The 115,343-nt window shown below is 45.1% G+C and carries 101 protein-coding genes, 16 tRNA genes, 2 rRNA genes and 1 riboswitch (2 of these 120 running past the window's edge); of the genes, 18 read left to right on the forward strand and 101 right to left on the reverse strand.

Features of this window, described 5'->3' with window-relative positions; translation table 11 throughout:
- On the forward strand, positions 1 to 909 hold the 3' portion of the coding sequence (locus NSU15_RS26130) for a Ger(x)C family spore germination protein (RefSeq protein WP_081390016.1). The gene continues 219 nt to the left of window position 1, outside the view; the window shows 909 of its 1,128 coding nt (coding positions 220-1,128); its start codon lies beyond the left edge, outside the window; the stop codon is at positions 907 to 909.
- Positions 910 to 926: 17 nt separating this feature from the next.
- On the opposite strand, the gene NSU15_RS26135 is transcribed toward NSU15_RS26130, so the two are convergent.
- From NSU15_RS26135 to NSU15_RS26240, 22 genes are all read right to left on the reverse strand, one after another.
- Positions 927 to 1,739 carry a YwmB family TATA-box binding protein gene (locus tag NSU15_RS26135; protein ID WP_076120937.1) on the reverse strand — a complete coding sequence of 271 codons (813 nt, stop codon included), beginning with the start codon at positions 1,737 to 1,739 and terminating at the stop codon, positions 927 to 929.
- 162 nt (positions 1,740 to 1,901) lie between these two features.
- On the reverse strand, positions 1,902 to 2,555 hold the full coding sequence (locus NSU15_RS26140) for a response regulator transcription factor (RefSeq protein WP_036685532.1): 654 nt from the start codon (positions 2,553 to 2,555) through the stop codon (positions 1,902 to 1,904).
- An 18-nt stretch (positions 2,556 to 2,573) separates the two neighbouring features.
- Positions 2,574 to 3,608: a sensor histidine kinase gene (locus NSU15_RS26145; protein WP_042130991.1), complete on the reverse strand. Its 1,035-nt coding sequence runs from the start codon at positions 3,606 to 3,608 to the stop codon at positions 2,574 to 2,576.
- A 30-nt stretch (positions 3,609 to 3,638) separates the two neighbouring features.
- Positions 3,639 to 4,286: a cell wall-active antibiotics response protein LiaF gene (liaF, locus tag NSU15_RS26150; protein ID WP_076120936.1), complete on the reverse strand. Its 648-nt coding sequence runs from the start codon at positions 4,284 to 4,286 to the stop codon at positions 3,639 to 3,641.
- Positions 4,287 to 4,572: 286 nt separating this feature from the next.
- Positions 4,573 to 5,277 carry a PspA/IM30 family protein gene (locus tag NSU15_RS26155; RefSeq protein WP_042130993.1) on the reverse strand — a complete coding sequence of 235 codons (705 nt, stop codon included), beginning with the start codon at positions 5,275 to 5,277 and terminating at the stop codon, positions 4,573 to 4,575.
- A 2-nt stretch (positions 5,278 to 5,279) separates the two neighbouring features.
- Complete coding sequence (locus NSU15_RS26160; RefSeq protein ID WP_339288097.1) at positions 5,280 to 5,762, reverse strand: PspC domain-containing protein; 483 nt, start codon at positions 5,760 to 5,762, stop codon at positions 5,280 to 5,282.
- Positions 5,746 to 6,423, reverse strand: a complete 678-nt coding sequence (locus NSU15_RS26165) for a PspA/IM30 family protein (RefSeq protein WP_042130994.1) — start codon at positions 6,421 to 6,423, stop codon at positions 5,746 to 5,748. The genes NSU15_RS26160 and NSU15_RS26165 overlap by 17 nt, the downstream gene beginning before the upstream one ends.
- 44 nt (positions 6,424 to 6,467) lie before the next feature.
- Positions 6,468 to 6,770, reverse strand: a complete 303-nt coding sequence (locus NSU15_RS26170) for a hypothetical protein (protein WP_042130995.1) — start codon at positions 6,768 to 6,770, stop codon at positions 6,468 to 6,470.
- 227 nt (positions 6,771 to 6,997) lie between these two features.
- A complete protein-coding gene (locus NSU15_RS26175) occupies positions 6,998 to 8,020 on the reverse strand; it encodes a HAMP domain-containing sensor histidine kinase (RefSeq protein WP_076120935.1) in 1,023 nt (340 codons plus the stop codon).
- A 2-nt stretch (positions 8,021 to 8,022) separates the two neighbouring features.
- Positions 8,023 to 8,700 (reverse strand): response regulator transcription factor, encoded by a 678-nt coding sequence (locus tag NSU15_RS26180; protein ID WP_076120934.1) that lies wholly within the window; start codon positions 8,698 to 8,700, stop codon positions 8,023 to 8,025.
- 66 nt (positions 8,701 to 8,766) lie between these two features.
- A complete protein-coding gene (locus tag NSU15_RS26185) occupies positions 8,767 to 11,265 on the reverse strand; it encodes an FtsX-like permease family protein (protein ID WP_339288099.1) in 2,499 nt (832 codons plus the stop codon).
- On the reverse strand, positions 11,265 to 11,939 hold the full coding sequence (locus NSU15_RS26190; protein ID WP_076120932.1) for an ABC transporter ATP-binding protein: 675 nt from the start codon (positions 11,937 to 11,939) through the stop codon (positions 11,265 to 11,267). The genes NSU15_RS26185 and NSU15_RS26190 overlap by 1 nt, the downstream gene beginning before the upstream one ends.
- 217 nt (positions 11,940 to 12,156) lie before the next feature.
- Complete coding sequence (locus NSU15_RS26195) at positions 12,157 to 12,984, reverse strand: MetQ/NlpA family ABC transporter substrate-binding protein (protein ID WP_339288101.1); 828 nt, start codon at positions 12,982 to 12,984, stop codon at positions 12,157 to 12,159.
- A gap of 71 nt (positions 12,985 to 13,055) precedes the next feature.
- Positions 13,056 to 13,718, reverse strand: a complete 663-nt coding sequence (locus tag NSU15_RS26200; RefSeq protein WP_339288104.1) for a methionine ABC transporter permease — start codon at positions 13,716 to 13,718, stop codon at positions 13,056 to 13,058.
- Entirely contained in the window at positions 13,711 to 14,472 is a 762-nt protein-coding gene (locus tag NSU15_RS26205) for an ATP-binding cassette domain-containing protein (RefSeq protein WP_339291469.1), read from the reverse strand. The genes NSU15_RS26200 and NSU15_RS26205 overlap by 8 nt, the downstream gene beginning before the upstream one ends.
- The gene (locus NSU15_RS26210; RefSeq protein ID WP_139328613.1) at positions 14,447 to 14,686 is read right to left on the reverse strand and encodes a hypothetical protein; all 240 of its coding nucleotides are present in this window, start codon (positions 14,684 to 14,686) and stop codon (positions 14,447 to 14,449) included. Before NSU15_RS26210 ends, NSU15_RS26205 begins: the two co-directional genes overlap by 26 nt.
- A gap of 160 nt (positions 14,687 to 14,846) precedes the next feature.
- The gene (locus NSU15_RS26215) at positions 14,847 to 16,244 is read right to left on the reverse strand and encodes an ADP-ribosylglycohydrolase family protein (RefSeq protein ID WP_339288106.1); all 1,398 of its coding nucleotides are present in this window, start codon (positions 16,242 to 16,244) and stop codon (positions 14,847 to 14,849) included.
- Positions 16,245 to 16,247: 3 nt separating this feature from the next.
- A complete protein-coding gene (locus NSU15_RS26220; RefSeq protein ID WP_339288108.1) occupies positions 16,248 to 17,201 on the reverse strand; it encodes a nucleoside hydrolase in 954 nt (317 codons plus the stop codon).
- 44 nt (positions 17,202 to 17,245) lie between these two features.
- Positions 17,246 to 18,184, reverse strand: a complete 939-nt coding sequence (locus tag NSU15_RS26225; protein ID WP_042131005.1) for an ABC transporter permease — start codon at positions 18,182 to 18,184, stop codon at positions 17,246 to 17,248.
- Positions 18,181 to 19,227, reverse strand: coding sequence for an ABC transporter permease (locus NSU15_RS26230; protein ID WP_042131006.1), 1,047 nt, complete (start codon positions 19,225 to 19,227; stop codon positions 18,181 to 18,183). The genes NSU15_RS26225 and NSU15_RS26230 overlap by 4 nt, the downstream gene beginning before the upstream one ends.
- A complete protein-coding gene (locus NSU15_RS26235) occupies positions 19,220 to 20,782 on the reverse strand; it encodes an ABC transporter ATP-binding protein (RefSeq protein WP_076120926.1) in 1,563 nt (520 codons plus the stop codon). The genes NSU15_RS26230 and NSU15_RS26235 overlap by 8 nt, the downstream gene beginning before the upstream one ends.
- Positions 20,783 to 20,884: 102 nt before the next feature.
- On the reverse strand, positions 20,885 to 22,024 hold the full coding sequence (locus NSU15_RS26240) for a BMP family ABC transporter substrate-binding protein (protein ID WP_339288109.1): 1,140 nt from the start codon (positions 22,022 to 22,024) through the stop codon (positions 20,885 to 20,887).
- 326 nt (positions 22,025 to 22,350) lie between these two features.
- On the opposite strand from NSU15_RS26240, the gene NSU15_RS26245 reads away from it, so the two are divergent.
- Positions 22,351 to 23,100: an AraC family transcriptional regulator gene (locus tag NSU15_RS26245; RefSeq protein WP_339288111.1), complete on the forward strand. Its 750-nt coding sequence runs from the start codon at positions 22,351 to 22,353 to the stop codon at positions 23,098 to 23,100.
- A gap of 144 nt (positions 23,101 to 23,244) precedes the next feature.
- On the opposite strand, the gene NSU15_RS26250 is transcribed toward NSU15_RS26245, so the two are convergent.
- From NSU15_RS26250 to NSU15_RS26340, 19 genes are all read right to left on the reverse strand, one after another.
- Positions 23,245 to 23,323, reverse strand: a tRNA-Leu gene (locus NSU15_RS26250).
- Between the two features lie 14 nt (positions 23,324 to 23,337).
- Positions 23,338 to 23,411, reverse strand: a tRNA-Cys gene (locus NSU15_RS26255).
- Positions 23,412 to 23,423: 12 nt separating this feature from the next.
- Positions 23,424 to 23,498, reverse strand: a tRNA-Gly gene (locus NSU15_RS26260).
- Positions 23,499 to 23,504: 6 nt separating this feature from the next.
- Positions 23,505 to 23,579, reverse strand: a tRNA-Gln gene (locus NSU15_RS26265).
- Between the two features lie 21 nt (positions 23,580 to 23,600).
- A tRNA-His gene (locus NSU15_RS26270) sits at positions 23,601 to 23,673 on the reverse strand.
- Positions 23,674 to 23,713: 40 nt separating this feature from the next.
- Positions 23,714 to 23,789: transfer RNA gene (locus NSU15_RS26275), tRNA-His, on the reverse strand.
- A 36-nt stretch (positions 23,790 to 23,825) separates the two neighbouring features.
- Positions 23,826 to 23,899: transfer RNA gene (locus tag NSU15_RS26280), tRNA-Trp, on the reverse strand.
- 6 nt (positions 23,900 to 23,905) lie between these two features.
- Positions 23,906 to 23,991, reverse strand: a tRNA-Tyr gene (locus NSU15_RS26285).
- A gap of 5 nt (positions 23,992 to 23,996) precedes the next feature.
- Positions 23,997 to 24,072 (reverse strand) — tRNA-Thr (locus NSU15_RS26290).
- Between the two features lie 20 nt (positions 24,073 to 24,092).
- A tRNA-Phe gene (locus NSU15_RS26295) sits at positions 24,093 to 24,168 on the reverse strand.
- Positions 24,169 to 24,175: 7 nt separating this feature from the next.
- Positions 24,176 to 24,253, reverse strand: a tRNA-Asp gene (locus tag NSU15_RS26300).
- Between the two features lie 26 nt (positions 24,254 to 24,279).
- Positions 24,280 to 24,356, reverse strand: a tRNA-Met gene (locus tag NSU15_RS26305).
- A 17-nt stretch (positions 24,357 to 24,373) separates the two neighbouring features.
- Positions 24,374 to 24,449, reverse strand: a tRNA-Val gene (locus tag NSU15_RS26310).
- 55 nt (positions 24,450 to 24,504) lie between these two features.
- Positions 24,505 to 24,579 (reverse strand) — tRNA-Glu (locus NSU15_RS26315).
- An 18-nt stretch (positions 24,580 to 24,597) separates the two neighbouring features.
- Positions 24,598 to 24,690 (reverse strand) — tRNA-Ser (locus tag NSU15_RS26320).
- 3 nt (positions 24,691 to 24,693) lie between these two features.
- Positions 24,694 to 24,769 (reverse strand) — tRNA-Asn (locus NSU15_RS26325).
- A 61-nt stretch (positions 24,770 to 24,830) separates the two neighbouring features.
- Positions 24,831 to 27,759, reverse strand: a 23S ribosomal RNA gene (locus NSU15_RS26330).
- A 260-nt stretch (positions 27,760 to 28,019) separates the two neighbouring features.
- Positions 28,020 to 29,577 (reverse strand): 16S ribosomal RNA (locus NSU15_RS26335).
- Together the 16S and 23S rRNA genes with 16 tRNA genes alongside form the textbook arrangement of a ribosomal RNA operon.
- A 429-nt stretch (positions 29,578 to 30,006) precedes the next feature.
- Positions 30,007 to 30,891, reverse strand: a complete 885-nt coding sequence (locus NSU15_RS26340; protein WP_052414741.1) for a nucleotidyltransferase-like protein — start codon at positions 30,889 to 30,891, stop codon at positions 30,007 to 30,009.
- Between the two features lie 127 nt (positions 30,892 to 31,018).
- Between NSU15_RS26340 and NSU15_RS26345 the strand changes: the two genes are divergently transcribed.
- Complete coding sequence (locus NSU15_RS26345; RefSeq protein ID WP_042131010.1) at positions 31,019 to 31,384, forward strand: DUF2614 family zinc ribbon-containing protein; 366 nt, start codon at positions 31,019 to 31,021, stop codon at positions 31,382 to 31,384.
- A 124-nt stretch (positions 31,385 to 31,508) separates the two neighbouring features.
- Here NSU15_RS26345 and NSU15_RS26350 read toward each other — a convergent pair whose 3' ends face one another.
- The 20 genes from NSU15_RS26350 to NSU15_RS26445 all read right to left on the reverse strand — a co-directional run bounded on the left by NSU15_RS26350 (position 31,509) and on the right by NSU15_RS26445 (position 48,044).
- Positions 31,509 to 33,224, reverse strand: a complete 1,716-nt coding sequence (locus tag NSU15_RS26350) for a glycosyl hydrolase family 18 protein (RefSeq protein WP_339291471.1) — start codon at positions 33,222 to 33,224, stop codon at positions 31,509 to 31,511.
- Positions 33,225 to 33,541: 317 nt separating this feature from the next.
- Positions 33,542 to 33,973, reverse strand: coding sequence for a Fur family transcriptional regulator (locus NSU15_RS26355; RefSeq protein ID WP_339288114.1), 432 nt, complete (start codon positions 33,971 to 33,973; stop codon positions 33,542 to 33,544).
- A gap of 126 nt (positions 33,974 to 34,099) precedes the next feature.
- Entirely contained in the window at positions 34,100 to 36,010 is a 1,911-nt protein-coding gene (locus tag NSU15_RS26360) for a DUF4097 family beta strand repeat-containing protein (protein WP_339288115.1), read from the reverse strand.
- A gap of 47 nt (positions 36,011 to 36,057) precedes the next feature.
- Positions 36,058 to 36,528 carry a GNAT family N-acetyltransferase gene (locus NSU15_RS26365; RefSeq protein ID WP_339288116.1) on the reverse strand — a complete coding sequence of 157 codons (471 nt, stop codon included), beginning with the start codon at positions 36,526 to 36,528 and terminating at the stop codon, positions 36,058 to 36,060.
- Between the two features lie 188 nt (positions 36,529 to 36,716).
- Positions 36,717 to 38,150, reverse strand: a complete 1,434-nt coding sequence (gene gatB, locus NSU15_RS26370; RefSeq protein ID WP_339288118.1) for an Asp-tRNA(Asn)/Glu-tRNA(Gln) amidotransferase subunit GatB — start codon at positions 38,148 to 38,150, stop codon at positions 36,717 to 36,719.
- 23 nt (positions 38,151 to 38,173) lie between these two features.
- A complete protein-coding gene (gatA, locus tag NSU15_RS26375) occupies positions 38,174 to 39,631 on the reverse strand; it encodes an Asp-tRNA(Asn)/Glu-tRNA(Gln) amidotransferase subunit GatA (protein WP_042131014.1) in 1,458 nt (485 codons plus the stop codon).
- A 27-nt stretch (positions 39,632 to 39,658) separates the two neighbouring features.
- Positions 39,659 to 39,946, reverse strand: a complete 288-nt coding sequence (gene gatC / locus NSU15_RS26380) for an Asp-tRNA(Asn)/Glu-tRNA(Gln) amidotransferase subunit GatC (protein WP_042131015.1) — start codon at positions 39,944 to 39,946, stop codon at positions 39,659 to 39,661.
- 156 nt (positions 39,947 to 40,102) lie between these two features.
- Positions 40,103 to 41,260 (reverse strand): DUF4179 domain-containing protein, encoded by a 1,158-nt coding sequence (locus NSU15_RS26385; RefSeq protein WP_339288119.1) that lies wholly within the window; start codon positions 41,258 to 41,260, stop codon positions 40,103 to 40,105.
- Between the two features lie 24 nt (positions 41,261 to 41,284).
- On the reverse strand, positions 41,285 to 41,782 hold the full coding sequence (locus NSU15_RS26390; RefSeq protein WP_339291473.1) for a sigma-70 family RNA polymerase sigma factor: 498 nt from the start codon (positions 41,780 to 41,782) through the stop codon (positions 41,285 to 41,287).
- Between the two features lie 342 nt (positions 41,783 to 42,124).
- The gene (locus NSU15_RS26395; protein ID WP_042131017.1) at positions 42,125 to 42,508 is read right to left on the reverse strand and encodes a hypothetical protein; all 384 of its coding nucleotides are present in this window, start codon (positions 42,506 to 42,508) and stop codon (positions 42,125 to 42,127) included.
- Positions 42,509 to 42,752: 244 nt separating this feature from the next.
- Positions 42,753 to 43,523, reverse strand: a complete 771-nt coding sequence (locus tag NSU15_RS26400) for an ABC transporter permease subunit (protein ID WP_339288121.1) — start codon at positions 43,521 to 43,523, stop codon at positions 42,753 to 42,755.
- Positions 43,520 to 44,434 (reverse strand): ABC transporter ATP-binding protein, encoded by a 915-nt coding sequence (locus tag NSU15_RS26405; protein ID WP_339288122.1) that lies wholly within the window; start codon positions 44,432 to 44,434, stop codon positions 43,520 to 43,522. Before NSU15_RS26405 ends, NSU15_RS26400 begins: the two co-directional genes overlap by 4 nt.
- Positions 44,434 to 44,625, reverse strand: coding sequence for a PLD nuclease N-terminal domain-containing protein (locus tag NSU15_RS26410; protein WP_042131020.1), 192 nt, complete (start codon positions 44,623 to 44,625; stop codon positions 44,434 to 44,436). Before NSU15_RS26410 ends, NSU15_RS26405 begins: the two co-directional genes overlap by 1 nt.
- A gap of 52 nt (positions 44,626 to 44,677) precedes the next feature.
- The gene (locus NSU15_RS26415) at positions 44,678 to 44,890 is read right to left on the reverse strand and encodes a hypothetical protein (RefSeq protein WP_339288123.1); all 213 of its coding nucleotides are present in this window, start codon (positions 44,888 to 44,890) and stop codon (positions 44,678 to 44,680) included.
- Positions 44,887 to 45,222 carry a YxlC family protein gene (locus tag NSU15_RS26420; RefSeq protein WP_042131022.1) on the reverse strand — a complete coding sequence of 112 codons (336 nt, stop codon included), beginning with the start codon at positions 45,220 to 45,222 and terminating at the stop codon, positions 44,887 to 44,889. Before NSU15_RS26420 ends, NSU15_RS26415 begins: the two co-directional genes overlap by 4 nt.
- Positions 45,209 to 45,754 (reverse strand): RNA polymerase sigma factor SigY, encoded by a 546-nt coding sequence (gene sigY, locus NSU15_RS26425; protein WP_339288125.1) that lies wholly within the window; start codon positions 45,752 to 45,754, stop codon positions 45,209 to 45,211. The genes NSU15_RS26420 and sigY overlap by 14 nt, the downstream gene beginning before the upstream one ends.
- Positions 45,755 to 45,831: 77 nt before the next feature.
- Complete coding sequence (locus tag NSU15_RS26430; RefSeq protein ID WP_339288126.1) at positions 45,832 to 46,047, reverse strand: hypothetical protein; 216 nt, start codon at positions 46,045 to 46,047, stop codon at positions 45,832 to 45,834.
- 185 nt (positions 46,048 to 46,232) lie between these two features.
- Positions 46,233 to 46,862 (reverse strand): MBL fold metallo-hydrolase, encoded by a 630-nt coding sequence (locus tag NSU15_RS26435; protein ID WP_339288128.1) that lies wholly within the window; start codon positions 46,860 to 46,862, stop codon positions 46,233 to 46,235.
- 4 nt (positions 46,863 to 46,866) lie between these two features.
- Positions 46,867 to 47,433, reverse strand: coding sequence for a thioredoxin family protein (locus tag NSU15_RS26440; RefSeq protein ID WP_339288129.1), 567 nt, complete (start codon positions 47,431 to 47,433; stop codon positions 46,867 to 46,869).
- Positions 47,430 to 48,044, reverse strand: coding sequence for a DedA family protein (locus NSU15_RS26445; RefSeq protein ID WP_042131027.1), 615 nt, complete (start codon positions 48,042 to 48,044; stop codon positions 47,430 to 47,432). The genes NSU15_RS26440 and NSU15_RS26445 overlap by 4 nt, the downstream gene beginning before the upstream one ends.
- A 636-nt stretch (positions 48,045 to 48,680) precedes the next feature.
- Here NSU15_RS26445 and NSU15_RS26450 point away from each other — a divergent pair.
- Both NSU15_RS26450 and NSU15_RS26455 read left to right on the forward strand, forming a co-directional pair.
- Positions 48,681 to 48,983: an autorepressor SdpR family transcription factor gene (locus NSU15_RS26450; protein WP_042131028.1), complete on the forward strand. Its 303-nt coding sequence runs from the start codon at positions 48,681 to 48,683 to the stop codon at positions 48,981 to 48,983.
- Positions 48,984 to 48,985: 2 nt separating this feature from the next.
- Positions 48,986 to 49,639, forward strand: coding sequence for an SdpI family protein (locus NSU15_RS26455; protein WP_339288131.1), 654 nt, complete (start codon positions 48,986 to 48,988; stop codon positions 49,637 to 49,639).
- On the opposite strand, the gene NSU15_RS26460 is transcribed toward NSU15_RS26455, so the two are convergent.
- The 4 genes from NSU15_RS26460 to NSU15_RS26475 all read right to left on the reverse strand — a co-directional run bounded on the left by NSU15_RS26460 (position 49,628) and on the right by NSU15_RS26475 (position 55,413).
- Entirely contained in the window at positions 49,628 to 52,150 is a 2,523-nt protein-coding gene (locus NSU15_RS26460; protein ID WP_339288133.1) for an O-antigen ligase family protein, read from the reverse strand. The two genes, NSU15_RS26455 and NSU15_RS26460, sit on opposite strands and share 12 nt — an antisense overlap.
- A gap of 509 nt (positions 52,151 to 52,659) precedes the next feature.
- Positions 52,660 to 53,850 (reverse strand): SAM-dependent methyltransferase, encoded by a 1,191-nt coding sequence (locus NSU15_RS26465; RefSeq protein ID WP_339288134.1) that lies wholly within the window; start codon positions 53,848 to 53,850, stop codon positions 52,660 to 52,662.
- An 82-nt stretch (positions 53,851 to 53,932) separates the two neighbouring features.
- A complete protein-coding gene (locus tag NSU15_RS26470) occupies positions 53,933 to 54,742 on the reverse strand; it encodes a PhzF family phenazine biosynthesis protein (RefSeq protein WP_339288136.1) in 810 nt (269 codons plus the stop codon).
- Complete coding sequence (locus NSU15_RS26475; RefSeq protein ID WP_339288137.1) at positions 54,742 to 55,413, reverse strand: DUF6483 family protein; 672 nt, start codon at positions 55,411 to 55,413, stop codon at positions 54,742 to 54,744. The genes NSU15_RS26470 and NSU15_RS26475 overlap by 1 nt, the downstream gene beginning before the upstream one ends.
- A gap of 221 nt (positions 55,414 to 55,634) precedes the next feature.
- Here NSU15_RS26475 and NSU15_RS26480 point away from each other — a divergent pair, with 221 nt between their 5' ends.
- A complete protein-coding gene (locus tag NSU15_RS26480; protein ID WP_042131033.1) occupies positions 55,635 to 56,936 on the forward strand; it encodes an MFS transporter in 1,302 nt (433 codons plus the stop codon).
- A gap of 126 nt (positions 56,937 to 57,062) precedes the next feature.
- Here the strand turns inward: NSU15_RS26480 and NSU15_RS26485 are convergent, their stop codons facing one another.
- Entirely contained in the window at positions 57,063 to 57,869 is an 807-nt protein-coding gene (locus NSU15_RS26485) for an alpha/beta hydrolase (RefSeq protein WP_339288140.1), read from the reverse strand.
- A gap of 90 nt (positions 57,870 to 57,959) precedes the next feature.
- The gene (gene yyaC / locus NSU15_RS26490; protein ID WP_339288141.1) at positions 57,960 to 58,487 is read right to left on the reverse strand and encodes a spore protease YyaC; all 528 of its coding nucleotides are present in this window, start codon (positions 58,485 to 58,487) and stop codon (positions 57,960 to 57,962) included.
- 143 nt (positions 58,488 to 58,630) lie between these two features.
- Here yyaC and NSU15_RS26495 point away from each other — a divergent pair, with 143 nt between their 5' ends.
- Positions 58,631 to 58,855 (forward strand): DUF1128 domain-containing protein, encoded by a 225-nt coding sequence (locus NSU15_RS26495; protein WP_042131036.1) that lies wholly within the window; start codon positions 58,631 to 58,633, stop codon positions 58,853 to 58,855.
- 83 nt (positions 58,856 to 58,938) lie between these two features.
- Here the strand turns inward: NSU15_RS26495 and NSU15_RS26500 are convergent, their stop codons facing one another.
- The 4 genes from NSU15_RS26500 to NSU15_RS26515 all read right to left on the reverse strand — a co-directional run bounded on the left by NSU15_RS26500 (position 58,939) and on the right by NSU15_RS26515 (position 63,799).
- Positions 58,939 to 59,943 carry an asparaginase gene (locus NSU15_RS26500; protein WP_339288143.1) on the reverse strand — a complete coding sequence of 335 codons (1,005 nt, stop codon included), beginning with the start codon at positions 59,941 to 59,943 and terminating at the stop codon, positions 58,939 to 58,941.
- Between the two features lie 361 nt (positions 59,944 to 60,304).
- Positions 60,305 to 61,141, reverse strand: a complete 837-nt coding sequence (locus tag NSU15_RS26505) for a sugar ABC transporter permease (protein ID WP_076120269.1) — start codon at positions 61,139 to 61,141, stop codon at positions 60,305 to 60,307.
- Positions 61,138 to 62,445 carry an ABC transporter permease subunit gene (locus NSU15_RS26510; protein WP_339288145.1) on the reverse strand — a complete coding sequence of 436 codons (1,308 nt, stop codon included), beginning with the start codon at positions 62,443 to 62,445 and terminating at the stop codon, positions 61,138 to 61,140. Before NSU15_RS26510 ends, NSU15_RS26505 begins: the two co-directional genes overlap by 4 nt.
- Positions 62,446 to 62,464: 19 nt before the next feature.
- A complete protein-coding gene (locus NSU15_RS26515) occupies positions 62,465 to 63,799 on the reverse strand; it encodes a maltose ABC transporter substrate-binding protein (protein WP_339288147.1) in 1,335 nt (444 codons plus the stop codon).
- A gap of 457 nt (positions 63,800 to 64,256) precedes the next feature.
- On the opposite strand from NSU15_RS26515, the gene NSU15_RS26520 reads away from it, so the two are divergent.
- The 3 genes from NSU15_RS26520 to NSU15_RS26530 all read left to right on the forward strand — a co-directional run bounded on the left by NSU15_RS26520 (position 64,257) and on the right by NSU15_RS26530 (position 67,109).
- Positions 64,257 to 66,017, forward strand: a complete 1,761-nt coding sequence (locus NSU15_RS26520) for a glycoside hydrolase family 13 protein (protein WP_339288148.1) — start codon at positions 64,257 to 64,259, stop codon at positions 66,015 to 66,017.
- Positions 66,018 to 66,123: 106 nt separating this feature from the next.
- Positions 66,124 to 66,633, forward strand: coding sequence for a YtxH domain-containing protein (locus NSU15_RS26525; RefSeq protein ID WP_076120272.1), 510 nt, complete (start codon positions 66,124 to 66,126; stop codon positions 66,631 to 66,633).
- A gap of 143 nt (positions 66,634 to 66,776) precedes the next feature.
- Positions 66,777 to 67,109 (forward strand): DUF5665 domain-containing protein, encoded by a 333-nt coding sequence (locus tag NSU15_RS26530; protein ID WP_076120273.1) that lies wholly within the window; start codon positions 66,777 to 66,779, stop codon positions 67,107 to 67,109.
- A 215-nt stretch (positions 67,110 to 67,324) separates the two neighbouring features.
- Here NSU15_RS26530 and NSU15_RS26535 read toward each other — a convergent pair whose 3' ends face one another.
- From NSU15_RS26535 to NSU15_RS26575, 9 genes are all read right to left on the reverse strand, one after another.
- Positions 67,325 to 68,095, reverse strand: coding sequence for a sigma-70 family RNA polymerase sigma factor (locus NSU15_RS26535; RefSeq protein ID WP_076120274.1), 771 nt, complete (start codon positions 68,093 to 68,095; stop codon positions 67,325 to 67,327).
- Positions 68,092 to 68,544 (reverse strand): anti-sigma B factor RsbW, encoded by a 453-nt coding sequence (gene rsbW / locus NSU15_RS26540; RefSeq protein WP_339288149.1) that lies wholly within the window; start codon positions 68,542 to 68,544, stop codon positions 68,092 to 68,094. Before rsbW ends, NSU15_RS26535 begins: the two co-directional genes overlap by 4 nt.
- An 18-nt stretch (positions 68,545 to 68,562) precedes the next feature.
- Positions 68,563 to 68,901, reverse strand: a complete 339-nt coding sequence (locus NSU15_RS26545; protein ID WP_042131044.1) for an STAS domain-containing protein — start codon at positions 68,899 to 68,901, stop codon at positions 68,563 to 68,565.
- Positions 68,902 to 69,000: 99 nt separating this feature from the next.
- Positions 69,001 to 70,671, reverse strand: coding sequence for a response regulator (locus NSU15_RS26550; protein ID WP_339288150.1), 1,671 nt, complete (start codon positions 70,669 to 70,671; stop codon positions 69,001 to 69,003).
- A gap of 21 nt (positions 70,672 to 70,692) precedes the next feature.
- Positions 70,693 to 71,559 carry a protein-glutamate O-methyltransferase CheR gene (locus NSU15_RS26555; RefSeq protein ID WP_042131046.1) on the reverse strand — a complete coding sequence of 289 codons (867 nt, stop codon included), beginning with the start codon at positions 71,557 to 71,559 and terminating at the stop codon, positions 70,693 to 70,695.
- Positions 71,560 to 71,646: 87 nt separating this feature from the next.
- A complete protein-coding gene (locus NSU15_RS26560) occupies positions 71,647 to 75,315 on the reverse strand; it encodes a response regulator (protein WP_042131047.1) in 3,669 nt (1,222 codons plus the stop codon).
- Entirely contained in the window at positions 75,312 to 76,484 is a 1,173-nt protein-coding gene (locus tag NSU15_RS26565; protein WP_042131048.1) for a fused response regulator/phosphatase, read from the reverse strand. The genes NSU15_RS26560 and NSU15_RS26565 overlap by 4 nt, the downstream gene beginning before the upstream one ends.
- A gap of 235 nt (positions 76,485 to 76,719) precedes the next feature.
- Entirely contained in the window at positions 76,720 to 77,244 is a 525-nt protein-coding gene (locus NSU15_RS26570; RefSeq protein WP_076120277.1) for a hypothetical protein, read from the reverse strand.
- Positions 77,245 to 77,304: 60 nt separating this feature from the next.
- Positions 77,305 to 77,817, reverse strand: a complete 513-nt coding sequence (locus NSU15_RS26575) for a DUF948 domain-containing protein (protein ID WP_339288151.1) — start codon at positions 77,815 to 77,817, stop codon at positions 77,305 to 77,307.
- A gap of 183 nt (positions 77,818 to 78,000) precedes the next feature.
- On the opposite strand from NSU15_RS26575, the gene NSU15_RS26580 reads away from it, so the two are divergent.
- Both NSU15_RS26580 and NSU15_RS26585 read left to right on the forward strand, forming a co-directional pair.
- Positions 78,001 to 78,168, forward strand: coding sequence for a DUF1328 family protein (locus NSU15_RS26580; protein WP_042131050.1), 168 nt, complete (start codon positions 78,001 to 78,003; stop codon positions 78,166 to 78,168).
- A gap of 126 nt (positions 78,169 to 78,294) precedes the next feature.
- Positions 78,295 to 78,669, forward strand: a complete 375-nt coding sequence (locus tag NSU15_RS26585) for a hypothetical protein (protein WP_042131051.1) — start codon at positions 78,295 to 78,297, stop codon at positions 78,667 to 78,669.
- A 238-nt stretch (positions 78,670 to 78,907) separates the two neighbouring features.
- On the opposite strand, the gene NSU15_RS26590 is transcribed toward NSU15_RS26585, so the two are convergent.
- Entirely contained in the window at positions 78,908 to 79,987 is a 1,080-nt protein-coding gene (locus NSU15_RS26590; RefSeq protein WP_042131052.1) for an SH3 domain-containing C40 family peptidase, read from the reverse strand.
- 200 nt (positions 79,988 to 80,187) lie between these two features.
- A complete protein-coding gene (locus NSU15_RS26595) occupies positions 80,188 to 81,057 on the reverse strand; it encodes a cation diffusion facilitator family transporter (RefSeq protein ID WP_042131053.1) in 870 nt (289 codons plus the stop codon).
- Positions 81,058 to 81,181: 124 nt separating this feature from the next.
- Between NSU15_RS26595 and NSU15_RS26600 the strand changes: the two genes are divergently transcribed.
- On the forward strand, positions 81,182 to 81,367 hold the full coding sequence (locus NSU15_RS26600) for a hypothetical protein (RefSeq protein ID WP_042131054.1): 186 nt from the start codon (positions 81,182 to 81,184) through the stop codon (positions 81,365 to 81,367).
- An 82-nt stretch (positions 81,368 to 81,449) separates the two neighbouring features.
- Here NSU15_RS26600 and NSU15_RS26605 read toward each other — a convergent pair whose 3' ends face one another.
- From NSU15_RS26605 to NSU15_RS26615, 3 genes are all read right to left on the reverse strand, one after another.
- Entirely contained in the window at positions 81,450 to 82,058 is a 609-nt protein-coding gene (locus NSU15_RS26605) for a histidine phosphatase family protein (RefSeq protein WP_042131055.1), read from the reverse strand.
- 115 nt (positions 82,059 to 82,173) lie between these two features.
- Entirely contained in the window at positions 82,174 to 83,799 is a 1,626-nt protein-coding gene (locus tag NSU15_RS26610; protein ID WP_042131056.1) for an ATP-binding cassette domain-containing protein, read from the reverse strand.
- A gap of 156 nt (positions 83,800 to 83,955) precedes the next feature.
- Entirely contained in the window at positions 83,956 to 84,921 is a 966-nt protein-coding gene (locus tag NSU15_RS26615; protein ID WP_042131057.1) for an MBL fold metallo-hydrolase, read from the reverse strand.
- A 242-nt stretch (positions 84,922 to 85,163) separates the two neighbouring features.
- Between NSU15_RS26615 and NSU15_RS26620 the strand changes: the two genes are divergently transcribed.
- Positions 85,164 to 86,300 (forward strand): virulence factor, encoded by a 1,137-nt coding sequence (locus tag NSU15_RS26620; RefSeq protein ID WP_339288154.1) that lies wholly within the window; start codon positions 85,164 to 85,166, stop codon positions 86,298 to 86,300.
- Between the two features lie 102 nt (positions 86,301 to 86,402).
- A riboswitch (Lysine riboswitch) is annotated at positions 86,403 to 86,608 on the forward strand.
- Positions 86,609 to 86,845: 237 nt separating this feature from the next.
- Entirely contained in the window at positions 86,846 to 88,288 is a 1,443-nt protein-coding gene (locus tag NSU15_RS26625) for an amino acid permease (RefSeq protein WP_339291476.1), read from the forward strand.
- A gap of 378 nt (positions 88,289 to 88,666) precedes the next feature.
- On the opposite strand, the gene NSU15_RS26630 is transcribed toward NSU15_RS26625, so the two are convergent.
- The 9 genes from NSU15_RS26630 to xylA all read right to left on the reverse strand — a co-directional run bounded on the left by NSU15_RS26630 (position 88,667) and on the right by xylA (position 103,752).
- On the reverse strand, positions 88,667 to 89,806 hold the full coding sequence (locus tag NSU15_RS26630; protein WP_339243509.1) for a transglutaminase domain-containing protein: 1,140 nt from the start codon (positions 89,804 to 89,806) through the stop codon (positions 88,667 to 88,669).
- A 140-nt stretch (positions 89,807 to 89,946) separates the two neighbouring features.
- Complete coding sequence (locus NSU15_RS26635) at positions 89,947 to 92,319, reverse strand: glycoside hydrolase family 95 protein (RefSeq protein ID WP_339288156.1); 2,373 nt, start codon at positions 92,317 to 92,319, stop codon at positions 89,947 to 89,949.
- Between the two features lie 115 nt (positions 92,320 to 92,434).
- Entirely contained in the window at positions 92,435 to 94,192 is a 1,758-nt protein-coding gene (locus NSU15_RS26640; RefSeq protein ID WP_339288158.1) for an ABC transporter substrate-binding protein, read from the reverse strand.
- Between the two features lie 145 nt (positions 94,193 to 94,337).
- Positions 94,338 to 95,243 (reverse strand): carbohydrate ABC transporter permease, encoded by a 906-nt coding sequence (locus NSU15_RS26645; protein WP_339288159.1) that lies wholly within the window; start codon positions 95,241 to 95,243, stop codon positions 94,338 to 94,340.
- 65 nt (positions 95,244 to 95,308) lie between these two features.
- Complete coding sequence (locus NSU15_RS26650; RefSeq protein ID WP_231574304.1) at positions 95,309 to 96,244, reverse strand: ABC transporter permease subunit; 936 nt, start codon at positions 96,242 to 96,244, stop codon at positions 95,309 to 95,311.
- Between the two features lie 763 nt (positions 96,245 to 97,007).
- Positions 97,008 to 98,546 (reverse strand): response regulator transcription factor, encoded by a 1,539-nt coding sequence (locus NSU15_RS26655; RefSeq protein ID WP_339288160.1) that lies wholly within the window; start codon positions 98,544 to 98,546, stop codon positions 97,008 to 97,010.
- Complete coding sequence (locus NSU15_RS26660) at positions 98,543 to 100,330, reverse strand: sensor histidine kinase (protein ID WP_339288162.1); 1,788 nt, start codon at positions 100,328 to 100,330, stop codon at positions 98,543 to 98,545. The genes NSU15_RS26655 and NSU15_RS26660 overlap by 4 nt, the downstream gene beginning before the upstream one ends.
- A 207-nt stretch (positions 100,331 to 100,537) precedes the next feature.
- A complete protein-coding gene (gene xylB, locus NSU15_RS26665) occupies positions 100,538 to 102,034 on the reverse strand; it encodes a xylulokinase (RefSeq protein ID WP_339288164.1) in 1,497 nt (498 codons plus the stop codon).
- A 401-nt stretch (positions 102,035 to 102,435) separates the two neighbouring features.
- Positions 102,436 to 103,752 (reverse strand): xylose isomerase, encoded by a 1,317-nt coding sequence (xylA, locus tag NSU15_RS26670; RefSeq protein ID WP_042131068.1) that lies wholly within the window; start codon positions 103,750 to 103,752, stop codon positions 102,436 to 102,438.
- A 377-nt stretch (positions 103,753 to 104,129) separates the two neighbouring features.
- Here xylA and NSU15_RS26675 point away from each other — a divergent pair, with 377 nt between their 5' ends.
- Positions 104,130 to 105,290 (forward strand): ROK family transcriptional regulator, encoded by a 1,161-nt coding sequence (locus tag NSU15_RS26675; RefSeq protein ID WP_339288165.1) that lies wholly within the window; start codon positions 104,130 to 104,132, stop codon positions 105,288 to 105,290.
- Between the two features lie 201 nt (positions 105,291 to 105,491).
- Positions 105,492 to 105,692: a hypothetical protein gene (locus tag NSU15_RS26680; protein WP_042131070.1), complete on the forward strand. Its 201-nt coding sequence runs from the start codon at positions 105,492 to 105,494 to the stop codon at positions 105,690 to 105,692.
- Between the two features lie 142 nt (positions 105,693 to 105,834).
- Here the strand turns inward: NSU15_RS26680 and NSU15_RS26685 are convergent, their stop codons facing one another.
- The 7 genes from NSU15_RS26685 to deoC all read right to left on the reverse strand — a co-directional run bounded on the left by NSU15_RS26685 (position 105,835) and on the right by deoC (position 114,691).
- On the reverse strand, positions 105,835 to 106,068 hold the full coding sequence (locus NSU15_RS26685) for a glutaredoxin family protein (protein ID WP_339288167.1): 234 nt from the start codon (positions 106,066 to 106,068) through the stop codon (positions 105,835 to 105,837).
- 72 nt (positions 106,069 to 106,140) lie between these two features.
- Positions 106,141 to 107,082 carry a thioredoxin-disulfide reductase gene (gene trxB / locus NSU15_RS26690; RefSeq protein WP_042131072.1) on the reverse strand — a complete coding sequence of 314 codons (942 nt, stop codon included), beginning with the start codon at positions 107,080 to 107,082 and terminating at the stop codon, positions 106,141 to 106,143.
- A gap of 156 nt (positions 107,083 to 107,238) precedes the next feature.
- Positions 107,239 to 109,203: a heavy metal translocating P-type ATPase gene (locus NSU15_RS26695; protein WP_339288169.1), complete on the reverse strand. Its 1,965-nt coding sequence runs from the start codon at positions 109,201 to 109,203 to the stop codon at positions 107,239 to 107,241.
- A 344-nt stretch (positions 109,204 to 109,547) separates the two neighbouring features.
- Positions 109,548 to 110,687, reverse strand: coding sequence for a 3-dehydroquinate synthase (gene aroB / locus NSU15_RS26700; protein ID WP_076120293.1), 1,140 nt, complete (start codon positions 110,685 to 110,687; stop codon positions 109,548 to 109,550).
- A 419-nt stretch (positions 110,688 to 111,106) separates the two neighbouring features.
- The gene (locus NSU15_RS26705) at positions 111,107 to 112,183 is read right to left on the reverse strand and encodes a hypothetical protein (protein ID WP_042131075.1); all 1,077 of its coding nucleotides are present in this window, start codon (positions 112,181 to 112,183) and stop codon (positions 111,107 to 111,109) included.
- Between the two features lie 212 nt (positions 112,184 to 112,395).
- Entirely contained in the window at positions 112,396 to 113,688 is a 1,293-nt protein-coding gene (locus tag NSU15_RS26710; protein ID WP_042131076.1) for a homocysteine synthase, read from the reverse strand.
- Between the two features lie 325 nt (positions 113,689 to 114,013).
- The gene (gene deoC, locus NSU15_RS26715; protein ID WP_042132492.1) at positions 114,014 to 114,691 is read right to left on the reverse strand and encodes a deoxyribose-phosphate aldolase; all 678 of its coding nucleotides are present in this window, start codon (positions 114,689 to 114,691) and stop codon (positions 114,014 to 114,016) included.
- Positions 114,692 to 115,015: 324 nt separating this feature from the next.
- Between deoC and NSU15_RS26720 the strand changes: the two genes are divergently transcribed.
- Positions 115,016 to 115,343 carry the 5' portion of a hypothetical protein gene (locus NSU15_RS26720; RefSeq protein ID WP_042131077.1) on the forward strand. It continues 14 nt past the right edge of the window, so the window shows 328 of its 342 coding nt (coding positions 1-328); its start codon is at positions 115,016 to 115,018; its stop codon lies off the right edge, out of view.

Here is a 115,343-nt window from a genome sequence, read left to right on the forward strand (position 1 = left end):
ATCGGATCGACTGTGCGCAATGCGAGCAATCAATTGCGAAATAAAGTTAGGGGAAACATTAGATTTATTAAATATGGGTTTGAGCTTATGGGAAGGACTACGGCTGAGCGTGGCCTGTACCCTATTCTGGATGTGAATTACAGGGATCCAAGCAATCCAACATCCAACGTTCGGCTAATTATTACGGAAGGAGAAGCTGCCCAAATTCTTGAACAAAAAAAGGTTGGGGAATTAAAGATCGGTGAATTCATTAAGCAAAAGATCGATAGTCTGGAAGAAATGAGTATTTTTCCAAAAGAAACGGCAGATACCGTGTTCCGATCCCTGATGGATCCAGGGCATGACTTTGCTCTTCCATATCTAGGCAGAGATGGGGGCGAAATAATCACGAAAGGGGTAGCTCTCTTTCATGACCAGAATTACAGCGGAATGTTGAACCCCGATCAGTCAATCATGATGGTTCTGCTGATGGGACAACAGGGGAAAAATGCCCGCTTCACTAAGAAACTTGATTTGGGACATTCCGATGATATTCGGAATTTCATTACTATTAATGTGGGTTCAAAAAAAATAAAGCGGCAATTCAAGGTAACCATTGCTGATGATGAAAGCATTGATGTAAATTTGGGCTTGGAGCTGCAAGCCGTCGTAGAAGAGTTTACCGATGTACTCGACGAGAAAGAACTTAAAAAAGTCAGTCAAGATCTTTCAGATTTACTTACAAAGGAAGCCAAGACAGTTGTTAATGAAATCCAAAAGGCAAACTGTGATATCTTTGGTGTAGGAAGAAAACTTATTGCTTATCATCACAATGTCTGGAGCAACAAAAATTGGTCTGAGGATTACCGGAAAGTAAAATTCCATACCAAGGTTGATGTTAAAATTGTAAGTACGGGCATTCTACAATAGATCCTTGATTGGTCTTTTCAATATTCTATTGTTATTAATGGTAATCCAATCGTAACGCGGCTGCTGCCCTCTTTTGCATCCTGATGAATAGCTGCCTGTAGGACTACCTCGTGGTTTCCGCTGATTACGGAATGCAACAATGCCGATGTACTATAAGTATGGCTGGCTGTTGTTTCGTCTTCGTAGCTTTCCTGTACTTTAAGATCGGGCAGCTGTGCGTACATATTCTGCTCCGTTAACAGTAGAGCCTTCTGAGGATGCTCCTGCTCCTTCGCAGCCCCCTGAAGCGAGGTATTCCATTCCGCTGTGATGCCGACCTTCTGTAGTTTCGCGCCAGCCTCTTCTGCTTCAGCTTGCAGATCCGGAGCATTTAACAAATCGGGTGTCTCCAGGGTTACAATCACATAACTACGTCCGTTTCCAAGCTCACTCCAGAACATGGTGGTTTGAAAACCGGCTTTTTCGGCAGACGAACGGTAAGTAAGATGTTCCCCCCCGTCTTCCCGGCTTGTTTCTCCCAACCCAAGATCATCGGATAGGTTAGTTGCAGTGACACCAGCCTCTAGACCATCACCATTGAATTCTCCCTGCCATTTTAAAACTAAACGAAGAGGGGATCCGGGTACTGTAACACTTTTACCAAGGGAGGTCAGGAGAGGAAGTGACTTTTTCAATTGGGCGATCTGGCTGCTCTCTTTTTCACCTTCGCCCCGAAAACCTGCCAAAAGTAACGCAGTACAGCATAGAATAAATACCAGCAACATTCCTTTAATACCGCTTTTTCGGCCTGCATCGTGTCTCTTTCCCTTACTTTCTTCCACATACCCCACAATCCAACACCCTCTCAATCCGGTCTATTAATCTACTAAACAGGATGTCCGCTTTACAAGATTTTATACGGAGACAAGTATTTTCATATACTCGTGCACACAAAAAAACCAGCCCTTCTTACTCTGGCCAGTTCTTGTACTCACACCAATTGGGATATCCAATTATTCAGCTAGTCCATTTTTATATGCATAAATTGCTGCTTGGGTTCGATCTTCCACACCCAGCTTCGCGAGAATATTCGTTACATGAAATTTCACAGTTTTGATCCCAATAATTAGTTGATCAGCGATATCCTGATTCGATTTACCTTGCGCCAGCAGACGTAATACTTCCATCTCGCGCTCGGTAAGCTCTTTATAAGCAGGGGATTCACCCTTGGCATTGTTTCGAAAACGATTCATCATTTTTGAGGCGACTTGTGACTCGAGTACAGACTGCCCTCTTGCCGCAGCGCGTATGGCATCCGCAACTTCACTAGCTCGCGAGGTCTTTAATAGATAACTAAACGCACCCGCCTCAATCACCGGATACATTTTTTCATCATCCAGATAGCTTGTTAACACAATCACTTTGATTTCGGGATATTGCTTCATTAATTGTTTTGTCGTTTCAATCCCATCCATCCCGTCCATTACGAGATCCATCAGGACTACATCCGGATTGTACTCTTGTGCCAGGCGGATACCTTCTTCTCCACTTCCAGCTTCACCTACAACTTCAATCCCGTCTTCAGTCCCAAGTACAGCAGCTAGTCCGATCCGTACCATTTCATGATCATCTACAAGTAATACCTTAATGGCTTCCTCCATCTCCATGGTCACTCTTTCCTCCTATTATTCATTGACTAACGGAACGGTTATTTCAATCCGCATTCCTTTACCCGGAGCGGTAATAAACTGAATGGAACCCCCGATTTCATTCATCCGCTCCTGCATGTTCGACAAACCGTAGGAAGTTTGTTTACTCTCATCCAATTCAAAACCAATCCCATCATCACGGAGCGTCAAACGAACCGTATCTCCTCGCCGATGCAGTCTGATTTCCATCTTCTCTGCTTTCGCATGACGAAGCGTATTGGAGATTGCCTCCTGCACAATTCGGAATAAGTGATTCTCTACCCCTTTTAACAATTGTACATCAGGATCCATCTCGAACACGATTTCAATCGGAACCTTAACCTTAAGCTCCTTGATCAACTCCTGCAGCCCCTGTGCTAATCCCTTACCTTCCAAATAAACAGGTCTCAAATGCAGCAATAGTGCTCTCATCTCTGATTGCGCTACAGCAGACATTTCTTCAATAAGTGCTATTTGCCTTTGCGCCTTGTCAAAATCCTTCTCCAGCGTCCGGCCTACAGCCGTGGCGGTCATAGAAATGGCGAACAGCTGCTGGGAGACAGCATCATGCAATTCACGCGCAAGCCGCTGACGCTCCTCCATAATAGCAGATACTCTTGCCTGTTCCGCGAGCTTTGCGTTATTTGTAGACAAGCGCTGTAGCGTTGTCACTTGGTTTTCCCATTTTCCGCTGATTCGGCCCAATTGTTCTCCGAGCCTTCCCAGCTCATCGTCACCCAAGTCAGGCATAGATAGCGTTAGGTTGCCCTTCTCCCACAATACGAGGGTTTCTCTCAAGCGTTCCAACTTTCGCTTTACACGAAAGCTCTGATAGAACCCAAAGCCAACTCCGAACCCCATGGGTAACAGAATTAGTGTGAATGCCGTGCGTAATCCAATCATCCAGCTTTCAAAAGGCTTCAAATAGCCATATGTATACATGGTGTACAATATCACAAGCAGCATGACAAAAGAGAACAGAGCCCCCTCACCCATACTGCGTGACATCATGTTTTTGTTCTTTTTTTCCATATGGGGACCCTCCCTTCTGTATCAAACTAATCAGGATAATCGCACATCCAAATCTCCCATCAAATAAGACACACTAAACTTCACCTTATATTCACTGCTTTCATAGTTAGGGGATTTCCAATTCAGACGGTTCAGCATACCTGTATCGCGCCCATTACCGAATTCAATCGATCCAAAAAGCACAAAGGCTTCAATTTCCACACCATAATCATCCGACAATTGAATGTCCATATCACCAAAGATCCCTTGAAACAGCATAACTGTTTCTTTTTGCTCCGCCATAGCCAGCGAAAGGTCAAGATCGGCTTCCCCGAGGATATGCCATGAGCTAAGACTGTGCATCACCCAAGGTGAGCGATCCCAGTCAAATCTAGACGAGAAGTTCTGCTTCTGCATAAACCCTTCCTTACGCTGAACTCTTTTCGATTTAGTAAAAAACATTCCCAAAGAGATCAAACAAATCCCCAGTACGAGCACTAAATGATCCAGCAAAAGCAGTATAGCGCCAATTCCGAGCAGCTTATAACCCTGCTTCACCTTGCCTGACGTTGTACGGTAGACCCCTAGAAGCAGGAATAGAAGCGCGACAATGGAGAAAAAGCCGAGCCATCTACCAAAAATCATCATGCAGCCAACACCGATCAGTCCGATGGCAATCAAACGGTTTCGTTTATCCATTTCGCACCTCCCAAAAGTTTTGCTAAGCAAAACTTTCTTCTATAGTATCCGTGAACTAATAGTCACTCCGAGGAATGTTTGGACTTTCGTTCGCTGTTGCTCCTACAGTTCCAAACTTCCTCTCCCTGACTATTCACCGGATTAAAGTTAAAGTTTTGCTTCGAAAAACATACTCAGTAATATATTATAGCCAGCCGCTATAAAAGCCATATCGGTATGGAGATCCATACCGTATGGCTTCTTCTTGTCCAGCATATCATATCTACTTAAGTTTTAGGAACAGGATTTATTCTTCTTTTTTGTTTAAAGAAGGAGCCGCTGGTGTATCATTCAGCTTGCTTTTCAATGCAGCCAGTTGCTCATCCACTTTCAGTTGCTTCTCAACATCCACTGGTTTAGTGTAAGCCGCGGATGGGCTGTAAGGTGCACGCAGTACATCTGCTTCTGCTTCAAGCTGCATAATTTTTTCTTCCATCCGGTGGAATCCGAGTGAGGCACTGCCACTTTCGATGGAATGTACACTGCTGATTTGCGACATTTGTTTCTTCGCTTTAGCCATTTGAGCACGGGATACGAGCTCGTTACGCTTGTTGCGCAGCTTGTAGAATTCATCCTTCATATCGTGCAGCTGTCCTACCAATTCCTTCGCTTGCACTTCAGCTTGAGCGTGAAGATCGCTGTATTCCGCTTGTTTTTGATCGAAGTAGATTTTTTCCTCCAACAGCTTGCGAGTCACTTCTTCTTGGCCGTTTTTCAATGCCAGTTCAGCTTGTGCTCCGCGTTGTGCAGACATTTTTGCTGCTTCTTCCACGCGTTGCTTCATGCGGCGTTCGTTCGCCATTTGTTTAGCAACTGTAACTTCAGCTTCGTGAATTTCAGCCTCCATATCGCGCAGATATTGGTTAAGCATTACGATTGGGTCCTCTACCTTATCCAACAAGTCATTTACCGACGCCTTAGTCATATCTTTAATTCTTTGAAATACTCCCATGATTACAATTCCCCTTTCTCATATTTAGACAGTTTTTGTTTTAGTTCTTCTACTTCTTTTTGCAGAGCCTTCTTCTCGATATCCTTCATCATCGCATCCAAACCGGAATCCGGAGCGGAATATGCGTTATTCTTCTCAAAATTAGGATTGTAGTTAGGTTGGCGTCCATAATATCCATGTCCGCCATGCGGTCCGTGTCCATGTTCGGGTCTACCTGAGTAAGGACCATCGAATGGACCACCAGGTGCACCAGGGCCTGGTCCGAAAGGATTATAATGCGTAGGCTCCTTCGGAATAACCAATGCTGCAATGAAATACACTGGAATCACGGCGCCTCCTGTAAACGGAATGCTGACCAGTAACAGAATCCGGAATAGCGTGGAATCAATACCGAGTGTCTCAGATAATCCACCTGCAAGACCCGTCATCACTTTATCTCTAGTTGAACGATACAATCGACTCATAGCGCTACTCCTTTCCACCATTGTTCAGTTTCTCCTTTAAGCGAGCCATTTCTCTTTCGAGTACGGTTGCTACAGTCTCACCTGCTTGCACAGCATATTCCTGTCCCATGCGCCGCACATCGCGGAGGCTCTTCGCTTCTAATTCCCAATCTGACATCCGATCTTCCAGACGTCCGAACATTTTGGGAACATCACCACCGTTGCCATAAGCACTTGCTCTTTGATTCATACGTTGCTGTAGTCTCAGCGACTCCATCCGTGCTGCATAATACTGACGTTTGCTGTACACCGTCTGATACTCTATTTTCAGCTCATTCAGCTGTCCTTCAAGTTCAAACAAGGATTGCTTACTTTGTTCAAGTAGCCCGCTGTACTGCTCCAACTTTTCCTCGTGGATAATTTTTTCTTGTAAAGCCAGCTTTGCCAGATGATCTTCGCCCGCTTTTAGTGCGAGTAGCGCCTGTTCCTCACGTTTGTTTCGCATGGCAGTCGCTTGATTCACTTGCTGCTGCAGTTGCTTCGTATGGGAAGCGTATTGCTGATACAATCTTTCAGCTTCACTGATTTCCTCACGAGTTGAATGTAGAAATTGATCAATCAGCTTCACAGGATCTTGGCTTTGCTCCAGACGTTCATTTAAATTAGCTACGGTAATATCCCTCATGCGACGAAAAACACTCATAATCTCCTGCTCCCTCCCTGCTTCTTATTTAAGTACAATCCTTCTTAATAAGTACCATTTCTTCTACCCTTTAAGGCATACACGCCCCATACGATCAACGCCACACCTAGCAGTGGTCCGATGATCCAGGAAAGCTTCGCGATCAAGGTCATGACACCAATGAACATTAATACCCAACCGATAATCTTGCGTCCGCTCTTAATCCCATAGTACCCGAGAACAACCAGCAATACTGGGAACAGTAGTCTGAAAATACCGTGAATCAGAGGAAGCGCTAAACCGAGCAGCATTACCGCACCAATCACAATCAGTACAACCGCCAATCCGTTTCCTTGTCTTCTTTGCATTATTTTCTCACCGCCTTTCGTTGTCCTTAACCTTATAGCCTTATTCTAGAGCAATTCGCAGACTTTCAAAACAGACCAACGACGGTTTTTGGTACTGGACCTTAGTCGAGGTAGCTGTGCGACTGCAGACCACTACAGGGCTAGCAAAGCACTTTTCCTCAATGAAATCGCGACTTTAATGAGAAAAAGCCCCAATTTCGAGGGCTAAGCTTCGAGTACATTCAGAATCAACGTATCGGCAAAAATATAGAAAAAACACTCCCTTTACTTAACTCCGATTTCACTTTTATATATCCACCCTGCTCGGTCACAATTTTACGGGCTAAATAAAGGCCTATGCCAACACCTTCAGTTCCATTGGAACCCGCTCCTCGATAAAACCGTTTAAAAATGTCATTGATCTCAGCGGAAGGAATTCCGATTCCACCATCGGCAACATCAATCCTTGCAAAAAGATCATACCTCTGAAGCGTAATCCTAATACTGCCGGGCCCAAGTGTATATTTCAGAGCATTATCGATGATGTTATAGATAGCCTCCCCCATCCATTTGGGGTCATGTTGCAGCGCAATCTCCTGATCCGCTTCCAGTAAAATCTCTATATTCTTTTGTTCGGCTGCTGGAAATGCCTGTTTGATGGCTGACAGCACAGTATTCTCAAGATTAAGCTTCTCCGCATGAAGCTCAATAATACCGGATTCGAGCCGTGATAACTTGATCAGATTCTCCATGAGCCAAGATAACTTCTCAATCTGGCTTCCCATGTGGCGAGTAAATTCACTTCGTTTTTCAGCGGGGAGCTCTTCATCCATCAGAAGACTGTTATACATCCCTAAATTAGCTAAAGGGGTCTTGAGTTGATGAGAAATATCAGAAATTAATGTTTTGACCTCCTGACTCTCTTCACGGTAACGCTGCTTCTGCGAAGACAACAGCTCAGATAGCTGAATGACCTGATGCTGTAATTTGGAGAGTAGTGTATCCTCCTGCACCGGGAACATTTGAGTCATTTGTCCATTGATAAGCTCTTGAATCAATCCAGACAATGATGATAGCGTGTTTAGCATTTCTTTACGAAGTGCGAACACAAAACTTATAAACAGCAAAGCCATCATGCCAACAAACACCATAGCTCCTATAATTACAGATCGCTCAGGCTTATAATAGATAAGCAAAGAGCCGAACAAAGCCACAATAACAGCAAAAAGGACGAAAGAACTCCAAATAATTTTTGTAAAAGGGTTCTTCATCCTTAATCTCCCCATGTGTAGCCAATGCCGAATACGGTTTTAATGTATTGACAATCTTTAGGATCATCCTCAATTTTGGCGCGCAGCCTACGAATGTTTACGCTTAGCGTATTCTCATCCACGAAATTACCTTCTATATCCCATAGCTTCTCCAGCATTAACCTCCGGGTAAGAACCTGCCCCCTATTCTCGGTTAAGATGGCAAGTAGACGATACTCATTGGTGGTTAGTTTGATCTCCTGCCCATATTTGTAAACCTTCATTTTGGCTGAGTTAATTGTAATATCCTTATACTGAAACAGCTCCGAGCTTCCATCAGTACCTGTTCGTCGAAGTACAGCCTTCACACGTTGCAAAAGTACGACCATACTAAACGGCTTTGCAATATAATCATCTGCACCGAGCCCAAATCCAGTGACCATATCCTGCTCAGTATCGTTGGCAGTCAGAAAGATTACCGGGATGGAGCTCATTCGCCGAATTTCCTGACACAGTGCAAGACCACTCCCGTCTGGAAGATTAATGTCCAAAAGGACCAGACCGAGGGTCTGATCCTGAATTTTAGAAGCTGCTTGTTGATAAGAGTAGGCTTGAATAATATTAAAGTTTTCTTTTTCAAGCATGAACTTTAGCCCCTCGTTTAAGAGACGGTCATCCTCTACAATTAGAATGTTTGTCATTGAAACTCACCTCTATACCTATCATTGTAACAAGCAGAGGAAGGCTACGCTGTAAATTAATTAGCTCTATTCCATTTGCCGCAGACGTTCCAAAATGCTGTCCTTTTTAATTTGCTTGTAAGCAATTAGCGGAACACTCAGGCAAACCGCAAAAACGAGTACAATTGCAATAGAAAGCGGAAGGGTTGGGAAGCTAAACACAGCATAAGTAGCTTCTTGGCTAAACAGGCTATAAGCACCGTAACTGATTAATGTGCCTATTGTTGAGATTAGCAACGTCGATAGGATCGCATAACCTGCCCCTTCATACAGTAACAGCTTTCTCATCTGCTTAGAGGTCATCCCGATGCTCTCCATCACTGCAAATTCCAGCTTCCGAGCTACAACACCTGTATACATAATATTTACGTAATTCAAAATTCCAATCAGAGCTAGAATGAGCGCAATTCCGCCACCCATAATGTAAAAGGTTAGCTTAGCCGATTCCATGAACTTTTCCATATACAGCTTCGACTCCAGCTTCAGCTCACCATCTCCGCCGATGAGTCCTTCCAATTGATCGGTAATCTGCTTCCAGTCTTTTGGATCAGCATTAATATACACTTTACTTATAAGCGGGTTACTCATGAATTTCTTTATAGCAGTGTGGCTGATATAGACGTTCGGAGCCACAAAATGTGAAGATCCCAGTGAGCTGAAATCACCAAGCCCTCCAATTTCGAAAGATTGTGCGGCCTCGCTTTTTATAGGACTGATTTGAAATGGATCTCCAACCTTAAGACCACCGAGACTAAAATTGTCCAGCAAGGCAAGCTCACCTTTTTCAAAACGTTCCATATCTACAGTAAACCCTAATTTCTCCTCCAACTTTCTGACCTGATCTGAGTCTAACCCGGTAACACGGGTCATTGAGAACATCCCTTGCCCCTTAGCCAATTGTTCATCAGCAGGGCGTTCTGTGTGATATGACCTCGCAAATTCATCTACATACTTTCCGAATACCTTAGGGTCATATTTCATCTCAGCCATTCCAATGTAAGCCTTGAAGACCTCCTTTACTCCCTTCATATCCTGAATTTCCTTGATCATATCCTCTGAGATCTTGGCCTTCTCTTCCCCCTCAAATCCAAAGGACATCGTCTGATTCGACAGCGTGAAGTCATTATCCATATATTCCGATATAAAATGATCTGTACTCATACTAAGCACAAGTGTATTGATTACCAGAAAAGTCGTCAGCCCAAGAAATAAAGAGAGAAATACAACCATTGCCCGTTTCTTCACTCTGAAAATATTTCGCCAGGCCAGTCGATGCAGCTTAGAACCGCCAGTTCCACGCTTCTTCTTAGCTTTAACCATCGTCCCTGTATATCTTACTGCTTCTATTGGAGAGACTTTACCAGCGATGGAGGCAGGTTTAATAGCACTGAACATGGTGGTCAGCCAAGCAAACAACGCAGCTCCAATAAAGATTAATGGGTGAAACGAAATCTCCACACCCGTATCCAATTCAGCGGTACTCATAGCCAGCGGAACAAGTACGAAAGAAGTTACAGCTCCTGCGGCAAGTCCCAGTGGAATTGCTATAAGTGCTAACCTTGAGGCTTGAGCTCTGACTATTTTTTTAATCTGCCGCTGTGTAGTTCCTAGCGTTCTAAGCAGACCGTAGAACCTTGTATCCCGTGAGACAGAAATGTAAAGCACATTATAAATCAATAAATAACCGCTCAGCATAACAAATAGTATTATTCCGGCGTATCCAATCAAAGTCGCTGTTCTGTCTGAAGAGGTAGTAGACCTGTAAGAGACTGGTTCAAGTTTCTGACTTTCTCCCAAAGTGATATCCTGTTGCAAACGTGAGAGGAGTTCATCCGTATTTTTCTCATGAAAAAGAATAGTGGCATTTTTGGGATTCTTAAGATCTACACCATGAGCTGTAGCAAAAGCCCCCGATACCAGCACCGCTCCAGTATTTCCGGTACGGACATGACTGTAATCGGTAAACCATCCACTTAGTATGAAGGTGTTGCTCTCTTGCGATTTCACCCCATCGCGGGTACCGGAGTAAGTTAACGGCAAGCTCATACCAATCTTTGGAGCATCTATCCCCATCGACTGTAAAATCCATAAAGGAACAGCGATTTCATTTTCCTTCTCTGGATATGTCCCCTCTAGACCATCGATTACAGGCTTACGCATGTCCGTCCATTCAGTAGGGTCATACCAGAGGAGAGCTAAATTAAGATCTCCTATTTCTGGCGTATGGATCACATTACCTACTCTGGACTGAAGTCCGATGGACTTAATATAGGAAAGTTCCTTTAACTTGTTTATTTGTTGTTCTGACGGGGAGGTTAAGTAGGCATTGGCCATCGTCCCGGTTATTTTTAATTCCTGCATTTCGAAGGTTTTGTAGTTGCTCAGCCCAATACTAAAAAAAGATGTAATGAGCCAAGTGGTGAGAATTATAGCCAGAATCACAAAACGATTTCGGGTCCGATTGGCTTTCAGACTTCTACTCGTCAGCTTTTTAACAATTGGCTTATTGCTGTTTGGAAACATCATCACAATGCCCCTCCAGTAATTTTACCGTCCTCTATCCGGATGGTCCGGTCTGCAAGCTGAGCAATCTCTTCATTATGAGTAATCATTAGAATCGTCTGATTAAACTGTCTGCTCGTTACTTTGAGTAATCCAATGACCTCCTGGCTGGTGATGCTGTCCAAGTTCCCTGTAGGTTCATCGGCTAGGATAATGGAAGGTTTTGCAGCCAAGGCCCGTGCTATAGCTACTCTTTGCTGCTGACCCCCTGAAAGCTGACCGGGGAGGTTGTCCAACTTTTGCGAGAGTCCTAACGTATTCACAATATGATCCACAAATTCCTTATCTATCTTGTTTCCATCCAGTTCAATAGGCAACACAATATTCTCGTATACATTCAGAATCGGCACCAGATTATAGTTCTGAAATACAAATCCGATCTTTCTTCTTCTAAATACCGTCAACTCGTCATCCTTCATTCCGAAAATATTTTTACCATCTATGATCACCTGTCCATCAGTTGCTCGATCAAGTCCGCCAAACATATGTAATAGCGTTGATTTCCCGCTTCCTGATGTCCCGACAATCGCTATAAATTCACCGTTATTAACTTCCACGTTAATTCCATCCAATGCCTTAACCAAGTTAGTTCCCTTACCGTAATGTTTCGTGAGATTAATCGCGCTAAGTACTGCCATATTCACATCTCCATTCCGCTTTGTTATTCTACAACCCATTATATCTAGCAGTTCTTACATTCTAGTGACACACTAAAATATCCCCACAAAGTGGGGCTTTGCTTCGATGCAACCTCAGGTACTTTGTGAGGGCCCCCAATATATGCTTTCTGAATGCAAAAAAAGACTTGCCCATAATGGACAAGTCTCATTGAATTACTAATTTAACTATTTAAGCTTATTTAAAAGCAGGCAATGCGATATCCGCATAATTATCTTCAAGGAATTTCTTCACTTCAGGGCCGCTAATCCGTTTAGCTAGCTTCTGAATCGCATCAGAGTCCTTGTTGTCTTCACGCGCAACCAAGGTGATTGTGAATTCAGAATCGGCACCTTCAGTAATCAGTGCATCTTTCTTCGGTGTCAAACCAAGCGGGCTAGCATAAGCCGGAGTCATTGCCACTAGATCGCCATCATCCAGCATACGAGCCAACATCAATAAATCTACTTCTTCAAACTTAAAGTTTTTTGGATTTTCAGTAATGTCTGCTTGTGTAGCTTGAATACCCACGCCCTCTTTTAGCTTAATAAGATCAGCTGCAGCGAACATTTGTAAAGAACGACCAATATTCGATGGATCATTAGCCATTACTAACGTTGCACCTTCAGGAAGATCAGCTACATTCTTGTAACGCTTGGAGTAACCACCGTAAATAGCGTCATATACAGGCTGTACCTCTACCAGATTTGAGCCTTTGCTCTCATTAAATTGCTTCATATAAGGAACGTGTTGAAAAAAGTTAGCATCTACCTCTTTATTCGCCAAAGCCTCATTAGGCTGTACATTGTCAGACAGCACAACGATTTCAAGATCAATGCCATCTTCCTTCAGAAGTGGCTTCACAATATCCAGAATTTCCGTCATTGGTGGAATCAAAGTAGCAATCTTTAATTTCGTTAGCTCATCGCTACCTTTTGCAGAATTGTTCTCTGCTGCTTTATTAGAGCCACAACCCGCTACGACCAATACCATTAACATAAGCACAACTATCATTGATTTTTTCATTACTACAACTAACCCCCAGTTTATATATTCAATCATTTTGTATTACAAAATTTGATATACGGGTTGAACGATTAACGCTTATCTAACAGCCGTGAGATCGTACCTCCTGTGAATTGAACCAACTGAACCAATATAATCATCACGATAATCGCATAGATCATCACTTCAGTCTCAAAACGCTGATATCCATACCGGATCGCAAAATCACCAACCCCGCCCCCTCCGACAACCCCCATTACAGTTGAGTAAGAGATAAAACTAATCGTAGAGGTAGTGAGTCCGAGCACTAGCCCCGAACGTGCCTCAACATACAGGAATTTAAAGATCAACCCTAGCTTCGAAGCTCCCATAGACAAGGCCGCCTCTATGACTCCTTTAGGAACCTCCAACAAAGACTGCTCCACCAGACGGGAGTAATAAGCAATGGCAACAATGGATAACGGAACCGTGGCTGCCATGGTTCCAATCGCAGTTCCGACTAGGAAACGAGTGACCGGAATGAGTGCAACGACAAGCAGCAGGAATGGAAACGAACGGATAATATTAACGATGCTGTTGAGCACCAGAGACAATGCTTTATTCTCGTAGAGCTGACCTTTTCGGCAAAAAAACAACAACGTCCCGAGCGGAAGGCCAAGCAGCAATGCGGCACCGACAGAAATACCGACCATGACAAAGGTTTCCCCGATCGATTCCCACATCTGTGCCTGATATTGAAGTACACTATCAAACATGTATTTCCCCCGCTTTACCCAGAATTTGATCCCGGTACGAGCCAGTACGAACTGCAGCAGGTCGGAAATCACCGTCTTCGCGAGAGAAGGAATCTACGATTCGACCATTTTCCATCACGGATACGTGAGTGCATATACTTTTGACAACATCCATCTCATGCGTAACAATCACTACTGTAACCCCGAGGCTTGAATTAATATGCTTCAGGACGTCCAGAATATCCGCAGTTGTTCCTGGATCAAGGGAGGAGGTGGGTTCGTCACATAGCAATAGTCCTGGACTGTTCGAAAGCGCCCGGGCGATCGCCACACGTTGTCGTTGTCCTCCGCTTAGCTGTGCAGGATATTGCGCTGCCTTATCTGCCAATCCGACAAAATCAAGACATTCCTTTACCCGTTTCATCCGTTCACGCTTCGGCACCCCTGCCAATTCCAATGGAATCGAAATATTGCGGCTTACCGTGACGTTATTGACCAGATTAAATTGCTGAAAAATCATCCCAATCTTTTCCCTAGCTTTCCGTAGTTGTTTACTCGGCATTTCGGTTAAATTATGCCCTTCTACGGTAACTGTCCCTTGATCTGGCTTTTCCAGCAGATTAATCAATCGCAGCAGCGTGGATTTCCCTGCCCCGCTTTCACCAATGATACCGTGAATCGATCCTTTCTTCACATCAAGCGATACATCATCCACAGCCTGATACATGCCGTCCTTCAGCTTGAATCCTTTACTCACCCCACTCAGCGATAGGATTGCAAACTCCCCCTTCCTTTCCATTTATTCTGAAACCCTCTAAGCCAAGGTTTGTACTATAATTATTTAAAAACTGTTTTACTAAAAATCTCTTTAAATAATAAGGCATTTTATGTTCTGTGTCACCATTTTTATTTAAATGATATATCAGTAAAAAAGGATTACCGTATAAAATCCCTTTGCACCATGCTATTTTTACGTGTTTAACTCCCAAATAAATGACTAAACTTAATCCCTCTTCAAATCAGGATTCTCCTGTTACCTAACTCCTAAACCCCTGTTGCATCTATTTCAAGAACTAGGTCAGCACGAAAAAAAGGATGCTTAAGCACGGTGGCTTAAGTCATCCCTTAATTATTTTGCGTTTCCCTGATCTAAAACTTTCCGCCAAGCTCCTTGCGAATCTTCAAGAACACCTGATAGCTGCGTTCCGCGCATTCCGAAATCGCTATCGGATGAAACCCGGGTAAATCTGCATATAGTGTATCATGGAGCGGTTCAACCCATGTAGCCGGCAACACACTTGCTCCAAGCTTCGCTCCCATAATCGACCCCACTGTAGCTCCATTACAGTCTGTATCCATTCCTCCGTATACGGAAGTAACGACCGCTTTTTCGAAATCATTCCCGCCATAGACCAGCGAAGCAGCTACAAGAGCAGCATTATTATTGGTATGCACTGCATCATAGTGGCTGAATGTATCCCAAATCTTACTCACCAACTCACGCTCACTCTTAGCCTTGTGCGCAATATCTATGCCTCGTAGTACATCACTTGCCAGACGACTAGTACTAGGGATCTCACTAAGACCAATCTCTAGGATACGCTCGTTATCTTTTTCAGCAAAAGCCGCCGAAATCATCGCTGCATTAAACATCTCGCCATAGATCCCGTTCTTCACATGTGAAAAAGAAGCATCGCGCCAGCCTAGCTCCGCCGCAAGCTCCGGATGGCCTGCCGCGCCATACGCCAGTCCGTCTGCGCGTATAGCCGCACCAATCCACTCCCGGTATGGATTTAAGTGCATCCGCACTCTTTCCTGCCGCGCCAGCCAATCCGCAGGCTTCTCACCATGTAAATGAGATGTCTCCTGCGCAAAATTCATATACGACTGTGTCTCAGCCGTACATACCTGAGCATATGTCAGATGTTTATGCCAGAGCTTTCCGATATCCCAAGAATCCCAATCCAGTCCTTTCTGCTCCAGCAGCATAAGGCCCAAAACCGTGTAACGAATATCGTCATCGCTTTCCATAAACTTGATTGTCTCTTGGGTACTAGCATAAGTCCAATCACTTAAACCAAGACCATATTCTGCCTCTGCCCGTGAATGACCAGGCGTATAGCCGGTAATTGGCCATGCATCCGCACCTCGGAACCACAGCTCAATATTCTCCCAGCCCGGGCGTCCATCTTTACCGTAGAGGTAGTCCCAATACTCCAGTGGTTTTCCGAGTGCACAGCCAACACTTCTACCCAGCCAAGCACCATAGAACTTGTCTCTCCACTCCGCCTCGCTCCATTCTGGATGCAGCTTACGTGGACCTTCTGGACGTAGACGACGAATCTCTTCCAGTGAAGACGGCTCTTCATAAGGAAAGTCCTCAGCAACCGTGAGCTTCATCAACTCATTGTATACTTGCATCAGCTTAATTTCATCGGCACCTGCAGCAGCTAGTTTATCCGCGAAGCCGTCAATCTTGCAGCCTTCTTCTCCACGCTGAACCAATTCAAACTGAACCGTCTCCTGAAGTCTCTCCCATCCTGCCATAGGTTAGTTCCCTTCAGCCGCAAGCAGCTCTTGATCTAGCTTTTCCAGTGAATCAAAGATCAGTTTCATAAATGCTTCCCGGTCTACTCCCACCAGAACTTCTACATTTGCTGGGCGATCCGTCTTCTTTCGTTTGTCTGCAACCGTCATTCCACGTGTTAGCTTGCCTTCTGTCTCCACCGTTACATACAGATGCTCGGATTCAAACAGTTCAGGGTGCAAGAGCCAAGCTACTGCGCATGGATCATGCAGCGCACTGCCAACATAGCCCATTTTCTTTCCGTAAATCGAATAGAAATCTAGCAGCTCTCCGACCATAGTGGACACTGGCCCACGCTCTTTCAATGCTACGATCTCATCCTCGAAAATCGCTGCCTTATCGGTCACATCCAAACCACTCATCGTGATCGGAATACCCGATTCAAACACGATACGAGCGGCTTCAGGATCTACATAGATATTAAATTCCGCAGTAGAGGTTACATTTCCATAAGAAATTCCTCCGCCCATTAATGAGATCTTCTCAATTCTGTCTTTAATCTCCGGATATGCTGTAATTAATAGCGCAATATTCGTTAAAGGAGCCATCGGTACGAGCGTAATTTTCTCCTCCGAAGAACGGATAATATTCAGCATAAATTCCACAGCGCCTTCTTCTACAGGGCGGAATTTACTTGGCGGCAATAGTGGGCCGTCCATGCCAGATTCACCATGCGCTTCCTCACCTGTAACAAGCTTGCCGAACAGCGGACCCGCAGCCCCTTTGGCTACAGGAATATCCGCATTCACGAAACTGATCACTTTAAGTGCGTTTTCAGTGATTTTATCGAGGATCTGGTTTCCTCCAACCGTTGTAATCCCGCGCAGATCCAGCTTCTCCGAATTTGCTATTGCAAGCAGGATTGCGATAGCGTCATCATGCCCTGGATCGCAGTCAATAATAATAGGTGTTCGCATAGTCATTCACTCCTTAGTTGTATAAATCCTCGTTACTCCTATCGCTATTTCACTAGCGGGCTCTTTAGCTTTTTGTTCTTCTTCCGTGTCTCAGATACAGCATAGATCACTAGTCCAATTACCGTTGCTACATAAGGAAGCGTCGCGATAAGTTCTGCAGGAATCTTCAGGACCTGTAGCGCATTCGACAAGGCGTCTGCCGTACCAAATAATAGAGAGGTTAGCGCCGTGCCTACTGTCGTACTTCTACCCATAGACTCTGCGGCAATCGCAATCCAGCCCCGACCAGCGATCATATCGCGAGTGAACAGTGACAGGTAACCCATCGACATGTAAGCCCCGCCCAAACCAGCGAAAAATCCACTAAGTAGCAAAGCCATATACTGTATTTTCACAACACTTACGCCTACAGATTGAGCAGCATGTGGATTTTCACCCACTGAACGAATGCGCAGACCAAGCGGTGTACGGTTTAAGAGATAGTAGACAACAAACACAGCAATAATAGATACATACGTCAAAATGTGATGACCTGATAGAATAGGCCCAAGCACCGGAATATCCTTCAGCAAAGGAATCTCTACACTAGGTAGCACTTTACTTGCCAGAGAAGTAGAAGAACCCTTGTCTCCACTAAGCAGATAAAGAATAAACACGGTTCCTCCCGAAGCGAACATATTAATAGCTACGCCGCCGAGAATGATATGTGTTTTGAATTTCAGTGTGAAAAAAGCTAATATTCCAGCGATCAATGTACCGGACATCACAGCCCCAAGTAAACCTACCCACGCGCTATGCGTGTAGCTGCTTACAATGACGCCAGCTAAAGCCGCGACAAGCATGATGCCTTCCATACCGATGTTGATGATACCCGCTCTATTAGAGATTAACGCTCCAAGCGCAGCGAATAGAATCGGTGTTGTCACTCGAAGGACAGAGAAAGCAAAGTCAGTCGTAAAAATCACATCAAACAAACTGTTCATGCTTCCTTCGCCTCCTTCAAGAGCATCCGATTTTTCCAGAACTTCAGGAATTGCTCAGCCGAAATCAGAAGAATGATAATTGCCTGTATGATAGAAATCATCTCAGAAGGTACATCAGACAGACGTGCCATCATATCGGCTCCGATTCGGATATACGCAAGGAACAATGCAGCACCGATTACGGATAGCGGATTATTCTTGGCTAACATCGCTACAAGAGCACCGTCTAAGCCATAGCCTGGTAACGAAGTCCATTGGAATCGGTTATACATCCCTAGCACTTCTACGGAACCACCCATCCCTGCAATAAAACCAGCAATCAAGTGAACCAGTATAATAACCTTCGCGGTCTTCATGCCTGAATAACGTGCAAAGTTCCGGTTGATGCCTGTCATACGCAGCTCGTATCCCCATTTAGTCTTGTATAGAAATAGATGCGCTGCAATAATAAGCACGATAACGATGATCAGTCCGGTATGAATACGAGTGCCAGGTACCATCTTACTCAGCAGTGCCGTTTTCTCGAATTTGTACGATACATTGGCGAACGCTTTTGCATCACGTAAATGATAGTTCAGTAGATATAAACCTACTCCAAACAAAATATTATTGAACATCAAGGATGTAACCAGCTCATTGGCATTCCATTTGGCTTTGAGGATCCCGGGAATTGCAGAGAGCAGCGCCCCTACAATAGAACCCGCAGCAATAGCTACGATCGGATGCAGCCAGCCGTCCAGCGTTAAATGAATCGCCAACACGGAAGTTACAACACCGGAGAAATAGAAAATCCCTTCAGCGCCCAAGTTGAACATATTCGCCCGGAATAACAAGGAAACTGCTAGCCCTGTGAACATGAGCGGAATAGCCATCTCAATGACGTTACCGATATGACCTTTACTGGATAACGGCTCAAATAGGAATATACCAATCGTCTTCACCGGCTGATTACTGACCAATGAGATGATCAGAAAAGCAATGGCGAGTGCAATAACGATTACCGCCGATGTTCGAATGTATTCAAAATATTTTACTTTAAACATGATTTACGGCCCTCCTGATGTGCTCCTCGTCCTGTCGATGAATCCCTAGCATATAAAGCCCTAATTCTTCTTCACTAACCTTAGAAGGCTCCTCGAAAAAGGCAACAATCTTTCCTTCATACATCACTAGTAGACTATCGCTGATCTCTAAGATCTCATTTAAATCTGCCGACACTAGCAAAATCGCACAATCGTCTGAGCGTAGCTCCAAAAGCTTCTGATGTATGAACTGAGCTGCGCCTATATCCACACCCCGTGTCGGCTGCTCTGCAATAAGCAGTTGCGGTTCAGTAGAACACTCTCTAGCTACGACAACTTTCTGCATGTTACCACCTGATAACATACCTATTGGCTGAGAAGGTCCAGAACAGCGGACTTTAAATTCCTCTACAAGTGATACGGCTAGCTTAGCAATTCGTGATCCATTCAAAAAAGGACCTTTATTCATTTCCTTTGTACGATACTGAGTGGACAGCAGATTATCCGCTATGCTCGCATCACTAGCTATCCCTTGATGCATCCGATCCTCTGGGATATAAGAAACACCCAACTTACGAATATCCAAAATATCCGATTCTCGAATATCCTTTCCCTTCACTAGCACAGAACCCTGGCTTGAAACCCCTCTTAAGCTCCCTGTAAGAGCCTCAATGAGCTGTGTCTGCCCGTTTCCTTCTACACCAGCAATCCCGACGATCTGTCCTCCGCGTACCGCAAAATTAATATCTGATAGCAACGCTTTGCCGTGTGCATCATTTACACCTAGACCTTGCACAGTGAGCACCGCCTCACCAATAGACAGAATCTCCTTGTCATATTTCAACACAACATCTCTACCCACCATGAGTCGGGAAATTTCTTGCTCCGTGACATCCTTCGTTTGGAAGACACCTTCACTACGTCCACTACGCATAATCGTAATTCTGTCGCAGATCGCTTTCACTTCTTTCAACTTGTGTGAAATAAACACAATCGTATGTCCCTGCTCTCTTAATTGCTTAAGCTCACGGAACAATTCTTCTGTTTCCTGTGGGGTTAACACCGCGGTCGGCTCATCTAGAACTAGGATTTTCGCACCACGCAGCAACGCCTTCAGGATCTCAACCTTTTGCTTCATACCAACCGTAAGATCCTCCACTTTTGCTTTTGGATCCACTGCCAGATTGTATTTTTTCGCAGTCTCTTCGGTCATGCGCACGGCTTCAGCATAATTGATGCCGACTCCCTTACGGGGCTCCATGCCCAGCACCATGTTCTCTGCTACCGTAAAAGAAGGAACCAGCATAAAATGCTGGTGAACCATACCGATCCCTCTATCAATGGCATCCTGAGCCGATTGCAGCTTCACTTTTTCTCCCTTGATATAGATCTCACCTTCACTAGGCTCTTCCATGCCGAACATGATCTTCATTAAAGTTGATTTACCCGCGCCGTTCTCGCCCGCAATCGCGTGAATTTCTCCCTCACGTAAAGAAAAATGCACGTCTTTATTTGCAACGACGCCATTGGGATACACCTTCGTAATTCCCCGCATTTCCAACAGAGCTTTGTTCATCGGTCTCAACGCCTTTCCACTTGGAGGTCTGCAAAAATATACAGCTGGAATTCTTCTAATAGAAGAATCTCCAACTGTAGGTTTATCACTTTATAGCTATACTTAAGGCTTAACTGCGTTACGAATGGCTTCTACTTCTGAGGTTTCCATTCCCATCGCGTTATCTACTGTAATTTCTTTATTGATCAGCTTTTGCTTCACTTCTTCAACTTTAGCCTGAAGATCCGCTGGGAAGACATTTTTATATATCTCATTCTCTGCAATGCCTACACCATCATCTACGAAGCTCAATACATCACGTTTACCCATTTCAAGCGTACCCTCTTGTAATTTCTTCACGGCACCCAGAATAGCACTATCAATCTTTTTAATAGAAGAAGTAACGATCAAGTTTGCTTTTTCGCTATCTGTTTCATTAAGTAACATCGCCTGATCAGAGTCTACGCCAATAGCATATTTCTTCTTCTCTTTAGCTGCATCAAAGATCCCAAGACCTGTACCCCCAGCAACGTTAAAAATAACATCCACACCGGAGTTATATTGAATCAGTGAAAGCTCCTTACCTTTAGCCGGGTTAACGAAATCACCAGCATACGATACAGCTACCTTCACATCAGGATCAACATATTGAGCGCCCTGAATGTAGCCAACCAAGAAAGCGTTAATCCCTGGAATATCCATACCGCCTACAAATCCGATCACATTCTCAGGATTAGCATTAGGCATATCGGATTGTGTAGCTAGCGCCGCTACAGCACCTGCCAGAAAAGATACTTCATTAGTCGCATAAGACATGTTGTACATGTTCTCTGGTGCTTCATCTATATCGGTATCATAGTTAATGAATTTTTTGTCTGGATATAATTCAGCCGTTGCATTAAACATCTCTGTAATTTCCGAACCGCCAGAAATAATAACATCCCAATCCTCAGCGGCGATATCGTTAAACGTAGGCTCCCATTTCGTTTTATCGACACCCATTTCTACAACCTTTGTTTCTGCACCCAGTTCATCCTTAACCTTTTGCAGACCGCTATTCGCAGAGTCAAAGAATGATTTATCCCCTAGCGTTCCTGGAATCAGAAGTACAACTTTGAGTTTATCCCCTGAACCTGTTTCTCCACCTTCAGCTGCATTAGATCCTGCATTCGTGGAAGATCCATTACTCGACGTATTATTTCCACAAGCTGTGACCATTACCATTACTACTAGTAACAACAAAGAAAGAACTTTCTTATTCATTTTTCTATTCCCCCTATTTATAGTTGGTTAGTAATTTGAGAGATTCTCCTTCTTAGTCCGTTGTATATTTCACGATTTAGATGGAAACTCTCATATTGCATGTAACATTGTCAAAATTTTAATGATTTTAACGAATACACTCAAAAATAGAGAGAAAATTATAATTTTTACGAATAATCCGACTAATTTCCGAACGAGATGGCCAGTCAGGTTGCTAATCTTCGGATTTCTTGATACGATCATATCAAATATTAATGAAAATAATTATATGATTTCGGTCATAATTTTGTACGATTCGGCTAAAACATAATTATTGGAGGCTCATCATGGATCGTGTTCTATATATTGTAAATGCAGCACATGAGGTTAATACCTATATTCCACCACACCAGCATGAATGTTATGAACTAGTCTATTATTTAAACGGATTAGGAACTACCAATGTAGGTTCGCGAAGTTATCATTTTCGTTCTTCTTCATTCGCGCTAATACCACCCAATCATAAACATGACGAGAATCATCGCGAAGACGCTACTATACTATTTGTAGGCTTCCATTCAAATCACCCAAATATGGAGAATTTGCAAGGCGTATATGAAGATGATAAAGACCATACTGTTCTACAGATCTTGCTTCGAATGAAAGCAGAGTTTACGCGCAAACAAGATGGATTCTCTGAACTATTGAACCTTCAAATGAGCGAAATCACTGTTCATCTGATACGGCTTCTTAGCGCCTCTGGGTTTCAATCGCCAACGGAAGACAGAGTCCAATATGTTCTAAACTATATGAATGAGCATTACCGCCATAAGCTATCGGTCGCAACACTCTCTGAGATGTCTGGATACAGCTATGATCGTTTCCGCCATTTATTTAAAGAGCGATTCGGTTCTTCACCTCTTCGCTATCTACTATTGAAACGTCTGGATTATGCAAAGTCTCTCTTGCAACATACCCAAATGCATATCTCAGAAGTATCTGCCGCTGCAGGGTTTGTGAATGACGCTCAATTCTGCAATATGTTCAAACGTGAGGTAGGTCTCACACCGCGGACATTCCGACTAAGCAGTCAATAAAATTACAATTCACTCCGCTTCACATAAAAAAGCCGTTGAATTAGAAGTGTCTCTAATTCAACGGCTTAAGAATAAAAGTTCATAGACAAAGAAAAAAGGTTAGTAAAGTCGCTTGTATTAGCAACTTTACTAACCTTTTTGATATACCGGCGAGAGGACTCGAACCTCCACGGTTTCCCTCTCGATTTTGAGTCGAGCGCGTCTGCCATTCCGCCACGCCGGCACATATGAAATTAATGGAGGCGCCACCCAGATTTGAACTGGGGATAAAGCTTTTGCAGAGCTTTGCCTTACCACTTGGCTATGGCGCCATATGAAAAATTTGGAGCGGACGACGGGAATCGAACCCGCGACCCTCGCCTTGGCAAGGCGATGCTCTACCGCTGAGCCACGTCCGCATAAAATGGCTGGGGATATAGGATTTGAACCTATGCGTGACGGAGTCAAAGTCCGTTGCCTTACCGCTTGGCTAATCCCCAATAACATTTTAAAATAAAAGGGGCGACTGATGGGTCTCGAACCCACGAATGCCGGAACCACAATCCGGTGCGTTAACCACTTCGCCACAATCGCCATATTAAACTAATATTGTTGCTGTTCTTCTTAAAGTAAATGGGGCGACCGATGGGACTTGAACCCACGAATGCCGGATCCACAAACCGGTGCGTTAACCCCTTCGCCACGACCGCCATATTAAACTTTAGAGAAAGACTTTAGATAAAGATTGGCAGGGGCAGCAGGAATTGAACCCACACCAACGGTTTTGGAGACCGTTGTTCTACCTTTAAACTATGCCCCTAAAAAATGGTGGGGGATGATGGATTCGAACCACCGAACACGTACGTGAGCAGATTTACAGTCTGATGCGTTTGGCCACTTCGCTAATCCCCCAAAGATGGTGCCGGCGAGAGGACTTGAACCCCCAACCTACTGATTACAAGTCAGTTGCTCTACCAATTGAGCTACACCGGCATATTAAGTTGTATACTACATGGTGGCTCGAGACGGATTCGAACCGCCGACACGAGGATTTTCAGTCCTCTGCTCTACCGACTGAGCTATCGAGCCAAGAAAATGGCGGAACCGACGAGATTCGAACTCGCGATCTCCTGCGTGACAGGCAGGCATGTTAGGCCAACTACACCACGGTTCCAAAAGATATAATTACTTGATGAAAATTGGTTGCGGGGGCAGGATTTGAACCTGCGGCCTTCGGGTTATGAGCCCGACGAGCTACCGGGCTGCTCCACCCCGCGTCGTTCTTAAATGAATATGGTGGAGGCTGAGGGGATCGAACCCCCGACCCTCTGCTTGTAAGGCAGATGCTCTCCCAGCTGAGCTAAGCCTCCGTAAACAACAATTGTTATTGTACCAAAGTCCACTATACAAAATCAAGTGAAAATTTGGTGACCCGTATGGGATTCGAACCCATGTTACCTCCGTGAAAGGGAGGTGTCTTAACCCCTTGACCAACGGGCCATACTAATTAAAAATTTGTGGCGGAGAGAGAGGGATTCGAACCCTCGAGACGCTTGTGGCGCCTACACGATTTCCAATCGTGCTCCTTCGGCCAAACTCGGACACCTCTCCATATGGCTCCCCGAACAGGACTCGAACCTGTGACAACTCGATTAACAGTCGAGTGCTCTACCAACTGAGCTATCAGGGAATATTCATACCAGGCTTAATCGCCTGAAAACTGAATCCGAATTGAATTTGCGTTTTAAGTATAGGATAAGCCCTCGACCGATTAGTATTGGTCAGCTCCATGCATTACTGCACTTCCACCTCCAACCTATCTACCTCGTCGTCTTCAAGGGGTCTTACTAATTGGGAAATCTCATCTTGAGGGGGGCTTCACGCTTAGATGCTTTCAGCGCTTATCCCGTCCGTACGTAGCTACCCAGCCATGCTTCTGGCGAAACAACTGGTGCACCAGCGGTACGTCCATCCCGGTCCTCTCGTACTAAGGACAGCTCCTCTCAAATTTCCTGCGCCCACGACAGATAGGGACCGAACTGTCTCACGACGTTCTGAACCCAGCTCGCGTACCGCTTTAATGGGCGAACAGCCCAACCCTTGGGACCTACTTCAGCCCCAGGATGCGATGAGCCGACATCGAGGTGCCAAACCTCCCCGTCGATGTGGACTCTTGGGGGAGATAAGCCTGTTATCCCCAGGGTAGCTTTTATCCGTTGAGCGATGGCCCTTCCATGCGGTACCACCGGATCACTAAGTCCGACTTTCGTCCCTGCTCGACTTGTAGGTCTCGCAGTCAAGCTCCCTTATGCCTTTGCACTCTTCGAATGATTTCCAACCATTCTGAGGGAACCTTGGAACGCCTCCGTTACTCTTTAGGAGGCGACCGCCCCAGTCAAACTGCCCGCCTGACACGGTCCCCGTACCCGATTAGGGCACTAGGTTAGAACCTAGATACGATCAGGGTGGTATCCCAACGGCGCCTCCACCGAAGCTTGCGCTCCGATTTCTACGGCTCCCACCTATCCTGTACAGATCGTACCCAAATTCAATATCAAGCTGCAGTAAAGCTCCATGGGGTCTTTCCGTCTTGTCGCGGGTAACCTGCATCTTCACAGGTATTAAAATTTCACCGGATCTCTCGTTGAGACAGCGCCCAAGTCGTTACGCCATTCGTGCGGGTCAGAATTTACCTGACAAGGAATTTCGCTACCTTAGGACCGTTATAGTTACGGCCGCCGTTTACTGGGGCTTCGGTTCATAGCTTCGGGTTACCCCTAACCACTCCCCTTAACCTTCCAGCACCGGGCAGGCGTCAGCCCGTATACTTCGCCTTGCGGCTTCGCACAGACCTGTGTTTTTGCTAAACAGTCGCTTGGGCCTTTTCACTGCGGCCCCCTCGTGCTATTCACACTACCGGGGCACCCCTTCTCCCGAAGTTACGGGGTCATTTTGCCGAGTTCCTTAACGAGAGTTCTTCCGCGCGCCTTAGAATTCTCTTCTCGCCTACCTGTGTCGGTTTGCGGTACGGGCACCTTCTCCTGGCTAGAGGCTTTTCTTGGCAGTGTGAGATCATGACCTTCGCTACTACAATTTTCGCTCCCCATCACAGCCCAGCCTTAATGATGTGCGGATTTGCCTACACATCAGCCTCACTGCTTAGACGGACATATCCATCAGTCCGCGTCACTACCCTCCTGCGTCACCCCATCGCTCATAGCGGATTACGGTGGTACAGTAATTTCAAACTGTTGTCCTTCGACTACGCCTTTCGGCCTCGCCTTAGGTCCCGACTTACCCTGAGCGGACGAGCCTTCCTCAGGAAACCTTGGGCTTTCGGCGGATCAGATTCTCACTGATCTTTTCGTTACTCATACCGGCATTCTCACTTGTATGCTGTCCAGCGCTCCTTACGGTACACCTTCAACCCACATACAACGCTCCCCTACCCCAGATACATACGTATCTAGCCATAGCTTCGGTGGTGTGTTTAGCCCCGTTACATTTTCGGCGCAGAGTCACTCGACCAGTGAGCTATTACGCACTCTTTCAATGGTGGCTGCTTCTAAGCCAACATCCTGGTTGTCTGTGCAACTCCACATCCTTTCCCACTTAACACACACTTGGGGACCTTAGCTGATGGTCTGGGCTGTTTCCCTTTTGACAATGGATCTTAGCACTCACTGTCTGACTCCCGGCAATAAGTATATGGCATTCGGAGTTTGACTGAGCTTGGTAATCCTTGCGGACCCCGCACCCAATCAGTGCTCTACCTCCACTACTCTTATACCGAGGCTAGCCCTAAAGCTATTTCGGGGAGAACCAGCTATCTCCGAGTTCGATTGGAATTTCTCCGCTACCCCCACCTCATCCCCGCACTTTTCAACGTGCGTGGGTTCGGGCCTCCAGTGCGTGTTACCGCACCTTCACCCTGGACAGGGGTAGATCACACGGTTTCGGGTCTACGTCCACATACTGAGTCGCCCTATTCAGACTCGCTTTCGCTGCGGCTCCGTCTTCTCGACTTAACCTTGCATGTTAAACGTAACTCGCCGGTTCATTCTACAAAAGGCACGCCATCACCCATTAATAGGGCTCTGACTTTTTGTAAGCACACGGTTTCAGGTTCTATTTCACTCCCCTTCCGGGGTGCTTTTCACCTTTCCCTCACGGTACTGTTTCACTATCGGTCGCCAGGTAGTATTTAGCCTTAGCAGATGGTCCTGCTGGATTCATACGGGGTTTCACGTGCCCCGCACTACTCGGGATCCGTCTCGGAGAGAACACAGTTTAGGCTACAGGGCTTTTACCTCTATCGCGGGCCTTTCCAGACCTCTTCGCCTACCATATTCCTTTGTAACTCCATGTGAGACGTCCCACAACCCCTAAGAGCAAGCTCTTAGGTTTAGGCTGTTCCGCGTTCGCTCGCCGCTACTGACGGAATCACTATTGTTTTCTCTTCCTCAGGGTACTTAGATGTTTCAGTTCCCCTGGTCTGCCTCTACACACCCTATGTATTCAGATGTGAGTAACTGCGAATTACCACAGCTGGGTTTCCCCATTCGGACACCCCCGGATCAAAGCTTGCTTACAGCTCCCCGAGGCAGTTTCGTTGTTCGCCACGTCCTTCGTCGGCTCCTGGCGCCTAGGCATCCTCCGTGTGCTCTTATTAGCTTAACCTTGATTTTTCCGCAGGAAAATATCATACGATATCTCTCTTGGAATCATCTCACTAATAACATTTACTTGTTTGCACAAGTTGCTAAAAGATGTTCTAAAACGCAAATTCGTTTCGGTATCCAGTTTTCAAGGATCAAGTCTTACTTGAGAGCTTAAACTCTCAAAACTGAGCAACGAGTGAGTAACAGGCCTAAACCTGAGATTGTGGAAGTTTAACTTCCGATTTGAATGTCTTCATTGCAGAAGACGATTCTCCATAGAAAGGAGGTGATCCAGCCGCACCTTCCGATACGGCTACCTTGTTACGACTTCACCCCAATCATCTACCCCACCTTCGGCGGCTGGCTCCCTTGCGGGTTACCCCACCGACTTCGGGTGTTGTAAACTCTCGTGGTGTGACGGGCGGTGTGTACAAGACCCGGGAACGTATTCACCGCGGCATGCTGATCCGCGATTACTAGCAATTCCGACTTCATGCAGGCGAGTTGCAGCCTGCAATCCGAACTGAGACCGGCTTTGATGGGATTGGCTCCACCTCGCGGCTTCGCTTCCCGTTGTACCGGCCATTGTAGTACGTGTGTAGCCCAGGTCATAAGGGGCATGATGATTTGACGTCATCCCCACCTTCCTCCGGTTTGTCACCGGCAGTCACTCTAGAGTGCCCAACATTACTTGCTGGCAACTAAAGTTAAGGGTTGCGCTCGTTGCGGGACTTAACCCAACATCTCACGACACGAGCTGACGACAACCATGCACCACCTGTCTCCTCTGTCCCGAAGGCCGCTGCTATCTCTAGCAGATTCAGAGGGATGTCAAGACCTGGTAAGGTTCTTCGCGTTGCTTCGAATTAAACCACATACTCCACTGCTTGTGCGGGTCCCCGTCAATTCCTTTGAGTTTCAGTCTTGCGACCGTACTCCCCAGGCGGAGTGCTTACTGTGTTAACTTCGGCACCAAGGGTATCGAAACCCCTAACACCTAGCACTCATCGTTTACGGCGTGGACTACCAGGGTATCTAATCCTGTTTGCTCCCCACGCTTTCGCGCCTCAGCGTCAGTTACAGCCCAGAAAGTCGCCTTCGCCACTGGTGTTCCTCCACATATCTACGCATTTCACCGCTACACGTGGAATTCCACTTTCCTCTTCTGTACTCAAGTCACCCAGTTTCCAGTGCGACCTTAGGTTGAGCCCAAGGTTTAAACACCAGACTTAAATGACCGCCTGCGCGCGCTTTACGCCCAATAATTCCGGACAACGCTTGCCCCCTACGTATTACCGCGGCTGCTGGCACGTAGTTAGCCGGGGCTTTCTTCTCAGGTACCGTCACTCCGATAGCAGTTACTCTACCGGACGTTCTTCCCTGGCAACAGAGCTTTACGATCCGAAAACCTTCATCACTCACGCGGCGTTGCTCCGTCAGACTTTCGTCCATTGCGGAAGATTCCCTACTGCTGCCTCCCGTAGGAGTCTGGGCCGTGTCTCAGTCCCAGTGTGGCCGTTCACCCTCTCAGGTCGGCTACGCATCGTCGCCTTGGTGGGCCGTTACCCCACCAACTAGCTAATGCGCCGCAGGCCCATCCCTCAGTGACAGATTGCTCCGTCTTTCATTCTTTCTTCAGGAGAAAAAAGAAATTATCCGGTATTAGCTACCGTTTCCGGTAGTTATCCCAGTCTAAGGGGCAGGTTGCCTACGTGTTACTCACCCGTCCGCCGCTAAGTTATTTTGAAAGCAAGCTTTCAAAATAACTCCGCTCGACTTGCATGTATTAGGCACGCCGCCAGCGTTCGTCCTGAGCCAGGATCAAACTCTCCAATTAGTATTGAAAAGAGCGATATGCTCATTTTGAAACATCTGACGAGAAAATTAATTCTCTAATTTGGATTTCACTTTCGTGATTTCCCACTCACTCGTTGTTCAGTTTTCAAAGATCAATGTCTCTTATTTCGTCGTCGTTGTTGTTCAGCAGCGACCTTTATAATATATCACAGCGTCCTCGTTTTAGTCAACCTTTTTTTTAATTTCTTTTTTTCGGTTGTCTTTCGAATGTTTTCGAAAGCACATCTCTGTGTCAGAGGGACGAGTTATAATTTAACACATGAACAAGGAATGAGTCAACCATAAATTTATTAGAATAAATATGAGCCCATCCTAATAGTGAGCAAACAAAAAAGAGAGTGCTTAGCCTCTCCCTATCCCTACTTACTTTATCTATAGATTACCGTGAAACCCTGCATCTAATTCTTCTCTATAAGGTATATCGGATCGCATGACCCTCTCCCCCGTATCCAGCAGTCCATAAAGTAATCTCACGGATTAATGAACGAGAAACAAGCTTTCGTAATACCAATGGCAACTCAGCCTCTAATTGACATAGGCCAGAATGCTGAAGCAATTCTTTTATGCTCCACGCTTCCTTGCGGCTATTCAAAATATTAAAGAGCAACGCACAACAATCGGTCATTTTGGACATAATTCCAAATTCACACGCTAGAAGAACAAGCTCAACTCTTTGCTCTAAGGTCTCCGTGCTTATGGTTAGTTCCTCATATAATTTATGGACCGAAGTATTCAAGCTTTTAACTTGCTCCCAAACAGCGGGCTCTGGAAATAAACCAGCTTCACTCACTTCTATTCTTGCCCAATGATATAAAGCCATCAATACACAGTTATACGCATCCATAATGCAGCCGGCTTCTATATACCTTTTAGATTTCACATACAAATGCAAGAATCGCGCAAACTCCATGAACTCGACTCGTTCCTTTAGAGGGCCTTCGAATTGCAAAATTTCCCGGCGCATATCCCCTAATATTCCTTTGGGATCCCAGATCACTTCCCCAATCATCAAACTAGTAAGGAGTTCGTTATTATCGCCCGCCATGACAGCCCGCTCCAAAGCGGAAAGGCCAATATGGACTGACTGTGTCCGTTTGTCACCGGCAATGGTGTGGCGAACAATATGTTCTAAATCCTGTTCCTCGTGCAAAACTAACACAACCATATCAAAATCGTGAAGTAGCGCGCTTTGAAATGGAGTACTTCCTTCCTGCCGCAAAGCGACAGCTCCTAAAACATTCTCTTCAAACGTTTCTCCACTCAACAAAGTTACATTGGACAATGACAATTCCATGCTTCCCTCCATTAAATTTGGCGAATTTGCGTCCAGTCAGTTATAATTCAGTTATAATTATTATTCTACATATGAAAGACAGTTCCTTCTGGACAACCCAACTATATTTAGTTAGGAGCAAACACTCATGAAGTTTAAAACGGCTAAGATCAACGCTTTTCGCACATGGGGATTACTGCTCACAATGCTCGGAATGGGACTTATGGTTTTGGGTACAGCAGGCATAGTATTCTGGGGATCAACCGGAAAAGTATTCGCTGGAATCGGACTTGTAATCGGTTTAATTTCCATGATGTCAAGTCTTGCGATCTATTTCTGGGCTGGCATGCTGTCAACGAGCGCAGTTCAGCTAGAGTGCCCAGAGTGTCACAAGCTAACCAAGATGCTCGGCAAAACAGACCGCTGTATGTTCTGCCACACGATCCTTACTATGGATCCGGCAGAGGCCAATATTACAGCAGAACAGCTTGAGCAGCAGCAACTTAACCACTAAACACATCTTACACAAGTTCATTACTAGCCAAGTATATGTATTCTATTAATGTTTCACCAAGCATTACTTAGAACAAAAAAGGGCCCCATTCGGGGCCCTTTTCGTTATTATCTAAGATAAAAAATTATTTATGGATTCCTTGTAATGCTTCCCATGCGGATGGATTACTAAAGCTGCGATTCCATGACCCAATGCCTCCAAGCCCCATGGACTTAGCAAGCTCAACTCTTGATTTTAAGCTCACCTCATCTTCTATCCATATTTTCTTAAGAGCGCCATCTTCCTTGTACTCTACGTAATTCTGCCCAGCATCCTTATCAAATGTCGGGGTTAGCTTCTTCTCTTTAATAATTTTTTCAACGGCATTCATACTAACCGATTTAGAGCTTACCTTTGTCTTGCCATCTACTTGAGCCTCAGTCCAGATGCGGGTGTACAATGGGATCCCCAGAATCACCTTCTCAGGCGGCACATTGTCCTCCTCTATGATCCGGCTTATTGAATTCTCTACCCAAGGTAAGGAGGCAACAGAGCCCGCGATAGGGCTAGCCGCCCAATGTTCATCATATGCCATCACTATCAGATAATCGACTAGTGTCCCAAGAGCCTTGCGATCAAGGAACGCAGACCACATCTCACTATTAGATTTAGGTGTCACGTCTATGGAGACGATTAGGTTCTTAGCCTGAGCCATTGGCTTTAACTCTCTCATAAATTGAGTGACATTCTCTCCGTCTTTCGTATACACATTCTCAAAATCGATATTAATTCCATCCAAATTGTATAAATCCGAATATTCTAAGATCTGAACAATTGCATTCATCCGTTTCTCATAGGTAGACAATGCCTCAGTAGTCATGTCTGGATCAAAGCTATTGCTGAGCAGTCCCCATACCTCTAGCCCGTGCTCATGCGCCCACTGCACATATGCACTGTCGGCCTGACTGCGCACATTGCCATCACTATCGATAATACTGAACCAGGTTGGGCTGGCCACATTGACGCCTGGTAGCTCACCGAAGGTTTCTGGGTTAGGTTTGCGTTGGTAAACAGCCTCCCAATACAAATTTACTGACTTCCCTTTCCAGTTACGTTCAGCGCGTGTTGGCGTGGATTTTTTTGGTTCCACTGTCTTTTGACCATCCGGAATAATGTCACTTGCCTTGGCATAACCTGCATACCCGCTGCTTAATTGTACAAACAGCCAGTCCTTATTTTCCTCATTCCAAATATTCACGACTGCCCCAGGAGACATATCCGCAACGATAGGTGCGTGAATAGATGCCTCATTTCGAAGAGCTACTGACTTGCCTCCTTGTTCACCTTTAACTTTCCCAAGCGAGACAGTCTCTCCTGCCGTCATAAGTAGTATTGCGCCAGTAGTTGTATCCTCCTGAATTTCAAACCCATACAGATCTTCTAATACATCCGCGGGAAGGTAGGTTACTTTCTCCTTCACTTCAGGCGCTAACCGCAGCTGTAATGGACGATTGTTCAGACTGGCATCAGTTTTATTCTCCTGCATGTATAGCAGCTCGCTATCCGTTGATAATATGACCGATTTCGTCTTCTCTTCATAACGAATGGACGGATCCACATACTCTTGCAACAACGGTAATGGTAACAACATGCTATCCCCAGTCCCGCTGGCAGAATAACCTGTGTGCTCTCCTTTTACAAATATGGGATGCTCTTGAGCTTTCCAGTCCACATCTATGTGCTGACGATTTGGCAATACATAAAATACTATCCAGTAAGCTGCAGCTGCAATAATTAAAAGTCCAAACAAGCGTCTAAAAAAACCTCCGCGCTTTTTAACGCGTCTATGTCCCTGTCTAATGTCCAAAATATATCCTCCAGATAATGAAATGATTTTTAATAGAGTTTAACATTACGATTATAACATCCACTTGGTTTCGTATAACCAGTATAAAAAAGTAATTATTCCTATAAAATGTTATATCAAAGAAGAAATGACGTTGTCGCCCTTTATAGATGACAAGCGTTTCTCGTAGAGAAATAAAAGGATAATGCATAGCGTGAAACTTATATGTTCTTATATTTTCAAAAAATAAAAACGTGAGTCCTCCGCTTTCGGATTTCTCACGTTTATTGTGGTAACTTGGCAATATTGCCTTGACACATTCTATTCTAGTCCTAATGCTGCTTCTCTCTACAACTTTCGCAAATTCCATGCAGCTCCATACGCAATCCTGTAATCTTAAAGCCTGTAGCTTGCTCAGCATGCAGCTCTACATCCCTAAGTGAAGGATAACTGAAATCCTCAATCTTACCGCACTGCTGACATATAACATGATAATGATCAGACACATTAGCATCAAAACGACTGGAGCTATCCCCATAGGTCAACTCACGAACCATGCCTGCTTCCATAAACATCTTGAGATTATTATATACGGTTGCTACGCTCATGCTCGGAAATTTAGGCTCTAATGCCCGATATATATCGTCAGCTGTAGGATGATTCATTGCTTCCATCAAATACGTAAGAATCGCATGACGCTGGGGCGTTATACGGACACCTGTTGTTTTTAATTGTTCCAATGCATGTTGTACGCCACTCCCCATGACTGTCACCGCCTTTTGAATTTAAAAATAAAAGAAATATTTCTTATAATTGTAAGACTGGGTTTTTAATCTTGTCAACGGAGTCGATACATTATATTCATTATTATATAAGAAAAATTACTTTTTTCAATAACCTCTAACATTTAAGTTGCTGTTTCCCTCAACCTGAACTTTGAATTCACCTGTGCCCACTTCACCAGATATCTTCTTCTTATCAATGGTTAAGCTAGGTAAATCCGAAGTGATATCACCATATCCACTAGAGCCATTCAACTTATAGTTCCCTAAAAGCGGCAAATACAAATGGATATCGCCAACTGCGCTATAAATATCCCAGTCTCCTCCGACTTCCTGTGAACGAACATCTATGATTCCATTTAGGGATTCTGCATGCAGCTTCGATCTGGCTCCATCAATCTCTAAATTACCATTTTTGCTGGAAATATCAATCTCAGCTTCATTCCCGATTGCACCGATATTGCCAACTGCCGTTGATAATTTCAAAGCCCCTGTAACGTTCCAAGCATTCATGTTGCCACCGCTCGTCGATAAATCAACACTGCCCTGGACAGATCTGGCACGCACAGCTCCATTCAGTGTTTTCCCCTTTACATTACCAAAGACACGATGAAGAATAAGTTCTCCATTTCCTGTTTCAAGTGAAATATCTTCAATCGCTTCTATGTTCTGTAGGGTGATCCCGCCATTCATTGTACGAACATCAAGGTTAAACCGACGATCTTCCGGCAAGGTAATATCTAGATCCATTCGCGGCTGACGTTTGCCGGATTCTCCATACGCCTTACTATTCGAAGTGATTTTTATGGTTGGTCCTTCAACAACATCCACAAAGGATTGTTCCGAAATGGCTTCAGCCATCGGCCCCTCCAATTGATCTACCCAGATTGTAGTAGTAATTTGAATGTTATCTACCGGAGCACGATGCAATAAAACATCACCATTAATACCATCAATGGATATTTTGGCCGTATTTAATTCGACGGGAACTATAATCGGAGCCTTCTGAAATTTGCTGCCCTTAGCCTCGCCATAGTCCACTGCTGCTGCAGTAAAGTTAAGACTGACATTTTTCCAGAGATATAAATAATGCTCTTGTTCCGCAACGATAAATACACTAACAGCAAGCACTATAGCAGACAAAAGACCGCGTAAGTCCAATCTGATTCTTGTTCCCTTTTGTACTGAGCCTGAACGACCAGAGAAGAAATACATGATCAAGAACTCAATCCCCCATAACACTGGGATGACTGGCCACCACTTCAGGAGCAGAAGCATATAATCGGTTCCGTCTCTCCAATCCAGAAACAACGGGATGGCAATAGCAATCAGCAAGACCGATGCCGTATACCTTCCTACACGCCGGTTATGAGGCTCATTTTTTTTGCGCCAAACGATTCCTCTAACAATCTCTCTCGTTCCTATATATAGACCACCACATAATAAAACGGCAGCTACGGTCACTTCGGAGTAATGCTCAATAAAGAACTGCAGCCAAGCTGGCTTTTGGCGAAACAGAATAAGTAATGCCCCCCCTAAGAGAAGCAGAAATCCAAAGGATATGCCAGGTTCAGTGACGATACTGCGACGCTTTGGAGATGTAGTTACTGTTGCCGCCGGATCATCAAGCTCTTGATCTTCAGGGTAACGAATAATCTTGTCCGCTGATTGAAGCACATCATAGACATTGTAGAAATATATCGCCGGAATAATTAGTGCAAGTAAAATAAGTAACGGTACATTAATCTGCATTCCAATGGATGAAAAATACAGTAACGCCGAAATATCCAATAGAATCAAGAAGATAAAGGTTATTCCTTTGCGGAGAAGCCCAAAGTACAAATGTCCTGTTCCTGGGATGAGAGCTGCCAATAGTCCAGCGATAAATTTGCGTTTGCGGGGACGCCGTTTCGGACGCGGAGGAATGATCTTCTTCTGTATCTCATTCTCCGTATTCTCTAGGTCGACAGAACCCTCCTGCTCTTCCTGCGCCGCGAACGTTGCAGAGTCATTCGTCATATTCTGGACTCCTCCTTTCGTAAATACTTGTCTGTGCATACGTTTCTTCAAAGTAAACCACTCCGGTAAAAGTCAATCAATTCCACGCCGGGGGCAACCTCCTGCGACCCAGTAGGCACAAATCCATGCTTTCTGTACAAAGAAACGGCAGGTAAGTTTAGTTTTCCCGTAGATACGATGAATTGCTCCATCCCTGAAAAATGTTCGAATACATATTCCAAGAGTCTGCTAGCAATACCTCTACGAAAAAAGTCCGGACCTACCATCATTCGTGTAATCGTGAGTTTGCCTGGGGATTCCTCCTCTATAGCAATCGCACCCATCAGCTCTTCCTCTTCATCGAAGCAGCCATAAAAGCCCTCTTTAGAGTGGCTGAGCATCTCTCTCGTCTCCATAAGTGGGGGGATCTCACGAAACCCTATTAACTCCGCTTCCAGTCGGTAGGCCTTGTGCTGGAGGCTCCATAGTTCATTAACGGTATTATCATCCTGCAGATTAAGCTTAATAATTGTATTCATCCCTACCAGTCCCCTTATATGCCGCGAAAGGCCTGCCGTTGCCGACAAGCCCTTTGCTTATTACATAAGTATATTACCCCGAATATAAACGCCCTCGGCGTCCTTTTATGGACGGCAAGCGTTTCTCGTAAAATATAAGGATAAAGTATAGTGTTAAACTTATACTTTCTTATATTTCTGATAAAGGCTTAGTTGCCCAATACCTCGATCAGAAGTTTATTCGCTAGACCTGGATTAGCCTTGCCTTTACTTTCCTTCATTACTTGTCCTACAAGGAAGCCAATGGCTTTCTGTTTTCCTGCTTTATAATCCTCAACAGATTGCGGGTTAGCAGCTACGACAGCTTCCACAATTCCTTTAATGGCACCTTCATCGCTGATTTGTACCAGACCCTTCTCCTCAACGATTGCCGCAGGCAACTTACCGCTCTCTAGCATTTCTTTAAATACCGTTTTAGCGATCTTATTGCTGATGGTTCCGCCTGCAATAAGGCCAATCATTTCCCCGAGCCCTTGCGGCGTAATCTTGACCTGAGACAATTCCAGGTTATTACTATTCAAATAAGCCAGCAGATCACCCATGATCCAGTTTGCAACAGCCTTGGCATCCTGCGTATAAGCAAGGCAACCTTCGAAAAAGTCCGCTAACGGTTTAGAGGACGTAATCACGCCAGCATCATAAGCTGTAAGGCCCAGTTCTTCACTATAGCGAGCTTGTCTTGCGTCCGGCAGTTCCGGGATCGTCGAGCGAATGGATTCTTTCCAGGCATCGTCAATATGCAGTACGATCAAATCCGGATCTGGGAAATAACGATAATCGTGTGCTTCTTCTTTACCACGCATAGATAAAGTTTTTCCTTGCGCTTCATCCCAGCGACGAGTCTCTTGCACAACTACTCCACCTTCATCCAGGATCTCAGCCTGACGATATTGTTCATACTCCAGTCCACGCAGCACACCACGGAAGGAGTTCATGTTCTTAAGCTCTGCTCTAATGCCGAATTCCTCTTGTCCTTCTGGGCGTAAACTGATGTTCGCGTCACAGCGCATCGAGCCTTCTTCCATCTTGACATCAGACACATCACAATACTGCATGATCGCACGGATTTTCTCCAGATAAGCACGGGCTTCTTCTGGGGAGCGTAAGTCTGGCTCGGATACGATTTCGATAAGCGGCGTTCCCACCCGGTTGAAATCGACGAGCGACGCAAACCCACCATCTACGTGTGTCAGCTTACCTGCATCCTCTTCCAAATGAAGACGAGTAATACCGATCCGTTTGGTCTCTCCATTGACTTCAATGTCGATCCAGCCGTTTAAACCGATAGGTTGATCAAATTGCGAGATTTGATAAGCCTTCGGAGAATCAGGGTAAAAATAGTTCTTACGGTCGAATTTACTAACATCACCGATGGTGCAATTCAGCGCCATCGCTGCTTTCATAGCGTAATTTACCGCTTGTTTGTTGAGTACTGGCAATACGCCGGGGTGACCCAGGCAGACGGGACAGGTATGCGTGTTAGGCGGGGCTCCAAATTCAGTGGAGCATCCGCAAAAGATTTTGGAGTTGGTATGAAGCTCTACGTGAACCTCTAAGCCAATGACCGTTTCGTATTTAGACATAAGTAATTCCATTCCCTCCTTTACTACAGCTGTGGACGCTGCTTGTGATGATCTGTATTTTGTTCAAAAGCATGAGCAACACGCAGAATCGTGCTCTCGTCAAATTCTTTACCAATAATTTGTAGACCAACTGGCATACCTTCTGCAAAGCCGCATGGAACGCTAACGGCAGGAATGCCTGCCAAGCTCACAGGAATCGTGAGAATATCGTTCAGATACATGGTCAGCGGATCTTCAGTCTGTGAACCTAATTTGAATGCTGTCGTAGGCGCTGTTGGGCCGATAACCACATCATATTTTTTAAAGATGTCATCAAAATCCTGTTTAATCAAAGTACGCACTTTTTGTGCTTTTAAATAATAAGCATCATAATACCCGGAGCTCAGCGCATAAGTCCCTAGCATAATACGGCGTTTCACCTCAGGGCCAAAGCCGCGACTGCGGGAGTTTTGGTACAGATCGAGCAATCCTCCACCTTCATCTACACGTACGCCATAACGCACACCGTCAAACCGTGCAAGGTTAGACGAAGCTTCCGAGGAAGATAGCAAATAATAAGCCGCTACTGCGTATTCCGTATGTGGTAATGAAACTTCCTCCCAGACAGCACCCATTCCCTCCAGCACCTTAAGCGCGGACAAGACCGTCTCACGAACAGAAGCATCGACACCAGCTCCCAAGTATTCCTTAGGTACAGCGATACGAAGACCGGAAACATCACCAGTCAGTGAACTCAAATAATCAGGAATTTCTACCTTAGCTGAAGTAGAGTCCTGTGCATCATAACCAGCAATAGCTTGAAGCACATATGCAGAATCTTCTACATTACGTGTTAGCGGGCCAATCTGATCAAGAGAGGAGGCAAAAGCCACCAGTCCGTAACGTGATACAAGACCGTATGTAGGTTTGAGACCTACGACGCCGCAATAAGAAGCAGGCTGACGGATGGAACCCCCAGTATCCGAACCAAGTGAGAAGAACACTTCACCTGCAGCTACAGCTGCAGCAGATCCACCACTAGAACCTCCAGGAACACGTTCTAGATCCCAAGGGTTACGCACAGGTCCAAAGCTGGAGTTCTCGTTAGATCCGCCCATCGCGAATTCATCCATATTCAATTTACCGATCGTTACAGCATCTGCCTGTTGCAGTTTAGATGCTACAGTTGCGTTATAAATCGGCTGAAAATTATTCAAAAATTGGCTGGCACAAGTCGTGCGCAATCCTTTAGTTACAATATTGTCCTTGATTCCGGCAGGAAGACCAAACAGCAGCCCACGTGCTGCTCCAGATGCCAGTTTGTCGTCCAAAGCGCGTGCAGTGCTACGAGCGCCCTCCTCGTTCAAGGTCAAAAATGCATTTACTTTCTTATCCCGTTCAGAGATAATCGCTAGCGATTCTTCAGTCAGTTCACTGACTGATACTTCTTTAGCAGTCAACATACGATGTACTTCTGGCAATCGATTTTGAAACAGGCTCAAGATTCTTCCCCCTTTCTAATTATGTAGTTATTCCAAAACAGCTGGAACCTTGAAATGTCCGTCTTCATCATCCGGCGCGTTAAGAAGTGCTTCCTCTTGCGTTAAGCTTTCCTTCACAACATCATCCCGCATCACATTACTGACCTGCAGTACATGCGTGGTTGGCTTCACATTCTCCGTATCTAGCTCATTCAACTTCTCAGCATATTGTAAAATAGCATTCATTTGTTCTGTAAAGGTTGCCTCTTCTTCCGGGCTCAATTGCAGACGAGCCAGCTTGGCCACATGCTGCACATCTTTAACGGTAATGCTCATAAGTTAAATCCCTCCTGTTTAAAGGGCTAAAGCGCCCGGATAACGTTTTTAATTATATTGTAGAAACTTGGACAATTCAATGATGGGCTGTAAAACAAACGCTCCTTTATCCAAGTGAAGGGGATTCCAACACTTTTTAAAGGAGCGTTTCATGCATTAACGTATAGGGATTGTCATTTCAAGCTGTAGAATATATTCGATTGCCGGGTAACCGTGACTGTCCAGTAAATTTCGTTTTTCGCTTCCCTCTCCAATATATTTGTAGAGATAAGGTTTGACAGTTAGTGCTTTCACATCCCTTGGCAACGGCACAAGATTAACATCCTCTTTAAGACTATAATGGATTGCATCATCTACCTTCTTCGAATCTGACCAACCATTGCTACCATTCACATATTTCAACAAGTTGCCTTTATCATCGTAGAATTCATAATGGATTGCCAGGTTGTTTGTATCTGTTAGGTAAGTATCAGGAATATCACCCACGGCTTGAGTACTCATTTGTATTTGTGTGGTTGCCGGAGTCTGAGTAATCTTTTCGATAATGGTCGTTACATGATTATAGGTTCGACTGATTCCGGGCTGATGAACAATATTATGACTCGTATCCTTCTTTACAGGGATTTCAATTTGAAAATCATCCTCCATTCCGGACAGCCGGCCTTTCACTGTCATTTGGAACTGATCCGGTAAAGTAGTTCCCCCCTCATCATAGGATTTCTCTGAGAATTGCAAAATTAACGCTCGCTCATCAGTCCCGGGAGAAATAATAATCCCAATATTGTGTTTAAAAGAATTCTCTATTTCTTCCCCAGCGTTTAGAGGTTGTCCATCAATGAATACCCGAAGATCCTGAACAGATTCACTGAATGCTCCCTCTTCACCTTCACGTGTCAGCGCTACAGAAAGCCGTGTACCATCATATATAACTTCACTAGCACGGATAGTAACACCTTGAACTTCGTCGCTATTATTAATTGAGGTCGTAAAGCCTTGGCGACTCGCTGCTTGAAGCCCCATATCACCAGCAAACTCAAAAATACTATTTACTAAGGGGATACGTTCGAGCGACCTAGCGAGAGCAGGAGAAGCAAAGCCGCTTCCAAGCACGATAACTCCTAAAACCAGAGCTACCCCAAATCCAATCGCTGTCCGCTTCAAAATATTAAATTTGTACATAGGCTTCGTTATTTCATCTAACATCGCATACGTTTCCTCTTGGCGTTGGCGAATCACAGCGGGTAGCTCATTTGCCGGGAGAAGATTCATATTTTTCAAAAGCAACTCAAGCTGTTCCGATGTTCTCTTCTTCATGTGTTTCTTCCCTTCTAAATATCATTAGAATCCATTCAATAAGCTTTTTCTTGCCCTATAGAGACGCGATTTAACTGCCGTTTCGGAAATATTCAGAAGATCTGCAATCTGCCGAATAGGCATATCCTGAAAATAATGCAGCGAAATCACGGTCTGCAGCGGAGTATCTAGCCGCTCCACTGCTTCTCGCAACTCGATTTTTTCGTATTCTGCATCGGAGGAATGGCATTCCAGAGCCGTAATGGTATCTCCAACTTCCACGATATTTGTCTGTTTGCGCTGAAGCTTGTGACATTCATTTATAAGAATTCGAATCATCCATGTCTTGAAAAATTCCGGCTGTCGTAAGCCTTGGATAGACCGATAAGCCTTTAATGTGGCTTCCTGCATGGCATCTGCGCAATCCTGATCCCTGCCCAAAATAGATCGGGCCATGCCATACATTTCAGGTTCAATCTGCCGACACAGCTGAATAAAAGCTTCCTTATCGCCTTTTCTCGCTTTTTGAACAGCGGTTATCATCTTCACTAGAGGTTCTCCTTTATATAGGTTAAAGCGCCTATACCGCAGATCTGCATTCTCGTATTCGGCTCTCAATAATTTAGATACATAAAATTGGCAGTTGGTTGTACCCCGAAAAAATAAAAATGAGCGCTCTAAAATTATAAAGAAGGAATTAAAAAAGTTTTTGAAAGTGATGTGTCCATTCAGGGGGGGATGATGAGGTGGAATTCTCTTTATGACACAAGTAAAAACGCCTTCGGGGCCATATAAGGACGCTAAGCGTTTAAGGGAGAAATATAGGACATAAAGTATGGTGCTTTCTTATATCAAAACAAAAAAGCCGGCTTGCGCCGGCCTTCCTTAAATCCAAGCTCTAAGATTCACTTGTTTAATGAAATCTGCTTGGGACATGCTTTCAGTTGACGTTGTTTCCGTCTCTTCTGTATCCATATCTTCACCGTTCATCAAATGATGGAACAGCTTCTCATTGTACGTGGACAAAGCATAATCAATTAACGCTTCATGCGTTGCTCTTTCAGCCTCAGCTACTAATAAATGTTCTTCCGCCTCAATGTCTTCAGCCGGAACATAAAAGTTCCTGTTGGCTTCCGGTACACGTATAACATAGTCAAACGCATTATCGGGATTGCGGTCGTAAGCAATTAGGTAGCCGTATTCCCCGATAGGAAGACTCTGCTCAAAAGCGTCCGCAACAATGACAATCTTTTCTCCTAAACGCAGCATCGCCCTACCTCCTGACCCCAAAATCTATCATGATTTTGCTTGTTTCAACAGTCTACTAAAAAAAGATAGAACTGTCTAGCAGCAGTCCGGGTGATCCTGAAAATTCTACCAAGCAATAACGCCTTCGGCGTCCCCTAAGGACGATATGCGTTTATGCGAGAAATAGAAGGATAATGTATAGTGTGAAACTTATACTTTCTTATATTTTAAAATATACTATATTCGATACCCAACAGCTTAATAATCAGTCGGGAAAGTTGTTCTTCCTTGTCAAAAATGAGGCCCCAGCAAGGCAAATCATGATCAATATACTGGCAGACAGATATGGACCTGCTCTAAAACCTTCTCCATCTGTTAGAATTCCTGCTGACAGTCCGGAAAGTCCGGCGGGTGTCCAGTCAAACCAATTAGGCAATAAACTTAAACCTAGTGAAAATCCAGCCATTAACGCCAATGCTAGAAATGCGGCTACTGGAGGTCTTAAAAAGGCACTAAACAACAAAGTAGTCGAGACAACACATAATAGCCACAAACCATACACTCCAGAAGCTACGATAACATTGCCCCATGATAGTGAGCCAATTAGCTGTTCCGTGTAGTATCCAGCACCCGCTGCACCCAGTCCAAGAGCAACAACAAGCAAGGTTAATTGGGCTGCCCATTTAGCGAACACAATTGCTGCCGGAGAAACGGGTCTTACTAGAATTAACTCCATAGTTCCGCTATAACGCTCACCCGCTAAAGTGTTCATAGAGCCAAGCGCCAACACGAGCATCCCAATCGTTCCATACTGTCCTAGAGCTTGCGCCATCACAATTGCGGCACTCGGTATTTCATAACCCTCCAACAGACCCGGGGGCACATCACCTGAGGCTTTTAATATTTCTGGCAAATAATAAGTACTTAAAGGCTGCATAATACCTAAGATGATGAACACGACAGGTATCCAGATTAGCTTATAATTACGAGCCATCTCGAGCATTTCTTTTCGATAAAGGATCCATGTGCTGCTCATACGCCCACCACCTTCATAAATAAATCCTCTAATGTGGAAGAACCTGCTTCAAATTGCAGCAATGGAACTTCGAGCTGCGCCGCTTCGTGCAAAATCGTCCGGCGGGCCATTTCTACATCGTTCACATTAAAGACGGCATGATCTCCGAACAACTGGGACTCCAGTACAAATGGCTTGGAGGCAAGAGATTCCAGCCACTGAATGGCTTCTTTGTGCTTCTCGGTACGTAAACGAATAACAGGAAGACTGTATTGTGAACGAAGCTGCGATAAAGACCCCTGCTCAGCGATGAGTCCATGATTCATTAAAATAATATCATCACAAATCTCTTCTGCATCATGCAGCACATGTGTGGAGAAGACTACCGTTGTCTCTTCACGTATTTCTCGTAGCAATTCCATTACTTCCCTGCGGCCAATCGGATCAAGTGCAGATACAGGCTCATCAAGCAAAAGAAGTCGAGGGCGATGTACAAGCGCCTGTGCGAGACCCAGCCGCTGCTTCATCCCACCGGAATAGCCACCAATCTTGCGACGAGCATCGTCTTTGAGGCCTACACGCTTAAGCGATTCTAATGCGTTGGTTGTCGCTTCTTTAGTACCCATCCCACTAAGCTTTGCAGCAAATACTACATATTCCTGTCCAGTCATCCACCCGTAAAAGGCCGGAGACTGCGGAACATACCCTAATCCCTTGCGATATTCTGATCCAGGACGGCTCCCCTCAAAAGAAATTATTCCAGAGGTAGGTTCTAAAAGTCCAGCCAGCATACGTAGTGTGGTCGTCTTTCCAGCACCATTAGGCCCCAGTAAAGCTACACACCGCCCTTTTTCAATCTCAAAGCTTATATCCTTTACGGAAATAAACTCCCCATAGCTTTTGCGTAAATTTGTAACTTGAAGGAGTGACATTAGACATCTTTCCTTCCTATCGTAAAGTAAGCTATGCTGCCTAGCATATTTCCAAAAATAATAATGATGATCCACATCCATTTTGGGCCACGCACGCTATCGGCTTTGGCTAGTGAAATCAAACCGATAATAGCCAGTAAAGCCTGTAAAATGATCAACGGCATAATTAAACCCCAATTTACATCTTCCATGAAGTACCACTCCTTTAGTGTTATGAAAGGAACGAGCTCATATCCTAGACTCTTACAATTTTTTTCTCCTACGTCTTTCCGGTAGAATAACAACAAGTATATAGACCAGAGCGGGAGACGGTACTGTAGTAATAGCCCATAGTCCCCAGAACCAAGCTTTTCTTCCGCGTCGTCTTGCGTCCCGGAACAAAAACGTGCCTTGCAGCATTAAAAGAACAGCTATCAATATCCATAACCATAGAGGTACATCTTGCAGTTCATTCATTCCTGTGCACCTTCTCTATTCCTCCTGATTCTCGCTATCCCTAGAGCACTGAGTCCCGCAATAGGAATGATCGCTTGAATAATCCAGTAGATCATCGGAGCAGAACCGAGAATGGATAGAAATACGCTGATCAGAATCAACGATATCCCCCAGAATAGCAACAGCTCTTTACGTTCCATGCTCTTTCTATGCACAGAGGCATCAACCATTAACCTCTCCAGTTCCTGTAATGAAGGTGGTGTGATGTCATTATATTGTGCATCTAACCGGTCAAGCTCATCTGCAAGCTTATGCAAATACAACTCAGGCTCCTTATCTTTATCCTTCTCCATCCTCATTCAGCTCCTTTCGTAGTTGGTTAAGACCAAGCGATACACGCGACTTGACTGTGCCTGAAGGAATTCGCATGATTTCACCGATTTCATCGTAGCTATAGCCATAATAATGCTTCAGTAACACAGCTACCCTTTGTGCAGAAGGCAATCTGGAGAGGGCATCCAGCACTCCACTCCATTCCTCCCCCCTGCTCTCAAACCGCCACCGAATCGAACGTATCCCCTGTTCCTGTTGCTCGCGCTGCTTCCACTCCGCCTCACGCTTCCAGCGTCGCTTTCGATCAATGAACATTCTGGTAGCTATTGTGATTAACCATGAGGAAAACGAAGAGGTTCCGTTATAGGTGTTGATTTTTTCCATACATCTGACCATAGTGTCCTGTACAAGATCCTCTGCCAGCAACGGGTCCATAGTCACCTTGATTAAATATTTAAATAAAAAAGTATAGTGTTCTTGCAGCAGTGAAGACAGTGCTGAAGCATCTCCCTGCTGTGCCCGTCTGATTCTCTCCAGCGACTGATCGCTCATCTGCCCCTCCATTCAAGATTTCGTTCCTATATTTGTAGTACGAATATGTATTGTGAATCGTTCACTTTGCTTAATAATTATTTTTTGAGATCCCACAACTTGCGCCGCCAGGGCTGAATGATCCCATCCCTTGCCGGAAAACGCCAAAAAAGCGACGCACTTCTGCACTCGCCCCTTGAATTCACTTGTACTTCCATGTAATCCACACTGCCCTTTTGGAGCAAGGATTCACCATAATTAACTTTGGAATCATACCAACCGCAGTCCAACGGGTAGTATATATTCTTCTCCATTCTACTTCCCTCCATGCTTTTAAGCCTATATGAAGACAAAAAAAGAACGCAAACCGGGATTAATTCCGCAGTCTGCGTGCTTCGCGAGGTAAATGTTACATTTAATTAACCTCATTGTAGTCCTTTTGTAGTCTTTTGTCTATCATAACTTCCTCGGTTTTTGTCGGTTCTACTAGAACCAACGTCTATTGAGGAACATAAGGGTTGCGAATCTTTTCAAAGCCAATAGTTGTCCGTGGGCCATGCCCTGGATAAACCTTCACTTCATCATCCATTTTGTATAGTTTGCCGCGAATAGAATCGAACAGATCTCGTTCCCGACCACCGGGTAAATCTGTGCGTCCAACCCCCATTTTAAACAGTACATCACCGGAGAATAGATCATTTCCACAAAGGAAACTTACACTGCCTGGAGAGTGACCAGGTGTATGGTACACACGGAAGGTGTGTCCGATGAACTGCAGAACTTGTCCTTCTGCCAGATCATATTCCGCAGGACCTGTAGTTAAAGGAGATGACACCTCCGGCCACATAAGTGAACCGTTCAGCTTGGGGCTGCTTAGCCATTCACTTTCAAGTGGATGTAAATAAACAGGGCATTTCTTAGCTTTACGAATTTCGTCTACACCGCCCATATGGTCAAAATGCGCATGTGTCAACAAAATAGCTTCGATTTCCATCCCTTCGATACTCCGCACTAATGCAGCTGGATTCATACCGGGATCTATAATGATACCCTTCACAGGATCCGCACCTGTCAGCAAGTAGGCATTCGTCTGAAGCGGACCTAGATTAAATGAACGTATATTTAACATCGGTCTAGAATCCGGAAATCAGACTACGCAGCTCTTTTGCGATAACTGTCTGATATTCCGTTCCTTCCCCATAGGCTTGCCCCATGGCCTTACGTGCTTCTGCGATTTTGCTGTCGTAATCAGCGGCCTCACGATCAGGATTCTCACGTTTAAACTCCCTCATAATACTCTGCACATGCTCTGGTCTAGGACCCCAATGTCCGAGCACATATCCGCCGGTGTCCGCAAAAATCACAACAGGGACAGATCTTCCACCCATGGTCAAGAAATCATCCATAAGCTCCGGATTCTCTTCCAAAATGAATACCTCTGTCTTCATTCCTGCCGTCTCCAGAATACGGAATACAGCAGGAACGTTGCGAACTACGTCTCCACACCAATCCGCTGCAAGAATAAGTACCCGCAAATCGTCGCGATGGTTCAGACTTTCGAAATATTCCTTATCGCTCTCATCTTCCCAATTAAACTTCTCATACCAGGATTCAAAAGCCTGTTGATTCTTCGTCATACTTTCTACGAATTGGCGCGGTGTTAGGCCTTTTCCAAACTTATGAGCTACATTCTGCTTCATTTTGTAGTCCCCTTTTTCTTGGATTTGTACCATTTGAACACAAAGTAAATGATGATCAGAGCGATCGCTACAAGTATAATTTCGTTGGTATACTTAGCTGCTACTTTGTCAATATCTTCCCACTTATTCCCTAAGGTCATACCCAAATATACAAATAACGCACTCCATGGAATAACAGCAAGCGTAGTCAGCAAAGTGAACTTACCTAAAGGCATTTTCGATATCCCGGCTGGAACGGAAATGGCATGGCGAACAACGGGAATAAAACGTGCTGTAAAGATTACGCCAGTCCCGTATTTATTGAACCACTCTTCTGAATGGTCAATATGCTTCTTTTGAATAAAAATATATTTCCCGTATTTCTCCAGAACAGGCCTGCCACCATAACGACCAATCCAATATACAAAAATCTGTGCGATGACTCCGCCAATCGTACCGAATAAAACGGCACCAAAAAAGTTAATATCTCCACTCCATACTAAAAAACCACCGAAAGCCAGTACAATTTCACTCGGAATGACTTCAATCATAAGTCCGATCATAATCCCAAAATACCCAAGACTCTGAATCCATTCAAACAATGTCGAGATCAGATCAGAAATAAAATGCAACCGTACTCCTCCTCCCTTTTCCGCAGAATATGGCTATGTATCAAGCGTAAACATCTTCGGCATCTATATTAAGACGCTAAGCGTTTAAACGAGAAATATAAGAATATAAAGTATTGATGCTAAACTTATGCTTTCTTATATTTTCAAAAGCTCTGCCGCTCTGCTCTATTTTCCAGTTTCTCTTAGCCTATTCTAGCACAAGCAACCTTATCACATCTACTTACAGCGGCAAGGCAGTCACCCTATTTCGATCCTCTCTTAAAAAGAGTTGGAACAAACACGTATAACCCAAAAAGGTGTGCACTTCCACCAATGAAGATGGAAATGGACACCTTTTCAGCTAAAATCTAAGAGCTAACAATTATTAGAATTTCAAGAAAAAACATTACCTTGTTAATAAGCGGTCCATCCAGCATCATGTGTCCACTCCACCTCTTGTTTGATTCGATCTATTTATCGAGTACATGCCCACAGTTAGTATTAGCATGGACAGAGGTTCAAACGCCGATAATTTCAAAGATTCGATGATACTTTTGTTTGCAGTTATAAGGAGGCGAATACACATTGACACATCATATAATAAATGGTTATTATATATTTAGATAATTACCTAAATATCGAAAGGCTGGGTGGAACATGAATGAATCTTTCAAAGCACTAGCTGACCCTACCCGTCGCCAAATCATTCGGTTACTAAAGGAGAAAGACCGAACCGCAGGTGAAATTGCCGATTTTTTCAACATGTCTAAGCCAAGCATTTCTCACCATCTGAATGCACTGAAGCATGCCGATCTCGTACAGGATGAAAGAAAAGGTCAATTCATTATGTATTCATTAAATACGACGGTTCTCGAAGAGGTTCTTGGCTGGATGCTTGAGCTAACAGGTACGGGAAAGCAAAGTCGTCAGAATACTGATTCTGAGAAGGAGGCTGATTGACGATGAAGGATTTTAAATGGAGATGGCAGGATACACTGATCGTAATTTTAGGTTTAGCTTCACTGTCTTACGCTTTAATCAATTACGGCAAGCTCCCACAGGAGCTGCCCGCGCAGTGGGGAATTACGGGTAAGGTCAACCGGTACTGGGATAAAAGTATAGCTATTCCCCTGTGGGGTATTTTAGGCATTGTGCTTCCGCTGATCATGCAGTTCACCCGCAGCATCGATCCTAAACGGGAAAATTACAAGAAGTTCGAAAATGCCTATGCCATGAGCAGACTTGCTATTGGTGTGCTTTTTAATCTAATGCTCGTGCTCACGGTTGCTTACGGTCTGGGTAAAGATATTAATGTGGGCAAAATTGCTATAGGAGCTGTCGGAGTGATGTTTATTGCGCTCGGCAACTACATGCCACAGGTAAAAGATAATTATTTATTCGGTGTTCGTACAGCCTGGACGCTCTCCAGCCCAGAGGTGTGGCGAAAAACACATCGCCTTTCCGGGAGAATGTGGATGGTCGGTGGGTTGCTTATTTTTGGGGGAGCCTTCTTGAGCGGAGTCTTGTCTCAGGTTCTTATTATTACAGCACTTGTGCTTGCTATTATTGTCCCTGTTCTGTATTCCTGGATCATCTCGCGTCAGTTAAAATCTTGAAGCTAATACACTAAGCCGCCGACTAAGGTCGTCGGCTTGTTCTGTCATATGGAACTTTCGATCATTATGCTGCTCCCCTTTGCTAGCCTCGAATTCCACTAATACTCTATACTGCCGCAAAAGCTCATTCCCCGAGGCAATACAGTTCATAGCTTCCTTTCGATTCCCTTCCGCTAACTTTTTCCGGCCCATCATAAGCATGCCTTCAATCCCTTTGACCCACTTCGCATTGTTGTATTTATCTAGTCGAAGACTTCGGCGTACCCAATATAGTGCAGCTACCGGATCATCACTGTACATCCACCGTCCAGCCATTTCCCAGCTCAAACCTGGATTCTCTGGAGAGTATTGCAAGCTCTGCCGGAGTATTCTCACGCTCTTTTCGCCCGTAAGCAGCCTAGATAATACTATAGCTGTTCTAGAAGACCGAGGATTCCACGCTAGTGATTGTTGCAGCAAACTAACCTTCTCCAAGGAATCAACCGTCTGAACTGCTTGCCGGTAGTACCTCTCTCCTTGGGCGGCCTGAAAGGACAACACGAATAGCACGAGACAAAAGGAACCGGCGACAGTAATGAGTAGCCCGCGAAAATATGGGTAGACGGAATTTAGCCGGTTCGCGGATGCGGAATGCGTAGTCTGCATATTCAAGGACGTAGAATGCATGGTCTGCAAGTTCGCGGACGACGAGAGAGCTGGCGGCAGGGTCGCGGATGCGGAGTCCATGGTCTGCAAATTCACAGACGAAGAGTGCGTGGTCTGCAAATTCGTGGATGGCGAGTGAGCTGGCGGCAGGGTCGCGGATGCGGAATGAGTTATGAGCGAACTTTTGGTTATAAAGCGGGTTATCGCAGATTGATATTCCTGCTCATGATCAGCTAACGCAAGTGCTGGCAGCCAAAAAAGCAGCAGCCAGATTAATCCGTAGCTCCAGTCAAAATCGACTGCGCTATGTAAAACGATAACCAAAAATGGCGGCAGCAGCCGCGGCACGCTCTTAGCCAGCAGCCAGCCTGCTGCTAGCAGCATAAGCAGTATGGCTGCAAGGCCGACAAATCCTAGGTTCAACAGGATGTCGAGATAACCGCTATGCACCTGGCTGCCTACATAGGGGCGAGACTGTGCGGCGAGGTATGAGCTCCGCCAAGTCTCGCCCCCGCGCCCCAGCCAAGGTGCCTCTGCCGCCAGCCGCCAGGCGTCGCGGTAGAACAGACTACGCGCGGATACCGTCGATGACGGTCCGGTGATCCGCTCGCGCACGTGCAAGAGGACGGCGCTTCCCGCCGCCGTCCAACCTGCCGCCGCCAATGCCAGCATGGCGGCTCGGGCACTGCCCGCCGCACTGCGCTGGCGGCGGCACAGCCATAGGCCGGCTAGCAGCGCGCTGGCCCAAAGCCCGGCCAGCAACAGCAGGCCGGGCAAAGGCTCTACCGCCAACCCGGCACGGGTCAGTTGGCGGTAGAGCAGCGCCGCGGCGACCACAGGCGCGGCGCCAGCGGCAAGAAGCGGCGCGATGAGCTGCCGCTTCCAGAGCAAGACGGCGGCGCAGGCGCAAGCCGCCGTCAGCCACGCGCCGCGCGACTCGCTGAGGAGCAGCGCGGCGGCGTACGGGAACAGCGGCAGCAAGCGCAGCAGCGCGGCGGCCGTGCTTACCGTTTCTAGCTGCTCCACACCTACGCGTCCATCCCCTACGTTCACGCTTACCGTTTCGCACTTTGACCATTTCTTTTCGCTCCTACGTTCCACCTCTACGCACTTTGAACCTGTCTCGTTACTCCGTAGTCCTTCCCCAGCATACTCTTGCCCTGTCTGTTTACACTCTCGCCCAATCACCCGCTCTCCTGCTACCCGCTTCTTCGCACTCTTCTGCGGAGTTACATAATAAGCAGCGGCAGCAAACAGCCGCTCCAGTAGAAAGATAGCCATCACAGCTCCAAAAGCATTAGGATATTCCATCACCCCTGCTAATCTGGCACCTGTGATGCTTACTTCCGATGAATTACTATAGGCTACAGCAAAAGGTAACTCTACCACCCCGCACACTGCCAGCAGAGCACTCATGCTTAAGAACATACCCAAAATGGACCAAGACGCAATGATAAGCTGACGCCCCACCCGATTCAACGCGCAAAAACAAACCAAAAATGCAAAGCTGGCATACAAGCCCCAACGTAACATTTCATTCATTGTTCCCTGTGCCGAAAGAGGTTCTCCTAGCCAATGAATCAGATAGAGTGATAGAACTAGCAAAGGTACGATCAGAATTATTCTCACAACTATGGGTACCCCACTTATTCCCCACACGCTGCCTTTCCACTTCCCCACTCCAATGTACAAATAAAGCAAAATCGCAGAGCACATCACAAACCATAGGACCAGAAAGGGATACATCTCCTCCGTAAAAAAAAATCCCCGCAGCAAACAAGCTCCTACTCCGGCTGCGATTACTAAGGCTGCACTAAAATATATGATTAATGAATCCAGACTCCGCGCTTTGTTAACGTTCCACATATAGATACCCCTGTAATCGTTAAGTTATCTTTATCCTTTCCACATTTCCCCTTTGCCAAAACTAGAATACAAAAAGGACGATACCTCTCCACGAAGGAGCTGCACCGCCCTAATGCTCAACATGAGCTATTTAGTTGTAAAAAGTACAATAGATCTGTTTAATTCGCTGCCTAGTTTCATTTTAATTGTATTATGTGCAACCGTTTCGCGAAAATACCGCCAAATACGGAGTATTATTCGTTTTAGAGTGTACAAAGTGCAATTAAATCCTTAAAAAGTAGCTTCAAAGCATATTCTGTTGCAAAAAATACAACTGACCTCTGATATTCGCCACTGCTTCCTAGTGTAATTGCATAATATACAACTATTTTTCGAGAATCCCGCAAGATAAGGACAATTATCCGTTTTTAAGTGTACAGAGTGCAACTAATTCATAGTAAAGCACCTTCAGAGCTTATCTAGCTGCATAAAATACAATTAAACCAATTATCCGCTCCTAAAATGTCGTGTTACCCCTCCACCGAACTTTCACCCGGAAGCAGGTCAGCGCATACGCGCTCAAGATAAGGCTTCGCCCCTATAAAGTCACGGAATGCGGTATATTCACGCCATTTGACGGAGTTATCACCACCTGAGCTCTTAACGGCGCGGATCAAAATGTTCTTAGGTGTATTCTCCAGGTCGATGAATTCCAGCAGCTGACTGCTATAGCCCATCATATCGAGTAATTTGGCACGGATGGCATCCGTAGCCAAGGCGGAGAAACGTTCCTTCAGTATCCCATGCGACAACATAGGACTCATTACTTCATTCTCAATCTGTGCGAATAATTCGTGCTGGCAGCAAGGGACAGACAGGATGACGGAGGCCCCCCAGCGTACTGCTTTTTCGAGTGCAGCATCTGTAGCAGTGTCACAAGCATGAAGCGTTATAACCATATCTACCTGATCCAGCTCATTGTACTCGGCAATGTCACCCACAAGGAACTTCAAGTGATCGTAACCGATCTTCGCAGCAAGCTCGTTACAATGCTCAATGACATCAGCTTTCAAATCTAGTCCTATAATATTGAGATCCCGCTTCTTGCGAACGGTCAGATAGTGATAAAGCGCAAAGGTCAAATACGATTTCCCACAACCAAAATCAACGATCGTCAATGGTCGCCCAGTTGGAAGATCGGCAAGTACATCCTCGACCATCTCCAAGAATCGGTTGATCTGCCGAAACTTATCATATCGTTTAGCAAGCACTTTACCTTCTCTATTCATAATGCCGAGCTCCACGAGAAAGGGTACAGGGTCCCCATCTTCCAGCACATAACGCTTACGGCGATTGTGCGCTAGATCCGGCTCTTCTTTTTTAGTGGGAGACTTGGTAAGGATCGACACTTTAAATTTTTTGCTAATCAGCACCTGATAATCCGCTTCTACTGTACATAGCAGACCTTGGCGGAATGTCTCTCTGAATAGAAGAGTCATTTCCTCCGCAGCTAATTCAGCCGGTACGTTCCGATGTTCAACCTTTGTACCAATATAAGATGCAAACTGATAATGCAGCTTACCCTTTAGTTCAATAGGTTTAACCTGTACTTTCGTACAAGTCTCCCCTTTATAACGTACTTGGCTTAAGGTTGCCATAATCAAAGTACGGTCACTTATCAGTTGTTCAATAAGAGCTGTTAAAGATTCCACAACGCACATCTCACTTTCGGGATTAAAAATGGAGAATCTATGTCTCCTAACCATCATCGTTTCATTATATCACGGCTCTACAAGAGGTATCCTAGCAGGGCTTCACATGCAGCTCTCCACTAACGATAGTTATTGCTCGGCCAGACATCTTAATCTGATCTTTGCTTACCTCAAGTTGAAGCAAACCTCCCCGTTCGGAAGCCTGATAGGCGGTCAACTGCGTACGGTTGAGTCGACTAGCCCAAAAAGGTGCCAGCGCAGTATGCGCTGAGCCTGTGACCGGATCCTCATTTACCCCCATCTTCGGTGCAAAGAACCGTGACACACAATCTATGCCTTCCGTGGAGCTAACTGCAGTTACCGCGAAAGCTCTCCCTTCAAGTCGGGATAAAGCCCCGAAGTCTGGGCTAAGTTCGCGAACTAAGGATTCCTGATCAAGTCGCACAAGCACATTGTCCGCATATAACATAGTTTCCACTACATTTGCCTCTGTAATACCAAGTGCTTCTGTAAGACCCGGAATTGTAGGAGAAGCCTTAAGCTCATAAGGCGGAAAGTACAGTGAGATCAGATCCCCTGCACGAGAAGCTCTAAGCAACCCGCTGCGTGTATAGAATCTAGCCTCCACATCGGGGTCCAGCAATCCCGCTCCCCACAATACATGTGCACTAGCTAGAGTAGCATGACCACATAAATTAACCTCAGTCTTGGGCGTGAACCAACGCAGGCGATATCCATCATTCTCTGGCCAGAGAAAGGCCGTCTCTGACAAATTCATTTCTGCTGCTGTCTTCAGCATGAATACCTCATCAACTGGATGCTTCAGCAAGCATACTGCCGCCGGGTTTCCTGAATAAGCTTTTCCTGCAAAGGCATCGATAATAAATAAAGGTGTATTCACTAGGCTTCCGACTCCCTCCGAACTTCTGTGATCCGGCTCCACTCTTTCCATCCTTGTTCCACTTCATGTATAGGAAGCGAGCCTTGTTCCAATTCTTCCGGTGATTTAAGCAGCAGCCGTCTGTACAATTGATCGCCTTCCAGCGAGACATTCTCCCCCTGCTCCCATAGTCGATACAGACTGTCCTCCGCTCTGCTGTAATGCCCGATGGACTCCATATAAACTAGCAGCAGCCGTTCCGTCTTGGCCGGGAGACGATATGCTTTGACTTCCTCCAGGAGTTCATCGATATCAGCTGTCATCTGCAGCAGTTCTCGATCAGCGCCGTGCAAATCTGCGTACAAGTATAAATGCAGTGCCCTCATGCTTCTGAATAGCGCTGCATCATGATCACCGCTAGCAGCATAAATGCTGCCCTCTTCCTTAAGCAGTTTGGCAACACCTTGAAGCTTATCTGACTCCAACACCCCGTTAAAACGGAACATATCTATGATATCTTCTACAGATAGTGAGTTTAAAAGACGTGAGTTCAGTGGAAAATGTCGGTTCAACAGCTCATCAATTTCCCATAAGGCTTCCGTTGTCTTCCGCTCCTGCTTCAGCGTTAGAACCTTTGCAACCATCGCCGTCATATCTTCGATCATCCGGACAATATAGTCTCTTCGGAACATGAACTTCCCCCTTTTCCATACTGTAACTGTAAAGCTTGTGTATCCGGCTATTATATATGTTCTATTCATTTATCTTAAACCATTGCACTTCGCTATGCCACTAAAGCAATTATAAGAAAAGGAATGATCAAGACCCTTCTTCTTATTGACACAAAATGCCAAGTTAAAATATACTTGACCCCACCAATCAAGGATGAATACATAGGAGGCAATACCTATACATGATCTCTGCAAATACTACTGAATCTAAAAGCCGTAACCCATTCCGGGGATTCGCTGCTCCATTTGCGGAATCACGTGCTTTCCCTTTTCTATGGCTAGGTCACTTGATTTCATTTCTAGGAAGTTCAGTTACGATGGTTATTTTACCTGTCTTAGTCTATTCCTTAACTGGATCTACAACGATTATGGGCATCGTAATGGCCGTCTACATGCTGCCAAATATAATAATGCTTCCTATCTCTGGCCATATCGTAGACCGCTATGACCGTGTAAAGATTATGATGCTGGCTGATATTGCTCGGTTCTTAATCATGCTGGCAACTGCCGCTCTTTCTTTGATCGGGGTTTTGACAATCCCGCTTCTACTTGTATTGGTAGGCTTTTATGGTTTGCTTGATGGTCTGTTTCAGCCTGCTTATGCAGCAGTCCGTGCAACAATCTTCACGCCAAATATTCGTGTTGCCGCTAATGCGCTAACTCAAATGACTACTCAGACCGTACGCCTTATTGGTCCTGCCCTTGGCGGGATATTGATTACTCATTTATCGGCTGGTGTAGGATTTGGGATGGATGCTTTTACTTACTTAATGTCCCTAGTCTGTCTGATTTATTTACGAAAAGTACTACTCAACAAATCAAATTCCGAAATAGCTAAGCCCCCTACATCATCTATTGCACAGCCCTTGGAATCTTCTCCGAATTGGAAACAGGATTTCATGGAGGGGATCGCGGTATTGCGGAGTCAGCCTTGGTTGTGGATTACGATTTTGGCTTTTTCATTCATCAACATTTGTTATGCCGGTATTACAAGTATTCTTGTACCTTGGCTTTTTAAAGTGCATCATGGCTGGGAGCCCTATATTTATGGACTTGCAGTCACTTTCTCAGGAGTAGGTGCGATTATTGGAGGACTGCTGTTCGGCATGAGACCCAAGTGGAATCATCGAGGGTTCATGGCTTACGGAGGTGCTTTCCTAAGCGGTCTGGCGCTACTACTTCTCCCCTTTGCTCCGAACGCCATTAGCGCAATTGCCCTATTTGCTCTCGAAGGCTTCGGTCTAATGATCTTTGGGCTCATTTGGGAGATTAGTCTGCAAGAGCTCGTACCTCAGGAAGCATTCGGCCGTGTTGCTAGTCTAGATCTGCTAGGCTCCTTCGCGCTGCTGCCCATTGGGTATATCCTTGTAGGCTGGTTGGCTGACCTCATTGGAGGCGTAACAACCATAGCTATCTTTGCCGGACTAGGGATGACATGTATTGGGGTGGTGTTAAGCGTTCCCTCCATCCGCAAATTTCAATAGTCTCCCAAGATGAAACGACATTGTCGTACTTTAGAGATATAATAAATTATTTTTCAGAAAAAGAGGCAGCCCACGCCAGTTACTTTGACGCGGAGCTGCCTCTTTTTTGAATTATTATTTCAGCGATCACGAATGGCTGTTAATACTAACCGTAGCTTGGGTGAATTCCTTGATAACCTCAGCTAACCGTTCAGGAGCTTCAAAGAGGCTCATGTGGCCTGCTCTAGAAATCGTAGCTTGCGTTATATTTGGTTTATCCGAAGTAAAGGTACGCTCCGCAGGAATCAGTCCATCCTGCTCGCCAGCAACAAGAAGTACCGGCAACGTGGTAGCTGTGATCACATCACGTCGATCCGGACGCTCGCGCATCGCCAGTGCAGCTCCCGCTGCTCCTTGTGGAGGTGTTTTGTAACCAATTTCTTTTGCTCGCTCCAGCAAGTGCGGTGATGTAGAAGCGGTTGCTTTAGCAAAAATCCCCGGGACAAAGCTGTCCACAAAAGGAGTAATACCTTCATTTTGAATCCTGCTGACACTTTTCAATCGATTCTCCCGAGCTTCTTCACTATCCGGATATGCCGTAGAATGGATTAATCCGAAGCCCTTCAATCGAGAGGCATACCGCTGCGCGAACGAAAGTGTAATATATCCACCAAGTGAATGTCCCAGCATGGTGCATTCAGAAATTTCCAGTGTATCTAACAAGCCCAGAACATCGTCTGCCATTTGTTCAATAGTATAGGGGCCTAGTGGAGCCTCAGAAGCTCCATGACCACGTAAATCGGGAGCAATCACTCGGTAGTCGCTGCTTAAGATGGGAATGACTTGTTCCCAGTATTCAGCACTTCCGCAAAAGCCATGCAGTAATACAATAACCTCGCCTTTCCCCTGATCACTGTAGCAAATATTGCTTCCGTCACAACGTACTCTTTCCATGGCTGCTTCCCTCTTTCCAAAATACTAAGATATATTAACTAATATCTATTATTAAGCAAAACAGCTCTCCTTGAAACCGGCATCGTATTCTTAATACCCAATTCCAAACCCTTTTGCTGCTGCGGCGGCAATTTGTTCAGCCATAACCATAACTCTATGTAGTGGAGTCGTCTGCAGCGTCCGATAGGGTTTTGGACCGTTGATATCTACAATCGCCGCCAAGCTATAATGCCCCACTGCGGGAAGGCATGCCCCCACTGATTGTGCTGGCTGAAGCGGCTCATTCGAAACGAAGAAATAACCGAGAGCTACTGGTGGTCCTAGGCAGGCATCCACAGCAATAATGATATGCTCCGATGGAATCTCAGCTACTCTGGCCATCAAGTTATCTGCATCGCAAGGAGATGGCAACGTACCGATTACGTGTGGAAAGCCATATTCCAGAAGTTTGCTCCCTGTTAACGGACCGAGGGCATCACCTGTAGAACGATCCGTTCCGATACACAGAAACGTGACTTTCTCAGCGGAATGCAGTGCAGCAATTTCCATAAAAAAGGACACCAATCCTACATCGACCAATTTGCTTCGTTTTCCGCTTCCCTGTTCTCTAATTGCCAATACCTTTCCTCCCTTCGATGATATTTTTGATTTCATGCCTTTAATTTAACATGATTTCTGTGGGCTCGACAAAAAAATGGTGATCAAGCTCACAATCATGGTAAAATACATGGATCAGTATACAGAGAGGATGTTAATAACCTATGGATTTAACACAACCTAGTCAGGAAAATGTTGAATATATGATCGAGGCCATCAAGAACAAGCTGAAAATGGCTAGCGCTGCAGCAATGCAAGCCTCTGCTTTTTCAGTAGATAAATATGAGGATATCTTCGATGTCTATGAGGTAGCCATGAGCAGCGATAGACTCAGTATTTCTCAGGTGGAAGCGCTCGTCTCTGAACTCGGACGCCTACGTCAGAAATAATTGATCTGCAGGTAAATAAAAGAGCCTCTCGCTTATGTATCCAGAGGATGGATACGTAGTCGAGAGGCTCTTTCCCTATGCGCTTATTTTATGAAATGAAGCTGGAATTCTGTATCGGCATGGCCTACCCGTGTACCACCGTCATTGTAGATCACACCTGAAAATGCATGACGCAGCTTTTCCAAAGTATTTTTCTGACTGTATCCAATCTGATTTAGAATCCCCTGTACAATAAGTCCCCACTCTTCTTCTGATCCATCCAGAATCTTAAAGGCAATACCCAGTCGTTCACGGCGCAAGCCGAAGCAATATACGCCCTTAAATCCACCCTTAGCAATAATATTATCATCTTCTAAAAGAATTGAATCGAGTCGTCCGTGACCAGAAACCATTTCCGGATGTGCATTCATCGCCGCCGTAATCGTAGAAACCGCCTTGCGGGTAGCCTCGTCAGCAATTAAATCAGGATTGGCTAATTTCAAATACGCGGTCGCCAAAGCTGTCAAAGGCATAGCAAATACCGGCAGACCGCATCCGTCCGTACCTAGACCAATACTGTCTGGGGCTACGCCAGCCATATAAGCAATGGTATCTATAATCTCACGCTGAACCGTTTGCTCCGGCTGTGAGTATTCCTCAAGTGGCAGCCCTTTGAGCTTACTATACGATAAAATCCCCATATGCTTGCCTGCACAGTTATGATAGAACTTTCTTTTGCCCGCGCCGCGAATGGCATTCTCTCTACTCGTATAATCCAGTGGATAGCTTGTGGCACATATCATTTGTTGCTCATCGATGCCAATCTTGGAGGAAATGCTCTCAAGCGCGGCAACATGATAGCTCTCTCCTCGGTGCGAAGCAGTCATTAGGGCAATCTCAGCGGGTGTAAAACCATAATGCTCCGCGATTCCTCCACGTATGCCTGGAATAGCCTGAAGTGGTTTGGCCGCTGAACGAGTAAAGGATACAAACTCAGGATCACCTGCATATCCCTTCACATCACCATTTTCTCCTACGATAGCAATATGTCCACTATGGACACATTCCAGTAAATCCGACCGATACTCTCGTACTAATACTGTTTCCACTGTATCTCTCCCTTTTCTCTAGATGCTATAACTCACAAGGATTTTATTAATATTCCACATTTAATAAATGCTAGAAAATAACCCCGTGCTCCGGGGATTTATTTGTACGCACATACTCCCTTAAGTGTTAGTTCCATGAGGAATTCTACTCCTATTTTCATCATTCTTCAATCCTCTCCACACTAAGAAGATTTTAGTAACCACCCAAAATCAATTCCATAAGCAATAAATTCTAATGACAGGTACACAGCATGCAGCTTTCAAAATTAAAAAAACACTCCCTCCTCAGATTCTTACTCTTCTGAAAAGGAAGTGGTTTTCATGGAATTCAGTACTGCTGTAAAGAGGAGTGCAAATCGAACTAACCCTTGCTTGCACCCGCGGTCAGACCATCCACCAAAAAACGCTGAAGGAAAATGAACAGCAGCGTGACCGGCAGAGCAACCAGCACCGCTCCAGCGGCGAACAACGTGAATTCGGTCGAGTTGCTTTGATTCACCATCCGGAAAAGCCCGACAGCTAGCGTCCTCGTCTCTTCCGTACGTAATACAAGGTCAGCGAAAATGAAATCCACAAAGCAGCCGTTAAATATCATTAGACTGGCATAGGTAAGCATTGGTTTGGACAGCGGGATCATTATAGAGAGAAAAACTTTCATATGGCTCGCCCCGTCCATCCGCGCAGCATCTTCCAGACTTTTGGGAATGGTATCAAAAAAACCTTTAGCCACAAATACATTCGTGATAATGGCCCCGCTGCTGTATACAAGCACAAGCGCCCAGTGGGAATTCAGCAGCCCAAGTGTATTCAGCAGCACGTAAACTGCAATCATAGCCATAAATCCCGGAAACATTTGTAGAACTAGGAGCGCGGTCAGTGTCGTTTTTCTGCCCGTGAATCGATAACGAGAGATGGCATACGAAGTTAACAGCAGCAGAAAGGTACCAAGTAGCGTAGACAGCACTGCAACCTTTAGCGTATTCATGAACCATATCAAATATTTAGTCTGTTCAAACAGTTCCTTGTAATGAATGATGGTAAATTGTTTAGGAATCAAAGAGTCACTGAACAGGCTGTTTCCTGTCTTGAAAGAAGACATAATAATCCAGAAAGCCGGGAAAAGACTAATAAAACTAAGTACAATTAGCAGCAAATGGGTTCCAATCGTTTTTAACGCTTCCGACAGTTTTGGCTTCATGCAATCATATCCTCCTCTTTGTAGGATCGCGTTCGGCGGTAGCTCCAAATGGAGAAGGTCGCGACCAGCAGGAAGATGACAATTCCGATGACAGAGGCAAAGCTGTACTGTGACTGGTTAAGCGCCAGTTTGTAGAGCCAAGTCACCAGTAGATCGGTATGGCCCGCGTACTGGTAATTAGGATTAACCGGTTCTCCATTTGTCATTAGATAAATGACGTTAAAGCTGTTAATGTTACCGGCAAACTGCATGATCAGGATTGGAGCGGTAGCGAACAGTACCATGGGTAGTGTGACCATGCGAAATTTGTAGAATGCCCCAGCGCCATCCACCTCAGCCGCCTCGTACATATCTCTTGGAATCGTTGTCAGTACCCCAAAGGCTAAAATCATGGTAACGGGAATCCCGATCCACATATTAGCCAGAATAACTGTAACCTTGGCCCAGAACGGATCGGTCAGCCATGCCACCCCGTCCAGTCCCATAGCTCTTAAATAACTATTAATCGGTCCAAACTGATTATTGAACATATTGCGCATAACGAGCAGAGAAATCATATTAGGGATGGCGAAGGGAACGATCAGAAGAGTGCGCCAAAGCTTTTTACACCGAACACGGGGTTGGTGAATAAGCACAGCAACGAGCACTCCCCCAATGTAAGTCGTCACGGTGGCAATTACCGCCCAGATCAGTGTCCAAGTTAGCACGCCGCTAAAGGTAGAACTCCAAATATCCAGACTAAGCATCTTCTTAAAATTTCCGAATCCTACCCAATCCACCAGATGCGCGGGCGGAAGAATCGGGTCAGCATAGTTCGTAAATGCCAAGAGCACTGAAAAAACAAGCGGTAATATTGTCAGAAAAACTACAGCTACAAAAGGTATCGCGAGTACGAGATATGCGAAATTCCTGCGGCCCATATGTCTGAGCGACTCAACAAATGAATGAATAGGCTCCTTCCCTTCCCGCGCAGCTCCAACCAGGAAGGCATCTCTAATATTCAGGACATGAAAGGCTGAGTAAAAGAGCAATGCCAATAAAGCTATCAAACCGTCAATCATCATAAAAATGGAGTGATCACCTTCCACCATCCGGGTCAGCTTCCCAACCTTCACCATACGGCTAGGAAATTCACCAAGTGTGCTCAAACCACGTAAATAACCAATCAGATCATGAAAGATAAAATAAATCCCGATAGACCCCACCAGCAGAAATACCAATCCTTTTAGCCACTGGCGGTTATAGAACTGGCCCAGTCCCGGAACGACTACCGAGAGTAACGCTGCGCCTGTTTTTTTGTGCATAGGTCAAATCACCCGTCCTTTACTTCGACGCCAGATCAGCTTGAATCGTTGATACTGTCTGATCTAGTGTCTTCTTGACATCAAGACTTGGGTCGTTCCACAGGGATACAAATGCTGCCTTTAGCGGGTCCCACACAGATTTGATTTCCGAAATGGAAGGCATCGGCACAGAGTGTTGGAACTGCTCGAAGATTCCACTGATAATTGGATCATTTTTGATTTGCGGCGCTTCTCCAGCTTCAATGCTCGCTGGAATGGCCCCCGTCATTTCAAAGTTTTTGAGCTGATTCTCCTTGCTGCTTGCAAAATTTGCGAACAAGCGGCCAGCGATTGGATAAGCCGTATAGGAATTAACATAATACGATTTGACCCCAGAAAAAGAAATGCTGTCCTGTCCGTCAGGTCCTTTTGGAAGTGGCGCCACACCCAGGTTCACATGATCCTTGAATGCCGATATGGACCAAGGCCCGTCAATGTTCATCGCCAGCTTACCTTCCTGAAACAATTGGGTTTTAACGTCATAGGTGATGTCCCCCGCATTCAATGGCAGAATTCCTTTTAAGCTCTGAAGAAAGGTAAATCCTTTGACAGTACCTTCGTTATTTAATCCGATATCCTTGGTATTTGTATTGTTATCACCGTAGATGTATCCGCCGAAGCTGCCGATGAATGGATAACTGTAATACCCTACGAATTCCCACATGATCGCAAATTTGTTCTCCTTCGGCTTGTTATACGTGTTGGCAAAAGCAACCACATCATCCCAGGTTTTTGGAGCCTCAGGGATCAGGTCCTTGTTGTAGAAAAGTGCATAGGTCTCTACCGATTTAGGATAGCCGTACAGGATGCCGTCATAAGTCGATGCTTGAATCGCTGTCTCCACCATCGTTGATTTCGTCTCTTCCTCAAACACATCATTAGGCAACAGTAGCCCCGCTTTTACAGCCTGACCGATTTGGTCATGCGGAAGAGTCAGCACATCGGCTGCTAGTTTGGACGGGCCGTCCGTTGCCAGCCTTGCACCCTGATCTCCACCCGCCAACTCTTCAACCGTGACTGGAACGCCGTATTTTTTTTCGAAATCAGCGGCCAACTGCTTCATGTATTCAACCTGCTCCTTGGCTTCCCAGACCATCAATTTGGCCCCCGCTTCCGGTTTCAACTCCTCTTCGGCGGGATCTGTCTGATTTGTGGTTCCCCCTGGCTCGTTCACTGCGGAATTCGGGCTTGAGTTCGGCTCTGCCGTAGAGTTGCCATTGCCTGAACTGCAAGCCGTAACTGTCAAAGCCAACAGCAGACTCAGGACCAAACTAAATGACACCGTTTGCATTTTAGAACGTCTACTCTTCTTCATTTGCTCATCTCCCCTTTATTCATGAGTGATCAGACCTAACACACATAGAAAAAATAAGCATACAAAAAAGGTACAACCTCATTTGCACAAAGTGCCGAGGTTGTACCCTGTCAGGTAACATTGCCTTTAATTTGTATGCGTGTTATGAAAAATCAAGTTCATTCGCCCTCATTCTATATTACCCATAATTTGGATTGCAATAAGAATATAGACTCAAACGGGACGATTTAATAATGTTTTTCAGGTTCTTCCTTATATTCTCTCTTTATTTCAACTGTATACTTAATATTCCATATCGTGGATTTATGTGAAATTATCTCTTGCTTTGATCTTGAGGGATATGATAAGATTCAGACAAAATTTAAAGGCAATGAAACCGCCAAGGGTTCAACCTCTGAAAATCATGAGGTAGAACCCTTTTTTGCGTTTACTTGCCGCGAAGGGATGGAAATTGAATATGATTCAACCAGAAGCCGTTTATCATCGTATGGGGCAAAATTGGTCATATGCCTACAATGAGTCTACACTGCATATTCGCATTAGAACCAAACGTGATAATGTGTCCCGGATTGATCTTTTCTGCGGAGATAAATACGGGTGGGATAAAACCCATGAGATCATTCCCATGCAGCACCTTGCTTCTGATAGCTTATTCGATTATTGGCAGGCTGCGGTCCGTCCTATTTATCGCAGACTCACTTATTACTTTGGACTTTATGATGGAGATGAGGTCCTTTATTATTTGGAAAAAGGCTTCTTCTCAGAACCTCCAGTAATCATATATGAAGGCCTATTCGACTTTCCTTTTTTAAATCGTGAAGATGTACACTCCCCTCCAGCATGGGTGAAGGATGCAGTATTTTATCAAATATTCCCGGAGCGTTTCGCAAATGGTGACCCTACCAATGATCCGGCAGATGTGCTGGAATGGGGTGGCACGCCGAGTCCGCAAAATTTCTTCGGAGGCGACTTGCAAGGTGTGTTAGATCATTTAGATTATCTCTGTGAACTGGGCATCACTGCTATATATTTCAATCCTATATTTGAGGCAACTACCAATCATAAATACGACACAAAAGATTATTTCTTGGTGGACCCTCACCTGGGAACCAACGCATTGCTAAAAGAACTTGTAGACGCCTGTCATGCCAAAGGCATTCGCGTCATTCTAGACGGTGTCTTTAATCATTGCGGCCATACCTTCCCTCCATTTGCTGATCTGCTCGCCAATGGGCAATCTTCGCGTTACGCTGACTGGTTTCATGTACGGGAGTGGCCACCACAGGTTGTCGACAAAGTTCCCACCTATGACACGTTTGCTTTTGAGCCTATCATGCCAAAACTCAATACTGAGAATCCTGAGGTCAATGAATATCTTCTGAATGTTGGTCGTTATTGGATTGAGGAAATTGGTATAGATGGCTGGCGGCTTGATGTCGCGAATGAAGTCTCTCATACATTCTGGCGACAATTCCGTAATGTGATCAAAAGCATTAATCCAGAAGCCTATCTTGTAGGAGAAATTATGCATGATTCCTTGCCGTGGCTTCTTGGTGATCAATTTGACGCTGTAATGAATTACCCGCTAACCAATATTCAGATTAATTTCTTCGCTCACGGACAAATCAATGCTGCACAATTCTCTCTATCGATTGCTACTATGCTAGCGAATTACCCTCAGCACATTACAGAGGCTACCTTCAATCTATTAGACAGTCATGATACAACTCGTTTCCTGACCCTTTGCGGCGGTGATGTCCGAAGATTAAAGCTGGCTGTTTTGTTCCAGATGACCTTTCAAGGAGCACCATGCATTTACTATGGCGATGAAATCGGTATGGAAGGTAGCTATGACCCAGATAACCGAAAATGTATGGAGTGGGACCCCCAGAAACAGAATAATGAACTATTCAAATTCTACCGCTGGACGATTGAACTTCGTAAATCACATACAGCATTCCGGAATAGCGGCTTTAAATCGCTGGACATCCCGGATCACCCAAGGCTGCTTGTATATGAGCGTTGGGACGAACATGGCCATTTCTTAATCGTGCTCAACAATGAAGACTTGATAGTCGACACCAAGATTCCCTGCCCTGTGGCGCACTCTATATGGGTAAACCTAGAGACGCAGAAACGCACAGAAACTATCACCTCATGTCTCTATTTGAATCTGCCTGAATTCGGCTACGCAGTGCTCCAAGCGGTTCATCATTAGTCCATAATAAGCGACTCTCGCAATCTACGCCTTGCTTATCCATTGTTTCAGCCTATACTCCAAAGTTTATATACGAAGTAAGATAACTTATAAGGAGTGATTGGTGATGAGTAACGTAGAACATAAAGTAGAGCATGAAGTAGAAAACGGAAGCAACTTTTTCAAGGGCATCTTTATTGGTAGTTTAATAGGCGCTGCAGCAGCTCTATTATTTGCACCAAAACCCGGTCGTGAAATGCGCAGTGACCTGTCTGACAAACTTACACTTGCTACTGACAAAACAAAAGAAGTTGCCGGTGTAGTAACTGACAAAACCAAAGCCATTGCCACAACAGTAGGTGAAAAGGCAACCGACCTGGCTAGTACAGTTTCAGTTAAAGCCACGGATATCTACACTACGGTCAGTGACAGCAAACAGCAAATTGCCGCCACCCTTCAAGAAGCAGGCAGCAAAATTGGTGACACTGTAAGTGAAGCCTCAAATAATGTAGCCTCTGATGTTAAAGATGCTTCTAAAGAAGTGGCTGACGAAGCCAAAGCATCCTCTAAAGAAATTGCTGATGAGGCTAAAGATGCGAAAGAGGATGTTAAATCTTCTTATAAATCCAGTTATTAAACTGCGGCCATTACACAGCTATATCAAACAACAGCCAGCTGTCCGCAGCTGGCTGTTGTTTAGTTATACCTTTAATAACGTTTCAGCGGTTCAACTAATACTTAATGAATGCCCATTTGGGCCACAGAAAGCAGGGATGCTGCATGGGAGAATCAAATAGCCAAACAAAAGCATATGAAATTGATGAACATCCTTTTGAGCTACGACATGAAGTAAAACGCCTAAACCATCGCCTCGATAAGATTGCTGAATCACTGGAAAAATCAGAATTCAAAGATATTCTCGATAATTACTCCGATCCCAAAAAAAGAATCATCACAAACTTGATGGCCGGCATCTCCCGAGGTCTCGGACTGTCGCTCGGAACATTCGTTGTCCTTGGTGTACTGGGCTATATTCTTAGCCTGTTTCTTGATGTTCCTGTGATCGGTGAGTACCTTGGCGAGATCAAAAAATACATCGATGCAAATAGCTAACAGATGGGTTATCTATCGCCCATCTATCACCTCACCCTCTTACCCCGCTTGACCGTCTATCCTTTAGGGTTAGACGGTCAAGCGGGGTAAGAGCTTTGCAAAAACATAAAACACAAATAAAGGACATGCTATTCTCCAGGTACGGAGAGAGGCATGTCCTTATCGTCGAAAAGTGGCGTTCAAATCAAAGTAATGTTTATTACACATAAAGGAGCTCAATAGGATGAGTTAGCCATAATCTGCTTTAACTTCTCAGTGGCCCGCTTCTGTATCCGTGAAACGCTCATCTGTGAAACCCCCAGCTTCTGAGCGATTGCCCGCTGGGATTGACCATCTTGGAAGGCTAGTAGCAACACTTGCTGCTCTTGCTCCTTCAATTGCCCTAGTGCTTGCTGAAGATCCATTCGTTTCTCTACAGTCTCGTAATCGTTCGCATCAGAGCTGATAAGCTCTCCTAGCGTAGCTCCGGTCTCCTCTTGGGAAAGCGGTGAATCAAGAGATACGTAATGGTAACATTCTCTACCCGCCAGTACTTCTACAGTTTCTTCAACAGACAGATCAAGATAATGAGCAATCTCATCGACTGCAGGTGAACGTTCGAGCTTAACTGTTAGTTCATCAATCGCGTGTTGAACAAGCGCTCCCTTTTCTTTAATCCGTCTAGGAACCTGTATGTACCAAGATTTATCACGAAGATAATTCTTCATATGTCCAATCATGCTTTTCATCGCATAGGGCTCAAAAGGGATTCCGAGACTGATATCATATTGCTGCAGTAACCGGATGAGCGCCATTTGCCCGACCTGATATAAATCCTCATACAGATCGGGGCGATTACGGGAAATTTTCCCAGCAGCCATTTTTACCATTGGCTCATATTTCTGTATCAGCAACGTCGCCTGATCGTTATCCTTGGACTGCTGATACTCCCAAATTTGGGTGACTGCTTCATTCATGGACTCGGGGGGAGTCACTTTGTCACTCATACTTTCTCCTCGCTAAAATTAAGGTGCTTCTTCAAAGTTACCACCGTCCCTTTTCCGGCTTCACTTACGACGCTTACGTCGTCCATCAACGCTTGCATCAAGTAGAACCCTAACCCACCAACTTGAACGTCACTTAATTCCTTATCATGCAGTGTCATTCGCTCACTGGACGAATCCAAACCGTCAAAGCTCTCCCCTTCATCTTTGACTGTAATGGATAAGGCACTTGATCCTACCTCAAAGATTACATCTACCATTCCGTCTTTTTGGCCGTAAGCGTACAATACGGAGTTGTTACACGCTTCGGATACAGCCACTTTCATGTCTTCGATATCCTCATAGGTGAAACCCATTTTCGAGGCAATACCGTATAAATTCAACCTAACAATATCCACATACTCTGCGCTAGCAGGCAGCTGAAGAATTACTTTTTGCACATCATCACTCATTCTTTGTTCTATCCTTTCCTAGTGGGAATTCTCTTGGGAGGCAAAAAACTTGGAAATACCAGTCATGTCAAACAGCTTCTGAATTTGTGGAGGAACATCCTCAACCATAAACTTAACGTCCATTCCTTGTCTTGACTTCAAGATCGAAAGTAGAATACCAATCCCTGTGCTATCGATGTATTTTAATTCCTTAAGATTAATAACTAAATCTAGTTTGGTATCTCCTACAAGCGGCTCCATCACCAGACGGAAATCGGAAGCAACTGATAAATCAAGTTCACCACTCAGGAAAACGGTGCATACATTCCCTTTAGTTTCTGTCTTCGCATGGAACTTGTTACTTTTATGCGTATTCATTAGACGATCTCTCCTGAACAAATATTTTCTATATTAATAACCTTAATGATATACCTTTGAATCAAATAACGTTAAAAAAACCAATTGGTAAATACTAGATTACGCCTGAAAAATAGATATATCAGGTTCAACTATTACATTGTCATTGCTAGAATATCGAGAAATCATTTGTTTTATACTACTCATCTTCAGCGGTTTGCTGATGTAATCATCCATTCCTGAGGCCTTACAGCGATTCTGAATTCCCTCCATGACGTTCGCCGTCATTGCAATAATAACGGTCTTCTTGGCAGCAGGACCACCCTCTCGCCGAATTTGAGCGGTCGCCTCCAAGCCATCCATCACTGGCATTTGAAGATCCATAAAGATAAAATCATAAGGATGCTTAATCGCCATTTCCACAGCCTGTTGTCCATCTTCAGCCATATCCGCCGCATAGCCCAGCTTATCCAGCATACTGACCATTAGACGCTGATTAATCGGATGGTCATCTACAACAAGGATTCTGCTTCTCCCCTCTTGATTGGGAACAGGTTGCATGGATTCCTCTTCTTGATAACCGCCTATCAAATCCTCTCCTGGCATAGAAGCCTGAATCGTAAAGATAAAGGTAGCTCCCTTTTCCTCCATCGATTCTACCCGGATTTCTCCGCCCATCATTCCGACAAGAGATTTACATATAGCTAGTCCCAGACCTGTTCCCCCATATTTCCGTGTCATAGAAGAATCAAGCTGCGAAAAGGGTTCAAATAATCGGTCACATTTTTCCGGAGAAATCCCAATCCCTGTATCCATGATCGTGAATTCAACTTCCATCTTATGATCAGCAATGCTCTTAATCGAGGCGACTAGATACACCCCACCTTGATTTGTGAATTTAACGGCATTAGCGATCAAATTAATTAAAACTTGGCGTAAGCGAGCCATATCTCCATATAAAAGTCTAGGCAATTTCTGATCAATAAAATACGCGAGTTCCAGGTTCTTCTTTCCCGCTTCAATCGAAAAGAGGCTGAACACCTCTTGAATACAATTTCGGAGTTCAAACAAATGCTCTTCGACTTCCATTTTTCCGGATTCCATTTTAGTAAAATCAAGAATATCGTTAATAACTGTAATCAATGTGTCGGCACTTTTCCGAATAATCTCCGAGTATTCCTTTTGCTCTGGCGTAAGATCCGTCTCCATTAATAGATCAATCATGCCAACTACGCCGTTCATAGGTGTACGAATCTCATGACTCATCATAGCTAGAAATTCCGACTTTGCTTTGGAGGCAATCTCCGCCTCTTCTTTTGCCTTGATAAGCTCACTATTAATGATTTCCAGTTCTTTCGTCTTTTGCTGCAGCAGCATGGTTTGAGTCTGATGCTTCTTGCTCGTGATGTACATTTCGACAAAGCCTTGTATCTTAGAGTTCAAGATTTGTGGAATGAAAGGCTTGACCATATAATCAATAGCCCCTGCCGAATAGCCCGCGAATAAATGCTCCGCTTCTTTGCTATTGGCAGAGATAAAAATAATCGGAATTTCTTTCGTTTTCTCTCTGGCCTTGATCAATTTTGCAGTTTCAATTCCATCCATACCCGGCATCTGTACATCTAGTACAATGACAGCAAAATCATACCTTAACAAACAGCGCAACGCTTCTTCACCGGAGGTAGCTTTAATTAGCTCGTAATGCTGGCTCTCAAGCACCGCCTCCAGCGCCAGCAAATTTTCAGGACGGTCGTCTACTAGTAGTATATGAATTGGTTCTTGAAACCCCATAGGACCACCCTCCTACATGCGTTATTTTATGTTACGGTATATTTTCTCCACTCTGTCTAAAGATTCATAGCAATCGCTATATTTCGTAAAGTGAATGGACTCTTTGGAGCCCAAAACTAGGATTCCAAAGCGACTCAGACTTTCATGAAACAAGCCGTGCACATGATCACGAAGCTCATCATTGAAATAGATCATTACATTTCGGCAGAAAATAACATTAAACTCATTAAAAGAAGTGTCAGTAGCTAAGTTATGCTCAGCAAAAATAATATTTTTGCGTAAATAAGGTTGTAAAATAACGGAGTTATACTTCGCAGTATAGTATTCGGAGAATGCCCGAGTACCTCCTGCCTCCAAATAATTCTTTGTGTATTGCTTCATTCTGCTAATATCATAGACGCCTTCCTTAGCCTGCTGTAAAGAACGCTCATTCATATCTGTGGCGTAAATCCGAGCCTTATCATAAAGCCCCTCTTCATGTAGCAGGATGGCCATAGAATAAACTTCTTCCCCCGTGGAGCATCCAGCATGCCAGATACGAATATAGGGATAAGTTCTTAACAAAGGGACTACCTTCTGGCGAAAAGTTAGAAATAATCCCGGATCCCTGAACATTTCAGTAACAGGAATAGAGAGACTGTAGACAAATCGTTCAAAACAAGCGCGATCATGCAGCACTTTCTCTTGCAGCGCGGATATACTGAGGACATTCTCCGCATGAACATGATGCCAGATACGTCGTTTCAATGAAGGTAACGCATAATTCCGGAAATCATAGCCATATAAACGGTGTACCCCATCAAGAAGCAGCTCAATCTCAATTTGCTCCAGTTCTTCACTTCCCGCCAGAACGGGCTGCTCCTCATATCCGTGTTCTATTGCTTTCATTGTTATCCCGACTCCCTTATCAACACGCCGTACTTTTGAAGAATGGCTTTTTGTTAGTTCTTTTAAAGTATTACCCCAATATTGAGGTTACGAATACAGCCAAACTCGCATTAAAGATAGAAGTTGACCTGTAGCGATTGGCTTCTTCATATAGTCAGAGGCTCCAGCTTCAATACATTTGGCACGATCCTCTTTCATCGCTTTGGCGGTAAGTGCAATAATTGGCAGCTTCTGATACTGCGGCATCTCGCGGATCCGGCGCATAGCCTCATATCCGTCCATCTCCGGCATCATCATATCCATAAGCACAAGATCGAAATCTTCTTGCTCTACCAGCATTTCCAGCGCTTCGCGTCCATTCTCGGCAAACTTCACTTCCATATGATACTCTTCGAGTACGCTGGAGAGCGCAAAGACATTACGAATATCGTCATCAACGAGCAGGATCTTCTTTCCTTCAAACAATTCTTCTTTATTATGAAGCTTCTGCAGAATCTTACGTTTATCTTCCGGAAGATTGGCTTCTACCCGGTGTAAGAACAATGTAGTCTCATCCAATAACCGTTCTGGCGAACGTACATCCTTGATAATGATTGATTCCGCATACTTGCGTAGCTGTGTCTCTTCTTTACCATCCAAATCCTTACCTGTATAAATAATAATAGGAAGATCATTTAATTCCTCATCATCACGAATCTGATCCAGCAGATCGAAACCTGTCATATCCTCAAGCATCAGATCCAGAACCATACAATCATATCTCTGCTTCCGTAGCTCACTCAGTGCCTCCCCGCCAGTTGAAACTGCGGTTATGGCCACATCGTCGTGACCGATCAATTCCATGATAGAACGACGTTGAATTTCATCATCCTCAACAATCAGCAAGTACTTCAACGTACTGGAGGTATAGTTCTCGATTTGCGAGAACGCCCGCTCTAGAGCCTCTCTAGAAGATGGTTTTCTTAAATAAGCCATAGCCCCCATCATAAGCCCCTGCTTCACTTCATCATTCACAGAGATGACATGGACAGGAATGTGGCGGGTCTGTGATGCACTTTTTAACTCTCTAAGGATGGTCCAACCGTCCATAACGGGCAGCTGAATATCTAGAATAATCGCATCCGGCAGATAAGTCTTCGCCATCTGCAATCCGGTATCGCCTTGGAGGGCTACCAGTCCTTTGAATTTGCGGCCATGAGCCATATCCAGCAATATTTTAGCAAAGCTCTCATCGTCTTCAATAATAAGCAGAACCTTATCATTTGCAGTCAAATGATCCCGGTCATCATCGATCATCAATTGTGGGATCGGTGCATGGACCGGCGTGGGTACAAGGGTTGGAAGCCTATCTCCGAAATATTCCTCAAAGGGTGCATCCTCTACAGAAGCAGCAGCTTCTATCACTGCAGGTTGCCTACTATAATTTCCTTTAACCGGCAAATACATAGTAAAGGTACTACCTTGGCCCTCACGGGATTCCAGCACAATGGCTCCGCCCATTAAACGTGCTAACTCACGGCTGATGGACAAGCCTAAGCCTGTCCCCCCAAACTTACGACTGGTTGTTCCATCCACCTGTTGGAAGGCTTCAAACACGATATCGGTTTTGTCCGCCGGAATACCAATTCCGCTATCCTTCACAGCAATAGCAATATAGTCAGCTTCTCCTGGCAGATCTAGCGGAATAAGATTATCATCTGCTTGGCTAACAGAGAACTCAATAAATCCTTCCATAGTAAACTTAAAAGCATTAGAAAGCAGATTTCTTAGCACCTGCTTCAACCGATGACCATCGGCAATAACGCTATCTGGCAGCGGCTCGTTAAAGGTAATCCGTAAGGAAAGACCTTTTTTAAGTGCTTGCGGAGCAAAATTCTGCTTCACAAAGCTCTTCAGCTCAGTCAATTTAATTTCTTCTTGGTTTAGTTCCATTTTGCCTGCATCAACCTTGGACAAGTCCAAAATCTCGTCAATCATCTTCAGCAAGTCCGCACCTGACATATAGATCGTATGCGCAAATTCAACCTGCTTCTCTGACAAGTTGCCATCCTTATTCTCCGTAAGTAGCTGGGATAGGATCAAGAGACTGTTGAGCGGAGTTCGCAATTCATGGGACATGTTCGCCAAGAACTCAGATTTATATTTACTAGTAACGGATAATTGCTTAGCCTGTTTCTCTAATTGAATTTTTGCATGCTCAATCTCATCTTTCTTCTCTTCTACCTCTTGTACCTGTTCCTCTAAAGCACGGGTCTTGGCAATAAGTTCTGTATTATAATGCTCCAGTTCTTCCTGCTGACGCTGAAGCAGTTCTTCCGAGCGTTTAAGCGCATCTGTCTGCTCCTCCAAATTCTCATTGGAACGGCGCAATTCCTCTTGCTGAGTCTGTAATTCCTCGGATTGACACTGTAGCTCTTCCGTAAGTGCTTGGGAATCACGTAACAATTTCTCCACGATCAAACGGCGGCTAATATTATTAAAAATAATACTTAAATTATTTGCGAGCTGTTGCAGCAAATCATTTTCCAAGCTGCTAAAAGGCTGGAATGAAGCAAATTCTACTACGCCAAGCAGTTCGTCTTCAAATATAAGCGGATGGATAGAAATATATCCAGGCTGTGCATCCACGAATCCGGACTTAACAGATGAATAGTCTTCCGGGGCCTTCTCCAGTCTGATCGGGTGCATATCGAGCGCACTTTGACCTACGAGCCCTTCTCCAATCACAAAACCGTCCTTAGGTTTCTTATCATTGTCTACTGCATAATATCCACTGCTTCGTAAAAAATCAGGACGATTGGCATCTTTTAAATATACAGCTCCGAACTGTGCTCCCAGCACAGGGGTAAACTCATTGATGAAGGTCTGTGAGACCTGGTCTAAGGAGCTAACACCTCGCAATAGTTCCGTCACCCGAGCAACATTCGCATTCAGCCAGGATTGGTCATTCTGCGCTTGCGCATAGGCCTGTTCCATTTGCTGCTTCTGTTCAAGATCTAAAGCCATCTTTTTAAAGACAAGAGCAACCTCACCAATTTCATCTTTAGTAGTAACCTTTATACGCCGTATGGCCCTCACCTTACCGTTGCCAAAGCTGGTAATCATCATCGAAACGACATTAAGCCCCCGAGTGATGCTTGGGATGATCCATAGAACTACTCCAAGTCCGAGAAGTAATCCCATAATCATCATTAGAACTACCATCTGAGTCGAACTTTTATAAGCTTCGTTGGCCTTCGTACTCTCTTCATTCATAATAAAAGCATTATAATCAGAGAGACTGTTCAGAGCGTTTAACACGGCATTCTGAATCGCTTGTCCCTCTGTGTTGGAATACGTGCTAGCATTCTGAAAATAACCAGCCGATAGCAGTTTCAATACCTTTTCCTGATAATTTAAATAAGTAGTGTACGCACCATCTATTTGACTGACCATTTGCATTTCTTCAGCGCTAGTCATCGACGCTTTTATTTTCTCGTAGTGCTCATTCGCTTTAGTAATCTTTTTACCAATCTCATTCTTTTGAGATTCTACCGATGATGCATCGGCACTTAACATGGTCGTGGTCAATATTCGTGCCATATCATTGACTTCTCCACGCATCCCCGAAGAAGACCGCCCCTTCATATATCTATCCTGATATCCTTCCAGTTGGTTATTCATATAATTTAAGCGGTCGTATCCTATCATCGTAAGTGCAAGCATAATCGCTAACATGGCACTGAAGCCAATTAAGAGTTTAGCCTTTATCTTCATCCTCTATCTGTTCCCTTCTTCAGTGAGATCCACACAATACACTTATCATCATCACGCTCTTTAGGAACCTCAACATTGAAAAAAGCAGCTCGAATAGCTTCTTCATTCCACTCATGTTCAACATTTAAATGTTGAATCATAAACTTCAACTGCTCTTCTTGTTCGCCCTCAACCAGTTCCAATAGACCATCTGTATAAAGAACTAGATGCCCTTCATCTTCATAGGTTAAGCTCTGTGGCTGAATATCAATCCGTTCAAACAGACCTACCGGGTGGCAGTTACTTTCCAGCATGACTGGAGTCTTAGCCACACCTTCGAAAAACAGTGCAGGTGGATGCCCGGCGTTGACGTAGTCAATACGTTTCATACGGGTATCTATCACGAGATAAATAGTCGTAAAGTAGTATTGAATCAACTTTTTTTCAATATACAGCTGATTAAACCTTCGATTGAGCTCCTGAATAACCTTTTCCGGTTCTACATACGTAGTTACCGTGTCCTTTAAAACAGATGCAAGAAACATACAAAAAAGTGATGACGATATTCCGTGTCCCATAATGTCCAGCAGGATCACGCCATATCGGCCATCACCAAGGGGGTACCATGCGTATAAATCACCGGCAAGCTCAGAGGATGGCTGATAGATGGCATTGACCTCAAAATTCTCTTCCTGAAGCGGTAAGCTCAACACAGCATTCTGAACAAGTGCGGCCAGTCTCAATTCTTCCTGAATACGCTGATCCCGTTCCTTATGCCAATCTTTCTCTCGCTTCAACCGGAGCGCAAGCCGAATTCGGGCCATGAGCTCCACTTTGTTAATCGGTTTCGTAACATAATCTACTGCACCTGCATCCAGTGCCTCAGCCAGCTTCTTGGAATCACCAACTGCTGTAACCATTATTATTGGAATATCCTTAAGATGTTCGTATTGCTGTACAACACGACATGCCTCGATTCCATCCATTTCCGGCATCATCATATCCAGTAAAATCAGATCGATATCTGACATCCGAGGACGCCCATCTTCACTAACAGTACCGATTCCCAGCCGTGTAAGCATCTCTTTTGCAGAGGATGCAGTTACGAAATTTCGGTAATCTTCTTTTTTCAGGATTTCACGGATAATGATAACATTAGTCGGATTGTCATCTACGATTAAGATTCTCATCATCTTCACCTCACACAAATTGTATTACGACCGTAAAATTCTGCGACTCATTACCTATATCATACGCTATTTAAAACCGTTATATCTATTTTTATAATATGTAAATATAGTAATAGGTTCATTTACGTGTTCAGCAAAGTAACCTCCCGAACCACTACACCTAGTGGTTCGGGAGGTTACTCTATGGTAAAGACAGCCCCTGATTATTAACCAAAATGATCAAAAGTGAAACACATTAAGAAGAAATACTATCAAATAAATCAATACCTTCGAATTCACCTGCCAAATTTCGATATATTTTGAGCGCATTATTTCCTCTCATATATACGTCACCATCTTCAGCTATAAAATACGGTTTCCCCAAGGTTGATTGCACATTATCCTTCACGGGATCAATTCCTACCCCATCTACCTGCAGACCGAACTGCTGCGCTTGAGAAGGTGAGACATGCACATATAATACAAAGCCCTCGCCAACACCGACTGTCACATCTGCGTAGTGGTACTCCACTGTCCCTTGCAATGGATCATTTGTTACCGTAAGGGGATTCCCCTTGCTCAGAAGCAGTTCTTCCTTTGTGGCATATAAAGAGACTCCTTGCAGTGAATCAAACCGATTTATAGAAGGGCTGGATTCTGCAATATGCTCAAAGGCCAGAACAGACTTAGGCTGTTCAATAAATGTTGAGATAGGTGTCAACTGTGGAGACGCATCAAAGTATGGGGAAAGAAGACTAAACAAAAGAATGATAATGTTCATGTTGTTATCCCACCTTTCTTATCTGCAGCCGCCATTTACAGAAGACTTGCTGCCTTAAGTTTAATGACGGAATTTTTTCCAAAGAGTTGCAGCTACATCTACACCTTTTAACACAGTAGCTATTTTCCCCGGTGCTTTCTCGGCATTAACAGCATCATAGGAGTTAACCGTACGTTCCTCGGCTGCAGTCAGTGGAACTTCTTTTACGGATACTCCCTTACGCTTCTCCCTCAGTTCATGCGATTTACGATATCTCTCAATCACAGTTACTGAGACTTGCTTAACGGTTAAGGTTAACTCATTCATAACTTCTCCCAAATTCTTCACAGAATCTATGACAGGATCAATCTTCTGAATTTTATTCTGTACATCAGCGGTAATTTCATTTGCATGTCTGACTGTAGTCTTCACTTCATAAGTCAGTTCATCCATCGTCTTCTGCACTTCCACCAAGGTCTGGCTTACTTTGTCGAGAGATTGCTTCGCTGACTGCAAAGTCTTAATTAGAAAGAAAACAAGTATTGCAAATGCGATAGCAACGAGAGCTACACTAAGTTCAATAATCATATTCATAACCCCTTCCAAATCTCATAAATAGCGGCTTTTCAGCCTTGTATACTGCATAGTTACCCCTAGTACCATAGGCCGAAACATTCTGTCGAGCGTTGTCAAAACTCCCTTCTCCCCTTTGTTTCAGAATCAAAGTCCCCGTTTATACAATGACTACAAATACAAAAAAAGGATAGGTGATATGTAATGTTAAAATGGTCCGCAATTCTACTAGTTGTAGCTGTAATCGCTGGTATATTTGGTTTCTTTAATCTTGTAGCAGCCGCTGCAGGTCTTGCAAAGATACTATTCTTCGTCTTCTTGGTTCTGTTTGTTGTTTCCCTCTTCACGGGACGCAGAGGTCGATCGATGTAGCCTCCTCCCATAAGTATCCATATATCTTATTCATCATGCAGAAAGTATAGGTCATTCGCACACAGATGTCACTTGAGAAAATAATAAAAATGTATGAATCTGGTTCATAATAAGGAGGAACTAAACATGAAAAAATTCGCCAGCATTACACTAGCCTTAGGACTTATGGCTTCAATAGCCGCTACTGCATCAGCCGCTGAGGTAACAGGTACAACTACAGACGCTACGACAGTTAATGGAAGCACTTACACTAATACTTTCGAAACGATCATTACGCCATCGGATATTACTCCAGCAACACCGCAAATTGTTCTGACCGAAAAAACAGCCTTCCACTTTTCAGTAGGCAGTATGATTCCCGCAGGCTGGCTTAGCCCTCAAATGCTTGACACTACAGGTGAAGTGATTACGGATACTTGGGGCAATGAATGGAGAGAAATTTATACTTGGCTAGGAAAAGCGTGGGTTAAGGTTCCTGTGGCTGCCAATGTAATCATGTAATTAGCTCCGAAAAGCTGATAACAAGCATAAACGCCTTCGGCGTCCCTATAAGGACGGCAAGTGTTTATGCGAGAAATATAAGGATAATTTATAGCACGGAACGTATAAATCCTTATATTTACCAAAAGATACCCCCTCAGTAGATATGATTCTACTGAGGGGGTATCTTTTGCACTTACGCCGCCTTTGTTCACCCGTCACAAACATGCGATGCTGCCGCTTCTGTGTACCTATATAATTATCGGATGACCGATCCCCCAAAGAGGAAACGATTCGTCCAAGAAGCGCTTAACTGATCTACTTTTACCCCGCCTGAAGCTACGGAATACGTATGAATAATTTGTCCATCTCCCAGATACATAGCAACATGTGATATTCTAGCCTTGGATTTATCAATCCCTGCATAAGCTGAAGCAGAATTCCCTTTATAATCCATGAAGAACATTAGATCACCGCGTTTTAAACCTGAGGTAGACGTAACCACCGTACTGTTTGATTTCACCCAATCTCCCTGTTGACGAGAATCAGCAGGTAGTTTCAAATTCAGAGCATCCATGAAAATTTGGCGAATAAAATCAGAACAATCGAAGGTACTTGTATCATTTCTGCTAGATCCAAACTCATAAGGTGTACCAAGATAGCCCATCCCTGCTGAGATTACACTCTCGATTTGGGCCGAAGCCCCAGGTGTCGAAATAGGTGGTGCTGGTGGTACCGATGGTGTTGGTGTCGGCGTTACCGTCCCAGTCCCCCCGTTACCAGCAAACGAAATATATTGATCACTTGAACTTATATATCCAATGCTACCATCAGAGGTTTGAATTTGATACCAGTAGCTGTTCGGCTCTGCCAGAAGTTGTACTTGTTCCCCCTTCTTCAGAAGTCTCAGTACTTTTCCGCTTGTAGAAGGAGTAGTTCGAAGATTCACTCCGTACTTAATAGTTCCCGTTTGTGCTGATGGTGCAGTTGGTGTACCTACTGAAGATGAATTTACGCTGATATACTTATCATCCGTGCTTGTGTAACCTACGGATCCATCTGCTGTCTTCACTTGATACCAATAGTTATTCGGTTTTGCCACAATCTGCACTTGATCGCCCTTTTGCAAATACTTCACTACTTCTCCACTTGTAGAAGGTGTGCTGCGAAGGCGAACACTTGCCTCGATGACCGCGGTTTGACCGGCTGCTGCCGCCATAACTGAATTTGATGGACTTGAGGCTGCTGCTGCATTTCCAGGAGCAGATACTCCTAAACCTGCAACAATTGCAGCTGAAACCAACAAGGATGCTGTTAATTGCTTATGTGATTTAATCATACGTTCCCCCAATACCATGATGAGATTTCAACAAAGGTGTGTACTACATTCCTTTATGCCCTCATTATAGGCTTGCCCGGGATTTGGAACATGCTCCAAATTGCACATATAATCATGCCACTTTATGGTAAAATACAGGACTAAAGTCTTGAATCCTCCTTAAATATGTTTGTTTCTTCCTTAAATTAGCATTTTTAAGTTTAATCTTTAGGTTCCACATGCACCTGCACATTCATAATATTATGCAGCTTGCTCATTCTCTCTTCGATGGAATCACTGATTTTATGACCCTCTACCACTGTAATATTTGCGTCAACCTCCACTACAACATCCACGTGCACATGGTTCCCATGCACCCGTGCCTTTACATCTTTAATTCCCTCTACTCCCGGTGTACGAGCGATCGTACTGCGGAGATCCATCAACCGATCTTCATCAAAGCCATCCGTAAGCCGATAAGTTGAGTCACGGAAAATATCCCATGCTGTCTTTAAGATAATCAGACCGACAACTACGGCTGCCGCAGAATCAATCCATGGCAGTCCGAACTGAGCACCCACAATTCCAACAGCAGCCCCAACACTAACCATAGCATCCGAAAAATTATCTTTTGCCGCTGCCATTAGTGCGCTACTATTTATCTGCTTAGCCAGCCTTTTGTTGTATATGTATACTCCCATCATTGCCACTGCACACACTAAAGCCACACCCGCAGACCATAGCTGCGGCGTTTCTTTTGCACGATCGAAAAAAGAACGCACCGCCTCCACAATGACCTGAATACCTACTACCGCCATAATAAAAGAGGCCAACAATGCAGCTACTGTCTCTGCCCGAAAATGTCCATAAGCATGGTCAGAGTCAGGAGGCTTTCTCGAAATCCGCAGACCAACCAATACGGCTGCCGATGCCACGATGTCAGTTAAATTATTGACCCCGTCCGCGACCAATGCATTAGAGGCGAATAGATAACCGCTAATCAGTTTGAATGTCGATAAAATGAGGTAAGCCGCTATGCTAACCCAAGCTCCACGCTCGCCTTTACGTATATCTTCGTAAATATCAACCATTTTGGCTATCTCCTCGTTTTCTGTTTGGTTAGAAAAGAATTCTTTCAATTATTCTTGCCCTTGTAGCAGCATTTAAAAACAATTAGAATAAAGTGAAGGACTTGCTTCGAAGGAGGTTATCATAATGAGCGAAAGCAATGAAAAAGGAAAAATCAATTTAGCTGAAGCTATCCGGCAAAAGCTGGAGCAGAAGAAACAACAATCTTCCTCCAAACCTGGATCAACTTTTCAGGCCGGCTCCGCCAAACCGCTAAAAAGTCAGAATAACAAAAAGCCTAACAACCAACGCCGTCGTACCGGCGGATCCTAGTACTATCTTATAAACATAAAAGGCTGCCTATCCCTCAGGGACAACGCAGCCTTTTATGCGTTCGTCTCCCTTTAAGGATGGGCTAGAACTCATCAAATTCATTACTGATTCTCTTTATTGTACAATTAGCCAACTGAAAACATGCGCTTTGGGAAACCTCAAGTGCTAAGGTCTCCTGTCTTGTAAGCCCCGCGTATACTCCGCGTAGAATTCTACTTGTTAATCCATGTGTGACCGCTATGACCTGCGGAGAAGAAGACACGCTATCCAGCCAGTCTGCGACACGCTCTTGAACCGCCTCGTAGCTCTCTCCGTCTGGGGAGTGAAAGTACCAATCATACATAGTAGTTCCAGTAAGTCTATTGGCCCAGTCCTGTTCAATCTCTTTGAGCGTTAACCCTGACCATGATCCGACGGATACCTCACTTAGCCTGGAATCCGTTTCTACTTTATTGAAATCGTAACCTAAGATTTCACACAAAATCTGTGTGCTTTGCAGCGCTCTCCCAAGAGGACTTGAAATCACCCTCCACTCGGAGGATTGATCTACGGAATAACGAAGCAGCCTCGCCATTTGTCTGACTTGTTCCACTCCATGCTCAGTCAGAGGTGAATCCAATTGGCCTTGGTAACGACCTTGCGTATTAAACTCGGTCTCCCCATGCCTCATAATAAAAATTGCTCTGTCCACAGCCTTCACCTACCGTTAACTTTTCGAAATTGAAATTATAAAGACAGCTACCCTAATCCTATAAGGATTAGAGTAGCTGCTTAACGGGTTCCTTCCGCTTTGAGGAAGGCAAATATTATACTTCTACAGGATACATGCGTTGGCGCATTTCCTTAATTTCAGGATTCTCCAAATACTCATCGTAAGTCATCGTGCGATCAATTACACCTGTAGGTGTGATTTCGATGATACGGTTAGCAATGGTTTGGATGAACTGATGGTCATGGGAAGTAAAGAGAATAGTCCCGTCGAAATCGATCAGTCCGTTGTTCAGTGCCGTAATGGATTCCAGATCCAAGTGATTGGTAGGTTCATCGAATACAAGCACGTTCGCACCGTTCAGCATCATTTTCGCCAACATACAGCGAACCTTCTCGCCCCCGGACAGTACACTTGCTTTCTTCAGTGCTTCTTCTCCGGCAAACAGCATCCGTCCAAGGAATCCACGCAGGAACGTCTCATCCTGATCTTTAGAATACTGACGCAGCCATTCTACGAGATTCAAGTCCACGCCATCGAAATAGCTGGAGTTGTCTTTCGGGAAATAAGCTTGAGTTGTAGTGACTCCCCATGCATATTCACCCGCATCCGCTTCTTGCTCGCCCATGATCACATCAAACAGAAGTGATTTAGGCTGAGAGTAAGGGCCCACGAAAGCAATCTTATCGCCTTTGTTAACTACAAAGCTAATTTCATCAAGAACCTTCTCACCTTCAACCGATTTGGTCAATCCGCTGATCGTCAGCAGCTGCTTACCTGCTTCACGTTCAGGTTTGAAGTTGAGGAACGGATATTTACGGTTGGATGGACGAATGTCATCCAGTGTAATTTTCTCAAGTTGTTTCTTACGAGAAGTTGCCTGTTTAGACTTGGAAGCATTGGCCGAGAAACGCTGAATAAAGGCTTGCAGTTCCTTGATCTTGTCTTCCTTCTTCTTGTTCGAATCACGCTGCAAAGCTTGAGCAAGCTGACTGGACTCGTACCAGAAGTCGTAGTTACCAACGTACATCTGGATTTTGCCAAAATCAATATCCGCAATATGCGTACATACTTTGTTCAAGAAGTGACGGTCATGGGATACGACAATAACAGTACCTTCATAATCCATGAGGAAGTTCTCTAACCAGCCAATGGATTCGAGATCCAAGTGGTTGGTAGGCTCATCGAGCAGGAGGTTATTTGGACGGCCAAACAAGGCTTGTGCCAAGAGTACCCGTACCTTCTCATTGCCGCTCAGTTCGGCCATTTTCTTATCATGTAGTTCACGCATAATGCCTAGACCGATCAGCATAGCCGCCGCATCAGGCTCTGCATCCCAGCCATTAAGTTCTGCAAATTCGCCTTCTAGCTCACCGGCACGTAGACCATCGGCTTCCGTGAAATCAGACTTCGCATAAAGCGCGTCCTTTTCTTTCATGATTTCATAAAGACGAGTGTGACCCATAATAACTGTTTCAAGTACTGGGAATTCATCGTACTCGAAATGGTTTTGCTTCAGAACTGCAAGGCGTTCACCTGGTGTTATATGAACATCACCCGTGTTCGCTTCAATCTCCCCGGACAGAATTTTCAGAAAGGTTGATTTACCAGCACCATTGGCACCAATCAAACCATAGCAGTTACCAGGGGTGAATTTTATGTTTACATCTTCGAAGAGAGCGCGTTTTCCGTAGCGGAGTGTTACGCCGCTTGTGCTAATCATTACGCATTACCATCCTTTTCACTTTAGGGTTTCGGCTCATTATAGCATAAAATCAGTGCAAAAATCCCGTGAAATAGGCATTTAAGCTGATCTCTCTCCTACGAAACTTATTCCAACTGTTTTAAGGCGACAACTTTCCAGGAGGAAATTTTTCAATTATTGTCCAGACGTGCGATTCTCCGATTGTACAACCAGTGTTTCTCCATAACTGAGCGTACGAATTCGGTTCTCAGAAATCCCGTGTTTAACTCGGGCGCTTTCCATGCGATCCAATGCTTCCCGGGCGGTATCATCAGCAAGTCTGAAGGTACCATAATGCATCGGAATCATGGTCTCCGCTCCTACATCTAGGAAGGCTTGTATCGCCTCCTCTGGATTCACATGCTGAGAGGTCATGAACCACTCCGGTTCATAGGCCCCAATCGGCATAAGCGCGATATCAATCTTATAACGGTTTCCGATCTCCTTAAAACCTGGAAAATACCCGCTGTCCCCAGCGAAATAAAGGTTCGGAGAAAGCCTCTTGTTCTCAGACTCGGCGGGCTCCAAGATATACCCACCCCAATGAGAAGTATTCGTATCCCAAGGCGTTCTCCGCGTCCAGTGCTGGGTAGGTACAAAAGTAAGCTTGATTTTTCCTAGCTTAATCTCCTGCCACCACTCCATTTCCATACAGTTGCGGAACCCTTTGCGAAGCATTTTTCGCTTCAGACCTACAGGAACTACAAGCGTCGTCCCTGCCCGATATAATTTGCGGATAGAGGCTATGTGCAAGTGATCATAATGAGAGTGCGAAATCAGAATCAGATCAATCGGCGGCACTTCACTAATCGCGATCCCAGGTTGTCCCAATCTTTTCTCAAAGCCTAGCCTTCTTGCCCAGATGGGATCTGTAATGATATTCATCCCCTCATATTGAAGGAAGAATGTTGAATGCCCAATCCACGTAATGGTAGACTCCAAACTATTCTCCGACAGATAAGATAATCTGGGCGGCGTATTTGGCACAACATATGAATAGTCCTTCTTCTTGCGACGACGCTCCTCACGCCACTGGCGAAATTCTTTTAGTGTTTTATCTGTACTTACATTGTCGACATTATGGTAACGAGTTTTAGGCATAAAGCACCTCTTCTACAGAGTTTGCCGCGCAATCCTAGCTTTAGCGAATATACTACAACTATATTGAACAGCAGCGCATTTTGCAAAATATACAAATAGCATAAGAAAGGTTCGCCCTTTTATTCATCGCATTGCAGAACTTAGCGAAATAATAGAAGTGTTATTTTGTGTTTCACGCCAGAAATGAGATAATATGTGTATAAAGTATGACGGTCCATATACCGTTCAAGGGGGAGCTACGTATGAAGATTACATTTATTGAACCGACTCCTAGTCCAAATACGATGAAGCTTCATTTGGACGAAAGTTTAGAACCCGGAATTCGCAGAACCTATACGCCAGAAAGCGAGCGTTCCGCACCTGCTTGGGCACGTGAAATGTTAACGATACCGGGCGTTACTAGCATTTATCATGCTGCTGACTTCGCAGCACTTGAGCGCAAAGGCAACGCTGATTGGGCGGCCATTCTAAGAGAAGTTCAAAGCCGCTTCGGGAGTAGTGACGGATTGACCGGAGATTGGAGCCTAGCTGACGAGGATGCCGGTGCGCATTTTGGGGAAGCACAAGTCTTCGTCCAAATGTTCCGCGGAATACCGATGCAAATCCGCGTAAAAACAGGCGCGAATGAGGAGCGCATATCCTTAGCTAACCGCTTCACGAAAGCGGTTATGGATGTAGCCAGCGCCGTAATGATCAAAGAGCGCAAGCTCACCGATTACGGCGTGCGTTATGGCGAGCCCGCGGACATTGCGCGCGAGGTCGAGCAAGAGATCGAAGCGGCGTATCCGCAGGAACGCCTCGACTCCCTCGTGCAGCAAGCCATTGCGCACGGAGCCGAAGGCGAGTTCGTCGAGCAGAGACGAACTCGCACTCAGGATGAGCTGCTGCGAGACCTGAAGCATGAGGATTGGCGCGTGCGCTACGCCGCGCTAGAGGATCTTTCGCCGACGGCGGAGCTCCTGCCGGAGCTTAAGGCGGCGCTACACGATCCCAAGCTGCATATTCGCAGGCTTGCGGTCGTGTATCTGGGCGACCTTCGCACGCCCGAGGCGATGGAGCTGCTCTATGAGGCAATGGCAGACAGTGCGCCAGCCGTAAGACGTACGGCTGGCGATACCCTGTCCGACATCGGCGATCCTGCCGCCACGCCAGTGATGACGGCGGCACTAACGGATAAGAGCAAGCTTGTCCGCTGGCGCGCGGCTCGTTTCCTTTATGAAGTCGGCACATCCGAAGCTCAAGACGCCCTCACACTTGCTGCGGATGATCCAGAGTTCGAGGTTGGCCTTCAGGCCAAGATGGCTTTGGAGCGCATCGCCTCAGGTGAAGCTGCAGCGGGCACCGTCTGGCAGCAGATGTCAGAACGCCGCCGCAATTAACAGTGAAGTACCTGATTTTGTCATTGCTTGAGATGTAAACTTGCTTTATACTAATTCCTGTTGTTTATAAATGAATGAAGTAAAGATAGCCTCGTCATACTAGGATGAGGTAGAGGTCGCGGATATAAAGAGTACGCGTGTGGAGACGTTAGAGCCGTCTATGAATCACGCCGAAAGGAATATCTGCCGAAGCCTGTGCTGTAGCTCTTACAGCGGTGCAGGCTGGGGCCGTTGCCGAAAGGCACGGAACTGTCACATTGTATAGCCTGCGTAAGTAGCAGACTGCAGTGTGTTGCGCTATCTTCACAGGGAGTATGATGCGGAGCTGTATAGATGGAGGCCGCAGACATAGTTTGCGGCTTCTTTGCGTTTACAGAATTTGTATGTTTCGTACAGTCATCCATAACCTTCTGGAAATCACGAAGTATACCTCCCGTTTTGCGGGAGTCAGCAGCTCAGCTCTCCCCGTTCATGAACAGTAAGATTAGATCATAAGGAGTGTCATATTCATGCAGGGCAATCAGCAAAACCCAGCGCAAGGCAACATGAATCAGCCTGCGCTAAAAAAATCGTTCAAAGCAAGACATTTGACCATGATCGCGCTTGGCGGATCTATTGGTACGGGTCTGTTTCTAGCCAGTGGCGGCGCGATCGCTTCAGCAGGACCTGGTGGAGCGCTTCTAGCTTATACGGCTGTGGGTGTAATGGTTTATTTTCTCATGACTAGTCTTGGGGAGCTTGCCACTTATTTACCGGACTCCGGGTCTTTCAGTACCTACGGTACTCGTTTCGTCAGTCCCGCCTTTGGCTTCGCCATCGGTTGGAACTTCTGGTATAACTGGGCGGTTACGATTGCAGCAGAGCTATCGGCGGCTACCGTCATCATTAAATATTGGTTCCCGGACAGCCCTTCCTTTCTCTGGAGTCTGGTGTTCCTACTGCTGATGTTCGGCCTTAATTTCCTATCTGCTCGTGGCTACGGGGAATCAGAATATTGGTTTGCCATTATCAAAATCATTACCGTTATCGCCTTTCTCGTTGTCGGGGTCCTCATGATATTCGGCATTATGGGTGGAGAAGCCGTAGGCTTCAGTAACTTCCAAATCGGGGGCAGCTCCTTCCACGGTGGCTTCTTCGCCTTCGTCGGAGTCTTTATGGCAGCCGGATTCTCCTTCCAGGGTACCGAGCTAATCGGCGTTGCTGCTGGTGAGAGCGAGAACCCACGCCGCAACGTTCCAATTGCGATCCGCCAAGTATTCTGGCGTATATTAATCTTTTATATCCTTGCTATATTTGTAATCGGAATGTTGATTCCTTATACGAATCCAGATCTTCTGCGCGGGGGTATCGATGATATCGGAGTCAGTCCGTTTACGATCGTGTTCAATAAGGCAGGGCTTGCAATTGCTGCATCCGTAATGAATGCTGTCATTCTAAGCTCCGTATTATCAGCCGGGAACTCCGGGATGTACGCCTCTACCCGTGTCCTTTATGCAATGGCTAAGGATGGCATGGCTCCGCGCGCACTGGGCAAGCTCAATCGCCGTGGTGTCCCTGTTGGCGCTTTGCTAGTAACTACGGCTGTCGGAATGCTCGCCTTTCTCGCTTCATTCTTTGGTGACGGAGCCGTATATAACTGGCTACTGAACGCCTCTGGTATGTGCGGATTTATTAACTGGTTGGGTATTGCGGTCTGCCATTACCGTTTCAGACGTGCTTTTATAGCACAAGGGCATTCGCTAGATGAACTACCTTACCGAGCTAGATGGTTCCCATTCGGTCCTATCTTTGCCTTAGGACTTTGTATTGTAGCTATCCTCGGTCAGAATATGGGCGCCTTCTCAGGCGGAAATATCGACTGGTATGGTATCGCCGTTTCCTATATCAGCTTGCCGCTGTTTGTCTTGATCTGGGTCGGCTATCGCTGGTTCCGGAAGAGTAATATTATTCCTTTGGATAAATGCGACCTAAGTACTCACCCAGAATAAATAGACCCGGTAAAAGTGGGTGTCTCAAAAGTAACTTTGAGCAACCTGAGTGGTGAAATATTGTAAAAAGCAAACGAAGGAGCTAAGCAGTCTGTAGACGCTTAGCTCCTTTGTTTTTGGCGTTCTCTGCAGCAAAGCTAGGTGAGTGAAATTAGGGAAAATCTCCCTAAAAGTAGATGGAAAGCTCTTTAATTGAATGGAATTAGGGAATTCCTCCCTAATAATTGGGTGAATTCTATATTTACCACCGAATAGGGTGAATTTCAGGGAGGAATTCCCTGATTATTAGTCTTAAGAGCTGAAATCACTTAATTTCCAGGGATATTTTCCCTAATTGTTAATCGGTGGTAATCCAGTTTTTAGGCATCATATATAAATCTATTCCCAAGTCACAAACACTTTGAGATCACCCGTATTGTCAAAAGCAGAACTGGAGTAAGATACATCCTCTAGTCCAAGCTTATATAGCTCCTGCAGGTCATTCTTAAGCTTGGTCCCACTCCCTTGATAACGGAATAATATAGACACCTCACCGGAGGCAATTGCCTTATTCGCTAGCCGAGTCAGATCTCCTACCGAACGTACAATTAGCTCCTCGGCATATAGCTCATAATTGAGATCCTTCTGAAGCTGTTTATAGACAGCCGCATTCTGTCCCCCACGTTCCACAAGCGCAGACAAGGTCTTATGATAACCTACAGAAGCAGCCGGATAAGACTTCGTCCAGCTATGGTCCTGACGCATCTGGGCATCCGTTCTCAAGTAGTATGCTGTGCTAACCACACCTGCCTTATCAGGTGTCGGGTCATCCCAAGTTGTGTCGAGATGATACCACCGTCCATCTAACAGCACAAGATTCCAGGCATGCAACTGGCTGCGTCCTCCAGGCTGTTTGGCTGTACCTTCAACGATTTTATTCGTGAATCCAGCCTCCTTTAACAGCTTATAGGTCAACAGCGAATACCCTTGGCAAACGGCGCTGCCACTCTTCAATCCTTCATAAGCTGTGTACTTGCGATATGAGGTATCATACTTCAGATGAAGCACCACCCAGTCGTGGATAGCCTTCACCTTCTGATGATTGTTCATGCCCGGCGTTATGATCTTCTTCAGCGCAGCCTTCACTTCTTTGTTCACAAAAGCCGTCTGCTCCAACGTCTCCAAATATTTCACTTCCACCGTAACTTTTACAGAGCTTGCGCTTCCTCGATAAGTATATCCGTAGCTGTCTATAATGTAATACAGATAAGGGTCACTAGCCATCGCTTGATCCAGCGCCGCTTGTATTTTCGTTTTCAAATTTGAAGCTTTGCTCTCATAAGTAAAAGTAATGGTCTCTCTACGATTGTTCATTGCACCCGTTAGCTTCTGCGCTACTTCGTTTACAGAACGAAGGGTGGGTGAACTCGAAGCCGCATAAGCATGACCCCAGCCCCAATAAATCATTGGTGGAATAGCAGCGAATATAATCACTCCTCCCAGAATGATCTTTACTAGTGTAAAGCGTTTTTTCCACATATATATTCCGTTCCTCCGGCTCCTATAGACTTATAATGAACCCTACCATTTAATAGATAATGAGCGTTTAGTTAAAAAAAGACTGCTCCCTGTAGAATAATTCTACTCTGAGAACAGCCTATATGCTAGAAAGATATGTTTTATTCGCTTTGCGGTGTAATAATATAGCTCTCTCCTATTACGGTTTCAAATTCCATTTCTAGCCCTACTTGTGAACCATCAGAACTTTGAATGAGCAAAGGCTGATGACTATAAATCCTGCACAGTTGTCCATGAGTCGAGGTCAGTTCTGCCTTCGTTAAGCGCCCCTCACGCCATTCTATATTTGTGATAAAGCCGCCTCGGGCTACCAACCCTTTCACACTACCGTCAGACCATCCTTCTGGAAGAGCAGGCAATAATTCAAGCCCTTCCTGATGACTCTGCAAGAGCATCTCAGCAATCCCGGCTGTAGTTCCGAAGTTACCGTCAATCTGAAATGGAGGGTGATTACCGAATAAATTGGGCAGACTTGAATCTTGCAAAATACGACGTAAACAGCTATACGCACTCTCTCCATCCTTCAAACGCGCATACAGATTAAGTAGCCAGGCTGCACTCCATCCCGTGTGTCCTCCTCCACCTTCTAAGCGCTTCTTAAGCGATAACGATGCGGCCTCCGCTAGCTCCGGTGTGGAGGAAGGACTAATTACATTCCCGGGATATAAATCATACAAATGAGAGACATGGCGATGCCCAGGCTCTTGTTCAGCAAAATCCTCATTCCATTCACGAATACGTCCGTCCGGTGCAATCCCCGGGTGGGCAAGCAGCTTTTGCTTCTGCATGAGCTCTTGACGCAGTTCATCATCGGTATTCAAAACCTCAGCAGCCTGAATACAGTGTTTAAACAATTCAGCGATGAGCGATAAGTCCATGGCTGAGCCAGCCGAGACACTGCATGGCGTGCCGTCAGCAGTCAAGAATACATTTTCCGGTGAGGTAGACAGACCCGTTGTCCATCTTCCATCAGGCAGCTCTACCAGCCAATCCAGACAAAATAACGCGGCTCCCTTTAACAAAGGATAAGCTTTGTTGCGCAAATATTCCTTATCTGGACGAAAAGCATAACGCTCCCATAGATGGCGAGAGAGCCAAACACCCCCCATTGGCCAAAATGCCCACATCGCCTTGCCGTCTGACGGAGACGTCATACGCCACAAATCTGTATTATGATGCACCGTCCAGCCACGTGCGCCATAATGAATATTTGCTGTACGGCTGCCAGCCACACTAAGCTCCGTAATAAAATCAATTAAGGGTTCATGGCATTCACCCAAACCACATAATTCGGCTGGCCAATAATTCATTTCAGTGTTTATATTGGTCGTATAATTGCTGTTCCATGGCGGCTGGAGATAGGGATTCCAGATCCCTTGCAGATTCAGAGCTTGCGTCCCCGGCCGTGAGCCAGCAATCATCAGGTAGCGGCCATACTGGAACAGCAGCGCTTCTAGCGCAGAATCTGCTTGACCTTCGCGGTACCGTGTCAGTCGCTCATCCGTGGGAAGCTCTATTTCGGAGGAAACTGGTGCAAGCGTTAACTCCACGCGCCGGAATAAGGACTGATGGTCCTCCAGATGGCGCTGCTTCAGCTCTGCATATTCAGTAGAGGATATAGCCAGTTGTTCTAGGCACATCTCCGAAGGCAGCTTACCGCCGCTTCCTGGCTTCCGGTCATACCCGGCAAAATCGGTTGCTGCAGCCAGACGGATGGTAATGGAGCGAGCACCTGTAACCGACAACATGCCGTTCGCTGCTGCACAATTACCGCCATCTGTACGGATTTTCAATCCCGCTGCGAAGCTTATGCCAAGGCCTTCTTCGTATAACACAGCACGTGGATGATCCCCTGCATAATTATCAGCCACATGCGATGGGGCACGGCCAGCCATGATCAGCATGCCGTCCGAAGTTAGCTCCGAGCAGAAAGGATGCGGCGAAGTTAGCTCCACCGAGAAATCAGGTAGAACTCCCCGCCCTTCTCTCCCTTCTGCACGAATATGAATAGCTATAAGTTCATCCGGCCTGCTGGCCAGCACTTCTCGCACAATCCTTACGTCCCCTGTCGTATAGGATACAGTAGCCAGCCCCTGAACCAAATCAAGCCCCCTCCGGTAATTCTCTACAGGACCCGCAAGATTGAACTTCATTCGCAAATCCCCGAGCGGTTGATAGGATTCGGTCCGTCTGCCTAACATCTTGGCTTCCATCAGCGCTTCTGCTTCCTTGTATTTCCCCTCCGCCACTAATTGCTTAGCCGGACCCAAATGACGTAGCGCCTCATAATTTGCTGTATCCCGCGGAAAGCCCGACCATAAGGTGTCCTCATTAAGTTGAATTAGCTCTTCTTCCGCTCCGCCAAAGATCATGCCGCCTAGTCTGCCGTTACCCACGGGCAGTGCCTCTTCCCAAACAGCTGCCGGCTGCTTGTACCAAAGCTCATCCCTTCCAGTATTTTTGCTCTCTCCCACGTACATTCCTCCTATCCTATAATTATAGATGAAAAGAAATCGGCGGGAAGCCCGGACTTTCGTTCGGACTTCCCGCCATCTACTTGCTTCTATTGTATTAGCCTTGAATTAGCAATTAATCATTCCAAAGCTTCACGCGTTGTTTAACCAGCTCTTCACGCATATCTTCAGCTTTCGTTACACCGGCTTTATCCAGTTCAGCCATGTAAGTATCCCAAACTTTATCGAAATCAGCTGGTTTGGACAAGATGGCTTCAGGAATACGTTTCCAAGTGATGTCTTTCAGCTTGTTGTCAAGAACAACAATTTCGCTATCCCCAGGAATGGTGATGTTCCAAGCTGCGCCCCAAGGCTTAACTTTGAATTCATCTTCGCTTGGGAAAAGATCTTTCCATGTTGTTGCTTTATAAGCTGCAAGTGTTTCTTTTTCTACAGCATTGTAACCTACGGTTACTTGTTCAGGGAAACGGGTTGTGTAGTAGTTACCAGTAGGGTCTAATACACCATCGCCATAGTGAGCACTAAGCAATGCGTAGTTTGATCCGACATTACCTAAACCAGTTTCCTTTTGGAAGTTGGTTGTGTCATTATATTTACGGTTGTTTACATCTTCAGGAATGACGCGTTTGCCATCTACAACGTTGTAGTGCTTGCCTTCAATACCCCAGTTAATCAATACTTGACCCTCATCGGAAGCGAGGTAGTCCAAGAACTTAATCGCACGAACCGGATCTTTAGCATCTACACTGATCCCGACTCCGCTACCGCCCATGAAGCCTGTTGGCCAGAAGGAAGCTTCTTTGTACTCCTCAGACAAGGTTACTGGATAGTGTCCATATCCTTGATCCAGCTTACCTTCCGCTTTTAAAGCTCTTTCTCCATCGCCATAACCCCAGTCTTGGTCAATCAGGCCGATAACACGGCCGGTAGCGATTTTTGCTTTATATTGGTCATACTTTTGAACGAAGCTTTCTGGATCAAGCAATCCAATATCGTTCATATGGTTGAGCCAACGGAAATATTCTTTTTCAGCAGGACGACGGAAGTGGTATGTTACTTCTTGTGTATCGATATCAATTGCATATTCACCATCGTCAGGGGAACCCGTAGTAATAAACGCTGGGTTGGTTACTGTGATGTACATGTACCAATCGTCTGCATTCAACGTTAAACCAATGTTTTTGTTACCATTTTCATCTGTAGGGTGTTTTTCAAGGTATGACTTGATTACATTCTCATAATCTTGAACGGTTTTAATTTCTGGGTATCCAGCTTCTTTAACCGCTCGGTGCTGTAGCTCGAATCCACCGCCTGCATCAAAATATTTATTATCTACACCTGCATAAGTAGGAATTGCATAAATGGCATGGTCATCATCACTATAACGAGAGCGTTTCATACCTTCTTCGCCCAATACTTTTTTGATGTTCGGAGCATATTTTTCAATCAGATCTGTAAGATCTAGCATGGCACCTGCATCTACCAGCTTACTCACGTCAGTCTTGGCACTGATCAGATCCGGATAATCACCGCTCGCTGCGATCAGCGCTACTTTTTGAGCAGGGTCACCAACCGCGTACTCAGCATTCAAGGTTACGCCTGTTTTTTCTGTGATTACTTTACCTACTTCATCTTGCATACCCGTCCAGTTTGGGTTAGGGTCAGCACTAAAGAAAGTCATCGTGAGCGGAGAAGTATCTTCAACCGCATTGGCCGCATTGGACGAATTCCCCTTATTTGTTGCATTTCCAGCTGCATCTCCAGCTGCGTTATTCCCGTTGTTGCCACCACAACCTGCGAGCATACCGAGCATCATAATAGAAGTGAGTGTAAGTGCAGTTGCTTTAGCTTTTATTTTTCTATTATTCCCCATTAATAAACCCTCCTTAAAATTGTTTATCTATCGTATCACAGATAAAACCTGTTAATACTCATTACAAAACTTACCAAGTATAAAGAAAACGGATACATAATACTCTTAAAACTTAGGGGAGACTATGCTCCCCTATAAGCTGTGATTAGCTCTTCACAGCGCCAAGTGTCATCCCTTGAACAAAGTACTTCTGAATGAACGGATAAACCAGCAATATTGGCACGGTTACGACAATCGTAATCGCCATTTTGATAGACTCTGGCGAAACCTGATTCGATGCTAGAGAAGCAATGTTGGAGCGGTAATCTCCACCATTCCCACTGGTTGTACTCTGCAGAACCTTCATCAGTTCATATTGCAGTGTAGTCAAATGTGGACTTGAACCATTATACAAATACGTATCAAACCATGCATTCCATTGGCCTACCGCTAGGAACAGCGCGATCGTTGCCAGCGCCGGCTTCATCAGCGGAAGGATGACACGCCAGTAGATAGTAAAGTCATTCGCTCCATCCAGCTTCGCTGATTCCTGCAGTGCATAAGGCAGACCATCAATGAAGGAGCGGATAACGAAGACGTTAAAGGCACTAACCAGTCCAGGTAATACATAGACTGCAAAGCTGTTCATCATATGGAGATCCTTGATCAGCATGTATATTGGAATCATTCCTCCAGAGATATACATGGTCATCGCCAAGAATGTGGAGACGAACTTGCGGCCTGCAAAATCAGGACGGCTAATCGTAAACGCCAGCATCGAGGCACTGATCAGCCCGAACAAAGTACCGACGATTGTCCGCAAAGCGGAAATTTTGAACCCGGTGATCAGTCCTGAGAAACTGAAGATTTTCAAGTAATTGTCCCAGGTAAATTCCCGAGGATAAATGGTGATACCGCCGCGCACACTATCCACTGAATCATTCAGCGAGATCGCAAGCACGTTCAAAAACGGGTAGATCGTGATTACAACCACGAACAGGATTACAAAGTAAACAATGAAGTCAAAGATCCGGTCTGACCACGACTTTCCGGTGATAGCTGTGTTTCCCACTGTAACGCTCTCCTTTCAAGAAAAGGGCAATTTTGCTGCCACGATTGTTAGAAGGGCCCTCTGTGTTACAGAAGGCTCTCTTTAGTTGTACGTTTGAAGATTCCATTAATCGTAAACAGCAGGATTACACTGATCACTGAGTTGAATATATTGATCGCGGTACCGTAGGAATATCTCGCCATGCCTAGTCCATATTTCAGAGAATACAGATCCAACACTTGAGAATAGTCGGTAACGAGGTTGTTTCCAAGCAAGAATTGCTTCTCAAAGCCGATATTTAGCAAATTACCGATCGACATAATGAGTAGCACTGTAATCGTCGGGCGGATACCAGGAAGAGTAATATGCCATACCTGGCGGAGCCTGCTGGCACCGTCCACTCGAGCCGCTTCGTACAGTTCAGGTCCAATACCCGAGATGGCCGCAAGGTAGATGATCGCATTCCATCCGGTTTCTTTCCAAACATCAGATAATGTAACGATTCCCCAGAAGAGATGGCCCTGAGCCATGAACTGGATTGGCGAGTCTATAAATCCAATTGTTAACAAGAGATCGTTTACAAGACCATTTTCGCTAGATAACATTTTAGTTACAATTCCCGCTGCAACCACCCATGATACAAAGTGAGGCAAATACGAGACGGTCTGAGCAAATCGTTTAAAAAATCCAAGACGCAATTCATTGAGCAATATTGCAAATGTTATCGGAAAGATAAAACCTGCGATGAGGCCCATTCCGCTCATCGCCAGCGTGTTCCGTAGTGCCAGTAGGAATTGCGAATCGCTAAACAGTGTCTTAAAATGTTCGAAGCCTACCCATTCTTGTTCAAAAAAGCCGCGTGCGGGCTTGTACTTTTGAAACGCCATCGTCCAGCCCCATAATGGGAGATAACTGAAGACGAATGCCCAGATCACAAAGGGTATCGACATCATCCACAAATACTTTTGATTCTTAAAGCTTCTCCAAAACCGTCCTCCTGAAGCAGGCTTTTTGTTGCGCATTCGGGTGTCCGGCGGGATTTGAGCAGTTACTGTGTCTGCTTTCATAAAGCCCCTCCTCTCTATGTCATCATTCTAAATCTTTGTAAGCGATTGCAGTACCCTATAAATTCGACTTAAAATCAGGTGAAAATTAGAGATTTTTGTCCAGGGTGAATTCTCATTTCGGCTCATCGACACAGGGGGGGCTAATGCTGCTGGCGTCTGCATTATTCTTTTGATACGGTTCATAAAACTATCTGCTGGATGTTAGTCGCTACCGCGGAACATTTAGACTTTCGATCGCTTGCTTCTTCGAACTTTTCAACTAGGCTTCTGGTAACCAGCCACTACGAGGAATTTTTGGACTTCCGATCGCTGTTATCCTCAGATTTCCTGATTTAAACCGCTTCTCGCGGTAGAAATCCGAGGATAAAGGCGAACGCTCCGCTTCTACAGTTCCAAATATTCCTCTTCGTTCTTCTACCAGTCGCCCTTTTAAAATTAGAAGCTATCAACGCTTCTACAGTTCCAAAAATTCCTATTCACTCCGTTCCCAGCATTTTCTTTAGAACCCTATTTCTAAAAAAATGCATGAGCACTCCACCTACATAAGCTTAAGCAGGTGTCTATTTAACTGCATTAATATTTCACCACGTTCAATTGGTGGGAGTAGGGAAAACAAAAAAAGACCCGCGGGCTGAGGTTCAGAAACTTAACTGAACCTCAGCCGCGGGTAAAACCATCAAGAATCAGTGAAGCACTAAATTAAAGATCTACACCAACCTTAAATGCTTTTACGATAAGAAGTTGGTGAGATTCCTACATATTTACGGAACTTAGCGTTGAAATAATCGGGGTTCATATACCCAACCTTCTCGGCTACCTCATATACCTTCATTCCTTGCGTCAGAAACTCTTTCGCCTTCTCAATCCGCACTTTGTCCAGGTACGTATTAAAGTATTCTCCTGTGGTGTTCTTAAACATCTTACCTAGATAAGCGCTGTTGTAGCAAAATAATTCGGATAAGGTCTCCAGCTTTAGGTTCTCATTGTAGCGGCGGTTGATGATCTCCGTGATCTTCTTAATTTCATTTCCGCGCCCACTGGTCATCTGACCCGCAATTTCTTCGAGAAATGAGACAGCCTGATCCTGCAAATCGGACAAATAATAACTTTGATAGAGTTCCCCTATTGGTGGGGAGTGCTCTGCTGCATAGGTACGAATTTCCGGATACGTAGGCTCCAGACGAGCCAAAACAGTACTAAGGAGCCTCACAAAGGTCTCTTTAATTCGCAATTCATCACTGCCCGCGGCTATAAGCTCAGCACAGATGGTCTGCACGATCGGTCGAATCGCGCTCAGACTTCCGGTTTCTACTGCAAGCAGCAGACGACTTTCCGTCTCCGGATCGTCCTCCGTCTTCTCCTTCAACTCCATCAGAAGTCCTGAAGGATCTGTACTGATGAGGATCCCCTTCTTGAAGAAGAATGCTCGTCTAAGCAACTCACGTGCTGCATTCAATGAATCTCCCGCCATTTCAGGCCGAGACACCACTCCCCCCGCTACTGCAATGAAGTCGTACCCCTTTTGTTCTATCGTTGCAGATAATTCCTTGTATAATTCTTCTCGCTTGCTCGCCTTTTGATCCGGATCCTTCATAAGAATGCCCAAATACTGTGACAAAGTAAAGAATGAAGCATTAGGATCATTATTAAACTGTTCCATCACTGTTTTGATTCCCCGGACATCCTCATCATTTACACCAGCTGTTTTTCTTAGATCAATGAGAATAACTTCGTAGTTTCCCTGTTCCAGTCCTAGCGCCTCCGCATGTCTGCTGAGGTCCGCGTCCGTTTCCTCCTCCGAAGTCGGCTGCAGCAGCGTTCGAAGTAATGCTTCCCTATTGCGGGCGGGCTCCTCCTCATTCCAGTCACTAAACCGCTGTTCCTGCTCAATCGTTTCGCGGAGCTGCTCCAGACATACAATCATCTCATCTTCATCGACTGGCTTCAGTAAATAACCGTCAATCCGAAAACCAATCGCCCGCTTAGCATATTCAAAATCCGCATGTCCACTTAGGATTAGCACATGGCTCTCTGAACCTTCATTACGAAGCTCACTGATCATTTCCAGACCATCCATTCCAGGCATGCGGATATCCGCTACTATAAGCTCCGGGTAGAAGGTATGATATTTTTCGATGGCTTGCAAGCCATTAGCTGCTGTTGCTACCACCGTATAACCGAGCTTCTCCCACGGGATCAGACTACGTAGCCCTTCCCGCAGCTTCGGTTCATCATCGACAATCATCACTTTTATCATAGTTTGTTGTCCTCCATTGGTATGCAGAAGAAAATTATCGTACCTACATTAGGTTTACTCTCAATCGTTAGCCCATATTCTGCGCCATAGGATAGCTTTAACCGGTCATGGACATTGCGAAGTCCAATCCGCTCGCCTTCACGCTCTTCTTGGCGCTCAAGTGTATTCAGTAATTCCTCCAGCTTATCGGGAGATATCCCTACCCCATTATCTGTAATCGTAAATTTCGCGTGATTTCCAGCTTGTACAACTTCCACCGTCACAAATGCACCTTCCATTTTATTATCCAGTCCGTGGATGACTGCATTCTCGACAAGCGGCTGAATAAGGAGTGGTGGCATATAGATAGACTCTACAGCCGGATCTATAATAAATTGATATTTCAATCTTTCTTCATAACGGAATTGCTGAATATCCAAGTAACAACGTACCACCTCTAATTCCTGACTCAGCAAAACATTACTCCGGCCTACCTCTAAGACACTTCGCATCATTTTACCTAAAAGACGCACCACACGGGCAATTTCCACTTGTCCCTTCATATGTGCTTCCATCCGAATCGCTTCTAGTGCATTGAACAAAAAATGCGGGTTAATCTGACTCGCCAGCATTTTGAATCGTATATCATTTTGCTTCTGCTCTAGCAGACTGTTTTGAGCATTGGATTCCTGTACTTCATACATCAGATCATTAATGCTGCGTACCATGGAATTGAATTGACGGGCTAACAGGGCGATTTCATCCTTGCCATCAATCTTCAATGTCGTATCAAAATCCCCAGTACTGACTCGGTTAATATGTCTGCTTAAATGCAGCAACCGTCGTGAAAACAATGAGGAGAAGCTATATATAATTAAAAAGGCCAATAGAACACTTATCGCAATGACAGTAATCGAAAGCTTAATGACTTGATTGGGTTCTTTAACTATACTTTCAATCGAAAAAACAGATATAATTCGTAGTGCATTTCGGCTGGCTTGTGGTTTAAGCTCCTCTATCACAATTTTAGAAGCTTCACCATCTACTACCGCTTCATAGCTTCCGCTTCCTTGACCCAAGAGGGTCGTGTCAAAGGAAACGTCCGCCAGCGTTTTGCCTGTCCGCTCTTTGCGGTTCGCTGCAATGATATTGTCCTGATCATCGACAATCATAGTATCAAAAGATTCTTGGCTTAGAATGGATGCAAGCTGCTGACTGTTCACATTAATAACGAGTACACCTATTTTGCTGGAGCCCTCCAGCTCAATTTTGCGAACAAGGCTTAAATAATTCCGCTTATCACGCTCATCTTCAATATATTCCCAACCGACAAGACTATCGTACCGCTGTGCTCTTTGATACCACTGGCTCTCTCTAATCTCCGCCGTTGGATTGATTAGCTCCCAGTTGTTAAGCAGCGTAGCATTATCAGTGTACAAGCGAATGTTGGATATTTCTTTATATAACCTTAGGTATTCACGCATATCTGAGTAATCCCGGTATGCTTCCACCACATCATAAGTGCTAACATACTGACGTACGGCAAGTTTTTTCAACCGTGCATCATAACTTAAACGATAGGCGATATCTTGAGATACACCAATGACTTCTTCCGTTCTTTTCTTTACCCTGTCTACGTTAATTGAAGCTTGCTCCAATGCACTCTTGAACGCCATGGTCCTCATTTCAATCGTAAGATATCCGCCTACCAGTAACACAGGAAGTAATGTAGTGAGTAAAAAAGCGAGCAACAGCTTATTGCGGATTTTGATGTCATTCAACAACTTTACCATCCATTGGAACATGGCCTTCCGCCCCCCGAAACCTTGACTATCTCATCCAGTGCTTAGCTCTGCCCTGATGATATCCCATACTTTACAGAAGTATAATGAAAACGGCAACAATTTTGAACATTACCTATCCACACACTCCTCCATAATTAAGCTGGTTATAAAAAGGTCCTCCGCCATATGCGAAAGACCTTTATCATCAGTTATAAATACAATGGCACTTTATTGGCGGTATGCAGCCAGCTTGTTATTCAGTTCACGAGTCTGACCGTAGACTTCCTGATAGAGGTTGAATAAACCGTCATAGATTGCCGCTTGCTTTGGATCTGGTGTATACACATCCGCAGGACGGATGAAGGCTTCTGCACATGCACTAAGGGATGCGAACCATCCGCTTCCATAAGCTGCCAACATCGCTGCTCCCATGGCCGGACCTTGCTCACTTTCAAGCTTCACGATGGATGCATTGAAAATATCTGCTTGCATCTGGAGCCATGCCTCATTTTTAGCCCCGCCGCCGATCGCAATGATTTCTGTAATTTCTTTGCCTGAATCACGTACAATCTCGATGGATTCACGTAACGAAAAGGTAATACCTTCTAATACGGAACGTGTAAAATGAGTCAATGTATGCCCTGAATCCATACCAATAAAGCTTCCGCGAATATTCGCATCTGGATGCGGTGTACGTTCTCCTACTATATAAGGTGTAAAGAGCAGTCCGCCGCTACCCGCTGGAATGGAAGACACTCCATTTAGCAATTCATCAAAGCTCTTGTCTGCCGCAAAGGTTTCTTTGAACCATGTAAGGCTATGACCCGCAGCTAGAGTAACACCCATGATATAGTAGGCATCCTTTTCACCATGGTTGAAGAAATGGACTTTACCTTCGAGATTTAAATCTTTGTTGCTCTCATAGGAAAGAACTACGCCAGATGTACCAATACTGCACATCGTCCGGCCTTCACCTAGAACCCCTGCTCCAAGTGCTCCACATGCATTATCCGCACCACCAGCAAATACCTTTGTTGATGATAAGAGACCAGATGCTTCAGCAATATCCGGCAATAACGTTCCTGTCTGTTCAAAGGACTCTACCAGTCTAGGACAAAGGGAAAGTGGCAGTTCAAAAGCTTCAGCAATTTCAGCACTCCACGTTTTAGAACCTACATCCAATAGAAGCGTTCCAGCAGCATCGGAATAATCCATCGCATAATCACCGGTCAACCGGAGACGCACATAGTCTTTTGGTAAAAGGAACTGGTACGCTTGTGATAATACCTCAGGCTCATTCTCTTGCACCCATAGAATTTTAGGAAGCGTGAAGCCTTCTAACGCACGGTTTCTAGCGACCTCAATAAGCTTTGCACCGAGCGTCTTCTCTATTCTTCTGCACTGTGCAGTAGTACGTGTATCATTCCAAAGAATGGCCGGACGAAGCACTTGACCTTCCTTATCCACTAGTACCAATCCGTGCATTTGCCCGGAGAAGCTAAGACCATCAACTTGCGATGGATCAATGCCCGATACTTCAATTAGGCGACGAAGGCTGACCAGCGTTCCTTTTACCCAGTCCTCTGGATTTTGTTCGCTCCAGTTCGGCTGTGGTCTGCTTAGCGGGTAGGATTCAGAGTGCTCAAAAGCCACCTTGCCTTGTGGGTCCACTAGCACAGTCTTCACTGCGCTAGTACCCAAATCTACACCTATAACGTATTTCATTTTTGACCTCCTAAAAGTTTTGTGAGCATAGGCTTCATTGAATTACTTCGAACAAAACTTACTTCGTAAGCATCCACTTAGTTTTATGGAGCTTAGCTACTTGATTCTCTTCGAAATAAAACTTACTTCGTAAGCATCCTGCTTAGTTTTGTGAGCATAGGCTTCATTGAATTACTTCGAGCAAAACTTACTTCGTTAGCATCCACTTAGTTTTATGGAGCTTAGCTACTTGATTCTCTTCGCAATAAAACTTATTTCGTAAGCATCCTACTTAGTTTTGTGAGCGTTTCTAGAATTTCTTTGTACACAAAAGGGGCTGCCGAAGAATGCTCTCTTCAGCAACCCCCGTTGCATTTGTTCAAACTGGATTCAAAGCCTAAGCTTCAAGCTCCCTGTAAATCCTACTCAGCCAAAATGTATTGGTTAAGTGTAGCTCTCAAGTATTCTTGACGTCCGGATTGGTTAGGACGTGGGTTCTCATTGTTCAAAGCATATTCAGCCAAGGAAGCCAGTGTTGCTTTGCCGGATACGATATCCGCGCCAACACCTTCATTGAAGCTGCTGTAACGTTTTTCAACAAAATCTTCGAATACGCGATCTTCGATCAATTTAGCAGCTACTTTCAAGCCTTTTGCATAAGTATCCATACCAGCGATGTGTGCTAGGAACAAATCCTCAGGCTCGAAGGAAGGACGACGTACTTTAGAGTCAAAGTTGATTCCGCCTTTGCCAAGACCATCATTCTTGAGTACTTCATACAGTGTGAGTGTTGCATCGTAGATGTTAACTGGGAATTCATCAGTATCCCATCCGAGCAATGTATCACCTTGGTTAGCATCAAGCGATCCGAGCATGCCGTTGATACGAGCTACACGAAGCTCATGTTCAAAAGTATGACCAGCAAGTGTAGCATGGTTAGCTTCAAGGTTCAGCTTGAAGTGCTTGTCGAGGTTGTATTTTTGCAAGAATGAGATCGTTGTTGCTGCATCGAAATCATATTGATGTTTCGTAGGCTCTTTTGGTTTAGGCTCGATCAGGAATTGACCATCAAAGCCGATTTCCTTAGCGTAATCTACAGCCATGCTGAACAGACGAGCAATGTTATCTTGTTCAAGGCCCATATCTGTATTCAGCAACTCTTCGTAGCCTTCACGGCCACCCCAGAATACATAGTTGCTAGCGCCTAGACGTTTACCCACTTCCAGACCTTTCTTCACTTGTGCTGCTGCATGTGCGAATACATCAGCATTTGGAGTGGAGCCTGCACCGTGCATATAACGTGGGTTAGTGAACATATTAGCTGTATTCCACAGCAATTTCTTGCCGGAAGTCTTCATGCCTTGTTCAAGGATATCAACGATGGTGTCGATGTTGCTGTAGAATTCACGCAAAGATGCGCCTTCTGGTGCGATGTCCACATCATGGAAGCAGAAGTAAGGCAGGTCCATCTTATCCATAAATTCAAAAGCTGCTTCAGCGCGAGCCTTAGCTTTGTCCAGACCGTTCAATTTGTTCCAGCTACGAATAGCAGTTTCAGCGCCAAACGGATCGGAACCGCCAGCAGTTAATGTATGCCAATAAGCCATTGCAAATTTCAGATGTTCTTCCATAGTTTTGCCGGCTACGACTTCTTTAGGATTGTAGAATTTAAATGCAAAAGGGTTGGTGGAACGGCTTCCCTCGTAAGAGATTTTGTTCACTGTCTCAAAATAAGCCATTGTGTAATCCTCCTCAAATTGTACTTCGCCCGCAAGCGTTTACAGGATCATCTTAACACATCTTTTGGACTTTGTATATTGGTTAAACAAAGTTTTGTTTAAGTTTTTTTCGTCCATTTTTTGGAGCTCTGTCTAGCTTCCTCTCTCCGCTTCCCAATTATAGGAGATCTATCTTGGAAAATTTCCTCTAGACGCTATGTATTGCAATTTCCAGCACATCACTCTAGACTAAGTGGCATACAACAAATGGGAACTATGCCAAGCTAAAACGCCTTTAGCGTCCCTTTAAAGACGGTAAGCGTTTATGCGAGAATTTTAAGGAGAAAGTATACCGTGAAGCTTATACTTTCTTATAATTTAAGAAGGATGTGTGATTTGTGAAGGTTACTGGAGACCAAGCGCTGGTCAAAAAAATAAATAAATCGATCGTACTACATACCATTCGAAGACACTCTCCACTCTCTCGCGCGAAGGTTTCAGAGATGACCGGATTGAATAAAGCTACTGTGTCTAATCTGGTAGCTGAGCTGTGCACGCAAGAATTGGTAACCGAAGTCGGACCTGGGGAATCAAGCGGCGGCCGTAAACCGTTAATGCTGCATTTCAACACAATGGCTGGCAGTGTAATTGGCATAGAACTGCGGGTAAAGCAGCTAACAGCAGTCTTATGTGATCTGAGTGGGGGCATTCTTTACGAAAGCGATTTCTCCTTAGACAATCATGATCTCCCTTACGTACTGGAACAAATGAAGAAGCTTATCTCCGGCTTGATTGTCAGCGCTCCTGAATCGCCTTATGGCATCGTCGGTATCGGAGTAGGTGTCCCTGGCATGGTGGATGAAAATGGTGTTGTACTCTTTGCTCCCAACCTTGGCTGGGAAATGGTCGACCTGCGGGCGATACTGGAAGCTGAATTTTCTGTCCCAGTCACCATTGATAACGAAGCGAACGCAGGCGCACAGGGAGAACTCAACTTTGGTGCGGCAAGAGAGGTAAGGCATCTGCTTTACATAAGTGCGGGATCAGGGATCGGATCAGGAATTATTATTGGTGGGGAGCTATACAAGGGTGCAAGAGGATATGCCGGTGAAACCGGACATATGACGATTGAAGCACAAGGCAAGCCTTGCAGTTGCGGCAGTCGTGGCTGCTGGGAGTTATATGCCTCTGAGAAAACCTATGATAATCCCGACCTCCCCCTACCTGCCCATACTACGCCAGAGCTGGTTCGTTATGCGGCTGGGGGACAAGAAGACGCCCTTCATCACTTCTCAACGATGGGCGAATATCTCGGTATCGGGGTGACAAATCTAATCAATAGCTTCAATCCAGAGCTTATTGTAATCGGTGGAGCATTGTCTGAGGCTGAAGAATGGCTTGGTGAGCCGCTGCGCCGGGTTGTAGCTGAACGTACTCTTCCTTACCACAAGCAGCAACTCGAAATCACATTCTCTAAGCTCGGCAGCCGTGGAACGATGATCGGTGCAGGTTTCTCTGCCGTTATGCAATTCCTAGGCGACATTCGAGTGACCCTATAATTATTAGTTTGATGGATCAATTGTGTTCATTCACTGAACATCTTTATAGGCAAAAATTCATAAGATAAATAATTGACGTAAAATTGACGCTTTTGAGTGAATCAAAAGTGCAGTAAAAGGAACAGAAATCCTATATAATAAAGGCTAAGCTAGTGTGACATTTATCACTACAACCCCTTTTTTGAAATGGAGAGCGAGTCCATGACCTATGTTGATACGTCTGATATCTCGGCACAGATGTTCATCACTGTGTTGCTTTTTCTGCTCATTATTGCCCCTTTGATCAGCCTCGGTGTGCTCCGTTTTTTTCAAGCTAAAAAGAAATCAGGATTTATTCTTATTGGCAGCGGCGCTGCTGTATACGTACTATTTCAGATCATTACATCTTTCACTCAAACCTAACTCTACTTCTAGATCTACTTTCATAAAAATAGTCTGCGCACTAAAGCGTCAGACTATTTTTTGTATACTTAAAGATCATAAAAAAGACCGCCTCCTGATCGGAAACGGCCCCTTACAATTTCCTTGCGGAAATCTTATTTACTTAAACAGTCGCCAGTGCTTTGTCGAACTGAGTTTTGTTCATGCCCACAATTTTATGCTCACCGATAACAGTTACAGGAATAGCTCTCATTCCCATGTCCCATACTTGCTGCGCAAAATCATTATTCTGCTCGACATTGCGTTCTTCGTAGGAAACGCCTTTTTCGCTAAGAAAGCTCTTAACCTGACGGCAATGCGGGCAATTTGTTGAGGTATATACAATAACCTTCTCCATGGTATGACCTCCTCCTATAAAAGATATACAGTGAAGATATCTAATGTAGCATTGAGTTTTTTTCAAACCAAATTATAGAATGACTGCACTGTGCTCCAAGCTTTCGATATATTTCTCAGCATCCATAGCTGCCATACATCCACTACCTGCTGCAGTAATCGCTTGTCTGTAACGAGTATCCTGCACATCACCACATGCGAACACGCCTGGGATATTGGTTTCGGAAGTGCCTGGGTTCGTCATGATATAGCCATCCGCATTGGTTGTGATCTGTCCACCTAAGAAAGAGGTGTTCGGGTGGTGACCAATCGCAACAAACACGCCGCTTGCTTCGATGATTTCTTCTTCTCCGGTCTCATTGTTAAGCACTTTTAGACCATTGACGCCTCTGTCGCTCGAAGTCACTTCCAGTGGAGTGCGATTTAGGTTCCAGTCTACTTTAACATTAGCACGAACGCGATCCTGCATGATCTTCGAAGCACGCAATTCTCCACGACGATGCACCAAAGTTACTTTGGAAGCAAAACGAGTCAAGAAGCCAGCTTCCTCAAGTGCGGAATCTCCGCCACCAACAACCACGATCTCTTTATTACGGAAGAAAAATCCGTCACAGGTAGCGCAGGTGCTTACACCGCGTCCCACATTATCTTGCTCCCCTGGGATACCGAGGTATTTTGCCGTAGCGCCTGTGGAAATGATCAATGTATCTGTAGTAAGAACGCCCATTCCTTCAACATTCAACTTAAAAGGACGCTCTCCAAGTTCTACACTGTTCACCCAGCCCGTACGGAACTCCGCACCAAAACGTTCAGCTTGTTTACGCATATTATCCATCAAGTCAGGACCCATAATGCCTTCAGGAAATCCAGGGAAATTCTCCACTTCTGTTGTAGTGGTCAATTGTCCACCGGGTTGGGGTCCTTCGATTACTAGTGGGTTCAAATTGGCACGAGCCAAATAAATAGCGGCGGTTAATCCTGCCGGTCCAGTTCCAACAATTATTGATTTATACATATCTATGTCCTCCTTGAGCTAGACGGCAATGACGTCGCTTCTTAATTAAAATAATTATAATGTAGTGTTAATTATGATAACTGAAAGCAAATATGTCAATATGCCAGACTCCCTCACCCCAAAACTATTTTGTGAACAATTTAATTTCGATAAATCTTATCGCAATAATCTTAGTCCATTAAGAATCACTAATATCGTACTGCCTTCATGACCTATTACGCCAAAAGGAAGTGCGATCCCTTGCACAAAGTTGCTGATCATAAGCACTGCAATCACAGACACAGCAAAAATCATATTTTGCTTCACAATACGCTGTGAACGACGCGCCAATGATATCGTTGAAGCGATCTCTTCTATATTATCATTCATAAGCACTACATCGGCTATTTCGAGTGCAGCGCCGCTCCCTTTCATGCCCATACCCATGCCTACGGTTGCTGTCGCCAAAGCAGGTGCGTCATTCACACCATCCCCTACCATAACAACGTGACCATACTTTTCACGAAGTGCCTTGATATGCTTCACTTTATCCTCCGGTAAAAGGTCAGCAAACACTAGATCTACCCCTGTTGTAGCTGCAATGACCTGAGCCGTAGCGTCACGGTCACCCGTAAGCATTGCCACTTTAATCCCAAGCTCCTGTAGCTTCCGCACTGCGGCTTCTGCTTGTGGACGAACCGTATCCTGCAAAGCAATCATTCCGGCAATTTGCTCGCCGTCCAGAATGATGGAGACGGTCTTCCCTTCTTCAGCCAACTGCTGCCGCTTAAGTTTCCAATGCTCCAGTTCAGGATTCATAGCAGACTGAGCCAGCTCATCGAGCAAATTAGACTTCCCGATTCTCCAGAGATGTCCATCGATTTGACCTTCAATCCCCCAGCCTGTGATGGTTTTACTGTCTTCCACTCCCCGTAGCTCCAGGCCTTCCTCTTCCGCTTTACGTACAATCGCTTCCGCCAGTGGATGACGGGACATATTCTCAATGGATGCACTAACCGTTAGCAACTCTTGACGACTGTAGCCTTCTCCTGCAATAAAATCAGTTACTTGTGGAGTTCCTTCTGTAAGCGTCCCTGTCTTATCGAACGCCACAACCGTTGTGCGTGCCATATTTTCCAGATGGACCCCGCCTTTAAAAAGAACCCCTTTTCGCGCACTTTTGGAGATCGCCGACAGCATCGCTGGCATAATGGAGGAAACCAAGGCGCAAGGTGAAGCTACTACTAGAAACACCATCGCTTTATAGAAGGTTGCGCTCCAGCTCCAGTCCAGCAAAAATGGTGGAAGGAGAATCAGTGCCACGGTCGAGGCTACGACAACCCTTGCATAGATGGCTTCGAGTCTTTTTATAAAACGCTGCGAATTGGGAACTTCCGTTTCTGCCTCTTCTACCATTTTGATGATTTTGGCAAAAAGGGTGTTCTCAGCTGCTTTCGTTACCTCAATATAAAGGGGTCCTTCTCCATTAACAGTGCCTGCAAAAACCTCGCTACCGGCACATTTCTCTACAGGAACCGATTCTCCCGTAATGGAAGCCTGATCTACTGCTGACTCCCCCCGATATACCTTACCGTCTGCCGGAATTAAATCTCCCGGGCGTACAAGCAGCAGATCTCCGATCACCAGCTGGTCGATATGGACCTCATTCATACTTCCTTGTTCAATACGCATAGCTGTTGCCGGCTTGAGTGCCATCAGCGAGGAAATATCCTTTTTGCTGCGTTCCATCGTATAACTCTCTAAGGCTCCACTGAGTGCAAAAATGAAAATAAGCATGGCGCCTTCATTCCAGTATCCAATGGAAGCTGCGCCTAGTGCGGCTGCAATCATTAATAGGTTCACATCGAGATCCCGTTCTTTGACGAGCGTTTCTACGCCTTCTTTTGCCTTGTTCCAGCCACCAATCGTATAAGAAATGACATAGAGCGCTATGGAAAGAATTTCTGACCATCCACCAACAGACCATGCTAAAAGCATAAGCAGTCCGCTGCCCAGAGCAGCCTGCATTTCGGAATTGCTAAGCATGGCACGCGGATCGAACCGGCGCTTTGGAGCGCCTGGCTTCTTCATACTGCCGGAAATAGATGATTGCTGAGGTAAATGTTTTGATGTTGCTTGCATAATAATCGCCGTCCTTTAAAGTTTTGTGTAGCGTTCCTTCTGTGACTCTTCTTCGCAACAAAACTTGCTTCGTAAGCATACGCTTTGTTTTGTGGAGCCTAACTTCAGCCAAGTGAGAATGAGAGCCATTATTAAGACCCCTAAAATGACACATGCTGCCCCGGCTTAGCCGGGACAGCATGATTGATAACTATAGGTAGTGAGAATGATAATCATTGTTGCAATAGTACAACTATATTTCCTTAGTGCAACTTATATTTTAATCATACCACCAGGAATGAAAAAGTAAAGCCTATCTGTTCAGCTACCCGCCCTAAATTTTAGAGTATATGTCAGCTGCTCGCTTAATGGCGGATTTTATCTAACAGTTCTGTTAGGACATGTTCCTCGACTGGAGTCGAATAAGATCCATCCTCAAAACGTTTCATCGAACCGATCCCATCTTGGAATACAAACCGTATGCGCCCTTTGCGTACTTTTTTATCTGTATACATTTTATCGATTAGCATTCGATCTGTAATGGTTGCTGGAATTTCAGTCGGCAGACCCGCCTTCTGTAGTAATGCAATCACCCGCTGAGTTTGGTTCGGAGTTACATATCCCAAGCGCTCTGCTAACTGCACCTGAATAGCAAGACCTATCGCAATAGCTTCGCCATGTAACAATTCATAACCGCTTAAAGCCTCCAGTGCTCGACCCGCAGTATGCCCTAGATTAAGAATTTGCCGCAGATTGCTCTCCAATTCGTCCTTCTCTACCACACCGTATTTGATCTCACAATTATAAAGTGCAATCCGTTCGCAGACCTCTCGGTTTAATATAAGCTCTCCCTCTAAAGAAACAACTTGTTCCAAATTCTGCTCCAAATACTCAAAAAAACCCGCATCCGCCATGCAGGCATGTTTGATCGTTTCAGCTAAGCCGCTACGCAACTCACGAACCGGAAGTGTTCTCCATGTCGCTAAGTCGATGTAGACCTTTCTGGGTTGATGAAATACACCGATTAGATTGGTAGCGACCGGTGTATTTACGCCTGTTTTTCCCCCAATGGATGCATCTGCTGCTGCTAATAAGGTGGTCGCATAGTTCAAACTCGGCACTCCCCGGCCAAATGTCCCTGCCAGAAAACCTGCCAAATCTGTTACCGCCCCGCCTCCAATCGCAATAATACAGCAATCTCGTCCATAAGAACGGCTTAATAGCTGATCCTCCAGCAACGCCTTCGTTTCACGGGTTTTGGATTTCTCTCCGGCGGGGAAAGAAAAAAGCTCCGCATGAAAATCATTCTGAATCAACTGTTCCAGCAAGGCTTGTCCATAAAGTGCTTCAACTTTGGAATCCGTAATTATCGCAAATTTGCTTACATTTTCTACGATACCTCGTTTTAAGTCCTCTATTAATGTGCTAAATAAAGTTTCTCCGATCTCAATGTCGTAGGAGTGGTCAACAACCTTCTTCAGGGCAACTCTAAAATTTGCGGACATGTACAGCGCCTCTTTTCAGTAGGATGCTAATAGATTCGATCCGCTAATATAATTATCCTTTTTATGTAAAATGAATGAGAGTGCTGAAAGAAATTGTGCGCTCACCAATCCACGTGCCCCTGGTGGACGTAATAGCTACATTGTTGATAAAGCAGGAAGGTTGTGAGCTAGCCGATACGAACACAGCTTCTATTGAATAATCTCTCTGGAGTCCGAATCTGTGCTCCAAAAGCATAAATCATACAAATAGGGTCCTCCGAGTCCGTGTGCCCAAAGCGATGATGAATATTTTTTTGAAGCAAGCAGTCAAAACGCACAAAATGAAGAGCAGTAATCCTCCGATAACGGGAGAATCACTGCTCTGTCGTCTCATTTAGAATCGCAAGTGGCATATGGGATAGCCACTTCGTCCCGCTGTGTTACTGCCTTCCACCGGCGGCAGTATCCAATGTTTCCTGCTGCCTGGCGATCCAGATCAGACAGGCTGCTCTAAGCAGCGCTTCGGTCCGCTGACCGGCGCTGCAAAAGATCCCGCTGAGGCCGATCTGATACAGATCGGCCAAAGCCGACGCCGCCGGAGTCCCCGCGGCGAGCACTACCGCCGCCGGCTTCACGCTCCGCACGGCGGCAAGGATCTCCCCCGCCGCCAGGGCGAAGCCCTCTGCGGCGGCCCCTTCCGGCGCGAGCTCGCTCGCCGCGCCGTCGAGCACTAGGAAATCGGCGATGCGCGCGATTTCCGCGGCGGCGGCGGGCTCCACATCGGGCGCGATCAGCGCCCCGATGCGGCACGTCGCCGCATAAGCGTGGCCGAGTGTCTGATCGGCCACGAACTCGATGAATTCGCGCTTTGCTGCGAATTCGGCTCCGCTTGCGGTGTAGGCGACCAGCAGGTCAAGGCGACAATCGCCGCCTTGACGCTGGCTCTCCGCCACCGCAGTAAAAAGCGCTTCGAGCTGCGCGTCCTGAAGCGCGGCGAGCTTTGCGGGCTGCGCCGCAAGCTCCTCTGGATGCAGCAGGGTGACTGCTGCCCATTCACCATCCGGTGATTCCAGCAGAGCTGTGGTGGCTGCTTGCAATCGGTAATAGATCCGCTGCAGCATTCGATTAGCCTGCAGCTCATCCTCACTGGATAACCAATGCTCATAAAGACAAAACAGTTCAGGTTCAAGCAGCCATTCCTCACTTCGTATCAGACAAGGACCGGCTTGAACGGACCTTGCGCCTTCCCGTGTAATCGGACGCTCTTCTCGTTCTTCACGTCCTTCACGCAATACTAAGAAGGCCGACTGTTCTCCAGGTCGTTTAAAATAAGAACGGTTCAAAGGTTCTACAACATCCTTCTGCTCTACCCCGGTAATAAATTCTGCGGCAGCGGAGGCTACGGATCCGGCTTGGCTCATTTCCATCCCTACAGCCCGATCACCGGCCTTATACATGAACTTGAACGGGCGCTCTTCACTACTCCGAAAACCATCCTGCTGACGTTCACCCTTCATCTTCGCACCCACCCTTTATCTTTGGATTGCTGCCGGTACGCCAAGTTAATAAACATCATGCCACCGACATCTTATTACCACACTTATAAATACGGGAACCTCCCATGAAATATGCAAGCGTTGCCAAATGATGTGAATAATTTAGCCTTATTAAATAACAAAAAAAAGGCATCGCCGCATAGCAGCAAATGCCTTCCTTGAATTTCATTGTTCTATTGTTGACTGGCGGCGATTGCCTGCTCCAGATCATAAATAATATCATCAATAGATTCCGTACCAATCGATAAGCGGAGTAATTCCGGAGTTACTCCCGCTGTGGTTTGCTCTTCATCCGACAGCTGTGCATGTGTTGTGCTTGCAGGATGGATAATCAATGACTTGGAGTCACCGACATTCGCCAAATGCGAGAACAGCTTCACATTTTCAATCAGCTTGCGTCCCGCAGCACTTCCACCTTTAATACCGAAGGTAAGGATCGCTCCTTGACCTTTAGGTAAATACTTTTGCGCTAATTCATGAGATGGATGAGTAGGAAGTCCAGAATAACTTACCCATTCTACATCTGCGTGTGCCTCCAAATATTGCGCAACCTTCAGCGCATTCTGGCTGTGACGTTCCATCCGCAAATGGAGTGTTTCGAGCCCTTGCAGCAGCATCCAAGAGTTAAATGGTGAAATAGAAGCCCCTAGATCACGAAGCAGTTGAACACGGGCTTTAATAATATAAGCAATCGGACCCACAGCTTCCGTATAAACAACACCATGATAACTTGGATCAGGCTCTGTAAGTCCTGGGAACTTACCGCTTGCCTTCCAATCGAACTTACCACCATCCACAATAATTCCACCGATAGATGTACCATGCCCGCCGATGAATTTAGTTGCCGAATGAACAACGATGTCAGCTCCATGCTCAATCGGACGCAGTAAATATGGACTTGGGAACGTATTATCCACAATCAGAGGAATTCCGTGTTCATGCGCAATTGCTGCAACGGCTTCAATATCTAATACATTCCCCTGTGGGTTACCAATGGTTTCTGCATACAAAGCTTTGGTTTTATCATTAATCGCAGCACGGAAGTTCTCTGGATTGTCTGAATCCACAAAATGTACCTTAATGCCGAGCTTAGGCAGCGTTGTAGAAAATAAATTATAAGTTCCACCGTATAGGCTTGCCGCAGATACAATTTCATCCCCAGCACCAGCAATATTTAGAATAGAGAAAGAAATAGCCGCTGCCCCGGAAGCTGTAGCAAGTGCACCTGCTCCACCTTCAAGTGCTGCCAAACGCTGTTCAAATACATCTGTAGTCGGATTCATCAGCCGAGTGTAAATATTACCGAATTCTTTGAGCGCAAACAGATCCGCTGCATGATCAGCATCACGGAATCCATAAGACGTGGTCTGATAAAGCGGTACAGCACGTGCGAAAGTAGTTGGATCAATTTCCTGGCCTGCATGAACAGTCAAAGTTTCAAATGACAGCTTACGGTCTTCTGACATAGGTATTTCCTCCCTTTATAAATAAGAATAGAAATCTTTAACAAATAATAATTGTACTCATTCTCTCATAAACGACATCATTTGAAAAGAAAAAAATCTTATTATTCCGGTGTGAATTATTACAATTTTATTTTGCGAATGAAAGCCTGTTCGATAAAAATCAGATAACGCTTTCAATAACAGTTTTTAAGCTAAAAAAACAGGTATACCCTATGTATCTAGTAGAGAGCTTCTACGCATAAAAAACAGAATAGCGGCGGACAAAGCTTGTCCACCTTATCTCACCGCTACTGGTTTACTTATCTTCTATTAGTAACTGCTTTGATTAGTAACTGCTTTGGCTTGTTTCTCCCTTAGCAATCGCTACACCGCCGCTAGTACCAATACGACTTGCGCCTGCTTGTACCATTACATGAGCGTCTTCCGCACTACGAACACCGCCGGAAGCTTTCACACCCACATTAGGTCCAACTGTTGCACGCATCAGAGCGATATCTTCCTTCGTTGCTCCACCTGTAGAGAATCCTGTGGATGTTTTTACGAAGTCTGCTCCAGCTTCAACAGAAAGCTTGCAAGCACGTACTTTTTCTTCTTCCGTTAATAAACAAGCCTCGATAATGACCTTAGTCAGCGCTTTGCCGCGAGCTGCTTCTACAACTGATGCAATATCATGTTTAACCAGTTCATCGTTACCATCTTTCAGCGCTCCGATATTGATAACCATGTCTACCTCACCTGCACCATTCGCAATAGCATTGGTAGTCTCGAATACTTTAGTCTCTGTTGTCGAAGATCCGAGTGGGAAGCCGATAACTGTACATACTTTAACTTCAGGCGTATCCTTCAATACTTCATGGGCAGTAGCTACCCAGGCAGGGTTTACGCAGACCGAAGCAAATTTATAGGCTTTTGCTTCTTCTGCCAATTTAATGATATCTGCTTTCCGTGCATCTGCTTTAAGCAGTGTATGATCAATGATCCCCGATAGTGTAATTTCGCTCATTTCTGTCATTCCTCCATGATTTGGATAGTAAATTTTTTTCATCTCTGTAATCATACCAATAGAACTCTGCTTTGCAAAGTCGACAGGGCAATCAAGCCCACTCCAATCTCGGTTAACTCATTATAAATATACTTGGAGCAGGTCATTATTAACTTAATTATCTTTTCAAGTTAAATTTATACCTTCTTGTATTTTTTAAAATATAAATAACAATCTCCCTAAACTTTCCCATTTAAAAATACGATAATAGTTATATATAAATGGGTTTTTTAGCCTATTTATTAAAATTTTTCTTCAAACTTACTTAGGAGGAGACTGTTTAAAATGGGAAACTTTAATTTCGCCTCAAACGCTGCAGCCCAGAAACTGAATGTACAAGTGGAAGGTTCTATGTCACCTGAGGACGCCGGACGTTTCATTCAGGAGTACAACCAAATCATAAGTACCTTTGACCCGACACAATTTGAGATCATTTTAGATTGCAAGACACTAAACGTATCCTCGCCGGACACTCTTCCTATGCTTGAACAATGCTACATACTGTATAAAGAATCTGGATTTAAAAAAGTGACCTTCATTATTGCCAAAAGCCCTGTCCTAAAAATGCAGCTGAGCCGAGTAGCCCGGGCAACGAAATTAGAGAATTACGAAA

Origin of the sequence: Paenibacillus sp. FSL E2-0201, from assembly GCF_037963325.1 — a bacterium.
Lineage (GTDB): Bacteria > Bacillota > Bacilli > Paenibacillales > Paenibacillaceae > Paenibacillus_AQ.

Bases quoted from the DNA above. Each gene is read 5' to 3' on its own strand.
- NSU15_RS26420 (WP_042131022.1), bottom strand. From the start codon at position 45,222: ATGGAGAAGGATAAAGATAAGGAGCCTGAGTTGTATTTGCATAAGCTT.
- NSU15_RS26395 (WP_042131017.1), bottom strand. From the start codon at position 42,508: ATGCTGCGTTTAGGAGAAAAGATTGTCATTGTTGCGGACGCTTTTGAG.
- NSU15_RS26365 (WP_339288116.1), bottom strand. From the start codon at position 36,528: ATGAATACAATTATTAAGCTTAATCTGCAGGATGATAATACCGTTAAT.
- NSU15_RS26200 (WP_339288104.1), bottom strand. From the start codon at position 13,718: ATGTTTGATAGTGTACTTCAATATCAGGCACAGATGTGGGAATCGATC.
- NSU15_RS26405 (WP_339288122.1), bottom strand. From the start codon at position 44,434: ATGTCACTCCTTCAAGTTACAAATTTACGCAAAAGCTATGGGGAGTTT.
- NSU15_RS26175 (WP_076120935.1), bottom strand. From the start codon at position 8,020: ATGAAGAACCCTTTTACAAAAATTATTTGGAGTTCTTTCGTCCTTTTT.
- NSU15_RS26180 (WP_076120934.1), bottom strand. From the start codon at position 8,700: ATGACAAACATTCTAATTGTAGAGGATGACCGTCTCTTAAACGAGGGG.
- NSU15_RS26655 (WP_339288160.1), bottom strand. From the start codon at position 98,546: ATGATAAAAGTGATGATTGTCGATGATGAACCGAAGCTGCGGGAAGGG.
- NSU15_RS26610 (WP_042131056.1), bottom strand. From the start codon at position 83,799: ATGATTAGCACAAGCGGCGTAACACTCCGCTACGGAAAACGCGCTCTC.
- NSU15_RS26480 (WP_042131033.1), top strand. From the start codon at position 55,635: ATGATCTCTGCAAATACTACTGAATCTAAAAGCCGTAACCCATTCCGG.
- rsbW (WP_339288149.1), bottom strand. From the start codon at position 68,544: ATGAGTGATGATGTGCAAAAAGTAATTCTTCAGCTGCCTGCTAGCGCA.
- NSU15_RS26165 (WP_042130994.1), bottom strand. From the start codon at position 6,423: ATGAGTGTTTTTCGTCGCATGAGGGATATTACCGTAGCTAATTTAAAT.
- trxB (WP_042131072.1), bottom strand. From the start codon at position 107,082: ATGTATAAATCAATAATTGTTGGAACTGGACCGGCAGGATTAACCGCC.
- NSU15_RS26565 (WP_042131048.1), bottom strand. From the start codon at position 76,484: ATGAGAATCTTAATCGTAGATGACAATCCGACTAATGTTATCATTATC.
- NSU15_RS26530 (WP_076120273.1), top strand. From the start codon at position 66,777: ATGGGAGAATCAAATAGCCAAACAAAAGCATATGAAATTGATGAACAT.
- NSU15_RS26185 (WP_339288099.1), bottom strand. From the start codon at position 11,265: ATGATGTTTCCAAACAGCAATAAGCCAATTGTTAAAAAGCTGACGAGT.
- NSU15_RS26620 (WP_339288154.1), top strand. From the start codon at position 85,164: ATGAAGATTACATTTATTGAACCGACTCCTAGTCCAAATACGATGAAG.
- sigY (WP_339288125.1), bottom strand. From the start codon at position 45,754: ATGAGCGATCAGTCGCTGGAGAGAATCAGACGGGCACAGCAGGGAGAT.
- NSU15_RS26160 (WP_339288097.1), bottom strand. From the start codon at position 5,762: ATGGTGGAAAGGAGTAGCGCTATGAGTCGATTGTATCGTTCAACTAGA.
- NSU15_RS26235 (WP_076120926.1), bottom strand. From the start codon at position 20,782: ATGAACAAAGCTCTGTTGGAAATGCGGGGAATTACGAAGGTGTATCCC.
- NSU15_RS26525 (WP_076120272.1), top strand. From the start codon at position 66,124: ATGAGTAACGTAGAACATAAAGTAGAGCATGAAGTAGAAAACGGAAGC.
- NSU15_RS26520 (WP_339288148.1), top strand. From the start codon at position 64,257: ATGATTCAACCAGAAGCCGTTTATCATCGTATGGGGCAAAATTGGTCA.
- NSU15_RS26695 (WP_339288169.1), bottom strand. From the start codon at position 109,203: ATGCAAGCAACATCAAAACATTTACCTCAGCAATCATCTATTTCCGGC.
- liaF (WP_076120936.1), bottom strand. From the start codon at position 4,286: ATGGATAAACGAAACCGTTTGATTGCCATCGGACTGATCGGTGTTGGC.
- NSU15_RS26410 (WP_042131020.1), bottom strand. From the start codon at position 44,625: ATGGAAGATGTAAATTGGGGTTTAATTATGCCGTTGATCATTTTACAG.
- NSU15_RS26625 (WP_339291476.1), top strand. From the start codon at position 86,846: ATGAATCAGCCTGCGCTAAAAAAATCGTTCAAAGCAAGACATTTGACC.
- NSU15_RS26550 (WP_339288150.1), bottom strand. From the start codon at position 70,671: ATGGGGTTTCAAGAACCAATTCATATACTACTAGTAGACGACCGTCCT.
- NSU15_RS26510 (WP_339288145.1), bottom strand. From the start codon at position 62,445: ATGCACAAAAAAACAGGCGCAGCGTTACTCTCGGTAGTCGTTCCGGGA.
- NSU15_RS26190 (WP_076120932.1), bottom strand. From the start codon at position 11,939: ATGGCAGTACTTAGCGCGATTAATCTCACGAAACATTACGGTAAGGGA.
- NSU15_RS26195 (WP_339288101.1), bottom strand. From the start codon at position 12,984: ATGAAAAAATCAATGATAGTTGTGCTTATGTTAATGGTATTGGTCGTA.
- NSU15_RS26495 (WP_042131036.1), top strand. From the start codon at position 58,631: ATGGATTTAACACAACCTAGTCAGGAAAATGTTGAATATATGATCGAG.
- NSU15_RS26140 (WP_036685532.1), bottom strand. From the start codon at position 2,555: ATGGAGATGGAGGAAGCCATTAAGGTATTACTTGTAGATGATCATGAA.
- NSU15_RS26440 (WP_339288129.1), bottom strand. From the start codon at position 47,433: ATGAAGCAGAATGTAGCTCATAAGTTTGGAAAAGGCCTAACACCGCGC.
- NSU15_RS26155 (WP_042130993.1), bottom strand. From the start codon at position 5,277: ATGGGAGTATTTCAAAGAATTAAAGATATGACTAAGGCGTCGGTAAAT.
- NSU15_RS26340 (WP_052414741.1), bottom strand. From the start codon at position 30,891: ATGGAATTGTCATTGTCCAATGTAACTTTGTTGAGTGGAGAAACGTTT.
- NSU15_RS26465 (WP_339288134.1), bottom strand. From the start codon at position 53,850: ATGTGCGTTGTGGAATCTTTAACAGCTCTTATTGAACAACTGATAAGT.
- NSU15_RS26390 (WP_339291473.1), bottom strand. From the start codon at position 41,782: ATGATAACCGCTGTTCAAAAAGCGAGAAAAGGCGATAAGGAAGCTTTT.
- NSU15_RS26535 (WP_076120274.1), bottom strand. From the start codon at position 68,095: ATGAGTGACAAAGTGACTCCCCCCGAGTCCATGAATGAAGCAGTCACC.
- gatB (WP_339288118.1), bottom strand. From the start codon at position 38,150: ATGTCTAAATACGAAACGGTCATTGGCTTAGAGGTTCACGTAGAGCTT.
- NSU15_RS26450 (WP_042131028.1), top strand. From the start codon at position 48,681: ATGAATGAATCTTTCAAAGCACTAGCTGACCCTACCCGTCGCCAAATC.
- NSU15_RS26630 (WP_339243509.1), bottom strand. From the start codon at position 89,806: ATGTGGAAAAAACGCTTTACACTAGTAAAGATCATTCTGGGAGGAGTG.
- NSU15_RS26590 (WP_042131052.1), bottom strand. From the start codon at position 79,987: ATGATTAAATCACATAAGCAATTAACAGCATCCTTGTTGGTTTCAGCT.
- NSU15_RS26415 (WP_339288123.1), bottom strand. From the start codon at position 44,890: ATGAATGAACTGCAAGATGTACCTCTATGGTTATGGATATTGATAGCT.
- NSU15_RS26615 (WP_042131057.1), bottom strand. From the start codon at position 84,921: ATGCCTAAAACTCGTTACCATAATGTCGACAATGTAAGTACAGATAAA.
- NSU15_RS26705 (WP_042131075.1), bottom strand. From the start codon at position 112,183: ATGAAGGGTGAACGTCAGCAGGATGGTTTTCGGAGTAGTGAAGAGCGC.
- NSU15_RS26545 (WP_042131044.1), bottom strand. From the start codon at position 68,901: ATGAATACGCATAAAAGTAACAAGTTCCATGCGAAGACAGAAACTAAA.
- NSU15_RS26220 (WP_339288108.1), bottom strand. From the start codon at position 17,201: ATGCGAACACCTATTATTATTGACTGCGATCCAGGGCATGATGACGCT.
- NSU15_RS26455 (WP_339288131.1), top strand. From the start codon at position 48,986: ATGAAGGATTTTAAATGGAGATGGCAGGATACACTGATCGTAATTTTA.
- NSU15_RS26245 (WP_339288111.1), top strand. From the start codon at position 22,351: ATGGATCGTGTTCTATATATTGTAAATGCAGCACATGAGGTTAATACC.
- NSU15_RS26485 (WP_339288140.1), bottom strand. From the start codon at position 57,869: ATGGAAAGAGTACGTTGTGACGGAAGCAATATTTGCTACAGTGATCAG.
- NSU15_RS26145 (WP_042130991.1), bottom strand. From the start codon at position 3,608: ATGGAAAAAAAGAACAAAAACATGATGTCACGCAGTATGGGTGAGGGG.
- NSU15_RS26685 (WP_339288167.1), bottom strand. From the start codon at position 106,068: ATGGAGAAGGTTATTGTATATACCTCAACAAATTGCCCGCATTGCCGT.
- NSU15_RS26560 (WP_042131047.1), bottom strand. From the start codon at position 75,315: ATGAAGATAAAGGCTAAACTCTTAATTGGCTTCAGTGCCATGTTAGCG.
- NSU15_RS26640 (WP_339288158.1), bottom strand. From the start codon at position 94,192: ATGGGGAATAATAGAAAAATAAAAGCTAAAGCAACTGCACTTACACTC.
- NSU15_RS26595 (WP_042131053.1), bottom strand. From the start codon at position 81,057: ATGGTTGATATTTACGAAGATATACGTAAAGGCGAGCGTGGAGCTTGG.
- NSU15_RS26230 (WP_042131006.1), bottom strand. From the start codon at position 19,227: ATGTTTAAAGTAAAATATTTTGAATACATTCGAACATCGGCGGTAATC.
- xylB (WP_339288164.1), bottom strand. From the start codon at position 102,034: ATGAAATACGTTATAGGTGTAGATTTGGGTACTAGCGCAGTGAAGACT.
- NSU15_RS26570 (WP_076120277.1), bottom strand. From the start codon at position 77,244: ATGAACATTATCATTCTTTTGTTTAGTCTTCTTTCCCCATACTTTGAT.
- aroB (WP_076120293.1), bottom strand. From the start codon at position 110,687: ATGTCCGCAAATTTTAGAGTTGCCCTGAAGAAGGTTGTTGACCACTCC.
- NSU15_RS26710 (WP_042131076.1), bottom strand. From the start codon at position 113,688: ATGTCAGAAGACCGTAAGCTGTCATTTGAAACTTTGACTGTTCATGCA.
- NSU15_RS26435 (WP_339288128.1), bottom strand. From the start codon at position 46,862: ATGTTAAATATACGTTCATTTAATCTAGGTCCGCTTCAGACGAATGCC.
- NSU15_RS26215 (WP_339288106.1), bottom strand. From the start codon at position 16,244: ATGGCAGGATGGGAGAGACTTCAGGAGACGGTTCAGTTTGAATTGGTT.
- NSU15_RS26400 (WP_339288121.1), bottom strand. From the start codon at position 43,523: ATGAGCAGCACATGGATCCTTTATCGAAAAGAAATGCTCGAGATGGCT.
- NSU15_RS26460 (WP_339288133.1), bottom strand. From the start codon at position 52,150: ATGTGGAACGTTAACAAAGCGCGGAGTCTGGATTCATTAATCATATAT.
- NSU15_RS26600 (WP_042131054.1), top strand. From the start codon at position 81,182: ATGAGCGAAAGCAATGAAAAAGGAAAAATCAATTTAGCTGAAGCTATC.
- NSU15_RS26660 (WP_339288162.1), bottom strand. From the start codon at position 100,330: ATGTTCCAATGGATGGTAAAGTTGTTGAATGACATCAAAATCCGCAAT.
- NSU15_RS26475 (WP_339288137.1), bottom strand. From the start codon at position 55,413: ATGTTCCGAAGAGACTATATTGTCCGGATGATCGAAGATATGACGGCG.
- NSU15_RS26680 (WP_042131070.1), top strand. From the start codon at position 105,492: ATGACCTATGTTGATACGTCTGATATCTCGGCACAGATGTTCATCACT.
- NSU15_RS26430 (WP_339288126.1), bottom strand. From the start codon at position 46,047: ATGGAGAAGAATATATACTACCCGTTGGACTGCGGTTGGTATGATTCC.
- NSU15_RS26240 (WP_339288109.1), bottom strand. From the start codon at position 22,024: ATGAATAAGAAAGTTCTTTCTTTGTTGTTACTAGTAGTAATGGTAATG.
- NSU15_RS26385 (WP_339288119.1), bottom strand. From the start codon at position 41,260: ATGAAGAAGAGAACATCGGAACAGCTTGAGTTGCTTTTGAAAAATATG.
- NSU15_RS26585 (WP_042131051.1), top strand. From the start codon at position 78,295: ATGAAAAAATTCGCCAGCATTACACTAGCCTTAGGACTTATGGCTTCA.
- NSU15_RS26505 (WP_076120269.1), bottom strand. From the start codon at position 61,141: ATGAAGCCAAAACTGTCGGAAGCGTTAAAAACGATTGGAACCCATTTG.
- NSU15_RS26575 (WP_339288151.1), bottom strand. From the start codon at position 77,817: ATGAATATGATTATTGAACTTAGTGTAGCTCTCGTTGCTATCGCATTT.
- NSU15_RS26360 (WP_339288115.1), bottom strand. From the start codon at position 36,010: ATGACGAATGACTCTGCAACGTTCGCGGCGCAGGAAGAGCAGGAGGGT.
- NSU15_RS26345 (WP_042131010.1), top strand. From the start codon at position 31,019: ATGAAGTTTAAAACGGCTAAGATCAACGCTTTTCGCACATGGGGATTA.
- NSU15_RS26580 (WP_042131050.1), top strand. From the start codon at position 78,001: ATGTTAAAATGGTCCGCAATTCTACTAGTTGTAGCTGTAATCGCTGGT.
- NSU15_RS26515 (WP_339288147.1), bottom strand. From the start codon at position 63,799: ATGAAGAAGAGTAGACGTTCTAAAATGCAAACGGTGTCATTTAGTTTG.
- NSU15_RS26355 (WP_339288114.1), bottom strand. From the start codon at position 33,973: ATGGGGAGTGGCGTACAACATGCATTGGAACAATTAAAAACAACAGGT.
- NSU15_RS26650 (WP_231574304.1), bottom strand. From the start codon at position 96,244: ATGCGCAACAAAAAGCCTGCTTCAGGAGGACGGTTTTGGAGAAGCTTT.
- NSU15_RS26555 (WP_042131046.1), bottom strand. From the start codon at position 71,559: ATGAAAGCAATAGAACACGGATATGAGGAGCAGCCCGTTCTGGCGGGA.
- deoC (WP_042132492.1), bottom strand. From the start codon at position 114,691: ATGAGCGAAATTACACTATCGGGGATCATTGATCATACACTGCTTAAA.
- gatC (WP_042131015.1), bottom strand. From the start codon at position 39,946: ATGAGCATTACCGTTAAAGATGTGCAGCATGTGGCCAAGCTGGCTCGT.
- NSU15_RS26170 (WP_042130995.1), bottom strand. From the start codon at position 6,770: ATGCAAAGAAGACAAGGAAACGGATTGGCGGTTGTACTGATTGTGATT.
- NSU15_RS26225 (WP_042131005.1), bottom strand. From the start codon at position 18,184: ATGAACAGTTTGTTTGATGTGATTTTTACGACTGACTTTGCTTTCTCT.
- xylA (WP_042131068.1), bottom strand. From the start codon at position 103,752: ATGGCTTATTTTGAGACAGTGAACAAAATCTCTTACGAGGGAAGCCGT.